The sequence below is a fragment of the Spirosoma taeanense genome (genome assembly GCF_013127955.1).
Lineage (GTDB): Bacteria > Bacteroidota > Bacteroidia > Cytophagales > Spirosomataceae > Spirosoma > Spirosoma taeanense.
Map to the genome: position 1 here is coordinate 1,844,229 of NZ_CP053435.1, position 113,975 is coordinate 1,958,203.

107 protein-coding genes (2 of these 107 cut by a window edge) are annotated in these 113,975 nt (G+C 53.3%); 65 read left to right on the forward strand and 42 right to left on the reverse strand.

What is annotated here, in order from left to right:
* From HNV11_RS07740 to HNV11_RS07755, 4 genes are all read right to left on the reverse strand, one after another.
* Positions 1-478 carry the 5' end (the start) of a c-type cytochrome gene (locus HNV11_RS07740; protein ID WP_171739124.1) on the reverse strand. Its footprint begins 2,219 nt before the window's first position, so the window shows 478 of its 2,697 coding nt (coding positions 1-478); its start codon is at positions 476-478; its stop codon lies off the left edge, out of view.
* A 161-nt stretch (positions 479-639) separates the two neighbouring features.
* Positions 640-2,148, reverse strand: coding sequence for a RagB/SusD family nutrient uptake outer membrane protein (locus tag HNV11_RS07745; protein WP_171739125.1), 1,509 nt, complete (start codon positions 2,146-2,148; stop codon positions 640-642).
* Between the two features lie 104 nt (positions 2,149-2,252).
* Entirely contained in the window at positions 2,253-5,366 is a 3,114-nt protein-coding gene (locus tag HNV11_RS07750; RefSeq protein ID WP_394353875.1) for a SusC/RagA family TonB-linked outer membrane protein, read from the reverse strand.
* 357 nt (positions 5,367-5,723) lie between these two features.
* Positions 5,724-7,859 carry a bifunctional aldolase/short-chain dehydrogenase gene (locus tag HNV11_RS07755; RefSeq protein ID WP_171739127.1) on the reverse strand — a complete coding sequence of 712 codons (2,136 nt, stop codon included), beginning with the start codon at positions 7,857-7,859 and terminating at the stop codon, positions 5,724-5,726.
* Between the two features lie 154 nt (positions 7,860-8,013).
* Between HNV11_RS07755 and HNV11_RS07760 the strand changes: the two genes are divergently transcribed.
* On the forward strand, positions 8,014-9,030 hold the full coding sequence (locus tag HNV11_RS07760) for a GntR family transcriptional regulator (protein ID WP_171739128.1): 1,017 nt from the start codon (positions 8,014-8,016) through the stop codon (positions 9,028-9,030).
* 74 nt (positions 9,031-9,104) lie between these two features.
* On the opposite strand, the gene HNV11_RS07765 is transcribed toward HNV11_RS07760, so the two are convergent.
* The 3 genes from HNV11_RS07765 to HNV11_RS07775 form a co-directional block, all read right to left on the reverse strand.
* Complete coding sequence (locus HNV11_RS07765; RefSeq protein WP_240163834.1) at positions 9,105-10,454, reverse strand: DEAD/DEAH box helicase; 1,350 nt, start codon at positions 10,452-10,454, stop codon at positions 9,105-9,107.
* A 135-nt stretch (positions 10,455-10,589) separates the two neighbouring features.
* Complete coding sequence (locus HNV11_RS07770) at positions 10,590-11,363, reverse strand: SDR family NAD(P)-dependent oxidoreductase (protein ID WP_171739129.1); 774 nt, start codon at positions 11,361-11,363, stop codon at positions 10,590-10,592.
* A 92-nt stretch (positions 11,364-11,455) separates the two neighbouring features.
* Complete coding sequence (locus HNV11_RS07775) at positions 11,456-12,271, reverse strand: phytanoyl-CoA dioxygenase family protein (RefSeq protein WP_171739130.1); 816 nt, start codon at positions 12,269-12,271, stop codon at positions 11,456-11,458.
* Positions 12,272-12,497: 226 nt separating this feature from the next.
* On the opposite strand from HNV11_RS07775, the gene HNV11_RS07780 reads away from it, so the two are divergent.
* Entirely contained in the window at positions 12,498-13,586 is a 1,089-nt protein-coding gene (locus HNV11_RS07780; RefSeq protein WP_240163835.1) for a BamA/TamA family outer membrane protein, read from the forward strand.
* Positions 13,587-13,589: 3 nt separating this feature from the next.
* Here the strand turns inward: HNV11_RS07780 and HNV11_RS07785 are convergent, their stop codons facing one another.
* The 3 genes from HNV11_RS07785 to asnS all read right to left on the reverse strand — a co-directional run bounded on the left by HNV11_RS07785 (position 13,590) and on the right by asnS (position 16,912).
* The gene (locus HNV11_RS07785; RefSeq protein ID WP_171739131.1) at positions 13,590-14,261 is read right to left on the reverse strand and encodes a phosphatase PAP2-related protein; all 672 of its coding nucleotides are present in this window, start codon (positions 14,259-14,261) and stop codon (positions 13,590-13,592) included.
* A gap of 61 nt (positions 14,262-14,322) precedes the next feature.
* Positions 14,323-15,408, reverse strand: coding sequence for an NADH-quinone oxidoreductase subunit NuoH (nuoH, locus tag HNV11_RS07790; RefSeq protein WP_171739132.1), 1,086 nt, complete (start codon positions 15,406-15,408; stop codon positions 14,323-14,325).
* Positions 15,409-15,472: 64 nt separating this feature from the next.
* Positions 15,473-16,912: an asparagine--tRNA ligase gene (asnS, locus tag HNV11_RS07795; protein ID WP_171742103.1), complete on the reverse strand. Its 1,440-nt coding sequence runs from the start codon at positions 16,910-16,912 to the stop codon at positions 15,473-15,475.
* A gap of 322 nt (positions 16,913-17,234) precedes the next feature.
* Here asnS and HNV11_RS07800 point away from each other — a divergent pair, with 322 nt between their 5' ends.
* From HNV11_RS07800 to gloA2, 3 genes are read left to right on the forward strand one after another with little or no spacing between them, the layout of a single operon-like run.
* On the forward strand, positions 17,235-17,741 hold the full coding sequence (locus HNV11_RS07800; RefSeq protein ID WP_171739133.1) for a SixA phosphatase family protein: 507 nt from the start codon (positions 17,235-17,237) through the stop codon (positions 17,739-17,741).
* A gap of 58 nt (positions 17,742-17,799) precedes the next feature.
* The gene (locus tag HNV11_RS07805) at positions 17,800-17,994 is read left to right on the forward strand and encodes a hypothetical protein (RefSeq protein ID WP_171739134.1); all 195 of its coding nucleotides are present in this window, start codon (positions 17,800-17,802) and stop codon (positions 17,992-17,994) included.
* Positions 17,995-17,998: 4 nt separating this feature from the next.
* On the forward strand, positions 17,999-18,388 hold the full coding sequence (gene gloA2 / locus HNV11_RS07810; protein ID WP_171739135.1) for an SMU1112c/YaeR family gloxylase I-like metalloprotein: 390 nt from the start codon (positions 17,999-18,001) through the stop codon (positions 18,386-18,388).
* A 31-nt stretch (positions 18,389-18,419) separates the two neighbouring features.
* Here the strand turns inward: gloA2 and HNV11_RS07815 are convergent, their stop codons facing one another.
* Positions 18,420-19,622 carry an aminotransferase class V-fold PLP-dependent enzyme gene (locus HNV11_RS07815; RefSeq protein WP_171739136.1) on the reverse strand — a complete coding sequence of 401 codons (1,203 nt, stop codon included), beginning with the start codon at positions 19,620-19,622 and terminating at the stop codon, positions 18,420-18,422.
* A gap of 91 nt (positions 19,623-19,713) precedes the next feature.
* Between HNV11_RS07815 and HNV11_RS07820 the strand changes: the two genes are divergently transcribed.
* Positions 19,714-20,244, forward strand: coding sequence for a hypothetical protein (locus HNV11_RS07820; RefSeq protein ID WP_171739137.1), 531 nt, complete (start codon positions 19,714-19,716; stop codon positions 20,242-20,244).
* Between the two features lie 79 nt (positions 20,245-20,323).
* On the opposite strand, the gene xerD is transcribed toward HNV11_RS07820, so the two are convergent.
* A complete protein-coding gene (gene xerD, locus HNV11_RS07825; protein ID WP_171742104.1) occupies positions 20,324-21,235 on the reverse strand; it encodes a site-specific tyrosine recombinase XerD in 912 nt (303 codons plus the stop codon).
* 94 nt (positions 21,236-21,329) lie between these two features.
* On the opposite strand from xerD, the gene aroQ reads away from it, so the two are divergent.
* The 14 genes from aroQ to bioB all read left to right on the forward strand — a co-directional run bounded on the left by aroQ (position 21,330) and on the right by bioB (position 35,515).
* Positions 21,330-21,773 carry a type II 3-dehydroquinate dehydratase gene (gene aroQ / locus HNV11_RS07830; RefSeq protein WP_171739138.1) on the forward strand — a complete coding sequence of 148 codons (444 nt, stop codon included), beginning with the start codon at positions 21,330-21,332 and terminating at the stop codon, positions 21,771-21,773.
* Positions 21,774-21,829: 56 nt separating this feature from the next.
* Positions 21,830-22,846 (forward strand): aminotransferase class V-fold PLP-dependent enzyme, encoded by a 1,017-nt coding sequence (locus tag HNV11_RS07835; protein ID WP_171739139.1) that lies wholly within the window; start codon positions 21,830-21,832, stop codon positions 22,844-22,846.
* Positions 22,847-22,902: 56 nt separating this feature from the next.
* Positions 22,903-23,478 (forward strand): MarC family protein, encoded by a 576-nt coding sequence (locus tag HNV11_RS07840; RefSeq protein WP_171739140.1) that lies wholly within the window; start codon positions 22,903-22,905, stop codon positions 23,476-23,478.
* A gap of 58 nt (positions 23,479-23,536) precedes the next feature.
* A complete protein-coding gene (locus HNV11_RS07845) occupies positions 23,537-24,007 on the forward strand; it encodes a pyrophosphohydrolase domain-containing protein (RefSeq protein ID WP_171739141.1) in 471 nt (156 codons plus the stop codon).
* 79 nt (positions 24,008-24,086) lie between these two features.
* Complete coding sequence (gene pepT, locus HNV11_RS07850) at positions 24,087-25,349, forward strand: peptidase T (RefSeq protein WP_171739142.1); 1,263 nt, start codon at positions 24,087-24,089, stop codon at positions 25,347-25,349.
* Between the two features lie 107 nt (positions 25,350-25,456).
* Complete coding sequence (locus tag HNV11_RS07855) at positions 25,457-26,419, forward strand: MBL fold metallo-hydrolase (RefSeq protein ID WP_171739143.1); 963 nt, start codon at positions 25,457-25,459, stop codon at positions 26,417-26,419.
* Positions 26,420-26,554: 135 nt separating this feature from the next.
* Positions 26,555-27,190, forward strand: coding sequence for a ribonuclease H1 domain-containing protein (locus HNV11_RS07860; RefSeq protein WP_171739144.1), 636 nt, complete (start codon positions 26,555-26,557; stop codon positions 27,188-27,190).
* A 91-nt stretch (positions 27,191-27,281) separates the two neighbouring features.
* Positions 27,282-27,941, forward strand: coding sequence for a tRNA1(Val) (adenine(37)-N6)-methyltransferase (locus HNV11_RS07865; RefSeq protein WP_171742105.1), 660 nt, complete (start codon positions 27,282-27,284; stop codon positions 27,939-27,941).
* Positions 27,942-28,045: 104 nt separating this feature from the next.
* Entirely contained in the window at positions 28,046-29,038 is a 993-nt protein-coding gene (locus HNV11_RS07870; protein ID WP_171739145.1) for a glycosyltransferase family 2 protein, read from the forward strand.
* A gap of 159 nt (positions 29,039-29,197) precedes the next feature.
* Positions 29,198-29,842: an inorganic pyrophosphatase gene (locus HNV11_RS07875; RefSeq protein ID WP_171739146.1), complete on the forward strand. Its 645-nt coding sequence runs from the start codon at positions 29,198-29,200 to the stop codon at positions 29,840-29,842.
* Between the two features lie 202 nt (positions 29,843-30,044).
* Positions 30,045-31,808 carry a signal peptide peptidase SppA gene (gene sppA / locus HNV11_RS07880; RefSeq protein WP_171739147.1) on the forward strand — a complete coding sequence of 588 codons (1,764 nt, stop codon included), beginning with the start codon at positions 30,045-30,047 and terminating at the stop codon, positions 31,806-31,808.
* 117 nt (positions 31,809-31,925) lie between these two features.
* Positions 31,926-33,188, forward strand: a complete 1,263-nt coding sequence (locus tag HNV11_RS07885; protein WP_171739148.1) for a helix-turn-helix transcriptional regulator — start codon at positions 31,926-31,928, stop codon at positions 33,186-33,188.
* A 73-nt stretch (positions 33,189-33,261) separates the two neighbouring features.
* Positions 33,262-34,455 carry an acyltransferase family protein gene (locus tag HNV11_RS07890; protein ID WP_171739149.1) on the forward strand — a complete coding sequence of 398 codons (1,194 nt, stop codon included), beginning with the start codon at positions 33,262-33,264 and terminating at the stop codon, positions 34,453-34,455.
* A gap of 64 nt (positions 34,456-34,519) precedes the next feature.
* Positions 34,520-35,515 (forward strand): biotin synthase BioB, encoded by a 996-nt coding sequence (bioB, locus tag HNV11_RS07895; RefSeq protein ID WP_171739150.1) that lies wholly within the window; start codon positions 34,520-34,522, stop codon positions 35,513-35,515.
* A gap of 127 nt (positions 35,516-35,642) precedes the next feature.
* Here bioB and HNV11_RS07900 read toward each other — a convergent pair whose 3' ends face one another.
* Positions 35,643-36,815, reverse strand: coding sequence for an MFS transporter (locus tag HNV11_RS07900; protein WP_171739151.1), 1,173 nt, complete (start codon positions 36,813-36,815; stop codon positions 35,643-35,645).
* Positions 36,816-37,030: 215 nt separating this feature from the next.
* Here HNV11_RS07900 and HNV11_RS07905 point away from each other — a divergent pair, with 215 nt between their 5' ends.
* A complete protein-coding gene (locus HNV11_RS07905; protein WP_171739152.1) occupies positions 37,031-37,513 on the forward strand; it encodes a hypothetical protein in 483 nt (160 codons plus the stop codon).
* Positions 37,514-37,585: 72 nt separating this feature from the next.
* Here the strand turns inward: HNV11_RS07905 and HNV11_RS07910 are convergent, their stop codons facing one another.
* Positions 37,586-38,395 carry a hypothetical protein gene (locus HNV11_RS07910; RefSeq protein WP_171739153.1) on the reverse strand — a complete coding sequence of 270 codons (810 nt, stop codon included), beginning with the start codon at positions 38,393-38,395 and terminating at the stop codon, positions 37,586-37,588.
* Positions 38,396-38,488: 93 nt separating this feature from the next.
* Here HNV11_RS07910 and HNV11_RS07915 point away from each other — a divergent pair, with 93 nt between their 5' ends.
* A complete protein-coding gene (locus HNV11_RS07915) occupies positions 38,489-39,280 on the forward strand; it encodes a UDP-2,3-diacylglucosamine diphosphatase (RefSeq protein WP_171739154.1) in 792 nt (263 codons plus the stop codon).
* A gap of 58 nt (positions 39,281-39,338) precedes the next feature.
* Here the strand turns inward: HNV11_RS07915 and HNV11_RS07920 are convergent, their stop codons facing one another.
* From HNV11_RS07920 to HNV11_RS07935, 4 genes are all read right to left on the reverse strand, one after another.
* The gene (locus HNV11_RS07920; protein WP_171739155.1) at positions 39,339-40,067 is read right to left on the reverse strand and encodes a carboxypeptidase-like regulatory domain-containing protein; all 729 of its coding nucleotides are present in this window, start codon (positions 40,065-40,067) and stop codon (positions 39,339-39,341) included.
* 137 nt (positions 40,068-40,204) lie between these two features.
* Positions 40,205-41,038 (reverse strand): phosphatidate cytidylyltransferase, encoded by an 834-nt coding sequence (locus tag HNV11_RS07925; protein WP_171739156.1) that lies wholly within the window; start codon positions 41,036-41,038, stop codon positions 40,205-40,207.
* On the reverse strand, positions 41,019-41,237 hold the full coding sequence (locus HNV11_RS07930) for a putative signal transducing protein (protein WP_171739157.1): 219 nt from the start codon (positions 41,235-41,237) through the stop codon (positions 41,019-41,021). Before HNV11_RS07930 ends, HNV11_RS07925 begins: the two co-directional genes overlap by 20 nt.
* Before the next feature lie 41 nt (positions 41,238-41,278).
* Positions 41,279-42,166, reverse strand: a complete 888-nt coding sequence (locus HNV11_RS07935) for a CPBP family intramembrane glutamic endopeptidase (protein WP_171742106.1) — start codon at positions 42,164-42,166, stop codon at positions 41,279-41,281.
* A gap of 267 nt (positions 42,167-42,433) precedes the next feature.
* On the opposite strand from HNV11_RS07935, the gene dusB reads away from it, so the two are divergent.
* From dusB to HNV11_RS07975, 8 genes are all read left to right on the forward strand, one after another.
* On the forward strand, positions 42,434-43,423 hold the full coding sequence (gene dusB, locus HNV11_RS07940; RefSeq protein ID WP_171739158.1) for a tRNA dihydrouridine synthase DusB: 990 nt from the start codon (positions 42,434-42,436) through the stop codon (positions 43,421-43,423).
* A gap of 39 nt (positions 43,424-43,462) precedes the next feature.
* The gene (locus HNV11_RS07945) at positions 43,463-44,401 is read left to right on the forward strand and encodes a DMT family transporter (RefSeq protein ID WP_240163837.1); all 939 of its coding nucleotides are present in this window, start codon (positions 43,463-43,465) and stop codon (positions 44,399-44,401) included.
* Positions 44,402-44,460: 59 nt separating this feature from the next.
* Complete coding sequence (locus tag HNV11_RS07950; protein WP_171739159.1) at positions 44,461-44,958, forward strand: acetyl-CoA carboxylase biotin carboxyl carrier protein subunit; 498 nt, start codon at positions 44,461-44,463, stop codon at positions 44,956-44,958.
* Between the two features lie 31 nt (positions 44,959-44,989).
* Positions 44,990-45,943 (forward strand): sugar phosphate isomerase/epimerase family protein, encoded by a 954-nt coding sequence (locus tag HNV11_RS07955; RefSeq protein ID WP_171739160.1) that lies wholly within the window; start codon positions 44,990-44,992, stop codon positions 45,941-45,943.
* 72 nt (positions 45,944-46,015) lie between these two features.
* Positions 46,016-46,747, forward strand: coding sequence for a UMP kinase (pyrH, locus tag HNV11_RS07960; RefSeq protein ID WP_171739161.1), 732 nt, complete (start codon positions 46,016-46,018; stop codon positions 46,745-46,747).
* Between the two features lie 100 nt (positions 46,748-46,847).
* Positions 46,848-47,408: a ribosome recycling factor gene (gene frr / locus HNV11_RS07965; RefSeq protein ID WP_171739162.1), complete on the forward strand. Its 561-nt coding sequence runs from the start codon at positions 46,848-46,850 to the stop codon at positions 47,406-47,408.
* Between the two features lie 24 nt (positions 47,409-47,432).
* The gene (locus HNV11_RS07970) at positions 47,433-47,660 is read left to right on the forward strand and encodes a hypothetical protein (protein WP_171739163.1); all 228 of its coding nucleotides are present in this window, start codon (positions 47,433-47,435) and stop codon (positions 47,658-47,660) included.
* Positions 47,661-47,864: 204 nt separating this feature from the next.
* The gene (locus tag HNV11_RS07975; RefSeq protein ID WP_240163839.1) at positions 47,865-50,471 is read left to right on the forward strand and encodes a YfhO family protein; all 2,607 of its coding nucleotides are present in this window, start codon (positions 47,865-47,867) and stop codon (positions 50,469-50,471) included.
* 86 nt (positions 50,472-50,557) lie between these two features.
* Here the strand turns inward: HNV11_RS07975 and HNV11_RS24200 are convergent, their stop codons facing one another.
* Positions 50,558-50,674 (reverse strand): 30S ribosomal protein THX, encoded by a 117-nt coding sequence (locus tag HNV11_RS24200; RefSeq protein ID WP_171739164.1) that lies wholly within the window; start codon positions 50,672-50,674, stop codon positions 50,558-50,560.
* Positions 50,675-50,789: 115 nt separating this feature from the next.
* Between HNV11_RS24200 and HNV11_RS07985 the strand changes: the two genes are divergently transcribed.
* Together HNV11_RS07985 and eutC are read left to right on the forward strand one after the other, a co-directional pair.
* Positions 50,790-52,163, forward strand: a complete 1,374-nt coding sequence (locus HNV11_RS07985) for an ethanolamine ammonia-lyase subunit EutB (RefSeq protein WP_171739165.1) — start codon at positions 50,790-50,792, stop codon at positions 52,161-52,163.
* A gap of 39 nt (positions 52,164-52,202) precedes the next feature.
* Complete coding sequence (gene eutC, locus HNV11_RS07990; RefSeq protein ID WP_171739166.1) at positions 52,203-52,997, forward strand: ethanolamine ammonia-lyase subunit EutC; 795 nt, start codon at positions 52,203-52,205, stop codon at positions 52,995-52,997.
* Here the strand turns inward: eutC and dprA are convergent.
* Entirely contained in the window at positions 52,930-54,054 is a 1,125-nt protein-coding gene (dprA, locus tag HNV11_RS07995) for a DNA-processing protein DprA (RefSeq protein ID WP_240163841.1), read from the reverse strand. The genes eutC and dprA overlap by 68 nt on opposite strands.
* 214 nt (positions 54,055-54,268) lie before the next feature.
* Here dprA and HNV11_RS08000 point away from each other — a divergent pair, with 214 nt between their 5' ends.
* Entirely contained in the window at positions 54,269-55,744 is a 1,476-nt protein-coding gene (locus tag HNV11_RS08000; RefSeq protein ID WP_171739168.1) for a PhoX family protein, read from the forward strand.
* An 86-nt stretch (positions 55,745-55,830) separates the two neighbouring features.
* Positions 55,831-57,681: a cytochrome c peroxidase gene (locus HNV11_RS08005; RefSeq protein ID WP_171739169.1), complete on the forward strand. Its 1,851-nt coding sequence runs from the start codon at positions 55,831-55,833 to the stop codon at positions 57,679-57,681.
* 7 nt (positions 57,682-57,688) lie between these two features.
* Here the strand turns inward: HNV11_RS08005 and HNV11_RS08010 are convergent, their stop codons facing one another.
* Entirely contained in the window at positions 57,689-58,015 is a 327-nt protein-coding gene (locus HNV11_RS08010; RefSeq protein WP_171739170.1) for a MerR family transcriptional regulator, read from the reverse strand.
* A 146-nt stretch (positions 58,016-58,161) separates the two neighbouring features.
* On the opposite strand from HNV11_RS08010, the gene alaS reads away from it, so the two are divergent.
* Positions 58,162-61,137, forward strand: coding sequence for an alanine--tRNA ligase (gene alaS / locus HNV11_RS23905; RefSeq protein ID WP_240163843.1), 2,976 nt, complete (start codon positions 58,162-58,164; stop codon positions 61,135-61,137).
* An 80-nt stretch (positions 61,138-61,217) separates the two neighbouring features.
* On the opposite strand, the gene HNV11_RS08025 is transcribed toward alaS, so the two are convergent.
* The gene (locus tag HNV11_RS08025; protein ID WP_171739171.1) at positions 61,218-62,321 is read right to left on the reverse strand and encodes an endonuclease/exonuclease/phosphatase family protein; all 1,104 of its coding nucleotides are present in this window, start codon (positions 62,319-62,321) and stop codon (positions 61,218-61,220) included.
* Positions 62,322-62,559: 238 nt separating this feature from the next.
* On the opposite strand from HNV11_RS08025, the gene murI reads away from it, so the two are divergent.
* From murI to HNV11_RS08040, 3 genes are all read left to right on the forward strand, one after another.
* Positions 62,560-63,393, forward strand: coding sequence for a glutamate racemase (gene murI / locus HNV11_RS08030; RefSeq protein ID WP_171739172.1), 834 nt, complete (start codon positions 62,560-62,562; stop codon positions 63,391-63,393).
* A 211-nt stretch (positions 63,394-63,604) separates the two neighbouring features.
* Positions 63,605-64,414 carry a response regulator gene (locus HNV11_RS08035; protein ID WP_171739173.1) on the forward strand — a complete coding sequence of 270 codons (810 nt, stop codon included), beginning with the start codon at positions 63,605-63,607 and terminating at the stop codon, positions 64,412-64,414.
* 151 nt (positions 64,415-64,565) lie between these two features.
* Complete coding sequence (locus tag HNV11_RS08040; RefSeq protein ID WP_171739174.1) at positions 64,566-66,197, forward strand: ABC-F family ATP-binding cassette domain-containing protein; 1,632 nt, start codon at positions 64,566-64,568, stop codon at positions 66,195-66,197.
* A gap of 56 nt (positions 66,198-66,253) precedes the next feature.
* On the opposite strand, the gene HNV11_RS08045 is transcribed toward HNV11_RS08040, so the two are convergent.
* Positions 66,254-68,371, reverse strand: a complete 2,118-nt coding sequence (locus HNV11_RS08045) for an nSTAND1 domain-containing NTPase (protein WP_171739175.1) — start codon at positions 68,369-68,371, stop codon at positions 66,254-66,256.
* A 291-nt stretch (positions 68,372-68,662) separates the two neighbouring features.
* Here HNV11_RS08045 and HNV11_RS08050 point away from each other — a divergent pair, with 291 nt between their 5' ends.
* Both HNV11_RS08050 and HNV11_RS08055 read left to right on the forward strand, forming a co-directional pair.
* Entirely contained in the window at positions 68,663-69,709 is a 1,047-nt protein-coding gene (locus HNV11_RS08050; RefSeq protein ID WP_205402747.1) for a methyltransferase, read from the forward strand.
* 202 nt (positions 69,710-69,911) lie between these two features.
* Complete coding sequence (locus tag HNV11_RS08055; RefSeq protein ID WP_171739176.1) at positions 69,912-71,261, forward strand: dihydrolipoyl dehydrogenase family protein; 1,350 nt, start codon at positions 69,912-69,914, stop codon at positions 71,259-71,261.
* Here HNV11_RS08055 and HNV11_RS08060 read toward each other — a convergent pair.
* Complete coding sequence (locus tag HNV11_RS08060; protein WP_171739177.1) at positions 71,149-72,669, reverse strand: SGNH/GDSL hydrolase family protein; 1,521 nt, start codon at positions 72,667-72,669, stop codon at positions 71,149-71,151. The two genes, HNV11_RS08055 and HNV11_RS08060, sit on opposite strands and share 113 nt — an antisense overlap.
* Positions 72,670-72,976: 307 nt before the next feature.
* On the opposite strand from HNV11_RS08060, the gene HNV11_RS08065 reads away from it, so the two are divergent.
* Entirely contained in the window at positions 72,977-73,474 is a 498-nt protein-coding gene (locus HNV11_RS08065; protein ID WP_171739178.1) for a TlpA family protein disulfide reductase, read from the forward strand.
* A 13-nt stretch (positions 73,475-73,487) separates the two neighbouring features.
* Entirely contained in the window at positions 73,488-74,105 is a 618-nt protein-coding gene (locus HNV11_RS08070; RefSeq protein WP_171739179.1) for a thioredoxin family protein, read from the forward strand.
* A 79-nt stretch (positions 74,106-74,184) separates the two neighbouring features.
* Here the strand turns inward: HNV11_RS08070 and HNV11_RS08075 are convergent, their stop codons facing one another.
* From HNV11_RS08075 to pyrE, 3 genes are read right to left on the reverse strand one after another with little or no spacing between them, the layout of a single operon-like run.
* Positions 74,185-74,451: a (4Fe-4S)-binding protein gene (locus tag HNV11_RS08075; RefSeq protein ID WP_171739180.1), complete on the reverse strand. Its 267-nt coding sequence runs from the start codon at positions 74,449-74,451 to the stop codon at positions 74,185-74,187.
* Positions 74,452-74,455: 4 nt separating this feature from the next.
* Positions 74,456-74,860, reverse strand: a complete 405-nt coding sequence (locus HNV11_RS08080; RefSeq protein WP_171739181.1) for an OsmC family protein — start codon at positions 74,858-74,860, stop codon at positions 74,456-74,458.
* Between the two features lie 21 nt (positions 74,861-74,881).
* A complete protein-coding gene (gene pyrE, locus HNV11_RS08085) occupies positions 74,882-75,520 on the reverse strand; it encodes an orotate phosphoribosyltransferase (RefSeq protein ID WP_317168087.1) in 639 nt (212 codons plus the stop codon).
* A gap of 181 nt (positions 75,521-75,701) precedes the next feature.
* On the opposite strand from pyrE, the gene HNV11_RS08090 reads away from it, so the two are divergent.
* Positions 75,702-77,609, forward strand: a complete 1,908-nt coding sequence (locus HNV11_RS08090; RefSeq protein WP_171739182.1) for a PAS domain-containing protein — start codon at positions 75,702-75,704, stop codon at positions 77,607-77,609.
* Between the two features lie 36 nt (positions 77,610-77,645).
* Here HNV11_RS08090 and HNV11_RS08095 read toward each other — a convergent pair whose 3' ends face one another.
* From HNV11_RS08095 to HNV11_RS08130, 8 genes are all read right to left on the reverse strand, one after another.
* Positions 77,646-78,932: a hemolysin family protein gene (locus tag HNV11_RS08095; RefSeq protein ID WP_171739183.1), complete on the reverse strand. Its 1,287-nt coding sequence runs from the start codon at positions 78,930-78,932 to the stop codon at positions 77,646-77,648.
* 58 nt (positions 78,933-78,990) lie between these two features.
* Positions 78,991-79,221 carry a hypothetical protein gene (locus tag HNV11_RS08100; RefSeq protein WP_171739184.1) on the reverse strand — a complete coding sequence of 77 codons (231 nt, stop codon included), beginning with the start codon at positions 79,219-79,221 and terminating at the stop codon, positions 78,991-78,993.
* A 31-nt stretch (positions 79,222-79,252) separates the two neighbouring features.
* Positions 79,253-81,919 (reverse strand): cytochrome c biogenesis protein CcsA, encoded by a 2,667-nt coding sequence (ccsA, locus tag HNV11_RS08105; protein WP_171739185.1) that lies wholly within the window; start codon positions 81,917-81,919, stop codon positions 79,253-79,255.
* A gap of 82 nt (positions 81,920-82,001) precedes the next feature.
* Positions 82,002-82,439, reverse strand: a complete 438-nt coding sequence (locus HNV11_RS08110) for a cytochrome c maturation protein CcmE domain-containing protein (RefSeq protein ID WP_171739186.1) — start codon at positions 82,437-82,439, stop codon at positions 82,002-82,004.
* A gap of 7 nt (positions 82,440-82,446) precedes the next feature.
* Positions 82,447-82,707, reverse strand: a complete 261-nt coding sequence (locus HNV11_RS08115; protein WP_171739187.1) for a CcmD family protein — start codon at positions 82,705-82,707, stop codon at positions 82,447-82,449.
* A 44-nt stretch (positions 82,708-82,751) separates the two neighbouring features.
* Entirely contained in the window at positions 82,752-83,411 is a 660-nt protein-coding gene (gene ccsA, locus HNV11_RS08120) for a cytochrome c biogenesis protein CcsA (protein ID WP_171739188.1), read from the reverse strand.
* A gap of 33 nt (positions 83,412-83,444) precedes the next feature.
* Complete coding sequence (locus tag HNV11_RS08125; RefSeq protein WP_171739189.1) at positions 83,445-84,119, reverse strand: heme exporter protein CcmB; 675 nt, start codon at positions 84,117-84,119, stop codon at positions 83,445-83,447.
* A gap of 107 nt (positions 84,120-84,226) precedes the next feature.
* Positions 84,227-85,375 carry a serine/threonine protein kinase gene (locus HNV11_RS08130; protein WP_171739190.1) on the reverse strand — a complete coding sequence of 383 codons (1,149 nt, stop codon included), beginning with the start codon at positions 85,373-85,375 and terminating at the stop codon, positions 84,227-84,229.
* 867 nt (positions 85,376-86,242) lie between these two features.
* Here HNV11_RS08130 and HNV11_RS08135 point away from each other — a divergent pair.
* The 6 genes from HNV11_RS08135 to feoB all read left to right on the forward strand — a co-directional run bounded on the left by HNV11_RS08135 (position 86,243) and on the right by feoB (position 94,536).
* Positions 86,243-88,369, forward strand: coding sequence for a peptidase domain-containing ABC transporter (locus HNV11_RS08135; protein WP_240163846.1), 2,127 nt, complete (start codon positions 86,243-86,245; stop codon positions 88,367-88,369).
* 4 nt (positions 88,370-88,373) lie between these two features.
* Positions 88,374-89,717, forward strand: coding sequence for a TolC family protein (locus tag HNV11_RS08140; protein ID WP_171739192.1), 1,344 nt, complete (start codon positions 88,374-88,376; stop codon positions 89,715-89,717).
* Between the two features lie 6 nt (positions 89,718-89,723).
* Positions 89,724-91,103: an HlyD family secretion protein gene (locus tag HNV11_RS08145; protein ID WP_171739193.1), complete on the forward strand. Its 1,380-nt coding sequence runs from the start codon at positions 89,724-89,726 to the stop codon at positions 91,101-91,103.
* 99 nt (positions 91,104-91,202) lie between these two features.
* The gene (locus tag HNV11_RS08150) at positions 91,203-91,973 is read left to right on the forward strand and encodes a sulfite exporter TauE/SafE family protein (RefSeq protein ID WP_171739194.1); all 771 of its coding nucleotides are present in this window, start codon (positions 91,203-91,205) and stop codon (positions 91,971-91,973) included.
* 117 nt (positions 91,974-92,090) lie between these two features.
* On the forward strand, positions 92,091-92,318 hold the full coding sequence (locus tag HNV11_RS08155) for a FeoA family protein (RefSeq protein ID WP_171739195.1): 228 nt from the start codon (positions 92,091-92,093) through the stop codon (positions 92,316-92,318).
* A gap of 100 nt (positions 92,319-92,418) precedes the next feature.
* Positions 92,419-94,536 carry a ferrous iron transport protein B gene (gene feoB, locus HNV11_RS08160; RefSeq protein ID WP_171739196.1) on the forward strand — a complete coding sequence of 706 codons (2,118 nt, stop codon included), beginning with the start codon at positions 92,419-92,421 and terminating at the stop codon, positions 94,534-94,536.
* A 60-nt stretch (positions 94,537-94,596) separates the two neighbouring features.
* Here the strand turns inward: feoB and HNV11_RS08165 are convergent, their stop codons facing one another.
* Entirely contained in the window at positions 94,597-94,764 is a 168-nt protein-coding gene (locus HNV11_RS08165; RefSeq protein WP_171739197.1) for a hypothetical protein, read from the reverse strand.
* Positions 94,765-94,991: 227 nt separating this feature from the next.
* Entirely contained in the window at positions 94,992-96,494 is a 1,503-nt protein-coding gene (locus HNV11_RS08170) for an NAD(P)H-hydrate dehydratase (protein ID WP_171739198.1), read from the reverse strand.
* A gap of 114 nt (positions 96,495-96,608) precedes the next feature.
* Here HNV11_RS08170 and rplS point away from each other — a divergent pair, with 114 nt between their 5' ends.
* From rplS to HNV11_RS08185, 3 genes are all read left to right on the forward strand, one after another.
* Entirely contained in the window at positions 96,609-96,983 is a 375-nt protein-coding gene (rplS, locus tag HNV11_RS08175) for a 50S ribosomal protein L19 (RefSeq protein ID WP_171739199.1), read from the forward strand.
* Between the two features lie 77 nt (positions 96,984-97,060).
* Positions 97,061-97,834, forward strand: coding sequence for a diaminopimelate epimerase (gene dapF, locus HNV11_RS08180; RefSeq protein ID WP_171739200.1), 774 nt, complete (start codon positions 97,061-97,063; stop codon positions 97,832-97,834).
* A gap of 47 nt (positions 97,835-97,881) precedes the next feature.
* Positions 97,882-98,811: a bestrophin family protein gene (locus HNV11_RS08185; RefSeq protein WP_171739201.1), complete on the forward strand. Its 930-nt coding sequence runs from the start codon at positions 97,882-97,884 to the stop codon at positions 98,809-98,811.
* A gap of 5 nt (positions 98,812-98,816) precedes the next feature.
* Here HNV11_RS08185 and HNV11_RS08190 read toward each other — a convergent pair whose 3' ends face one another.
* Positions 98,817-99,125, reverse strand: coding sequence for a rhodanese-like domain-containing protein (locus tag HNV11_RS08190; RefSeq protein ID WP_171739202.1), 309 nt, complete (start codon positions 99,123-99,125; stop codon positions 98,817-98,819).
* A gap of 241 nt (positions 99,126-99,366) precedes the next feature.
* Between HNV11_RS08190 and htpG the strand changes: the two genes are divergently transcribed.
* The gene (gene htpG / locus HNV11_RS08195) at positions 99,367-101,214 is read left to right on the forward strand and encodes a molecular chaperone HtpG (protein WP_171739203.1); all 1,848 of its coding nucleotides are present in this window, start codon (positions 99,367-99,369) and stop codon (positions 101,212-101,214) included.
* A gap of 119 nt (positions 101,215-101,333) precedes the next feature.
* The gene (locus tag HNV11_RS08200) at positions 101,334-102,239 is read left to right on the forward strand and encodes an HNH endonuclease (protein WP_171739204.1); all 906 of its coding nucleotides are present in this window, start codon (positions 101,334-101,336) and stop codon (positions 102,237-102,239) included.
* Positions 102,240-102,303: 64 nt separating this feature from the next.
* Here the strand turns inward: HNV11_RS08200 and HNV11_RS08205 are convergent, their stop codons facing one another.
* Positions 102,304-102,900, reverse strand: a complete 597-nt coding sequence (locus tag HNV11_RS08205) for a DUF4126 domain-containing protein (RefSeq protein ID WP_171739205.1) — start codon at positions 102,898-102,900, stop codon at positions 102,304-102,306.
* 44 nt (positions 102,901-102,944) lie between these two features.
* Complete coding sequence (locus HNV11_RS08210) at positions 102,945-104,435, reverse strand: ATP-dependent DNA helicase (RefSeq protein WP_171739206.1); 1,491 nt, start codon at positions 104,433-104,435, stop codon at positions 102,945-102,947.
* Positions 104,436-104,569: 134 nt separating this feature from the next.
* On the opposite strand from HNV11_RS08210, the gene HNV11_RS08215 reads away from it, so the two are divergent.
* From HNV11_RS08215 to coaD, 4 genes are all read left to right on the forward strand, one after another.
* The gene (locus HNV11_RS08215; RefSeq protein ID WP_171739207.1) at positions 104,570-105,007 is read left to right on the forward strand and encodes a CBS domain-containing protein; all 438 of its coding nucleotides are present in this window, start codon (positions 104,570-104,572) and stop codon (positions 105,005-105,007) included.
* Between the two features lie 130 nt (positions 105,008-105,137).
* The gene (locus HNV11_RS08220) at positions 105,138-105,641 is read left to right on the forward strand and encodes an NUDIX domain-containing protein (RefSeq protein WP_171739208.1); all 504 of its coding nucleotides are present in this window, start codon (positions 105,138-105,140) and stop codon (positions 105,639-105,641) included.
* Positions 105,642-105,735: 94 nt separating this feature from the next.
* On the forward strand, positions 105,736-106,620 hold the full coding sequence (locus HNV11_RS08225; RefSeq protein ID WP_171739209.1) for a DUF3822 family protein: 885 nt from the start codon (positions 105,736-105,738) through the stop codon (positions 106,618-106,620).
* Between the two features lie 64 nt (positions 106,621-106,684).
* Positions 106,685-107,152, forward strand: a complete 468-nt coding sequence (gene coaD / locus HNV11_RS08230) for a pantetheine-phosphate adenylyltransferase (RefSeq protein WP_171739210.1) — start codon at positions 106,685-106,687, stop codon at positions 107,150-107,152.
* 31 nt (positions 107,153-107,183) lie between these two features.
* On the opposite strand, the gene HNV11_RS08235 is transcribed toward coaD, so the two are convergent.
* Positions 107,184-107,873, reverse strand: coding sequence for an NUDIX hydrolase (locus tag HNV11_RS08235; RefSeq protein WP_171739211.1), 690 nt, complete (start codon positions 107,871-107,873; stop codon positions 107,184-107,186).
* Between the two features lie 118 nt (positions 107,874-107,991).
* Here HNV11_RS08235 and HNV11_RS08240 point away from each other — a divergent pair, with 118 nt between their 5' ends.
* Together HNV11_RS08240 and HNV11_RS08245 are read left to right on the forward strand one after the other, a co-directional pair.
* Positions 107,992-109,281 (forward strand): hemolysin family protein, encoded by a 1,290-nt coding sequence (locus tag HNV11_RS08240; RefSeq protein ID WP_171739212.1) that lies wholly within the window; start codon positions 107,992-107,994, stop codon positions 109,279-109,281.
* A 63-nt stretch (positions 109,282-109,344) separates the two neighbouring features.
* Entirely contained in the window at positions 109,345-109,668 is a 324-nt protein-coding gene (locus tag HNV11_RS08245) for a hypothetical protein (protein WP_171739213.1), read from the forward strand.
* Positions 109,669-109,683: 15 nt separating this feature from the next.
* On the opposite strand, the gene HNV11_RS08250 is transcribed toward HNV11_RS08245, so the two are convergent.
* Complete coding sequence (locus HNV11_RS08250) at positions 109,684-110,880, reverse strand: molybdopterin molybdotransferase MoeA (RefSeq protein ID WP_171739214.1); 1,197 nt, start codon at positions 110,878-110,880, stop codon at positions 109,684-109,686.
* Between the two features lie 96 nt (positions 110,881-110,976).
* On the opposite strand from HNV11_RS08250, the gene moaC reads away from it, so the two are divergent.
* The 5 genes from moaC to HNV11_RS08275 form a co-directional block, all read left to right on the forward strand.
* Positions 110,977-111,450, forward strand: a complete 474-nt coding sequence (moaC, locus tag HNV11_RS08255) for a cyclic pyranopterin monophosphate synthase MoaC (RefSeq protein WP_171739215.1) — start codon at positions 110,977-110,979, stop codon at positions 111,448-111,450.
* Complete coding sequence (locus tag HNV11_RS08260; RefSeq protein WP_240163848.1) at positions 111,422-112,021, forward strand: NTP transferase domain-containing protein; 600 nt, start codon at positions 111,422-111,424, stop codon at positions 112,019-112,021. The genes moaC and HNV11_RS08260 overlap by 29 nt, the downstream gene beginning before the upstream one ends.
* A gap of 52 nt (positions 112,022-112,073) precedes the next feature.
* Positions 112,074-112,679 (forward strand): DUF6992 family protein, encoded by a 606-nt coding sequence (locus HNV11_RS08265; RefSeq protein ID WP_171739216.1) that lies wholly within the window; start codon positions 112,074-112,076, stop codon positions 112,677-112,679.
* A gap of 88 nt (positions 112,680-112,767) precedes the next feature.
* A complete protein-coding gene (locus HNV11_RS08270; protein WP_171739217.1) occupies positions 112,768-113,577 on the forward strand; it encodes a nucleotidyltransferase domain-containing protein in 810 nt (269 codons plus the stop codon).
* Positions 113,578-113,602: 25 nt separating this feature from the next.
* Positions 113,603-113,975, forward strand: partial view of a nucleoside deaminase gene (locus tag HNV11_RS08275; protein WP_171739218.1) — the 5' portion only. Its footprint extends 146 nt past the window's final position; 373 of the gene's 519 nt are visible here — the first part of the coding sequence; its start codon is at positions 113,603-113,605; the stop codon falls past the right edge of the window.

Consider the following 113,975-nt stretch of genomic DNA (forward strand, 5'->3'; position numbering starts at 1 on the left):
ATTGATCGTCGCCATCAGTATCCTGCAGGCGGTACAGACCGCTGGGTTTGGGAAACTGCTGGCTGGGCCGGTTGTTGACCATCACATACAGGCTATTGAATGCATACAACAACCCCTGCGCATAGCCCATGCCGACGCCGGATTCTTTACCGATGGTGAGCTTCTCAACCGTAGGCTTGGTTGAGCCGGAACTAATGGCCGGAATGGTCAGCCGGAACAGCGCCCCGTACTGATCCGAAGCGATCATGCGGCCTTTGTCGTCGAACGTCATTGACACCCAGGATCCCTGCTGGTTCTCCGAGGGGCTGTAAAGATGCTCCGCCTTAAAACCCGGCAGCAGTTTGAGATTGTCTACTTTGGGATTCTCCGCTCCCTGCCTGTCCGTTTCCGGGTAGTGTAAACCGACCCAGGACGCTCCGATCAGCACAAGCGTAGAAACGGCGGCTGCTAATTTGGCCGATCTATAAGTCGAAGACATAATAATTGGGGTTAGAAATAATACTCAGAGGGTAATGAGGACAAACCGGCGGATGAAGAGCTGGGCTGATCACTTTCGGTTTGCATTAATTGGACTGAACACGTTGAAAAGCTAAAAACAAGCCGACTTTACTAGAAGAGCCGGCTTGTTTTTAGGGGTAATCAGAAATTAGGCGTTAACGCAGCCTCTACAGCCGGCAGACCATAATAGTCATCCAGTACGGTAAAGGCGTTTGGCGGAGGAACGGCTCCTTTGGGGAAGTAATAAGCCTGCGGGTTGGCTTTTACGCGGGCGCCGTAGGCCCCAATGATTTCCTTCACGCGGCCGGTACGGGTCAGATCGAACCAGCGTTTGTTTTCGAAGGCCAGTTCAACCCGTCTTTCCTTAAAGATAGCCTCGCGCATATCGGCCTGCGATGACGCTGTCGTAGCGGCCAGTCCTGCCCGCGCCCGAACCTGGTTCAGATACGTAGCAGCCTCACCCGTTTTTCCCTGTTCGTTAAGGGCTTCGGCTAAGAACAGAAGCACTTCCGCGTAACGGTAAACCGGCCAGTTCTGCCCCGTGTTGTTATGCAGCGCGTGCGTCCGGGCATACTTCTTAATGTATGGATAGGTTTTGTTATCCCGCAGGCTCTGGCTGAGCGTAACGTAACCAATGGAAATATCCTTCCGCTTGTCGCCGGGTTCGTAGGCCGCAATAATGTCCGGTGTGGGAATGTTATTACTTTCCTGCGAGGTAGGCTGCGCGTTCGAAGTACCCGTAATCGGCTGAATCTCGGCAGCGGTTATGGGCGAAGGAATAAAGCGGTAAATCTGGTTGCCGTTATAGCCTGCCGACCCTTCCATGTACTGGATTTCAAAAACCGACTCCGGGTTGTTCTTGTTCGTGTTTGTAAACGAAAAGGCGTCGTTGTAATCCGGCATCAGTTTGTAGCCGTCGTTGGTAACCACATCCTTCATCAGCGTTTCGACCTGCGCCCATTTTTTCTGGGTGAGGTACAGATTTGCCAGCAGGGTTTTCGCAGCTCCCGACGTAGCCCGGCCGGCTTCCTGTTTAGCCTTGTTGAGCAACAACGTACTAGCCTCTTTCGCATCTTTTTCAATCTGCGCATAGATCTCCTCAGTCGACGACAGGGGCAGGGCTGCATCTTCACGGCTCGTAACCGGGGTTAGATGCAGGGGAACCTTGCCAAACAAACGAACCAGATCAAAGTAGGCAAAGGCTCTGAGGAACAGGGCCTGCCCTTTCAGGTTGTTTTTCGATGCGGCTGCAAAATCAACCTTATCGATCAAGGCCAGAATCTGATTGGTGCGGGCAATGATCTGGTAGTTAAGCCGGTATTGCACCAGTACGTTATCGTTCGCGGTAACGCCGTTGGCGGTTGGGACGGCAAAGTCAGCGACGTTCTCCGTTGGGTCCACGGCGCCGTACAGCACGTTCCGGGCGTAATAGGTATTGTCGGAGTGCATTTCCTCCAGAACCCACGCCCGTTCGTTGAACATCTGGCGTAGCGGAACATAGGCACCATTGACGGCCTGCTGAAAATCGGCTTCCTTGGTGAAGAATGTGGCCGAACTCAGGGCCGTTTCAGGAATTACATTCAGGAAATCTTTCTGGCAGCTGGTTAAGGACGCCCCTAGTAGCCAGACTAGTATGAATTTACGTTTCATATACTTTTGTATGAGTTTAAGAGTCATTAGAAGGTGTTCAACCGCCGTGCATGATCATCCAATGACTGTCAGAGACAAAGAATGAGCACTAAATGACTATAGATTTAGAAGTTCAGGTTGACACCCAGGGTGTATGTGCGCGGGACCGGGTAGTTCGAGAAATCAACGCCCTGGCTCAGGTTGTCTCCGGGGCCATCACCGGCCTGGTTGGCGCTGGTTTCCGGGTTAGGACCACCCCAGTATTTCGTGAATACGTAAACCTGCTGAACAGACGCATACAGTCGTGCCGATTTGAACAAACGGTTGAGAGCGCCGATGTTATAGCCAAGGGTTATGTTTTTGATGGTGAAATACGACGCATCGGCTATGAAGTGGCTGCTGTGCCAGTCGCGCTCAACACCCGTGAAGTTACCCCCGCCATTGGTCGCGCCAAACATGCCCTTACCCGGAGTAATCACGGTGCCGTCACTGCGAACCCGGAACCGATCTTTCACGCCTTCCACCATGTTGAATACGGCATCGAGGTTAGCTGTGCTATAGAGGTGACGAACCCACAGCTGATTTCCGTATGAGCCCGAACCCGTAATCGAGAAATCAAAGTTGCCGTATTTCAGGTCGTTGGTAATCCCGTAGATGAATTTGGGGAAAGGACTGCCGATAATCGCCCGGTCGTCGGCATCACCACCGTAGGTGATCTTGCCATCACCGTTCACGTCTTTAAATTTGATGGTTCCAACCGCTGAGCGTCCCGGAATACTTGGCGAATTTCGCAGGTCTTCGGCGTTCATGTAAAAACCCTGCTTAACCATACCATAGAACTGGCCGAAAGGCTGTCCAACCTGAGTGATGTGGAAACCAATGCCGCTGTATACCCGGTCGATACCGGGTGCCAGTGCGAGAACCCGGTTCCGGTTAAACGAAATGTTGGCGTTAGTCGTCCACTTTAGTTTACCCATTGTGTTTTTGCTCGTCAGCGAGAACTCATGGCCCCAGAACTTAATCTCACCAATGTTGTCGTTGAAGTTCGTAAAGCCCGACTCCTGCGGAACCTGCACGGCGTAAAGCAGATTCGTGGTGCGCTTGGTATAGAAGTCGTAGATAAACTGAATGCGGTCGTTGAACAGACCCAGGTCAAGACCCATATCAAACTGCTTGGTCGTTTCCCAGCCTAAGTTGTTGTTAGCCAGTGACGTAACGACAGCGCCCGTAGCAACGTTGTTGCCAAATACCGCATTCGTGGTGTTGTTGACCAGCGCGTATTGGGTATAGTTACCAATGTTGTTGTTCCCGATTACGCCGTAGCTGGCCCGCACTTTAGCAAACGAAATCTGCTGGATAGGCTGTAGGAAATCCTCGTCCGAAACAACCCAGCCGACCGAAGCCGAGGGGAACGTACCCCAGCGGTTACCCGATCCGAACCGGGACGAACCATCACTCCGAATAGCGGCCGTAAACAGGTATTTGCCCTTGTAGTTGTAAGTCAACCGGGAAAGGTAGGAGAGCAGGCTCCATTCATTCACGCCGTTGTTTGTACCACCCCGGTTGATATTCAGCGCACCCTGAATAGTCGGCAGCCGGTCATCTGCGTAGGTATCGGCCTGAAGGCGGGTAAAATCCTGCCGGAAACGCTGTTGGGTGAAACCAGCCAGTAACTCAAAATTGTGTTCGTTAAAGCTCTTGGCGTAGGTAGCCAGGTTTTCGTTCAGCCAGGATACGTTTTCCAGACTTTGCCGGATCGAAACGGCCGTGGTTGGAATGGGAACGTTAATAGCGCTGGTAGCCGTCGACGGGTTGAAGAAAAAGAACTTGGAGTTCAGGTATTCAACGTTCATGGTCGATTTGAGCGTTAAACCCGTAATCGGCCGGTACTGAACATAGGCGTTGGCAAGCAGGTTGGTGTTTTTGGTTTCGTTTGTCAGCTCCTGCGCAGCCCGTACCCAGTTCGGGTAGTTGAAGATATTACCGGTGCTTCCCGGGAACGTATTGAACTTGGTCAGCTCGCCATTGGCATCATAGATCGGCATGACCGGCCAGGTGTGCAGGGCGTTAAACAGGATACCGGTACCACGGTCACCATCGGTTCGGGGCGTATTGTCATACACGTAGGAAGGCGCAACGTTGAACCCAACCGATATCTTATCGGATATGTTGTAGTTGGAGTTCATCCGAAGCGAATATCGCTTGTATTTGTTGTTGAGCACAACCCCGTCCTGATTGAAGACCCCCGCCACTAACGACGTGTTGGACTTCGCGGTATTATTCGAAATGCTCAGGTTATAGCTCTGAATAGGCGCAACCCGAAGTACAGCATTGTACCAGTCGTTGTTTTTGCCTTCGTACTGAGACGGGTTCTGAAACTCAACCGGTACGGCCTGACCCTGATCTTCGTAATATTCCTTCTTAAACTGAGCGAACTCAACTGCATTCAGCATTTTTACCCGGCCTCGCTGAGGCACTTGCTGAACCCCGGCGAAGGTGTTGAAGCTGATGTTGGTCTGACCGGGCTTGCCTTTTTTGGTGGTGATCAGCACGACCCCGTTGGCCGCCCTCGAACCATACAACGACGTAGACGCGGCATCTTTCAAAACCGAAATGTCATCAATTTCGTCGGGGTTCAGTTGGGCAATGTTACCCGTGATCGGGAATCCATCAATGACATACAGCGGATCACTGCCGGCCGTAACCGAAACCTGGCCGCGAATCCGGATAGAAATACCCTGACCTGGCTTACCCGTTGTCTGGTTGATCTGAACCCCCGCTAACCGGCCCTGTAGCTTTTGACCGATCTGCGAAACGGGCAAATCTTTGATTTCCTGCGCACTGACCGTCTGAACGGCACCGGTTACTTCTTTTTTCAACTGGCTACCGTAACCAACGACCACTACTTCGTTCAGGGTCTGGTCGTCGGGAGTCAGCGTAATGCTCATGGTGGTTTGATCGCCAACCACGACTTCGCGGCTCGCATAGCCCACAAAGCTAAAGACCAGGGTAGACCGGCTACTGGGCACGGAAAGCCGGAAACTACCCGTGGCATCGGTGGTCGTGCCCTGTGTAGTTCCTTTTACGAGTACACTCACGCCGGGCAGCCCACCCCCCTTTTCGTCGAGCACTTTCCCCGATACGGTTACGTCAGTTGGCTGGGAAAAGGGCAGGGCCGTTTTAGGCGAATGCATCGCAATCAGTTGTCCATCTGCCGGTGCGCTGCTCGCTTGCAGCATTGGTTTTGGCTTCTGGGCAAAGCTTGCAAACCCGCCTGCTACCATGCTTAGGGTTATTAGTTGGCAGAGCTTATTCATAATGAAGACAATTGAATTAGGTAAGGTATAAAGGAATTGACAACCCCGAAAGGGATAATTGATTACTCAAATATTACTAGAAGCCAAGCGCATACTTTCCCATACTTACCCACTTTTGTAATTATTCAAATAATTAACTTAGATTTTCTCATAGAGCATCAGGCTAAGTAGATTTGACTACTTAGCCTGATGCCAACCCGGTTCATCGACGAAAAGAGAACTGTGTCGGAAAGAGATTTAAGTGGGAATTTGACAGAGAAAGTTTGCCAGTAAAAACACCTAGCGAACAAAGGCCATGGCTACGCCCCCATCCACGTTGAGCACGTTGCCCGTCGACTTGCTCAACAGACCGTTCACCAGCGCCAGACACGCGTTGGCAATGTCCTCGGGCAGGATGATCTCGTTCAGCAGCGTCCGCTTAGCGTAATAGGCCGGCAGCTCCTCGACCGCTACGCCGTAGGCTTTGGCCCGCCCCTCAGCCCAGGCTCCGGCCCAGATCTTCGAGTCGGAGATGACCGCATCGGGGTTGACTACGTTGACCCGGATGTGGTCCTTGCCCAGCTCGGCGGCATTCAGCCGGCTCAGGTGCAGCTGAGCGGCTTTGGCCGAGCCGTAGCCGGCGTTGTTGGGGCCTGACACCAGAGCGTTCTTGCTGACAATGTTGATCACGTCGCCCCCCAGAGCCTGTTGGCGCATGATGGCAACGCCCTGCTGGGTAACCAGGAACTGGCCTTTGACCAGCACGTCATAGAGCAGGTCCCAGTCTTTCTCGGTATGGTCTTCCAGGGGTTTGGAGATGGACAGCCCGGCGCAGTTGACGACGATGTCGACTCCGCCAAAGGCCACCGCAGCCACCTGGTAGGCTTTCTGAATCGCATCGGCGCTGGTTACGTCCAGTTGGGCCGTCGTATGTGTGTCTTTACCGTATTGCTTCCGAAACTCGTCGTTCGCTGAAGCCAGCCGGTCGGCGTCGTTGTCATTGATGACGACAACGGCCCCTTCGTTGGCAAATTTTTTGGCGATGGCCTTGCCGATGCCCCCGGCGCTGCCGGTGACCAGAGCAATCTTGCCCGAGAGGGGTTTGGGCTTGGGCATGCGCTGGAGCTTGGCTTCTTCCAGCAGCCAGTATTCAATGTCAAACGCTTCCTGGCGCGGCAGCGACGTATATTCCGAGATAGCCTCGGCGCCTTTCATGACGTTGATGGCGTTGGTGTAGAACTCAGCGGCTACGCGGGCGGTCTGCTTGTCCTTGGCGAAGGTGAACATACCCACCCCCGGATAGAGAATCACCACCGGGTTCGGGTCACGTATGGCGGGCGAGTTGGGATGCTTGCAGGTTTCATAGTAAGCCTGATACATGGCCCGGTATTCGTCGAAAGCAGGCATGAGCTTTTCTCTGATGGCAACCGTATCGCTCAGGTCTTCATCCGGGGGCAGGGTCAGAACCATGGGACTGATTTTGGTGCGCAGAAAGTGGTCGGGGCAGCTCGTTCCCATCGGTGCCAGCCGGTCGAGGTCATTCGAGTTAATGAACTCCAGCACCCGCTCGTCGTCGGTAAAGTGGCCAATCATGCGGTTCTGGCTCGAACAGAGTCCGCGCAGGGTAGGGGCCAGCCGGGCCACCTGCTGGTAACGGGAATCCTGATCAATGCTTTGCAGCCGGGCACCCCCAAAGACGGGCCGCTTTTTGCCGAAGTTATCTTCCAGATACTGCGCGCAAATTTCAATGACGTCCAGCGTGTTTACGTAACTTTCGTAAGCTGTTTCGCCCCAGGTAAACAGGCCGTGTGAGCCGAGCATGATCCCGCGCAGGTTTGGGTTCTCGGTAACGCACTGTTCCAGTTTCAGCCCCAGATCGAAGCCGGGCCGCTGCCAGTCGACCCAGCCAACGGTTCCGTTAAACAGCTCTTCGGTGATGCGCTTGCCGTCTTTCGAAGCCGCAATGGCAATGGCCGCGTCGGGGTGGAGGTGGTCGATATGCTTATACGGCAGAAAACCGTGCAGGGGCGTATCGATGGAAGGCGCTTTCGAAGCAAGATCGAAGATTGAATAGTTGAACAGCTCCACCATCTCGTCTTCAAACTCCAGCCCCCGATAAATCTGCTTCAGGCTACGCAGCCGGTTCATATACAGGGCGGCCAGGCCACTGCGCGTCAGCGTACCGATGTCGCCCCCGGACCCTTTGATCCACATGACCTCGGTATCCTGACCGGTAAGGGGGTCTTTAGCGGTGGTTTTACAGGAGGTGTTACCGCCACCGTAATTTGTTAGCCGCAGATCGGCTCCGAGCAGGTTGGAGCGGTAGATCAGCAGCTCGACTTCCCGTTCGGCGGGATTGCTGCTAGCTAGTGAGGCTGCCTTGGCTTCGTCCCAAAGGTAGCTGACGTGCCGGTATTCTTTAATGGCTGATACCATGGTTAAGGGGTTGATAGGAACGTTAAGAATTAGAACTGAATGACTTCTTTGTCTGATTCAGGCTGAAAGTAAGCGGTCGGTAAGTGGACGCTTTCCTATACTGTCCTATTTTATTGACTATTTTGAGTATCTTTTTGTATCCAACTAATAAGTCATGCTGTATAACATCAAGATCAACGACTACTCCAATACGCCCAAGTACCAGCAGATCTTTAACTCAATCGTAGAGGGTATCGAAAATCGGGATATTCTGCCGGGTGCCAAGTTGCCGTCCATTCACGAGGTGTGTGCAGAATTCGACGTGGCGAAGGGAACCGTAGAGCGGGCTTATGAGCTTCTGAAGGAGAAAGAAATTATCGGCGCCGTAAAGGGAAAAGGCTTTTATATCAACTACACCCGAACCGGTAAGAACCTGAAAATATTTCTGCTGTTCAACAAGTTAAGCGCGCACAAAAAGATTATTTACGATTCCTTCGTCGAGGTGCTGGGACCGGGCGTGGCCATTGATTTTTTTATTTATAACAATGACTTTCGGCTATTCCGCGATTTGATTCAACGGCAGACCCGTAACCACACGCACTACGTTATTATCGGTCATTTCTTCGAAGGGGGTGAGAAAGCCGATGAACTGATCAATAGCTTACCCAAGCATAAACTGGTGATTCTGGATAAATTGCTGGAAGGCGTTTCGGGCAAATACGCGGCCGTGTTTCAGAACTTCGAGAAGGATATGTATCAGGCGCTGACGGAGGCCTTGCCGCTGCTCCGGAAATACACCACGCTCAGTATCCTGTTTCCGTCCTATACCTACCACCCCAAGGGTATTCTGAACGGCTTCTATAAATTCTGTTTCGAGTATAATTTCACGGCCCGGGTGATTCAGGATATTCAGCAGGAGGTGATTCAGCCGTACCAGGTGTATATCAATCTGATGGAAGAAGACCTGGTCGAACTGATAAAAAAAATAAAGCAGACAACCTATATCGTCGGCCAGGAAGTGGGCGTCTTGTCCTATAATGAAACGCCCCTGAAAGAGTTTCTGCTGGAAGGGATTACGGTGATGTCCACCGACTTTGCGCAGATGGGCCGGACGGCGGCTCAACTGGTCCTCAGCGAAAGCGTCGAACACGTCGAAAATCCTTTTCGACTTATTGTCCGCAAATCCCTTTGACGTAACGTCAGATAGCAACGAACCCCGCCTGTTTACAGGCGGGGTTCGTTCTTTAATGAGATGTCGGTAACCGGTTAATTATCGCCTGACTTATTGCGGGCAGGTGCGTTTCCAAAGCGCCGATTCGAATGGCCGCTACCAGCACTGGTGTTCCCTTCGCGCCGGAAGGAGCTACTACCCGACCTATCCGGGCGTCCCTGACCACCGCCACTGGTGCGGTTACCGTTCCGAGCCTGACCCTGCCGTTGAGCGGGGGCTGCGGGCGTAACGGCCGCCGTCGCAATGTCGAGCACGTAAGGGTGCTCGTTCACGACCGGAACGTTCTTGCCAATAAGTTTATGAATATCCTTCAGATACGCCGTTTCTTCGGCATCGCAGAATGAGAGCGCAATGCCGTCGTGACCCGCCCGGCCCGTCCGCCCAATGCGGTGAACGTAGGTTTCGGGAATGTTCGGCAGTTCGTAATTAATTACGTGCGACAGCTCATCGACGTCAATACCGCGTGCGGCAATATCAGTTGCCACCAGTACCCGTGTTTCGCGGCTCTTAAAATTCGACAGGGCGCGCTGGCGGGCATTCTGTGATTTGTTACCGTGAATAGCCTCGGCCTGAATACCGGCTTTCAGTAAATCTTTAGCTACTTTGTCAGCGCCGTGTTTGGTGCGGGCAAAGACCAGAGCCGACTTGATTCGATTGTCATTCAAGACGTGAACCAGCAGCTTGCGCTTGTCTTCCTTGCTCACAAAATACATGGCCTGCTGAATGGTGTCCGCCGTTGATGATACGGGCGTAACTTCAACTTTGGCCGGTTTATACAGGATCGTATCGGCGAGTTTGGCCACGTCGGGCGGCATTGTTGCCGAAAAAAACAGCGACTGCCGACGCTCCGGTAGTTTAGCGATAACTTTCTTTACGTCGTGAATAAAGCCCATGTCGAGCATGCGGTCGGCCTCGTCCAGCACAAAAAACTGAACATCGCGCAGGGAAATAAACCCCTGATTCATCAGATCGAGTAGTCGTCCTGGAGTGGCAATGAGCGTATCGACACCCGCTTTGAGCGTGTTGACCTGGGTATGCTGGGAAACACCCCCGAAAATAACCGTGTGGCGCAGGTTCAGGTGGCGACCGTAAGCCCCAAAGCTTTCGGCAATCTGAATGGCTAATTCACGCGTTGGCGTCAGAACCAGCGTCTTAATCCGACGGGGTGCCGTGGGCTGTTTACTGCGATCTTCGTTCAGCAGCTGCAGAATTGGAATTGCAAAGGCGGCCGTTTTACCGGTACCGGTCTGGGCGCAGCCCAGTAAATCCCGGCGGCTTAACAGAATCGGTATGGCTTGTTGCTGAATGGGGGTTGGGTTGGTGTATCCTTCTTCGGCGAGGGCCTTCAGGATAGGGTCAATTAATGATAAATCGGAAAATTGCATGTGTTAGCTGGACGTCGGCAGGCAGTGGAAGAGGTTGTTTGAAGTCCAGCGTCCAACGTCTAAATGGAAGTTATTATCTCTCTAACCGCACAGACGTAAATAAAGTGCCCCGTTCAGGGAATACAGGTTGCGGCACTACTCGTAGATGCTTCCTGCGGCCGTCTCGACAATGCCTTTCGGCATTAGCCAGGCCATCAGCTTACCCACTTTATTCAGCACGCCCGTTACGACTTCAGCCCTGCCCGTCAGCGTCGCTTCGACGGCCTGCCGGGCTACTTCGGCCGGGGTCATGTTAACGCGTTCGGCGGCTTTCCGGGCTTTCTCACCAATCTGCGCCCGAGCGCCAAAGTCAGTATCCGTCGAACCGGGACAGACGCAGGTGACTGATACAGACGAACGTTTTAAATCCTGCCGTAATCCCCGGCTGAAACTAAGCACAAACGCTTTCGTGGCTGCGTACAGGCTCAGCCCCGGCACGGCCTGATAGGCAGCTGAACTGCCAATATTCAGGATATAGGCTTTGGACTGCTGCCGAAGCTGGGGCAGGAACAGATGACATAACTGCACAAGCGCCGTCATGTTGACACGCATCATGTCGGTATGCTGATCGATTGAGTGATTTTCGAACGGCCCACTCAGCCCGTAGCCAGCGTTATTGACCAGCATCTGAATGGCGTATTCATTCTGGTTACACCAGTCGAAAACGCGCCGGGCCGCGTCGGGCTGGGCGAGATCAACGGCCAGGAAACTGGTTTTAACCCCGTAGGTGGTTGCCAGTCGCTGGGCGGCCTGCTGTAATAACGACTCCGACCGGGCTACCAGCAGCAGGTCGAACTTTCGGCGGGCCAGCTCATCGGCAATGGCGAGGCCAATGCCCTTGCTGGCTCCCGTAATGAGGGCACAAGCCATAGAAAGGTAACGGGTTATAAACGAAGAAAGTCGTAGCGTTGTGGCGACCGGTTGGTCAGCCACCACGCTACGACTTTAGAACGCTACGGCGATTAGATATTGACTTTCGAGATAAACCGGTGGTAGAACGGCGTTTTGCTGTTCTCGTGCTTAGGCATGTATTTACCCGTTACGACCGGCACATACATGACCCGACGGCGGCTTGCTTCGCCCATGTACGGGGATTGCTGCGCCCGGTGCCAGAGCCGTCCGTCATGAACCGACAGGTCGCCCGCATTGATGTCGAAGCCAACCTCGTGTTTGTCGGGATCGTTATCCACAAAATACTTCTTGCGGAACAGCATCTTGAAAAGACCCTGCTTGTGCGTACCGGGAATCACGCGCAGGCCGCCGTTTTCGTAAGGCGTTGGGTTGAGGTGGATACCCACGTTGAGCATGGGCATGATCCGCTGGCCGAGGAAGATGTCGCGGGGGCTGTCGGTATGCCAGCCCATCTGCGAAAATTTACTGTTGGGAGTCCGAACGTAGTGGTTAAGAATAAGCCCGTCTTTTTCAATTTCAGCAATACGGCCTTCGTAGGGTTGGAGAAGGTCAACAGCAGCCTGCAGGCGCGGGTCCTGCAGAAACTCATGGAGCGCGGTGCTATGCTGGGAGAGGAAGCACATCCGCTGAATCATGGGGTTACCGGCTTCATCCTGACCGAATTTAAGCGGCACACCGTTGACTTTGTCACGTCCTTCGGCCAGCCATTCTTTTTCAATGCGCTCGACCTCACTAATGAATAGCTTAACAGTTTCAGGATGGATGAAATTACGGAAAACAATGACGCCATGTTTATTAAAAAACTGACGCTGTTCGGGGGTAATCGTTTCGCCCAACGTAAAGGGCGGCAAGTCTAATTTGCTCATATCGGTGGTTTACTTGTCGGGGTTCGCGTTCAGTGCCAGCCGGCAACCACATGCCGTTGCATGGCCCGCAGCCAGGGTGGTTTTATAAGCCCCAAATCTACTAAATTTACAATTTTCGAATTACTTTGCCGCAATTTAATTAATGCGACTTTAATTAACGGTCATTTCTTTCGCTGTGCGTTCACTATGTGATAAACGGTTAATAGTTCTATTAATCAGCGGTTTAGTGCAGTCGTTTTCCCCTCTATGGGCTCAGTCGGATAGTTTGACTATACCTCATCAACTGCTGTCTTCCACGCCCGTCCGGACGCGAAATACTCTTATTTTACCAATTATAGCCCGTTCCATCGAAACCGACTGGTCGCTGGGGCTGGCGGGTTCCTTTACGTTCCGGTTCGATCGGGCCGATACCGTAACGCGTACGTCCAATAACCAGGCTTTGGTCCTGTACTCCCTGCGCCGACAGTTCATCGCGGCCGTCAACGGAACAACTTATCTGCCCGGCGAACGATATATCCTAAACCATCAACTGTCCTTTAGCTACTTTCCCGACAAGTTCTGGGGGCTGGGTAAGGATAGTCCCGAACAGAATGAGGAAGCCTATACGTTCCGGCAGTATTATTTGTATCTGCACCTGCAGCGCAGGCTTCAGGATCGTTTCTTCGCCGGACTAATCTATGAATTTCAGCGGGTGCTGGATGTTGATTACCAGCCGGGTGGTTTGCTCGATCAGCTGGATGTGCCGGGGCGGGACCCGTATCAGGTATCGGGAACGGGGCTTAGCCTGACTTACGACTCGCGTAACAATGCCTTTGCACCGGACCGGGGCGGCTTTCTGCAGATTTACGTTTCGCACTTTACGCCTTTGGTTGGTTCCGACTTTCGTTACACCAACTACGTTGTTGATTTTCGGCGGTTTATCCGGGTCTATCGGCAACAGATTCTGGCTATACAGGCGTATGGGTTCTTTAACTCGGGAGAGGTCCCACTGCGAAGTCTGGCCAGTCTGGGCGGCTCCAACAGCATGCGCGGATTTTATGACGGACGCTACCGGAGCAAAAATCAGGTCGTCGCGCAGGTAGAATACCGCGTGCCGCTGTTCTGGCGAATTGGGGCCGTCGGGTTTATGGGGGTAGGAAACGTAGGCAATTACGTCCGGGAGCTGAATCTGAGGCAGCTAAAATACTCGTATGGCGGTGGCATTCGGGTAGCGCTTAATCGCCGGGAGCGCATCAATCTGCGGATTGATTACGGCTGGGGGCGTGGTCAGGGCACTTCAAACGGCCTGTATTTTCAGCTGGGTGAAGCGTTCTGAAGACTACGGATCAATATTCCGTTCGGCGTCGTTCCAGCCGCTTAGGGCCAGCCGCTTGCCAAGCCAGTAGAGCGGGTAGGTGAAAACGAATGCGCCCAGTACATCGACCGTATAGTGAACGTGCTGAACAAGCAGCAGGCTCCCCACAATCAGCGATCCAATCAACGCCAGCAGCCGGTCCCACCACTGCCGAAAGCACAGAAACATCAGAAAGATGGTGGACGTATGGCCTGAGTAGAATAAATCCTTCGTGATATACGTCTTGCCGTAAAAGGCATTGCTGATAGGGTCAATGAGCGGAATCAGGCCAACGGGCGGGTCGAGTGGTACCAGATTGATACTCAGCATCCGCGACAGACTGACGATGATATAGCTATAGACAAACATCATGAAGACAGCCGGGCTGCGCCGGGCCCGAATAAGCAGCAGCAGCGCCGTCGCCCAGATAATCAGAAAAATAGCCAGAGAAACATCGGTCGGCGGGAGTTGATTCAGGACCCAATCATTTAGCACGGGGCCAGTATGCCGCTCGATCGTCTGAAAGAAAAAGGGGAAGGTCAGCAGTAATCCAAGGATACCCAGCAGGCCAAGGATGAATTTAGTGCGGAAAGCCGGGTGACGCCAGGCCGCCCGCCAGGCCAGATCGCCGGTTGGATCAGGAGTAAGAATCGACATTGAGTACTGGAAAAGGCCGCAAAGCTACAAACTCAAACGGGTAATAACCAGTCTTGTTTGGTTACACCATCAGGAGCCGCCAAACGCCCGATGCCAGCAGCAGCAGCAAGCCTAGGGGAGTCAGCACTTTCCAGCACAAAAACATCATCTGGTCAACCCGGATACGGGGAAACGTCCAGCGTACCCACATTTGCAGCAGAACGGCCAGGAATACTTTCGACAGCAGCCAGAATCCGCCCGTCAGGTTTCCCCAGACTGTACCCGGTGCGCCACTCGTCCAGTCGGCTAAGCGGACGGGGCCGAGGTTGGGCAGGGGAGTATTCCAGCTTCCCAGAAACAGCACCGCGCCCAGAAACGACACGAGCAGCATCATAGCGTACTCGGACAGATACAGCAGCGCGAACCGCATGCCGGAGTATTCGGTATGGAATCCGCCAACGATCTCCGATTCGCCTTCGGGCAAATCAAACGGAGCGCGGTTGCTTTCGGCCAGGGTACAGATAAAGAAGACGACGTAGGCAATGAGCAGAAATGGATTCCGCAGAATGTTCCAGGCGAAGATGCCGCCCCAGCCGGTTACGTCCACCCCCAGTGCTTTGAGGCCAAACAGGTAATTCGTTTCCTGCGCGTAGATGCCCTGCTGAAAGCTGATCGCCTGCAGATTGAGCGTCTGACAGATCATCACGACGCACAGAATAGTCAGTCCAAGCGGAATCTCGTAGGAGATAATCTGGGCAACCGACCGCATGGCTCCAAACAGCGAGTATTTGTTGTTCGATCCCCAGCCAGCCATCAGTATCCCCACTACGTCGAACGACACAATAGCCATCAGGTAGAAGACACCCACGTCTGCGTTAGACCCCTGCAGGTCGGGCGTGAGGGGCAGCACGGCAAAGCCCGCGAATACTGACGCGAAAATGATAGCCGGAGCCAGCAAGAATAGCCGTCGGTCGGCACCAGTGGGCACAATATCCTCTTTCTGAAGGAGTTTCAGCAGGTCGGCGAAGAGCTGCAGCAAGCCCCACTTCCCCGTTTCCATAGGGCCGAGCCGGTCCTGCATGAAAGCCGATACTTTACGCTCGGTGTACACGCCGACTACGACAAAACCGGAGGCAACCGCGAGGAAAATGGGAATGGCGAGGAACATAGCGAATCAGTAAGGGGGATTGCTTGTCCTTAGGCAGTTGGGATCACCTGAGGACAAGCAACAATTAAAACTCGGCCTGTTTTGGCGCGCGCGGGAATGGAATGACGTCGCGGATGTTCCCCATGCCCGTTACGAACAGTACGAGCCGCTCGAAGCCGAGGCCAAAACCCGCGTGTGGGGCCGAACCGAATCGGCGCGTATCCAGATACCACCAGATGGTTTCGGGATCGATACCCACCTCCTGCATCCGGGCCGTCAGCTTGTCGAGGTCGTCTTCACGCTGCGAACCGCCAATGATTTCGCCAATACCGGGGAACAGGACGTCCATCGCCCGAACGGTTTTCCCGTCCTCATCCTGCTTCATATAGAACGCTTTGATCTCGCGCGGATAGTTGGTCAGGATCACCGGCTTTTTGAAATGCTTCTCCACCAAATACCGCTCGTGTTCCGATTGCAAGTCAACGCCCCAGCTTACTTCGTACTGAAACTGGCCTTTCCTGGCGGGCTTCGAATTGACCAGAATGTCGATGGCTTCCGTATAGGTCAGCCTAACGAACTCATTGCTAATCACAAACTGAAGTTTTTCGAGCAAACTCATCTCGCTTTGCTCTTCTTTCTTCTTTGTTTTTTCTTCCTCTTTCAAACGGTTTTCGAGGAAGGCCAGATCGTCGGCACAGTGCTGGAGGGCATAGCGGATAACGGTTTTTACGAAGTCCTCGGCCAGATTCATGTTATCTTCCAGCTCATAGAAGGCCATTTCCGGCTCAATCATCCAGAACTCGGCGAGGTGCCGGGTCGTGTTGGAGTTTTCGGCGCGGAATGTCGGCCCGAACGTATAGATTTTACCCAGCGCCAGCGCGCCCAACTCACCTTCCAACTGGCCTGATACGGTGAGGTTTGTCTCGCGGCCGAAGAAATCCTGGCTGTAGTCAACCTGTCCGTCTTCGGTGAGAGGTGGCCTGGTAGCGTCGAGCGTCGTCACGCGGAACATTTCGCCCGCACCCTCGGCATCAGAAGCCGTAATGATGGGCGTGTTCAGATAATAGAACCCGTTGTCATTAAAATATTTATGCACCGCAAAGGCCAGCGCATGCCGGATACGGAGGATGGCGCTGAACGTATTGGTACGTGGACGCAGGTGGGCAATCTCGCGCAGGAATTCCAGCGAGTGCCGCTTGGGCTGCAGCGGGTATTTATCCGGATCGGCGGGGCCGTAAATCTGAACGTGGGCAATCTTCAACTCAACCGCCTGTCCCGCTCCCTGCGATTCAACCAGCTGACCCGTTGCCGCCAGGCAGGCGCCCGTCGTAATTAGTTTAAGGGTTTCTTCGGGCAGCTGACCGGCTTCGGCCACAATCTGAATATTATTGATCGTTGAGCCGTCGTTGAGGGCAATGAAAACGGCGTTTTTACTCTCGCGCTTGGTGCGAACCCAGCCCTTTACGGTCACATCGGTGCCGATCGGGGCGGTTTTTAATAGCTGCTGAATGGGTAAATAACTCATGCTGAAAAGCGACCGGATGATATTGGCAGCCGCAAAAGTACGGATTGTCACGCGAATCGCCCACTGCCTACGCCCCTGAAGCAAGCTTAAAGCTAGTGAGGCCAAGTGATAACGGACAATTCTTGCCCTAAAACCGCCTGAGGTTCGTTACAGACTACCCGTGCTGATAGTCAGGCAGGCAGTGAACGTTGAGGCTTGTCGGCCAAATAATACAATTCCAGTGTTTAAGTAGCCTTCTGTAGCCACCTAGGCAGTTTTTGAGTTAATGCGTTTATCAATCTCGATGCTATCAGCAACACGAATTATTTTACCTGCTTCATTCATGTCTCGTATCCTTTACATTGTTCGTCATGCCAAAGCCGAGGATCGGGCTATTTTTATGGCCGATCATGACCGCGAGTTAACTTCAGAGGGAATTATAGCAGCCGCCCGTATGGGTCGTTACCTGCGCGATCAGGACGTACGGCCCGATGTCATTATCAGCAGCACGGCATTCAGGGCTAAAGACACGGCCAAGGTGCTGGCCGAGCAGCTTAGCTACGATCCGGCGCAGATCCGGCTCAGCCCCGACCTGTTTGATGGGGGACCAAAGGCCTATATGGCGGCCGTCAATGCGCTGGCCGACGATACCTCGTCGGCAATGATCGTTGGTCATAATCCCGATGTGTCGTATTTTGCCGAATTTCTGACCCACGAGAACGTTGGTTCCATGAGCAAGGGAGCAGTCATCGCTGTCAGTTTTGAGGATCTGACCTGGGCTGAAATTTCGTCCAGAACGGGGAGTATTACGTTCAGGATTGCGCCTAAACAACTGCCCGGCGAGAAATAATTTCGGCTGGAAATCACGGTTTAGACGCTGGCTACTATAAACTGTTAATTGAGGGGGTATGAATCGCAATCGTCGTATTTTTATTGTTGTGTTTATCGCTTTCACGGCCATTGTGGCCCTACTGGCCATTGATATGGGCCGTCGGACAACGGCGCCTTGGAACAAACGCCGGGAAGTCGAGCGTGCTTTGCCGACTGAGGTCGATGGAACGGCCACCGATACCCTGGCGGCCGATACGTTATTAACTCCTTAAATTTATGCTTCAACTTTCCGGCGTTCATCACGTCGCTATCATTTGCTCGAATTACGAAGTTTCCAAACACTTCTATACTCAGATACTGGGCCTGTCTGTCGTTGGAGAAGTTTACCGGGCCGAACGGAATTCCTATAAACTTGATCTGGCTGTGAATGGACAGTATCAGATTGAGCTTTTCTCGTTTCCCAACCCGCCCGCCCGCCCATCGCGCCCGGAGGCCCTGGGGCTGCGCCATCTGGCGTTTGCCGTTGGCGATCTTGATGCGGCCGTTGCCCACCTGAATCAGCAGGGCGTCGTTACCGAGTCGATTCGGGTGGACCAGCAAACGAACCGACGCTTCACCTTTTTTGCTGATCCGGATGATCTGCCGCTGGAACTGTATGAACAATAAGTGGGCTGCCTACGCATAAGCCCCGACTCATTTACGTTCCGATTACGTCTGTCAGCACCCGGACCAGCGCATTAACATCGTCGGAGGTATTGTACAGATGCGGAGCGATACGAAGGGCGCGTCTCCGAGCCGATATGGATACATTGTTCGCCTGCAGGGCCTGCTGAACCGTCATGGGGTCAGCGTGGTCGGGTAGCCACAAACCAACCAGGTGATGACTACGGCCGCGACTGCCATTTTCCGGTTCGACATGGCAGCCGAGGGCTTCCAGCGCGGGCCAGGCCCCAGCCATCAGCTCATTGGTGTAGTCCTGAATGCGTTGTGGCTGCCAGTCCAGCAACTGCATGAGAGCGGCTTCAAGCATGGGCATCTGCAGAAAATGCGTTGCTTCACCGACGTTGTAACGGGCGGCTTTCGGTCGGTACTGGGGCTGGTAATCCATCAGCCGGTGAAACTGATTGCTGTCCAGCCGGTTCATCCAGCTTTCTTCCAGCGGAATACCATCGTCGAAGGCGGGACCGTAATACGCCAGGCCAAGCGAGTAGGGGCCCATCAGCCATTTATATCCCGCGCAGATAACGGCATCCGACCGGATGGCCTGCCAGTCGAAAGGCAGGGCACCCACGGCCTGTGTACCGTCAATGGCGAACCACGCCCCAATTTCCCGCGCCCGCTGGCCAACGGCTTCCAGATCGAACCGGATGCCATACATCCAGTGAACTGGCGGGACAACTACCAGCGCCGTGTCTGGGCCGATGGCGTCCAATAAACGCTCATTCCACTGAGGACCTTTCGGAAAATCGTCGGGCATGGCCACAACGGAAAGGTGTAAACCCAGTTCGGTGCATACCCGATCCCAGGCATATACATCGCTGGGAAATTCGCTTTGAACCAGAACAATATGCTGTCCCGCCCTGATACCGGGTTTGCGGGGCAGGTTTCGAGCAACAACGGCCATGCCATAGGAAACGGACGGAATAACGGCAATTCGGTCCGGGTCTGGGCTATTGATCAGTTCAGAAAACAGCGCCCGCACCCGAACGGCCCCGGTGAAGAAATCGTCCGGTCGCAACCCAAAGGGATTGGCCTGATGGGCGAGGGCCTCATGCCCCGCTTGCTCAACCTTTCGGCTGAAGGGTGAGCGAGTTGCACAGTTCAGATAATGAACGCCTTCCGGCAAGGTAAACTGATCTTTCTGACAGCTTAATGCCGAAGAAACAGGAGACGCAAGCATACTTGAAAAATTTTTTAAAAAATAATCGATAGGTATATTTCGGTACGATATTTGTTTAACTTTATTGAGAAATATAAACAAAAGAGCCGATATGACACCTATGTTAAGCGTTGGTTCCCGAGTTTACCACCCTGTGTTTGGTGATGGCGTCGTCATAAACGTACAGAGAAACAGTTATACCATTCGCTTTTTGCAACAGGGCGTGAAGATACTCAAATTCAACGCGCCCCTGACCATCCTTGAGCCAATAGACGCCGGTATGCAGGCTACCCGGAAAATTGGTTCCGGACAGGCTTCCGCGCCAATCGCTCAGAACCGGAGCTATGTTGGTGAACAGGTAAAGTCGGGCAAAGCTATGGCAGGGCATAAGCCGTATCGCCGATCCGGACGGATAAAAACCTTACTCAATGAGTTGCCAATGGGCGGTTCTTTCTTTACAAACCTGATTTTGATGGATCGCCTGCGTCAGCCACAAACGGGTGCGAGCCTGAAGAATCCGTCCGAAAAGCGAAAAACAGAACGATATATACAAAAAATGTACGGTAGCCTTACGTCGCTCAGGCTGCTCTACACCTACCAGCATTATCAGCTCATCGGTCGCAAAATCGGCTTTGATGCCTGAGAAAGGTCCATGTATTTTGGGTTAGTTAGGTTTGGGGGCTCCCCGCTACGGCTTCAGTAGCGGGGACTTTTTTTGTCCGTTAACCCTTTCGGCTTCGACTCCGGGGATGATACTCCCGCAGGGTCTGCTGCAGATAGTCGCGGTCGAGATGGGTATAGATTTCGGTGGTCGTAATGGATTCGTGGCCGAGCATCTGTTGCACGGCCCGCAGGTCAGCCCCGCCTTCGATGAGGTGAGTCGCGAACGAATGCCGGAAGGTGTGCGGACTGATCGTTTTTTTGATACCGGCCTGAGCCGCTAATTTTTTGATGGTCGTGAAGACTGATATGCGGGAAAGCTGTTTGCCACGCAGGTTCAGAAAAATAGTGTCCTCATCGCCTTTCTGCACATCCAGCTGGCTTCGAACGTGGTCGACGTAAAGCCTGGTATAATGCATGGCATCCTGCCCAATGGGCACGAGTCGGACTTTGTCGCCCTTGCCCAGCACCCGGATAAAGCCCGCGTCGAAATAACAGTTGGTGAGCCTGAGACCGAGCAGTTCGGACACGCGCAGCCCCGAACTATAGAGCACTTCGAGCATGGCCCGGTCGCGGGTGCCGCCGGGCGTGGACAGGTCAATCGCGGCCAGCATGGCTTCAATTTCCGGAAAACTGAGCGTATCGGGTAATTTGCGGCCGAGTTTAGGCGCTTCGAGCAGTTGCGTAGGATCGTGCTGGATCAGGTTTTCAAACAGTAGATACTTGAAGAATGATTTTAGTCCCGATAGCATCCGGGCCTGGCTGTGAGCCGACAGACCCAGGTCGCCCACGTAGCCCAGAAAATTCATTAGTTCCTTCTCCGTCACCTGCGTCGGCTCCAGAGCGGGGTTGGTCAGCAGAATAAACTCGTAGAGTTTCTCGGCATCGTGCAGATACGCTTCCACCGAGTTTTCGGCCAGCGACCGTTCGAGTTTGAGGTAGTTCTTAAAGGCGTTTATATAACTTTGCCACATAGTTGGTAGTCCGGACGGCCACGTCCGGACGTAAAAATCACTCCCGTAACCTCCGGACGTGGCCACCGGGACGCCGTATTCTCCGGCTACTTCCATGAAACAGATCCTGATCATTAACGGCCCTAACCTGAATCTGCTCGGCAAGCGCGAGCCGACCATTTACGGCAATCGCTCCTTTGTCGATTATCTGAAAACCATCGAAGAGCTGTTTCCTGACGTGCAACTTCGCTATTTTCAGTCGAACCACGAAGGCGAATTGCTGGATAAAATTCACGAACTGGGTTTCGACGTAGACGGGATTGTGATCAATGCCGGTGCCTATACCCATACGTCCGTTGCCCTCGCCGACGCCCTGTCGGCTGTAACGGCCCCGGCGGTGGAGGTACATATCAGCAACGTTCACGCCCGCGAGTCGTTCCGGCATCATAGCTTTCTCTCGGCCAAGTGTAAAGGTGTGGTTGTAGGTCTGGGGCTTATGGGTTATGAACTGGCAGTACGGTATCTGCTGAGTCTGGAGGATACGCCAAAGCTGGTGTAGCCGTAGCTATTGCCTTTTGTTCGTACCATTTGATCGCTTCTTAACCCTACAATTCCATGATTACGTTTTATCCCGGCCCGTCAAAGGTGTATCCACAGGTAGCCGATTACGCGGCCGAAGCCGTGCGCTCGGGGATAGTCAGCCTGAATCACCGCAGTCCGGGGTTTATGGAGGTGGTAAAGGAAGCGATTCACCTGCTGCACGAAAAACTCGCTATTCCGGCCGATTATCATATCGCCTTTGTGTCGTCGGCAACGGAGTGCTGGGAGATTGTGGCACAGTCGTTGACGGGCGAAACCTCGCTGCATCCCTATGGGGGGGCCTTCGGTAAAAAATGGGCGGAGTACGCCTACCGGATCAAGCCGCCGTTTAATCTCAGCCAGGCCGATACGCTCTGCATCGTTCAGAACGAAACCTCCAACGGTACCCAGGTGAATCGGGAAGCCCTCGCGCAGTTTCGGCAGGACTTTTCGGGGCTGGTTGCCGTCGATGCCGTTTCATCAATGGCGGGCGTGGAGTTCGACTGGACACTGGCCGATGTCTGGTTTGCTTCCGTGCAAAAATGCTTTGGTCTGCCGGCAGGCTTAGCCATGCTGGTCTATTCGCCCGATGCTCTGAAACGGGCCGAAGCCATTGGCGAGAACGAGCATTACAACAGCCTGCTATTCATTCACGAAAACTTCAGCAAGTATCAGACGCCCTATACGCCCAACGGCCTGGGAATTTATTGCCTGATGCGCGTGCTGCAACAGATCCCACCCATTGCCCGCGTGGCCGAAGTGACCCGAAAGCGGGCGGCTGCCTGGTACGCTTTTTTTGAGCAGACGATGGCGGGTTCACCCTTTAACCTGCTGATCAGCGACCCCGCCGTCCGGTCCGATACGGTAATTGCGGTTGAGGGTTCTGAAGCCGACGTAAAGGCTATGAAAACGGCTGCGCAGCAGGCGGGCATCCTGCTTGGTAACGGCTATGGCGACTGGAAAAATACCACCTTTCGGATCGCCAACTTCCCGGCCATAACCGACGAAGAAATTGAGCAGCTAACCCATTTTCTGCGAACGTATCCGACCTGAACAGGCGCCGGTGTTTTATTTGCTGCTAACTAACTGATTGGAGTTTGTCTGCCCCTATGTTCGACGTCAAAGAAATCGTTTCCGTTACGCTCATTCTGTTTTCCGTGATCGACATTGTTGGTTCACTGCCGGTGATCATTGACCTGCGTAAAAAAGTCGGCAGGATCGAGTCGGAACGGGCAACCCTGGTGTCGGGAGCGCTGATGCTGTCGTTTCTCTTCGTGGGCGAGCGGATTCTGAAGTTGTTCGGCGTTGATGTGGCCTCTTTTGCGGTGGCCGGAGCGCTGATTATCTTCCTGCTCGGCCTGGAGATGATTCTGGGCCGCACGATTTTCAAGCCCGATGAAAGCACGGGTGGCGCTGCGCATATTGTGCCGATTGCCTTTCCCTTAATTGCGGGAGCCGGTACGCTGACGACCATTATCTCACTCCGGGCCGAATATCAGACGGTTAACATCATCGTCGGAATCATCCTGAACCTGATTCTGATCTATATCGTGCTGAAATCGTCGGAATGGCTCGAAACCCGAATCGGGCCGGGCGGACTGGATGTGCTGCGTAAGATCTTCGGCATTATTCTGCTGGCCATCGCCATCAAACTGATAAAAACAAATTTGATTGCTGATTTTTAATTTCTTACAACCGGCTGTCTGACAAGCCTTTTGGTCAGAAAACCGGTTCCAAACGTCTATGACATCACCCGATTCGCTCAATCAGGTTGCGGAGTTTCACCGCACTTTCCACGCACCTATTCTTGATACGCCCCAGATTCCTTCGCCAGCCCGCTGCCAGTTGCGCGTGTCGCTGCTGGCCGAAGAGCTGGACGAATTTCGCGAAGCCATCGCTGCGGGCGATCTGGTTGCCGTTGCCGATGCACTCTGCGATCTGCAGTACGTACTGTCGGGAGCCGTGCTTGAATTTGGCCTGGGCGAGGCTTTCAAGCCGTTGTTCGATGAGGTGCAGCGCTCGAACATGAGCAAAGCCTGCCTGACCGCTGCCGAAGCCGAGGCCACCGTAGCACAGTACCAGGCCAAAGGCGTCCCCTGTCATTACGTCGAATCGGACGGGAAGTTTCTGGTCTACCGCGACGCCGATCACAAGACGCTCAAAAGTATCAACTATTCACCCGCCGATCTGGAAACGATTCTAAACGGTCAATAAATGTTGTCATTGGCGGTCATGCCATAATTATCAAAAGCAATGAATGACCAAATATGACCTTAAATGACATCTAAAGCGTATGGAAAATTACCAGTACACTGCCGTTGAGCGGTTTCTGCGCTACGTGCAGATCGACACCCAGTCCGATCCGCAGTCGAAGGCCAACCCAAGCACAGAAAAGCAGAAAGATCTGAGTCGTTTGCTGGTGCAGGAACTGCACGAAATGGGCGTAACGGATGCCGAACTCGACGAATGGGGTTACGTATATGCCACCCTGCCCGCCAATACTGACAAGGCGAATGTTCCCACCATCTGCTTCTGCTCACACGTCGATACGTCCCCCGACGTAACCGGTGCGGGCGTGAAGCCGCTTATTCACAAAAACTGGGACGGTACCGACATTGAACTGCCCGAACGCCGGGCTGCCGGAGAACCGGCGCAGGTCATCCGCGTAGCTGACCATCCGGACCTGAAAAATCAGGTGGGTAACGATATCATCACCGCCAGCGGAACAACCCTGCTGGGGGCCGACAACAAAGCGGGCGTGGCTGAAATCATGGACGCAGCCCATTACCTGCTGACGCATCCCGACGTAAAGCACGGCCGCATCCGGTTGTTGTTTACCCCCGATGAGGAAGTGGGGCGCGGGACGGAAAAAGTCGATATTCAAAAACTGGGCGCTGATTTTGGCTATACCATCGACGGAGAAGCCCTCGGTACGCTCGAAGACGAAACGTTCTCGGCCGATGCCGTTACGATTACGATCCAAGGCGTCAGCACGCACCCCGGCTTCGCCAAAGGCAAACTCGAAAATGCGCTCAAAATAGCCGCCGACCTGCTGGCATCTTTGCCCAAAGACGCTCTATCGCCCGAAACGACCGAGGACAAAGAAGGGTTTGTGCATCCGACGCGCCTGGAAGGAAACCAGGATCAGGCGGTGGTGGAGTTCATCATCCGCGATTTTACGGAAGCGGGGCTGCACGAAAAGGAAACCTATCTGCATAACCAGCTCAACGACGTGTTGATGGCCTATCCGGGCTCCTCGGCTAAATTTATGGTGAAGCAGCAGTACCGCAATATGAAAGACGTTCTGGATCAGCACCCGGCCGTTGTGGAGAATGCCCTCGAAGCCATTCGGCGGGTTGGGCTATCGGCCGAACGTCGCAGCATCCGGGGCGGCACCGACGGCTCGCGATTATCGTTCATGGGGTTGCCCTGTCCCAACATCTTTGCTGGCGAACACGCGTTTCACTCGCGGCAGGAATGGGTATCGGTGCAGGATATGCAGGCCGCCGTCGACGTCATCGTCCATGTAGCTCAGGTCTGGGAAGAGCGGGCGTAATGGTAGACCTGCAAGGTTTTAAAAACCTTGCAGGTCTGATTGGTCATTTCACTGAACATTCTTCGAAGTGAGCAGGTTAAGCAGGGCAAACCAAACGGGCAACGTCTATGGAAAGTCAACTTGATCTCGATACACCAACCGATACCGGCACGGCATCGCCCTACGACGTTACGAGCGACGTCGCGGGAATGAAAACGCTCTTTGTAAATCTGTTTTTTGTCGGTACGCCCGGAGTCGGAAACCCGTGGGTACTGGTCGACACCGGATTGCCGGGTTATGCCGGTCAGATCAAAAATAAAGCCGAAAGCCTGTTCGGAATGGGCACGAAACCCCAGGCAATCGTTCTGACGCATGGACACTTCGACCATACGGGCACGCTGAAAACATTGCTGAAGGACTGGGACGTACCGGTTTACGCTCACAAGCTCGAACTGCCGTACCTGACGGGTAAGTCGAGCTATCCACCACCCGACCCGGCCATTGGCGGAGGGATGATGGCCTATACGTCGTTTATATTCCCAACCGGCCCCGATAATTTTGGCGACCGCATCCAGGCAATCGCCGACGATAACGTAATTCCTGAACTCCCGGGCTGGCGGGTTATTCACACGCCGGGCCACGCACCGGGTCATATCTCGCTCTTCCGGGATGCCGACCGGACGCTGATTGCGGGCGATGCGTTCGTAACCACCGACCAGAACTCGGCTATTGCCGTAGCGACGCAGCGGGAGGAAGTGCATGGGCCACCGGCTTACTTTACCTGCAACTGGGAGGATGCCCAGCAGTCGGTGAAAAAGCTGGCCTCGCTGAATCCGCGGGCGGCCGGAACGGGCCACGGCGTTTCCATGCATGGGCTTGATCTCGAACTGGGGCTGAACCGGCTGTCGCATCATTTTGATGAACTGTCGATTCCGTCGAAAGGTCGTTACGTAAAACGGCCAGCCGTTACCGATGAGAGCGGGATTGTGGATATGCCGACGCCGACTTCATTTTACGTAGCTCGCGCGCTAAGCATCGGTCTGCTGGTTGGTCTGGCGGCTTATCTGCTCTGGCCCAGCAATGATGACTAGGAAATTTTAAGTTCTAGCGCATAAAAAGACACGGCTACCGTAAAATCGGCCGTGTCTTTTTTATGTCCACTCCGTGAGATTGATAGCGGTTGGGCGATGAGGATTGTACCTTTGCGCCGAAGAAACCTGTTTAGTATGGCTCAGAAAAAGCCAAAGTTTTACGTTGTCTGGCGTGGGCGCGAAACGGGCGTGTTTGACTCATGGGACGAATGCCAGAAGCAAACCGCCGGCTTCGACGGGGCGCTGTTTAAATCGTTCGATACCAAACCGGCTGCGCTGAAAGCGTTCAAGGAAAAACCGCATCTGCACATTGGCACGACGCCAAAGGCGGCTACGCAGGGAAAAGTGCCCGGCCTGGTTGGTTCGCCCATTGAAGACAGCCTGGTTGTTGATGCGGCCTGGAACACCGCCACCGGCGACATGGAATACCAGGGTATCTACCTGGCTACCCGGCAAAAGGTGTTCCTGAAGGGCCCTTACCCCGATGGAACCAACAACATCGGTGAGTTTCTGGCCATTGTTCACGCGCTGGCGCTGCTGCATCAGAAAGGCAGCAACATTCCTATTTATTCCGATTCCAGAACGGCCATCGGCTGGGTAGTGAAGAAAAAGGCGAACACCAAACTCGAAGAAACGCCCCGAAACGCCGAACTCTTCGACCTGATCGACCGCGCCGAAACCTGGCTGCGAACGCATGTCTACGCCAACCCGATCCTGAAGTGGGAAACTAGTGTCTGGGGTGAAAATCCAGCCGATTTTGGTCGGAAATAACCGGGTGTCGCCAGCGTTGTTAATCTAACCCGTTTTCGTTCCGATCGTGTTCGCCTTCAAACAGTTTATCATTCAACAGGACCGCACGGCCATGAAGGTCTGCACCGATGCCTGTGTGCTGGGGGCGTATGCTGACGTAAGGGGCCAGCGCCTTCTCGACATTGGCACCGGTACGGGGCTGCTCGCGCTCATGGCCGCGCAGCGTAACTCCGCAGCCAATATTGACGCCGTAGAGATCGACGAAGCGGCTTTCGGACAGGCGATGGAGAATGTTGCCGCCAGTCCGTTTGCCGATCGGGTGCGGGTTGTGCACGAGCGGATTCAGGACTGGACCGGTAAGTCGGCGAACCAATTGTATGACCGGATTCTGACGAACCCACCGTTTTATACGAACCACCTCCGTTCGCCCGATGCCGCCGTTAACCGCGCCCTGCACACCGATGAACTGCCGTTCGAAGACCTGATTGTCGCCGTTAACCGGCTCCTGCAACCAGATGGGCAGTGGTGGGTACTTTTGCCACCCTACGAAACCAAAACCCTCACCGAACTGGCCGGGGAAGCCGGGTTAAAACCGTTGCGTCGGCTTTCGCTGCACCACAATGCCCGCAAGCCGGCCTTTCGGATCATAACGGGCTTTTCATACGGCGAGGAGCCACTCATCAACGAAACGCTGGACTGCTACGAGTCGGACGGACGCACTTATACGCCGGAATTTCGGGCGCTGCTGCGTGATTTTTACCTGATTTTTTGATCTTCTTTCCGACCTTTACGAATGATTTGACGATCGGTGAACGGTCTGCCGGTATGGTTGCGTTTAATCCGTAGGCCCCTGATCGTTACGCCTTGATTTAGTACATGACTGAACCGCTTCAACTTACCGTCCTGATTCCGCTGTACAACGAAGAGGAATCACTGCCTGAACTCCACGACTGGATCGTGCGGGTCGTGACGGAATATCATTTTACGTACGAAATCCTGTTTGTGGACGACGGCAGTACCGATGAGTCATGGGCCGTAATCGAACGCCTGGCGAGCGTCAATCCAAACGCGCGCGGCATCCGGTTCAACCGGAACTACGGTAAAACAGCCGCCCTGCAGGCTGGCTTTCAATGCGTTCGGGGGCAGGTCGTTATTACCATGGACGCTGACCTTCAGGATAGTCCGGACGAGATTCCGGAACTGTACCGGATGATTGTTGACGACAAATACGACCTTGTGTCGGGCTGGAAGCAGAAACGCTACGACCCATTAACCAAGACGCTGCCAACCAAGTTATTCAATGCCGTCTCGCGCTGGATTTCGGGCGTGCAACTGCACGATTTCAACTGTGGCCTGAAAGCGTATCGGCAGAAAGTAGTAAAAACTATTGGGCCATCGCTATACGGGGATATGCACCGGAATCTGCCCATTGTGGCGAACTGGAACGGCTTTGGTCGGATTGGCGAAAAAGTTGTGCAACACCGCGCCCGTAAATACGGCACCACCAAATTCGGGCTGGAGCGTTTCGTGAATGGGTTTCTGGACGTACTCGTCATTGCCTTCGTTCACCGCTTCAGCAAGCGGCCCATGCACTTTTTCGGGACATTTGGTACGCTCTCATTCTTTATTGGTACGATATTGGCTGTCTGGTTAATTGCCGAGAAACTGATTAACATTGCGCAGGGGATCCGGTACCGAAACGTAACTGATAACCCGCTGTTTTTCTTTGGGTTAGTGGCCATCATTCTGGGGGTTCAGTTATTTCTGGCGGGTTTTCTGGGCGAAATGCTGGTGCGGCAGTCGCTGACCAAATCCGGCGATTCGCTGATTGCGGAGCGGATTGGCTTTCTTGATAAAATGACCGCTTGAGCGAAATCCGGTAACATCCTGTTTCGCTTTGTATATTTGCCTTGTTCTATACATTCCGCGTTACGTAGTGTTGCGTTCTTTCCGGCACTGCTTAGCGCGGAATGTGTGTTTTTAGTTTCAGATAAACTCCAATTATTACAGTTTTTTCTTTAAAATAGTATGCAAGCATTTTTAGAGCCGACTCCACTCGATCCAATGGCAAAAACTCCTTCCAAAGCCCACCCCTGGCATGGTATTTCGCCGGGCGAAAACGCCCCCCGCATCATTACTGCCTTCATTGAGATTGTTCCAACCGACACTGTCAAGTACGAAATCGATAAAGAATCGGGCTATCTGAAAATCGACCGGCCTCAGCAATATTCCAATATCATTCCGGCGCTTTATGGCTTTGTACCCCGGACGTTTTGCGGTGACCGCATTGCCCGCCTGGCTTCAGAACGGTCGGGGCGGACCGTGGCAGAGGGTGATGGCGACCCGCTCGATATCTGCGTGCTGACCGAGCGTGAAATTACCCACGGCGATATCCTGCTGCAGGCTATTCCCATCGGTGGTTTCCGCCTGATCGACAAGGGCGAAGCCGACGATAAAATCATTGCTGTTCTGAAAGGTGACGCCATGTATGGTCAGTATAACGACCTGAGCGAGCTGCCCGAAGCGGTTGTGAAACGGCTGCGCCACTACTTTCTGACGTATAAAAACCTGCCTGGCGAGCCCGCCGTTATGGAACTGGCCAGCGTGTATGGCCGTGATGAAGCCCTTGAGGTTATTCAGACGTCGATGGACGACTATGCCGACATGATCTAACGTAACCGATACGCCGTAAAAGGAGCAGGAAACAGGAGAATGGCGCCCAGCCAGATTCCCGCTTTCCTGCTCCTTTTTGTTTTGCCCGTTTATGAACCACTTATCCGCCTATAGACGCACTCAACATTTTTCTGGGAAGTCGGCCGATTTAGCCATTAATTTTGTTTATTCCGTGTAGGAACACACAACCTATTACCAATACATGCGACAGTTTTTTAAATATGTTCTGGCCACCATCGTAGGTCTGATCCTGTTCTCCTTCGTCGGCTTTATTCTGCTTGTGGGTATGAGTGCGGCCCTGACGTCGGCTTCGGAGAGTAAATTGGCGGTAAGTGCAAACTCCGTATTGAAACTGGACTTGGACGAGCCGATTCAGGAGCGGAGCGAAGACAACCCGTTTAATGGGTTTGGGCCCTTTAACAGCACCGGCGACGCAATTGGTCTGGTTGAGCTGAAACAGGCTCTGAACGATGCCAGGGACGACGATAATATTCAAGGCGTTTATCTGCAGGCCGAAAACCCACAGGCTGGCTGGGCATCGCTCGAAGAGGTCAGAAATGCCCTGATCGACTTCAAGAAATCGAAAAAATTCGTGTATGCCTATGCCGAGACCATGACCGAGAAAGGCTATTATCTGGCTTCGGTGGCGGATAAAATCTATCTGAATCCGGCTGGCGAACTGGAATGGAACGGTTTGAACGCAGAACTGTCGTTCTTCAAAGGTACGCTCGATAAACTGGGTATAGAGCCCGAAATCTTCCGGGTAGGTGAGTTTAAAAGTGCGATTGAGCCCTTTATTCGGGAAAATATGAGCGAACCTAACAAGCTTCAGGTGACATCCTTTCTGAACTCGGTAAACGATCACATGCTCGTGAAGGTAGCCCAGAGCCGGGGACTGCGCGTGGATTCGCTCAAGCGCTATGCCGACAATCTAGTTATCCAGAAACCAACTGATGCGTTACGTACTAAACTCGTGACAAATGTTGGGTATCAGGATGAAGTGGAAAACCTGATCCGTAAACAGCTGAAGGTTGAGGAAAAGAAAAAAATCAATTACGTTTCGCTGAGCAAGTACAAAGACAATAAAGACAACGCCGAGGGAAGCAGCAGCAACCGGATTGCGGTGATTATTGCTTCGGGCGATATTGGCTCCGGCAAAGGCGATCAGAACAGCATTGGTTCCGAAACGATTGTCGAAGAACTGCGTAAAGCCCGGCTGGACGATAAGGTGAAAGCGATTGTGCTGCGCGTGAACTCGGGTGGTGGCAGCGCGCTGGCCTCCGACGTAATGTACCGGGAAGTGCAGTTGGCGCGTCAGAAAAAGCCGGTCATTGGCTCCATGTCCGACTACGCAGCTTCAGGCGGCTATTACATGCTCATGGGATGCGACAAGATTGTTGCGCAGCCTAACACCATTACGGGATCTATCGGCGTGTTCTCGCTCCTGTTCAATACTGAAACTTTCTTTAAGGATAAGCTCGGTGTAACGTACGACCGGGTAAAAACTAATACCAATGCCGATTTTCCGAGCGTAACGCATGAAATGTCGCCGGTTCAGAAGCAGGCCCTACAACGCTCAACGGAGCGCATTTACGCCGATTTTACGTCCAAGGCTGCGGCCGGACGGCATCTGCCGGTCGACAGTATCCGGGCTATAGCCGGTGGTCGCGTCTGGACGGGAACGCAGGGCAAAGCCATTGGCCTGGTTGACCAGCTCGGCGGACTGGACGACGCGATTAAACTGGCTGCTCAGTCGGCTAAGCTAAAAGAAGGTGATTACCGGACGAGGTACCAGCCGCGTAAAAAACCGTTTTTTGAGCAGCTGATGAGCTCGTTCACCGATGATGAGGATACCCGGATTCAGGCGCAGCTGGGCGAACTTGCCCCCTATGTAAAGTATCTTAGAAAGCTTAAAACGATGGAAGGCATTCAGGCACGACTGCCGTTTGAGATGGACATTCGCTAACGAAGAATTTTGGTTTGCCGTGTTTGGAAGACCTGTAGGGTGGTAAATACCTTACGGGTCTTTTTTTGCCCTGACCACTTTTCTTTACCTTGCCTACTAAGAGCTACGACTGTTCTGATGCAGACCCTCCCCGTTCACCTCGACCTGTTTGCGCTGATTATTCTGCTGGGTATAGCCCAGGGATTATTTCTGGGCGTATTCTTCCTGACGGGTGAGCGTGGCCGGAACGTCGCCAACCGATGTCTGGGATGGTTTATGCTGGCGCTGGCGGCTGTAACGAGCGAAATTTTCCTTTGTTACACCAACTATATGTTCCGGCTGCTGGAACTGGTTGATTTTTCGGAGCCGGTTAACTTTACGGTCGGACCGCTTTTCTTTTTTTACGTGTTCGCGCGGCTGCACGGTCGGTTACCCCGGCGCTGGGGCTGGCATCTGCTGCCATTGGGGATTTGGATGGTTAATGCTCTGACCTGGTTTTATCAGCCAATCGAGTTCAAATACGACTCTTACGTTGACTCCTATCATCCGGAACTTCCGTTCGTACCGACGCAGCACTACCTGACGGAAGATTTTACCGGCCTACGGGATTACGTCAGCGAGTTGACCATGCTGAGTTGTCTGGTGTATATCATTCTGGCGCTCATCGAGATTCGGCGCACGTATAGCCGTCAGGGGCTTTCGTGGCGGCAGTCAGCACCCGCCCGGCTGGCGCAGCTCAGAAATCTGACGCTGCTCAACCTGTCGTTCCCAATCCTGATTGGGTTGGTAAAGCCGCAGTTTTACGAAGACCTGGGGGACTACATTCTGGCCTGTCACGTAACGGCTCTAATTTACGTCCTTAGTTTTCTGGTGATGCGCGGCTCTGATTTTTACAAAGTTGAAGAACCGTTGGAAAGCCGGAGGGAACCCGTGCCGGTCGAACCCGAATCGCCCGCTGAACCCAGGAAGAAATACGAGAAATCAGCTTTATCGGAGGAAGTTGAAGAGGCTGTGCTGGCGAAGCTAAACCGGCTGCTGGAATCAGACAAACCTTTTTTGCAGCCAGACCTGTCGTTGCCCAGACTGGCACAGCAACTGAATACCAGCCCACATCACCTGTCTCAACTGCTCAACGACCGGCTGGGGCAAAGTTTTTTCGACTGGCTGGCAACCCACCGCATTGCTGAAGCTCAGCGGCTGCTGCGTGACCCGGCAACGACTAACCTCAAGATTGACGAGATTGCGGAGCGGGTTGGCTATAATTCTCCTTCTGCGTTTCATACAGCCTTCAAGCGACTCATCGGTCAGACCCCGGCCCAGTACCGGGAAGCAGCCGGAACCGGATCGGCGACGCCAGAACCGGCCGAAGCGGCTTCGTCCCGGTCGGCGCGAACTTCATAATCATCGGGAAATAGCCCTTTCGGTGGTCAGGAAGGTAGTTTTGGGCCATTAACCAATTTAATCCTGCAACTCAATGGCTCCGGTTACTCAGCCCACTTCCAACTCGATCAAAGGGGGACATTCAGATTCTCTACGTCGCTATGACCTCGATTGGCTGCGCGTCATCGCCATCCTGACGTTATTGTTCTACCATACCGGCATGATTTACGTGAGTTGGTGGTGGCATATCAAAAGCGCAGAGCATAGCCAGCCGATGGAGGAAGTCATGCGCTGGCTGCACCGCTGGCGCATGCCGCTTTTGTTCTTCATCTCCGGGGCGGGAACTTTCTTTGCCCTGCGCAAACGCTCTTTTGGGGCATACGCTGGCGAGCGGGTCCGGCGCTTGTTTGTGCCGCTGGTGTTCGGCATGTTCGTCGTGGTCCCGCCCCAGATTTATTATGAGTGGCTGTTTCGGAGTCGCTTTAGCGGCAGCTATGCCGAGTTCTATCCGGTTGTACTGGAATTTAAGCCATATCATGGCGGGCCAGATAGCGGGGCCTTTAGCTGGCACCATCTCTGGTTTGTGGCCTATCTGTTTCTGTATTCCGTGTTGAGTATCCCCCTGTTTCGTTGGTTAAAATCAGCGCGTGGGCAGCGTCTCACCGATCATATTGGTTCGCTCATTGAACGTCCGGGCGGGGTAATGGTGCTGGGCTTTGTGGTAATTTTCAGCAGCCAGATTTTACTGAAACCGTTCTTTCCCAATGAAACCCATGCCTTGATCAATGATTGGGCCTACTTTGTCAAGAATCTGCTGTTGTTCTGGTTAGGTTATGTATTAATCAGCCGTCGGGCCTGCTGGCAGACCCTGACCGATCAACGAAGGCTGTTTCTGTATGCCACATTGGTTAGCACCGTTTTACTGTATGCCATCCGGACGGTTTATGAGCCTGAAAACCAGCGGGTACTGGTAGTCGAAGTCCTTTACGAAATGAATGCGGATTGCCTGACGTGGTTCTCGGTATTAATGACGGTGGCTTACGGCTATAAATACCTGAATGTTAACCGTCCTGTATTGCCCTATCTGAACGAAGCGGTCTATCCATTTTATATTTTGCACCAGACGGTCATCGTCATCATCGGCTATTACGTTCTGACAAAAACCCGCCTGGGCGTTTACGATGGATTTCTGACTGTAAGCCTTTCATCGTTAGTGGTTTGTGTTACTTTGTACCTGCTGCTCATCCGGCCATTCAAACTAACGAGATTATTGTTCGGTATGAAATAAGTTGGCCGTTTACCCCGGAGCATCTAAATTTACCCGATTACCGATCAACCAATTACCGAATCTCATGCTCCGTACTGATTGGACCCGCGCTGAAATAGCCGAGATTTATAATTCACCTGTTCTGGACCTGATTTACCGGGCGGCTACCGTCCACCGCCAGCACCACGACCCACAGGAAGTGCAGGTTTGTACGCTTTTATCGGTTAAAACCGGCGGTTGCCCCGAAGACTGCGCCTACTGCCCGCAGGCGGCTCGCTACCATACGGCGGTCAAGGTGCATAAACTGATGGCGGTAGATGAGGTGCTGACGGCCGCGCAGCGCGCTAAAGACACGGGCAGCACACGTTTCTGCATGGGGGCGGCCTGGCGGGAGGTGCGCGACAACCGCGACTTCGATAAGGTGCTGGAAATGGTACAGGGCGTCAATGAAATGGGGCTCGAAGTGTGCTGTACGCTCGGCATGCTGACCGAAAGCCAGGCGCAGAAGCTCAAGGATGCGGGCCTGTATGCCTACAATCACAATCTCGATACCAGCGAGGAGTTTTACGGCGACATTATCAGCACCCGTACCTACGACGACCGGCTGGATACCTTGGGTCACGCCCGCAAAGCCGGGATCTCGGTCTGTTCGGGTGGAATCATCGGCATGGGCGAGTCGGAGCAGGACCGGATCGGCATGCTGCACACACTGGCTACGCTGCCTCAGCATCCGGAGTCAGTGCCGGTAAACGCGCTCGTGCCGGTCGAAGGGACGCCCCTGGAAGATCAGCCGCGCGTATCGGTCTGGGAAATGCTCCGCATGATTGCCACCGCCCGAATCATTATGCCGAAGGCGATGGTGCGGCTTTCGGCCGGGCGCGTCCGGATGAATACCGAAGAGCAGGCCTTGTGCTTCCTGGCGGGGGCCAACTCGATCTTCGCCGGCGATAAACTCCTGACTACGCCAAACCCCGGCGACGACCTCGATCAGCAACTGTTCCAGACGCTGAACATCCGGCCCCGCAAGGCCTTCAAAAATCAGGATCAGCCGGCCGTTGTGTTCGAGCAGATTCCTCTGTAAACTGTAACACCGGGCGGCTCACGGGTCTGTCCGTTTATAAGCCAACCAAACTTAAAGCCCGGCTCCTGAATAACCATACCAGGAGCCGGGCTATTTTTTTATTCAGATACCCGAAAAGAGTATCTGGTCAGGCCTGTTTGCGCATCGCCCACAGACCTAAGATAGGACCGGGAAGCAGGCTGTAGAACAACCAGCCTGTAACACCAAACTGCCCCAGCAGCCAGGCCATGAGCTGAATAGACAATACCGTTAACAAAAAACCGAAGCACGTAACGAGCGTCAGAATACTCCCCCGGTTTTCAACAGCGGTGTTGCTGGCAACGAGGGTCGAAAACTGCGGAGAGTCGCCAGCGACGCTGACTCCCCAAACCAGGAGAAACAGGCCGAACAGAAAAGGCGGAGCAGCCAGCAGCAGGGGAGTCAGCGCGATACATAACCCTGATGTTAGGAGGAGATACCGGGCTACCCGCGTGCTGCCTGTCTGCATGGCCCAGTACCCGCCCCCCACGCACCCCACGGCTCCTGCCGCAATAGCCCCGAACGCCCATAAGGAATTTGTTATGGCTACGTCAGGATGCTGTTGCTGGTAGAAGCCAATCAGGGTTGGCAGAAAAGCCCAGAGCGTGTAAAGCTCCCACATATGGCCAAAATAGCCGAACATGGCCGGTCGAAACGGGGAAGGTTTCCAGATCGAAACCAGCGCCTGAAACCGAAAAATGTTACCCTGATATTGGACCGGTTTTGCCGGGACCACCAGCATCAGTAAAACCCCACCGCTAATAGCCAGCACACTGACCGATACGATCAGGGCGCGATACGGGATACTGGCGCCTAATCCCCGGATCAGGTACGGAAAGGCGGTGCCCAGTACTAAAGCGCCTACCAGAAAGCCCATCGCCCGACCTAGTCCGGATTTGAACTGGTCGGCGGCAATCTTCATACCGACGGGATAAACGCCAGCCAGAAAGAAGCCAGTCAGGAATCGGCTAACCAACAATGAGCCTGTATGTAGAGGTAACAACAGCCAGATCAGATTGACCAGCGCGGCCAGCAGAGCCGACACCAGAAAAACGTGAGTTGAGCGAAACCGGTCGGGCAAGGCAAAGAGGGCATAGCTTAAGGTTCCGGTGATGAAGCCAGCCTGCACGGATGACGTAATCCAGCCGGTTAAACCCGTGGACTTAAGTAAAGGCTGAAGTTCGGGGAGGATGGCGGTACCGGCAAACCAGAGAGAAGTGCCGGCAAATTGAGCGAATACGATAACCAGCAGTTGAACACGGGTATCCAAGGAAGCATGCATTGTCAAAGATAGGTATTCGAACGAATCCGGTGTCTCCAGCAGGTATAGTCAATAAGCCGAACAACTATACTTGGAAAATAAGTTTACGTTTTTATGAAAATATAAATAACAAAGATATTGATAAATAAAATTTTCGTGTAAATTTCGGCGTAGAACCATACGATCCCGGTAGGGTTTGTCGTTGCTTAAAAAAAACACCTATGATTTTTAGACCAATGAAAGCTCTGCTCGTCGCGGCTCTGTTGACCGGGCAACTCGCTCTGAATGCCTGCCAACCGCAGAACGAAGCCGTGCTTCCCTCAGAAACCGTAACATCCCTGAACAAGGCCACAGTATCTGACTGGACAGCCGTTGACGCTGACATCTGGGCAGCCAGTGCAAAAACGCCAAAGGCACGCGTTGCCGGCTTCATCGACAATGCCATCACCAGTGCGGTTGTTGAAGAAGGTTTGGTGGTTGCGTTTCACCGCGATCCGGCTACCGGAAACGTTCGTACGCTGCCCGCAACGATAGGCGATCAGTCGCTTTCGTTTACGTACTATGCTACCAACAATAAAGGTATTGTCAGTCTGCAGCAGGAAGCTCCTGAACCTGTTGCCGGGGAGTACCGCTGGGTCGTTGTACCGAAGGAAGTTGCTGCCACGGTGAACTGGAACGATTATAGCGCCGTAAAACAGGCGCTTAAGCTGGAGGAATAAAGTATACAGCACCATTACGCAAACGGGCGGCTCACTGAGCCGCCCGTTTGCGTAGGCAGGAAGTCAACTGGCTTAGTTCCAGTCGGCATAATCCTCGTTAAAATGGTCCATAATGATCCCCGCCAGTTGCTTTGCTTTCTGTTGCTGAACAGCGGGGCCGCCTTTGATATTCACCCGGACGTTGATGATATGGTTGTTATACAGTACGTGCATCGTGTTTTTGGCCGGCTCCCATACTGCCTTATCTCCGATATTCGACAGAGCGATAAACTTACCTGTGCTCACGGCTGGCTTAACAAACTGCGTTGCGGCTGGCGTGATACCCGACACTCGATTGGATGAATCATTCATAGCTGACGCATCTTCGTCAATATCGCCATTGGCGCCACCTTCGGGTTCGATTGCCGGACGCTCGGCACCTGTACCTTCGGTTTCAGGGCCGGTATAAGCAGGTTTCCCGCTGGTGCTGCCCATCTGGCCATACACCTGGCTGGTATCTCCCTGAAACATTTTATTGAACGTATAGGCAGCGTGGTAGATAGACGGGTACGGCTTGGGGCCACCGAAACCAATGGCAGCCGAACCACCAGACCAGCGAAATTCGCATCCGTTTTGGTAGTCGAGTGTTTCCATCTCATCGTGGAGCCCCAGATTGAATACGCTCTGTACAAATCCTTCACTCAACTGATTACAGGGTTCATCGTACCCGAAGCGATGGTCGGTACTGAGCAGCCATACACCCGTTACTTCCCTGGCCAGATAGGCGCTGCCGGTGCCGGCCGCATCATTGGCGTCGTCGGTTGGATTGCCGTTATCGCCCTGAAAACAGGACATCAGAAAAGCGGCCGGGAGGGCACATAGAACAAATGTTTTAATTTTCATGATGAATGGAATCGTAGTTTTTATTACTACTAATTAGCGGGGCGGGTTGTTTCGGTGAGACTTCCGTAATTTTGGGCAGAATTACCCACCTGCATGTCTCATATCGAAACAATTTCGCTTGCCCCCGGTCGTAAAGTTTACTTTGCGTCTGATTTTCACCTCGGTACGCCTTCTCCCGACCAGAGCCGCCTGCGCGAGCGGGCCGTTGTGAACTGGCTCGATCGTATTCGGCCAGACGCCGAGGCAATTTTCCTGGTTGGCGACGTGTTCGATTTCTGGTTTGAATATAAGCGGAGTATCCCCAAAGGGTTTATCCGGTTGCAGGGCAAACTGGCCGAACTGACCGACGCCGGAACCAAAATCGTTTTGTTTACCGGCAACCACGATATGTGGATGAATGACTACTTCACGCAGGAAATGGGCATCCCGGTTTACCGGAAACCCCGCCCCTATATCTTCAATGATAAGCGATTTCTGATCGGACACGGCGACGGCCTTGGCCCCGGCGACTTTACGTATAAACAACTCAAGCGGGTGTTCGAAAGCGGGCTGGCGCGTCGGCTGTTTCGGTACCTGCACCCCGATCTGGGTATCGGTCTGGCGCAGGCCTGGTCGCGTCGGAGCCGCATCAGTAATCTGGCGAAAGGAGAAGAGCATTTTCTGGGCGAAGACCGCGAGTGGCTGATGCTCTACTGCCGGGAGGTAGAAGCCCGCGAGCATCATGACTACTATATCTTCGGCCATCGGCACCTGCCGCTTGATCTGGCCGTATCGCCCGGCAGCCGTTACGTTAACCTCGGTGAGTGGGTAACGGCCAAAACTTACGCTGTTTTTGACGGCACAGACCTGCAACTGAAAACGTGGACCGCCGACGTTCTAAGCTGAGCAGTCACCGTTACGTAAAAAACGAGCGATAAGGAAATAGGGGTTTGGTTGCGATGCGTTAGTTCCGATCCTGAAGGATATCTTTACGGGATACGTTTTCGCGGGGGGCCTGGTTGATTTCGCTCCGCCACTCTTTATTTTTCAGATCACCCCGCTTGACCGACCGGATGAAGTTGGCCCAGGCAAAGGGGTTGGTAAACGCGAAGGTAGGCATCTGGCTACGGCCAATGATGGACTCGCGCCCAAAGAACTGCTGGTTCACGAAATTCTGGTGATTGGCTACGGCCCCCATCGGCATTGTGGCCGCCTGCCGCAGAATGGCCTGCGGATCCATGTTTTTAGCCAGGTTGGCGCGCTCCTTTTCGTCGGGCAGTTTCAGATTCACAAACGCTTCCTTGAACAACTCTTCAGTCGCGTAGGGATACACCTTCACTTCGGCCAGCGTTTTAACATCTTCCTGAAGCGCCACCACCGCCGAATACGTCAGGTCGGTCAGGCGACGCGGAATGACGTGATACTGCGTTCTGAAGCCTACGTAACTGAAAATGATACTATCGCCGGGAAAGACCGGCAGGGCGAAATAACCGTTTGGCGCTGCGAGTACCCCTCGTCCGGCTTTCGGGATATAAATATAAGCGCCGGGCAGCGGCTCATTGGTTTTGCCGCCCGTGATAAAGCCCGTGAACGTCACTTGCCGGTCCTGCCCCTGTGCCCGCGCGACCGAGAATACTCCCGCCAGAACAAACAACACCAGAGCTAACCCCAATAACGTCAATGATTTTTTCATAGGCACACAAACCATAATACAAAGTAAACGAGGAAAAGGCAGGTTATGGTTTCTATTACTCCAATTTTAAGAAAGATTAAGAAGCCAAATACGGGGGGAAAGTGCTGATCAGACAGGCCTGGTCCGGGCGCCTAGTCTCAGGCAAATAACTTCAGGAAAGTGATGATGAAAGGCGCTGCCAGTAGCAGGCCGTCGAAGCGATCCAGAAACCCACCGTGGCCCGGAATGCTGCTGCCGGAGTCTTTGATGGCAATACTTCGCTTAAATAGCGACTCAACCAGGTCGCCGTAGGTACCGGTTACCACGATAATCCCGCCAACGCAGTACCACTGCCAGGGGCGAAGCTCGGGCGCGAAATAAGCCAGACCGAGGGCGATCAGCGCGGCCGCGGCCGCCCCGCCAAGCGCGCCTTCCCACGATTTCTTGGGCGAGACCCGCTCGAACAGCTTACGTCGGCCAAAGTGCGTACCGGCGAAGTAAGCACCAATGTCGCTGGCCCAGAGCAGCAGCAGACAGCCTACAATAATCGTTGGGTGGTAGGTGCCGCCCCGCAGGGCCAGAATAATTAGCAGGGCGAAAGGCATGGCTACGTAAATAATCCCTAAAAACGTAAAGCCGATGTTGGTGAATGGCTTCATGTCGCGCTTTTTGTAGAGCTTGATCAGGAAAATCATTGAGGTAGCCGGGCAAAGCAGGAAATAGTTGCCCGTGCCCATCATGCCGGTTTCGACAAAATAGGCCAGCCCGCACACCAGACAGCCGACCAGTGTGCCGTAGGCCGTCAGAGGCTCGAAGCCATCAAGGCCGAGCAGCCGGTAAAACTCCCGCTGGGTCAGGGCGCTGATCAGGGTGAACAGCAGCGCAAACGTCCAGTCGGCGTACAGAATCATAAACAGAATAAACGGAACCCCCGCTACGGCAGCAATAACCCGCTGCTGAAGGTTCGACATCTTAGCTAAACGTTGCTTCATTCTCCAGAATTACTTTGGCCAGAACCGCGTCTTTAGCCAGTACGTGTACTTCACTTTTGCCCCAGCCAATTGTGGGGTAACTGCTGCTCTGCCGGTTGATAACCACCGCCGGAATATCATGTTCGCTGAGCAGCGCCTTGGCCAGCTCTGCCCGGTGGGGCAGGGGCGTAATATAAACCGATTCCCAGTTTTCTGACATAATTTACATGCTATAGAGCAGAACTTTCCTTAACGGGTGGGTCACTGGACGTCGTGCACGTGATTTCGTTTCCTGAAAAAATACAGCAGGCCCGTCGTCGCGACCAGTGAAACCAGCGCGATGGTCAGCGGCACGGACTCGGTGCTTTCAATATCTACCGGAACAACCCTGCGCTGATACAGGTACACCATCAGGACCGTGAAGCCGTTATTGACAAAATGCGCCAGAATCGGCACCCATAGATTCCCTGACCATACGTATAGATACCCGAACAGCGCGCCCAGCAGCATCCGGGGGAAAAAGCCCAGAAACTGCAGGTGAATAGCGCTGAACAGCGCAGCCGCCAGCCAGATGCCAACGTGCTGATTGCGGGTCCAGTAGCTGAGGTTACGTTGCAGAATACCCCGGAACAATACTTCTTCGCCAATGGCTGGAATAACGGCAATAACCAGGATCGCCATCAGAAGCTGACCAACGGTTTTAAAAGTTGTCAGGTATTTGGTTAGGCCGTTGAGCTTGTCTTCCTGATCCCGCATCCACTGTTCTAGTGGGGCCAGTGTTTCGGGCAGGCGGATATTCTGATTCCATTCGATGATGAGTCCGTCGAATGGCATAAACGCAACCACGATCAGTGCAACAGTGCTCAGCCCCGCTACATAGCCAAGAGGCCGGGCGCTAAACTGCCCCCAGGTTCGGCGCTCAATCCAGTACCAGTACGCCAGGGCGGGCAGTAGAAACGTACCGAGGTGATTGATTGCCTGGAGTGTCATTAGTTCATACCAGCCGTTGGGCGAGGCCGACGGATGAGCTGCCAGCTGGGTTATATAAGCCTGAGCTTCAGTAGGCTCCAGGCCCCTGAAAAGAACCAGTAATGCGAACAGAAAAAGCGTGCTGACAACGCCCCCCATCAGCACAAAACCGACGAGCATACTGAGCCCACCGAGTGTTGGTGGCCGCGAACCGGGGCGGTCGGGCGTATAGATTGGTTGCATATTTCCTGTAAATTTACAGACTCGTTCGCATAATCCGCAAAAGGGAACCAATTCAGCCTTTGGATTGTGCTAAAACTTAGCGTTCGCTAACGGATTGGCAGGCCACATCAGGCTAAACAATCCGTGGGCCTGTTCTGGTTTAAAAAGACACAGACAGGAAAGTTGAATAACGACGCGCCCGGATTATTTAAGAAAGAATTGAACATGGTCAATATTGGCAACATACAACTCCCGGATTTTCCATTGCTGCTGGCACCCATGGAAGACGTCAGCGATCCGCCGTTTCGGGCGGTTTGTAAAGCCAACGGAGCCGACCTGATGTATACGGAGTTCATCTCGTCGGAAGGGCTCATCCGCGACGCAGCCAAGAGCGTACAGAAGCTGGACATCTTCGAGTATGAACGCCCCATCGGCATTCAACTCTTTGGCTCCGATGTAGAGACAATGGGCGAATGCGCGAGGATTGCCAGCCGCGCCAACCCCGACCTGATTGATATTAATTACGGTTGTCCGGTCAAGAACGTAGCCTGCCGCGGGGCGGGGGCGGCTTTGCTGCAGGACATTCCGAAAATGGTGCGCATGACCGAAGCCGTTGTTAAAGCGACGCACCTGCCCGTAACGGTTAAGACTCGGCTCGGCTGGGACGATAGCACCAAGAACATAGAGGACGTAGCTGAACGATTGCAGGATATTGGCATCAAAGCCCTGACGGTGCATGGCCGCACGCGCGTGCAGATGTACAAGGGCGAGGCCGACTGGACGCTCATTGGCCGCATTAAAAACAATCCCCGGATTCAGATTCCAATTTTCGGTAACGGCGATATCGACAGCCCGGAAAAGGCGCTTGAATACAAAAATCGGTACGGCGTCGACGGCGTCATGATCGGTCGGGCCAGCATCGGGCACCCCTGGATTTTCGACGAAATCAAGCAGTTTGTCCGCACCGGCGAACACCGCCCCGCGCCAACCGTAGCCGACCGGGTGGCGGTTTGTCGGCAGCATCTGGATTTTTCGATCCGCTGGAAAGGTGAGATAGTAGGTCTGTTTGAAATGCGACGCCATTACGCCAACTATTTCCGGGGGCTACCCGACTTCAAGCCTTACCGAATGCGACTCGTTACACTGGACTCTTACGCCGAAACGAGTGCGGTGCTGGACGAAATAGCCGAGCGGTACGCCGAAGAACTCGTTTGACCCGTATTAATATCTGTTTACGTAACGGTTGATAGCTTAATGCGTAAACAGAGAGAACAAATGCTCCAGAACAGCAGTCCAGAACCCGTCGTTATTCCGCAGAAACGGCCGCTGCTGGCCTGGGCGCTGCTCTGTACACTGGCACTGGTGTGGGGGAGTTCGTTCATCCTGATCAAACGGAGCCTCGGTGCTTTTCCGCCCGAGCAGGTTGCCGGTGGACGACTGCTGTTTGCCTTGCTGTTCTTTCTGCCGTTTATGGGCACGCAAAGCCGTCAGGCCGAGGTCCGGACGTCCGTTCAGCATCGGTGGGTGGCGCTCCTGGCATCGGGTATCATTGGGTTTGTGATTCCCGCTTTTCTGTTTGCCGAAGCGGGCGCTCATCTCAACAGTTCGCTGGCGGGCGCACTCAACTCACTCAGTCCGTTGTTTACGTTGATTCTGGGCGCCGTGTTTTTCGGGCAGGCGCTTAAAATCCGGCAGGTAGCGGGTATTCTGTTGGGGCTGGCGGGGTCATTGCTGCTGGTGTTTTTCAGCGCCACGGGTTCGTTTCAGGTGAACGGCTATGCGCTGCTGGTGGTACTGGCAACGATCTGTTACGGATTAAATACCAATCTGATTGGTCGTTACCTGAGCCACCTGCCCGCGCTGGTATCCACAGCCTGGCTGTTTGCCTTCGCTGGGCCCATTGCGCTCCTGACGCTCACCCCAACTGATTTCTTTGTGCGCGTGTTTAACCCTGCGAACAGCTGGTCGCTGGCGGCTCTGGTTACGCTGGGGGTGTTCGGGTCGGGCCTCATGTCGATTTTCTTTAACCGGGTCATGCAGCTATCGTCGCCCCTGTTTGCGGCTTCGGTTACGTATCTGATTCCGATTGTGGCGCTGGGCTGGGGCATGCTCGACGGCGAAACAATTTATCTGGTGCAGTTTGCCGGTATGGGCGTATGTTTGCTGGGCATTTGGTTGATAAACAAGTCCTGATTTAGTTTGCGGTTCCCAGCTAATAATTGGGATAATTGACAACAAACGGCCCTCACGTCATGTACCAGACAACCCTCAACGACCAGCCCATTCAGATTGACTTTACGGCCAGCGGACCAACCGTTAACGGCGAAATCTTCGCCTGGGACCTGGTCCGGCTTACCGACCGAACGTTTCACATTCTGCACCAGAATCAGTCGTTCACAGCTGAACTGCTGGAACTGAATACGGCCGAAAAGACGGTCAGCCTGCGGATCAACGGCACCATTCACAACGTACCGCTTAAGGACCGCTTCGATCTACTGCTCGAAAAAATGGGCATGAGCAGTGCCGCCAGTGCGAAAGTCAACGATTTGAAAGCTCCCATGCCGGGAATGATCGTTGGCGTTTCGGTTCAGGCGGGCGATGCCGTAAGCAAAGGCGACAGTCTGTTTATCCTCGAAGCCATGAAAATGGAGAATGTTTTGAAAGCACCCGCCGACGCCACGGTTAAGTCCATCCGCACAACGCAGGGCGACCGGGTCGAAAAAGGGCAGGTCCTGATTGAGTTCAGTTGAGTAGTTCAACCGGTTAGCGGCTTTTGAAGGCATGGACGATCTGCATTCCCGGCGAAATTTTCTGAAGCAATCGGCTTTGGCGGCCGCAGCGCTGCCGTTGCTGCCCACAACTTTTGCGGAAGCCGGTATAATGGCGGATGGTGCACTGCCCGACATTCATATCTTCTCGAAGCATCTGCAGTTTCTCAGCTACGCAGATATGGCCGCAGTGGCCGCCGAGATGGGCTTCAAAGGCATCGATCTGACCATACGGCCGCAGGGCCACGTGCTGCCCGAGCGCGTCGAAGCCGATCTGCCTAAAGCCGTTGAGGCCATGAAAAAAGTTGGACTGGCTCCCCAACTCATGACTACGGCTGTGGATGACGCCAGCGACGCAACCAGTGTTCGACTACTAAAGACGGCCGCGGGGCTTGGCTTCCGGACGTACCGCATGGCCTGGTATCAGTACGACGCCAACCGGAGCCTACCCGAATCCATTGATCAATATCGGCAGCAGATGCAGGCGCTGGGGCAACTAAACAAGACCCTGGGTCTGGTAGGTTGTTATCAAAATCACGCCGGGCAGCTGGTAGGCGCGTCGGTCTGGGAACTGTGGGAAATGCTCCGAACCGCCGACCCGCAGCACATGGGCATTCAATACGACATCCGTCACGCGACCGTTGAAGGCGGCTTATCGTGGCCCAATGGGCTGCGGCTGCTCCAGCCGCGCATAAAAACCCTTGTGCTGAAAGATTTTCGGTGGGAAAAGAAAGACGGCAAGTGGGTCGTGCAGAATACGCCCATTGGCGAGGGAATGGTTGATTTCAAGACCTATTTCGGACTGCTGAAAAAATATAATCTGCGGGTTCCCATATCGCTGCATGTGGAGTATCCACTGGGCGGAGCTGAAGAAGGAGCGACGCGCCTGTCGGGCAGTCCCGAGAGAGTCTTTGCGGCTATGAAACAGGATCTGGCCCGAATCAGGGAACTCTGGCAGGTCGCCTAATTCCCTTTCTCTTTACGTTAGCTACAGGTCGCTAACGCCTTTTTGCTATCTTTGCCCGCAAAATTCCCCTTCATGACGTCGCAAACAAAGTATAAACGCATTCTGCTCAAACTGAGTGGAGAGGCATTGGCTGGTCCATCCGGCTATAACATCGACCCCGCCGTACTGGAGCAGTACAGTCTGGAAATCAAACAGGTAGTAGACATGGGCGTTCAGGTTGCCATCGTTATCGGCGGAGGCAACATCTTCCGGGGCGTATCGGGCGAACGCTCGGGTATTGACCGGGTGCAGGGCGACTACATGGGTATGCTGGCGACGGTGATCAACGCAATGGCCATCCAGAGTTCGCTGGAAAAGCACGGTATGTTTACCCGCGTGATGTCGGCGATCAAAATGGAGCAGGTCTGCGAGCCTTACGTACGTCGCCGGGCCGTACGCCATCTCGAAAAAGGCCGCGTAGTCATTTTCGGCGCCGGAACCGGGAGCCCCTATTTCACCACCGACACCACCGCCAGCCTGCGAGCCATTGAGATTGAGTCTGATGTGGTGCTGAAAGGCACCAAAGTGGATGGCGTATACACCGCCGATCCGATGAAAGACAAAACGGCTACGCGGTATACCAGCATTTCGTTTGAGGACGTTTACGAAAAGAAGCTAAGCGTTATGGACCTGACGGCCTTTACCCTCTGTCAGGAAAACAACCTGCCCATCATCGTGTTCAATATGAACGAGCGGGGAAGCCTGCTGCGGGTGATACAGGGCGATACAGCTACCGGAACGTTGATTGCGTCGAACGTAGATTAGCAAATCAGTCTGAAGTTGTATGGTCATGCGGTTGTTTCATGACCAGGCGTGTGCCTCCGGGCAGCTTTAAGACTTTAGGACTGGACAACTTAAACTAAACATGGAAGAAATCGAGCTATACCTCGACGATGCAAAAGACACGATGGAAAAAGCGCTGAAGCACTTATCCATCGAATTAACCAAAATCCGCGCCGGTAAAGCTTCGGCTCAGATGCTCGACGGGATTCAGGTAGAATATTACGGCACCATGACGCCCCTCAATCAGGTGGCCTCCGTCAATACGCCCGATGCCCGTACCATTGTTGTGAAGCCCTTCGAGAAAAAACTCATTGGTGAGGTGGAGAAAGCCATTCGTAACTCGAACGTTGGGCTGGCTCCCAATAACGACGGCGAACAGATCCGGCTCAGCGTTCCGCCCCTGACCGAAGAGCGTCGGCGCGACCTTGTCAAGAAAGTAAAGCAGGAAGTGGAAACTGCGAAAGTAAACGTCCGGAACATCCGCAAAGACACCAACGATGACATCCGCAAACTGGTAAAAGAAGGCGTATCGGAAGATGCCGTCAAACAAGGGGAGGAGCGCGTTCAGAAACTGACCGACGCCTTCATCGCCCGTATCGACGATACGTTTGCTGCCAAGGAAAAGGATATTTTATCGGTGTAGGCTAACGTGGGTAGTTATAACACAATGTATGGAACAAAGCTGATCATGCTGGTTGCTTTTGGGCTGATAGCCTGCGAGGGCGGCAGCTTCAAGAAACGAAATTGTAAGTCCTGCGAAACGGTGACGTATGGCCAGCAGACGCAGCCAAGACGGATTGTAAACCAGGTCTGCGGGGATAATCAGGTTTCGGCCTATATCACTGCCAACACCATCAGCAATAGTAGTCTGACCGTGGTTACGACCTGCAAATAATGAGGTGTAGGGCCTGAACCAGCGACGTATAGCCTATTTGTAATAGCCAGTCCAGCTCACCGGGACTGGCTATTGCTTTTCTCTATTACGTATTACCCGCCTTTGGGCGGGGATAAAGACGACCTTACTACTTCCAACAATCCCTTCGCTCCGCCCGGCGTTTGGTCTAAACCCGTATCTTTGGGCTACGTACCGTTATATTTTATGAACCAACCTACTCTATTCCAAAGGCTTCGTCCGCACCTGATTGCTGTGCTGGGATTGCTCGTGCTGGCCATCATCTATTTTTCGCCGGTGCTGTCGGGCAAAACGCTGTCCATGTCCGATGTGCAGCAGGCGTCTGCATCAGCCCGCGAGATCCGCGAGATAGCGCAGCAAACCGGTGAGAAGCCACTTTGGACCGACGCCGTTTTCAGCGGGATGCCCGCCTACATGATTGACTTCAATTACCCGTATATATTTGTTTACAAGGCCATATCGACGGTAGTCTGGTGGCTTCCTGCCGACGCCAACATTGTGTTTGTCGTGATGCTGAGCACGTATCTGCTGCTGTTTGTGCTGGGCTGCAATCCGTGGTTGTCGGCTCTGGGTGCAGCTGCCTACGGCTTTGGAACGTTCGGCATCGTCAGTCTCGAAGCAGGTCACGTTTCCAAGCTGTTTGCGATGGGCTACGGAGCCGGTGTGCTGGCGGGGGCGATTTTAACCCTGCGCGGCCGCTATTGGGTTGGCGCAGCCATCACGGGACTGTTTATGTGCATGGAATTCGGCGCTAACCACATTCAGATTACCTATTACCTGTTCCTGACGCTGGGTCTTTACGTACTGATTGAAGGTATTTCAATGGTTCGGGCGGGCAAGTCGCGGCAGTTGATGCTCGGTCTGTCCACGCTGGCAGTGGCCAGTGCGCTGGCGGCCGGGAGCTTCGGTAAGCGACTGCTGGTGCTGAATCAATACACGAAAGAAACCATCCGGGGTACTTCTGAGCTGACGGCTAAAACGACTAATCCCGACGGTAAATCGGCCAGCAACGAATCGAAGAGCGGTCTGGATAAGGAGTATGCATTCAGCTATAGTTACGGTAAGGCCGAAACCCTGACCCTGCTTATTCCCAACTTCTCCGGTGGCGCTTCGGGGGGCGGACTTACAACCGATTCGGAGTTCTATAAAGCTCTGGTGAACCGGGGACTTGACCCGGCTTCGGCGAAGCAGTTTGTTGAACTGGGCGCGCCGACCTACTGGGGCGATCAGCCGATGGTGGGTGGTCCGGCCTATGCGGGGGCGGCTCTGCTGTTCCTCTTCGTGCTGGGGCTGTTTGTTATCCGTGGGCCCATCCGGTGGTGGCTATTGAGCGCAGCTGGTCTGATGATCGTGCTGGCGTGGGGCAAAAACCTGCTGTTCGTTAATGAGTTCCTGTTCGATAACCTGCCCTATCTGAATAAATTCCGGGCTATGACCATGGCGCTTTGTCTGGCGCAACTCTTTCTGGCGGTCGGAGCCGCTTTGGGTGTGCAGACCATTATTAGTCAGAAGCTAACCTTCGCTCAACTGCGTCAACCGCTGTTTATTAGTCTGGGCTTAACGGCGGGGGTAGCCCTGGTGCTGGCCCTGCTGGGCGGTGCCTTCTTTTCGTTTCAGACTCCCAATGACATAGACATCCTGGCGCGGTATTTTGGCGAGGCCGCAAAAGACTTTCAGACGGCGCTCATCAACGACCGACAGAGTATGCTGCGGGCCGATGCCTTCCGGTCGCTGGTTATTATTCTGCTGGCTGCCGGGGCCATCTGGCTGTTCGTCACGAATAAAATCAAGCCTGTTGTGTTCTATCCGGTACTGCTGGCGGTGGTGATTTTCGATCTGTACGCCGTTGACAAACGCTTTCTGAACAATGCCGATTTCGTGTCGAAGACGCAGGCTAATACGCTATTTGAACCAACCGCTGCCGATCAGCAGATTCTTCAGGATAAATCGCTGGGGTATCGGGTATTCGATCAGACGGTTGACTTCATGAACAGCAACCGAACATCGTATTTTCATCGCTCCATTGGTGGCTATCACGCGGCTAAACTGCGCCGGTATAACGAGTTGATTACGTATGCGTTTCAGCCTAACACGTTGAATCTGCTGAACATGCTGAACGCGAAATACGTCATTCAGGCCGGCCAGCCTGACCCGGCCAATCCGCAGCAGCAGGGGGGACCTGTCGCGCTGCCGAATCCGCAGGCACTGGGTGCCGCTTGGTTTGTTGGAACGGTGCAGCCGGTGGCCAATGCCGACGAAGAAATTGCGGCCATGAAAACGCTGAATCCGCGCGACTCGGCGGTGGTGGATAAGCGGTTTGCCGATCAGCTCGCTAACCTGCCGACTCAGCTGGATCATACGGGCAGCACCATTCAGCTCACCAGTTACCGCGGTGACCGGCTGACGTACCAGGTGAATGCCGTGCGTGAAGGACTGGTTGTATTTTCCGAGGTTTATTACCGGGGGCACGAGGACTGGCAGGCGTTTCTCGACGGTAAGCCCGTGCCGCACATGCGGGCCAATTACGTGCTTCGGGCCATGCGTGTTCCAACTGGAAAGCACACCATTGAATTCAGGTTTGAGCCTCCGTTGGCTAAAACGGGCGATATGATCGATTTGATTTCCAATGTACTGCTGATTCTGCTGATTGCCTTCGTTATTTTCCACGAAGGCCGCCACCGGCGCTCTCAGGTGATCCTGGCCCCTGAAGCGGACGTTCCACCCGGCCAAAGCGGTCCGGGTCCGGAGCCCGCCAAACCAACGGCTAAGCCAACAAAAGCTAAAACGCGCTAACTATAAAAACCTGCTTATCGGCGGGTAGGTAGTACACATCAGAGCGGACTAACGTAGCGTTGGTCCGCTCTGATGTGTTTTGGCCCTTACTTGGCTTCTGGTTTAGCCTCAGGTTTAGAGGCTTCTGTCTTGCTGGGCCGGGTTTTGCCATACGAACCCATCGAGATTTTCCCCCTTTTTGATTTCTTGTCGCCTTTACCCATGACTGGTGTTTGGTTTAGTTGTGGTTTTCTCCACTATTACCCAAAAAGGAAGCGGTTTGTTTGGGGTTGGGCCTATCAGTTGTTCGGTTATCTTTACCTTTCCAATGTCGAATACATGCCTTATCGCCATACCGTTCGCCAGACGACTTATGTTTTCGACGATCTGAAAACACTGCTGGCCCGCGCTACGCCCCTGCGGTCGGGCGATGAACTGGCGGGTGTTGTGGCCCGGTCGGCGGAGGAACGTATCGCGGCTCAGATGGCCCTGGCCGATCTGCCTCTGACGACATTTCTGAACGAAGCCGTTGTTCCGTATGAGCAGGACGAAATAACGCGGCTGATCCTGGACACCCACGACGCCAACGCTTTTGCCTCCATTCGTCACCTGACTGTTGGTGATTTCCGTAATTTCCTGCTGGGTGAATCCGTCCCCATAATTAGTCAGCTCAGTGCTGGCTTGACGCCTGAAATGGTCGCGGCTGTTTCGAAACTCATGCGGAATCAGGACCTGATTACGGTCGCGGCCCGCTGCGAGATAATCACGAAATTTCGGAACACGATAGGAGGGCGGGGGCGGCTTAGTACCCGGCTACAGCCCAATCACCCCACCGACGATGTCCGGGGTATTGCGGCTAGCCTGCTCGATGGACTGCTGTACGGTTCTGGCGACGCCGTCATCGGCATCAACCCCGCCACCGACCATGTGCAGACAACCGTCCGGCTGCTGACCATGCTCGACGCGGTCCGCGAGCGATTCGCCATTCCAACCCAGACGTGCGTCCTGGCACATCTGACTACCACACTGCAGGCAATTGAGCAAGGCGCTCCGGTAGACCTGGCCTTTCAGAGCATCGGCGGTACCGAAGCCGTCAATACGTCGTTTGGCGTCAATCTGGCGTTGCTGCGGGAAGGGCTCGACGCAACCCGGTCGCTGAAGCGAGGGACGCTGGGGCAGAACGTAATGTATTTTGAGACAGGGCAGGGCAGTGCGCTCTCGGCCAACGCGCACCACGGCCTGGATCAGCAGACGGTCGAGACTCGGGCTTACGCAGTGGCTCGGGCGTTTGAACCGCTGCTGGTCAATTCGGTCGTCGGGTTCATTGGACCAGAATACCTGTACAACGGCAAGCAGATCATTCGGGCGGGGCTGGAAGACCACTTCTGCGGCAAACTGCTGGGCTTACCCATGGGTATAGACATCTGCTATACGAACCATGCGGAAGCCGACCAGGATGATATGGACACGCTGCTGACGTTGCTCGGTGCGGCCGGGATTACGTTTATTATGGGCGTACCCGGCGCCGACGATGTGATGCTGCACTACCAGAGTACCAGTTTTCATGATGCACTGTACCTGCGTGACCGTTTCCAGCTGCGGCCCGCGCCAGAGTTTGAAGCATGGCTGGCAAGTATGGGCATGCTGGATGATAAGGGCCGGCTGGTGCCGGTGAGCGCGGGGCATCAGTTGCTGGAAGGGCTGAACATCTGACGCGTTCCGGCAGGCTGCGCTTATTGACAATTGCTGAACATGACCAATTACGACCCCTGGGTTTTTTTACAAACGCACACCAGTGCCCGTATCGCGCAGGGCCGCGTTGGACATAGTCTGCCAACCCGTGCGTGGCTCGACTTCCAGCTTGATCATGCGCAGGCTCGCGATGCCGTTTACTCGCAGCTGGATACGGCTGGCCTGCTCGGTCAGCTTCATGCCATTCATCCCAACCCTATTCTGCTGCGCAGTCTGGCCACCGACCGTCGGATGTACCTGCAACGCCCTGACCTGGGGCGGAGGCTCGATGCGGTGTCTGAACGTAATCTGAATGCCATGGGGACAGAGCCGCCAACCCTAAGCCTGGTCATTGCCGACGGGCTGTCGGCAACCGCCATCAACCGGCACGGAATTCCGGTGGTGACCAATCTGGTGAACGAAGCCAGAAAGCAGGGCTGGCTGCTGGCGCCGTTCTGTCTGGTTGAACAGGGACGCGTGGCAATCGGCGACGCCATAGCGCACGCGCTGGGAGCCGAGATGGTGGTTGTGCTGATTGGCGAACGGCCGGGGCTTAGCTCCCCCGACAGTATGGGCGCTTATCTAACCTACGCGCCCCGGCCCGGCCTGACCGATGAGTCACGTAACTGCATTTCGAACATCCGGCCGGAGGGTCTGCCCTATGAGTTTGCCGTGCAGAAGCTGATGTATCTGCTGACCGAGATGAAAACCCGGCGGCTATCGGGCGTAGAACTGAAAGACGAGATGCCTATACATACACGACTGAATACTTCTTCCCCGGCAGAGAACGCACAAACCCCCGAAATTCCAGATTGAGCAGCAGCGAGGCTAGCCGACCCATCGGTATCTGCGACTGCCAGCTCAGATCGTCAATGTGCAGGTCCGCTTTCTGACGCAGCAGGGCGACAATCTGGCTTTCTTCCTCTGTAATATCCACGGGCAGCGCCGGAGCAATGTTTTTACGTATGGCCTGTTCCGATAGCTGTCCGGGCGCGCCAAGATCCCAGTTCAGGGCTTCAATAAGGTCTTTGGGGCTGGTGTAAATCTGCGCCTTGTTTTCCCGGATCAATTTGTTGCAGCCCGCTGAAAAAGTCTGGGTCAGCTGCCCCGGCACGGCGAAGACTTCGCGGTGGTAGTTGTTCGCGTATTCGGCCGTGATTAGGGCCCCGCCCTTGGCCGCGGCCTCGACCACCACGATGACATCACTCAGACCGGCAATGATGCGGTTGCGGGCCGGAAACAGGTGCGCATCGGGTTTGGTGCCGGGGGCACTTTCGGTCAGCAAACCGCCCAGACCGAGCATTTCCTGCGCCGTTTTTTGATGAATATTGGGGTAAATAATATCCAGCCCGCTGGCCATCACGCCAATCGTTGGGGCTCCACTAGCCAGGCTGGCGCGGTGGGCCGCGATGTCGATTCCGTAAGCCAGTCCGCTAATCACACTGACACCGAATGGCACCAGCGCTTCGACGATATCCGTGGTGATGCGCCTACCGTAGTCCGTAGCCTGTCGCGTACCAACCAGGCCGATGGTGCGCGGGGTGTTCAGATCGCCAGCGCCCTGGTAATAGAGCAGCGCCGGGGCATCGTAGAGGGTTTTCAGACGGGTCGGGTAAGCCTTGTCGGTATAGAACAGAGTCGTGGCCCCCATCTTTTCCAGCCGCCTGAGTACCTGTTCGGCTTCGGTTAGGGCACTGGATTTCAGAATGGCGCGGGCCGTTACGTCGCCAATGCCGGGTACTTTCAGCAGGCGGGATAGGGGAGAGCGGAACACGTCGGGCGCGGAGCCGCAGTAGCTGACGAGCTGGCGAATAAGGATGCTGCCTACGCCGGGAACGAGCGTCAGGGCAATCTGGTGAAGGTTATCAGTCACGGTGTCGGAATGGACGCTTCCGGCGGAAGCGGGTTTCGCAATCTTACTGATTTTCGGGCGTAAATACCAGTTATCCGCCTGGAATGGGCATCGGGCCGGTAAAATTTCCGTTAAGATATGTCCGCTATTCATAGCACACTCGTAACGGTGTCGTCATATTCAGGTAAAAGGTGAATGGTTGTTTTGCAGATATTTTTTGGACAACCTACATCTCATGCTTACGAGTAAACTACTTCGTTCGACAACGGCCCTTTCTTTACTGGCAATGGCTGCCTGCACAGACCATCGTGATGTCAGCAGCCCGCCTATTACGGTTCAGAATCGATCCGTAACTCCCGTGCTGGCCAAAGTACTTCCCGGCGCCGTGGGCGGGCGGCTGAGTGCCGACGGCATAAAACTGTATTCTCTGCTGAGCAGTGACGACAAACTGGAACAATCTCCGAATTACGTCTTTGGTGGATCGGCCGATGGAGCAGGTATCTTCCAGAACCCCGACGGAAACTACACCATCCTAGTCAACAACGAGGATAATTTCGCCGTATCGCGGGTTACGCTCGATAAATCGTTCAAACCCATCAAAGGCGAGTATATCCTCAACTCCGACGGAGGAACGTGGCGTCTGTGTTCGGCCACGCTCGTGACGCCCCTTGAGCATGGCTTTGGCCCCCTGTTTCTGACCTGTGGTGAAAGCGGAGAAGAATCGCGTACGCATGCCGTTCAGGTTGACGCCGATCCGCAGCAGGCGGGTATTTCGCGGGAGGTGGCCGGTCTGGGCCGCTGGAGTGCCGAAAATGCCGTGCCACTGCCTAAAACGGCTTATCCAAACAAGACCGCCATTCTGATTGGCGACGACGATTCAGGCACCAACGGTGGTCAGCTGGCTCTGTACCTCTCCAATACCGTTGGCGATCTGGAAAATGGTTCGCTCTATATGCTGAAGCGGCCAGACGGCAATCAGAAAGAAATGGATATGAAAGTAGGCACGAGCTATGACGTTGAGTTTACTAAAATTGATAACCACAAAACGCTGACCGGCGCGCAGATTAACGCGAAAGTGAATGAACTGAAGGCGCTTAAGTTTGGTCGGGTCGAAGATGTGGATTATCGGAAAGGCAGCGGAGCCAATGGCCGTGAAGTGATTTTCGCCGTAACGGGTCAGAACAACACGGGCGCCAATGCCGACTACTCCCGCTCGAAATATGGCCGGATCTATCGCCTGACCATGGACGCCAGCGATCCGACCAAAGGAAAGCTGGAGGTACTTCTGGACGGCGACGACCGCAACGGAATTGCCAGGATGTTCCAGGACCCCGATAACGTCTGCGTGACGACGAACTATGTGTATATTATGGAAGATCCGAACGAGTACGGCGACGAAAAACACGATGGGTATGTGTATCAGTATAATCTCAACACCAAACAGCTGACGCCTATCCTCGAACTCGATCACCGCCGGAACGAAGCCGATGCTGCCAAATATAACGTAGGTGGTGTGTCGAAACCGGGCTCGTGGGAAAGCAGCGGCATGATCGACGTGTCGGACGTAACGGGTCGGCCCAATACGTTCATGCTGGGTATCCAGGCCCACACCTGGCGGGGCGATCAGTACAAGGGCGTAGATGGCGGCTCGAAGCGCACCAGCGAGAACCAGGCCAGCCAGTTGATTCTGATTGAAGGGCTGCCCCGGTAATCAGTAACCGCAATATTAAGACCGCCAGACCGGATGGATTCAGCCGGTCTGGCTTTTTCCTTCAACGACTTTTACGCCACAAGCTCATGGTTTCAGAACAAACGCCGGTCAGATCCATGGATGAGCCCAACCACCCAAATCCCTGGTGGGTAGTGGTGGTTGCCGCTGGTGCGCTGTTTGCCATTGGGGTGTATGGGCTCCTCATCGGGCCGAGGCTAACACCTGCCGAAACGGTTAAGGCGCAGTTCATGCGCGACATCAACGAACTGGATAGCACGGTGAGCCAGCTACAGCGGAGCATTGCCGCGCATCAGTCCGCTTCGGGGGTTCAGTCGGCGTTTCGGCAGGCCCGACTGGCCTATAAGCGCGTCGAGTTTCTATCGGCTTACTACAGTCCTGAAACGACCCGCGCACTCAACGGCCCGAATTTACCCGACGTAGATGATGATGGGCGTGTCAACGTACCCGAAGGGTTCCAGGTGCTGGAGGAGCTTCTATTTCCGGGTGGCGATGCCAGCCTTAAGGCAGATGCCATTCAGCAGGCGGCCATCCTGCGCTCCAACGTGCACCGGCTGCGTAAAATCTCCGAAACCAATGAACTGACCGACAGCCACATCCTCGACGCGATGCGGCTGGAAGTATTCCGGATCATTTCGCTCGGCATTACGGGTTTCGATTCGCCCGTTGCCGTTCATTCCCTGCCCGAAGCCATCAGCGTGCTCGAAAGTCTGCGGGATCAGCTCGCGCACTACCATCTGGCCAGCACCAACCCGTCGCTGGCTGCCTGGCTTGATCGGGTCTTTGCGGGCGCGGTCAATGCGTTACGGGCCAGTCCCGACTTTGAGCAGTTCGACCGGCTGACGTTCATTCGCCAGCAGGCCAACGTGCTAAGCGGGCTGTTGCTGGATGCCCAGCACGCGTTGTCGATTCCGGTTTTTACGGAGAGTCGGCTGCTGTCGGCTTCGGCCCGGACTCTCAATGACCCCGGCGCCTTTGATGCGGGCTATTTTGTGAGTAGTCAGGACGACCGTCCCACGCCCGAGCGTATTGCCCTGGGCAAGATGCTATTCTATGATCCCATTTTATCCAGCAACTCGGCCGGTTCGACTTCAACCCGAACCTGCGCAAGCTGTCACCAGCCCGACCGGGCTTTTACGGATGGTGAATCCAGGAGTTTCGCCCTTGGTAAGGATGGGCAGCGTATCAGCCGCAACGCGCCAACGCTGCTGAACGCGGCTTTGCAGGCTACTCAGTTTATGGATTCGCGGGTGGTGTTTCTGGAAGATCAGGCCAGCGACGTAATCGCCAACAGGACAGAAATGCACGGGTCGCTGCCGGTTGCCGTCGAAAAGCTTCGGCAGCGCGTTGACTACCGGCAGCGCTTCGAAAGGGCATATCCGGCAGGGATTACCGAGCAGACGCTCAGGAATGCTCTGGCCAGCTACGTCCGGTCGCTGACGAATCTCGACTCGCGGGTAGATCGGTATTTACGGGGAGAGTCCGTAGCATTAACGGTCGAAGAAAAGCAGGGATTCAACCTGTTCATGGGGAAGGGAAAGTGTGCGACCTGCCACTTTTTCCCTTTGTTTAACGGTACGGTACCTCCGGCCTATCAGGAAACGGAAAGTGAAGTGCTGGGAACACCGGCTACCGCCGATGGCCGCTCGGTTGATCCCGACGTTGGGAAATTCGTGCTGACCGGGCGGGAGCCGCACCGTTACGCGTTCAAAACGCCGACCGTACGTCATGCGGCTCAGACCGCACCTTACATGCACAATGGGGTATTTCCGACGCTCGATGCCGTCGTGGATTTCTACAACAAAGGCGGTGGAAACGGGCTGGGCTTTAACCTGCCGAATCAGACGCTGCCGTTTGATAAGCTAAACCTGACAACCGCTGAAAAGAAGGCCCTGGTTACGTTCATGAAGGCGTTATGAGTCCCTTTTAATCCAGGCTTTGCCGAAGCTGGTCCAGAAACGTTTTTAACTCCTGGAGTTTAGACACGAACCGGGCATTTTCGCGTCGGCGGGCAGCCCGGTTCTTCAGCTCTTCGCGGGCACCGGGTAACGTAAGCCCCTTTTCGTTGATTAATTCGAAAATTTCTTTCAGATGGTTGATGTCGGCCTGGGTATAAACCCGATCCCCGGACCGATTTTTCTTGGGCTGAAGCGTTGGAAATTCTTTCTCGTAATACCGAAGTTTAGAGGCATTGATCTGAAACAGATCCGCTACCTCTTTTATGCCATAATACTGCTTACCTGGGTTTTCCATCTGACAATCCACTATCGCGAGCCGAAAAACCGCAAGTTTTCTCGTAAATTTGTGTCCTATTTTAAATGTTTATTAAACGGTATGTATTTGTCGGTTACTCACGGCAGATACTACCCGATGGCTGACCGTTACGGCCTCCAACCGCTATGACTTCCCACGAGATACGCCGGCATTTTCTGGATTTCTTTCACTCCAAAGAACACCTGATTGTTGCCTCTGCCCCGCTTGTTGCCAAAAATGACCCAACCCTAATGTTTAACAACTCGGGGATGGCGCAGTTCAAAGATTTCTTCCTGGGCAACGGTACGCCCCCGTCGAAGCGCGTCGCCGATACGCAGAAATGTCTGCGCGTGTCGGGTAAGCACAATGACCTCGAAGATGTTGGCTTCGATACGTATCACCACACCATGTTCGAGATGCTCGGCAATTGGTCGTTCGGGGATTATTTCAAAAAAGAAGCCATCGCCTGGGCGTGGGAACTGCTGACGGACGTTTATAAACTGCCGAAAGACCGGCTTTACGTATCGGTGTTCCAGGGCGACGAAAAGGACAACGTTCCCTTCGATCAGGAAGCGTTCGATCTCTGGAAACCCATCGTTGGCGAGGACCGGATCATCTACGGTAACAAGAAAGACAACTTCTGGGAAATGGGCGATACGGGTCCCTGCGGTCCGTGTTCAGAAATCCACGTGGATCTGCGCTCGGCTGAGGAAGTAGCCCAGAAACCCGGTAAGGAGCTTGTCAACGCCGACCATCCGCAGGTTGTCGAGATCTGGAACCTGGTGTTCATGCAGTTCAACCGCAAAGCCGACGGTTCGCTGGAGCCGCTGCCTGCCCGCCACGTCGATACGGGCATGGGTTTCGAGCGGTTGTGCATGGCCATTCAGGGCAAAAAATCGAACTATGATACCGACGTATTTACGGGTACTACTCGCGTCATTGAGGAGCTATCGGGCAAGTCCTACGGCGGCTCCATGGAAAAGTCGGACGTAGCGATGCGCGTCATTGCTGACCACATCCGGGCCGTATCGTTCGCCATAGCCGATGGTCTGGTGCCGTCGAATGCCAAGGCGGGTTACGTCATCCGGCGGATTCTGCGTCGGGCCATTCGCTATGGTTATTCGTACCTGAACCTGACCGAGCCGTTCATGACCAAACTCGTGCCGACGCTGGCTATGCAGTTTGCCGATGTATTCCCCGAACTGAACGCTCAGCGTGATTTCGTAGCGACCGTAATCCGCGAGGAAGAAATCGCCTTCCTGCGAACGTTGGGTACGGGTTTGAAATTAGTTGATAACATCACTCAGGAGTCATTGAATGAGCTTACTGCTGCAAGCGCATCATTAAGTAATATAACAGGTTCATTAGCTGAGCAATTTAAACCTTGGGTTAAGGGTAGCCAAGTTATAAGTTCCTTTATTCCTTCTTTGACTCAAGCGGCATCAAACTTTAAAAGTATTAACACTGAGTTCCTGAACCAAAATAAACTTTCAGTTGAGGCAATACAAAGGTTTGCGGAGCAGAATAAAATGTTAATAGAATCAATCAAAAAGGCAACGGAAAATTTGCCAAAAGTAAGTGAAGCTATTCGTCAACAATTCAACGAAGCATACTCAAAAGCCAAGGAAAGTTTAGACGCAACCAAGCTTAAGGGCGAAACCGTTTTCGAACTGAACGATACGTTTGGTTTCCCGGCTGACTTGACGGCGTTGATCGCCCGCGAAAAAGGGTTGAGCATCGACGAAGAAGGCTTCCAGAAGGCCTTGCAGGAACAGAAAGTGCGTTCCCGCAAGGATGCTCAATCGTCGGCGGGCGACTGGATTGAACTGACTGATCTGGACGAGAAAGTTGAATTTGTTGGTTACGACCAGCCGGATGCTTACGCGCAGGTAGTGAAGTACCGTAAGATTCAGAACAAGCAGGGGACGCAGGTACAGGTGGTACTGGATAAGACGCCGTTTTACGCGGAATCGGGTGGTCAGATCGGCGATACGGGTGTGCTCGAACTCTTCACGGGTTCAGACCGGATCGGTACGCTGACCGTGCTGGATACGAAGAAAGAAAACGATCTAGTCATTCATATTGTCCAGAACGTCGAGGGTATCGACGACCTGCTGACCAGTGCCGATTCGGTATATGCCGTTATCAACACGGCGCGTCGGGGGTTGACTGCCAGCAACCACTCAGCAACGCACCTGCTGCACTCCGCCTTGCGCGAGGTGCTGGGCAGTCACGTCGCGCAGAAAGGCTCTTACGTTGGCCCCGATGCGTTACGGTTCGACTTTTCGCATTTCAGTAAAGTGACCGATGAGCAACTGGCCGAAGTGGAGCGCATTGTGAATGAGAAGATTCGCGAAGATATTCCGCTCGACGAGAAACGTAACGTTCCCATCGAGCAGGCAAAACAGATGGGCGCAATGGCCCTGTTCGGCGAAAAATACGGCGACTTTGTTCGCGTCATCACCTTCGATCCGAACTACTCGGTCGAGCTTTGCGGAGGAACGCACGTTCAGGCAACGGGCCATATCGGTCTGTTCAAGTTCACGGGCGAAGGCTCCGTATCGACGGGCGTCCGGCGGGTTGAGGCTAAAACGTCATTGGGCGCTGAGCAACTTGTCAACGAGCAGATGGCGGTGGTCAGCGAATTGAAGGAGCTTCTGAAAGCCCCGAAAGACGTCGTGAAGGCGGTACAGACGCTGCTTGAAGAGCGCAGCGCCCTGCAAAAGCAGGTGGAATCGCTACAGAACGAAAAAGTACAGCAACTTAAGAACCAGCTTCTGGAGAAAGTTGAAACCGTCAACGGCCACAGCCGGCTCGTTGAGCGGGTTGACGTACCCTCGGCGGATGCGCTCAAGCAACTGGCTTACGATCTCAAGGCGAAGGTAGATAACCTCGCCCTGGTTCTGGGGGCAGATATTAACGGCAAGCCGCAGCTCGCGGTCATGCTGCCCGATTCGCTCATTCAGGACCGGAAATTAAACGCCGGTCAGGTTGTAAAAGACCTCGCGAAAAATATCAAAGGCGGTGGCGGTGGTCAACCATTCTTCGCGACGGCGGGTGGTTCCGATCTGTCGGGTCTGGATGCGGCTCTGGCGCAGGGTAAAGCCTTGCTGAGCGAGTAAGCGACTGGAATAAGCTTAGGTTCGGCGGTGAAGTATCTGTATAATGGATACTTCACCGCCGAACTGTTTTCAGGGGATGTCTAAGTGGTCTGAGTCGAAGTCCGCTCTTCCCTAGCTTCCGTAATTTTCTCATTAGACTCCTCCAGGTCATCCTGTTCAGGCTGCGGAATCTCATTCGGTTGCTGAGCCTGCTCCGGTACATACGTCAGCGCAATGAACATAGGGAAGTGATCGGAGCCGCAATTGGGTAAACGCTGAATCCGCTGCAACTGAAAATGCTCGGAAACAAAAACGTGGTCGAGCGGCCAGCGCAGAAAAAAATATTTGGCGTGAAACGTATTGTATAAGCCCCGACCAATGCGGGGGTCCAGCAAACCGCTTATCCGCTGGAACAGCCGGGTAGTGTGCGACCAGGCTACATCGTTCAAATCGCCCGCCACAATGATAGGGCCTGACTTGGTTCGGGCCTCTTTGCCAACTAGCAGCAGTTCAGCGTCGCGCTCGGTTGATCGGTCGTTCTCGGTAGGGCTCGGCGGGGTGGGATGTACCCCATAGAAATGAATTAACTGCCCCGAGGGCAGCTCCAGCTGCGCGTAGATGGAGGGAATGTCGTCCTGAATCAGAAACCGCAGTTCGTGCTGGCGGATGGGATAGCGGGAGTACATTAGCATACCATACGTGTTTTCCAGCGGATACAGAATCCGATATGGGTAATTCGGCTCAATAGCCGCCAGTTCATCCTTCCACCGCTGGTTGGCTTCCAGCACCAGCACTACATCCGGTTTATATTGATCGGTCATATCCCGGACTTTGGGCGTCTGCGTATTGTCCATAAAGACATTGCTGACCAGCAACCGGATGGTATTACGCTCTGAAGTTTCGTTGTTGCTGTTATGGGGGAGTCGCACAACCTGTTTCCGGTGCAGGGGCGTAAACGGATAAATCAGCCAGCTCTGATAAAGCAGTGTTGCCAGCAGCCCGATCGGAACGATGATCAGGAAGCCCTCGCGGGGGTAGCCGATTGCCAGCCAGCCTAAAACGCCAATGCCCGCCAGAACGGTGAGCTGCAGATGCGGAAAATCCCACATCCGAATCCACCAGTAATCGAGCCGGATCAGGTTGATAAACGACGCTAGAGTAATGACAATGGAGTATATGAGCAGAGCGTAGTCAATAGCATACATGGATCAGAGAGTGATGGCGGTTATTGCACCTAACCCCAAAAGACAATTTGCTGTTTATCGCCTGCCCTAAATTCTAAAGTCGATTCGGCGTATAGGCTAAACAGTTTGCTCGGCTATTCCAACTGTTTTTTAGCTAACTTGCGCGAATAATTATAGTTTAATCGGTGAGGAGACCGGCAAACCGCCTGGAAATGTTCTTCTGGTTTGCATTCAGCGGGGCTGAGTGCCTGCATCTCTTATGAATCAACCCATTGGCGTGTTCGATTCGGGCTATGGCGGGCTGACCGTTCTGCGCGAGATCGTTCGCAAATTACCCCAGTACGATTACGTCTATCTTGGCGACAATGCCCGGACGCCCTACGGTCCCCGCTCATTTGATACCGTATACCAATACACGCTTGAGTGCGTAAGGCACCTGTTCGACCGGGGGTGCCGATTGGTCGTACTGGCCTGCAACACGGCCTCCGCAAAAGCGCTCCGAAATATTCAGCAGCTTGACCTGCCCGTTCTGGCACCCGGCCCCAGTGGACCATCCCGGCGGGTGCTGGGCGTAATCCGGCCGACAACCGAGGTCATCGGCCATTACTCCAGGAGTGGCCACGTCGGAATTCTGGCCACGCGGGGTACGGTTACGTCTGGGTCTTATCCGGTCGAGATTGAAAAGTTTTTTCCAGGGCTGCGTGTCTATCAGGAAGCGTGTCCAATGTGGGTGCCGCTGGTCGAAAATGGCGAATACGCCAGCGCCGGGGCCGATTATTTTATTCGGCAGCACATCGACCGGCTGCTCGGACCGGCAGAAAACATTGATACCTTGCTACTGGCCTGCACGCATTACCCGCTTCTGTTCGATAAGATCCGGCAGTTTACACCCGCTGGTACAACCATTCTGACCCAGGGCGGCATCGTAGCCGACCGACTGGCCGATTACCTCGACCGACATCCTGAAATAGACGTGCAGTGCAGTAGGGGCGGGGAGCGCGTTTTTCTGACCACCGACTCAACCGAGGACTTTGACCGACAGGCAGCCGTTTTTTATGGCGAGCCAGTACGGTCGGCACATTTGAGTCTATAATAAACTCCAATAACAAATGAGTTTGAAAATTGTATCATAAGAACTATATAGCTGTCGATTTGGTGTATATACATCTTTTATAGCCTGTTTTTTATTGATCGTCAGTTCTGCCTTACGTGGCTAATTTTATGGATCTAATTAATCTATAGAATTGGTAGAATCTATATCGTCATCTGCATCGTAGTTAACTAATACAAAGTGGTATTACTGAATGGAGTCCGTTAATATATTAATCGTCGAAGATGAGGTAATCTTAAGTATGGATTTGTCCTACCGGCTTCGGCAAATGGGATACCGGGTTGTCGATACGGTCGATAATGGCCTCCGCGCCCTCGACATCTATCAGAGCCAGCCTATTGATCTGGCCTTACTCGATATTCATATTCTGGGAGAATGGGATGGCATCGAAACGGCCCGGCGGATGCGCCAGATCAAGCAGACGCCCCTTATTTTTCTGACGGCCATGACCGACGCCATGACCATCGAACGCGCCCGGAAAGTGTCTCCTTCGGCGTATATCACCAAACCGTTCAACGACCTGAATCTGCAGATCGCCATCGACCTGGCGATTCATAATTTCGCACATCAGCAATCGGCCATAGTTCCCGGCCGTATAGCACAGGTAGACAACAGATCCGTTTCGCCCATGACCGAACCACCCGAACCGGCCAGGGGCGAAACGATCATGTTTTCGAAGGAATACGTTTTTGTTAAGCAGAACTACCGGTTCGTGAAGTTTCGGCAGGCTGATATCCTGTATCTGCAGTCGGAAGGAAATTACACGGACATCATTACCCCGACGCACAAATACACCCTGCGCATGGTGCTGAACAAGGTTCTGGATAAGTTTCAGGCGGCCAATACGTCGCGTCCCGATATTATCCGTATTCACCGATCCTATGCCGTAAATCTGCGCCAGATTCAGTCGTTCAGCGAGAACGAAGTCTCGCTCGGAGATCGCACACTACCCATTGGCCGCAGCTACCGCGATGCGTTCCTGAAGGGGTTTGCCTTTATGTAGCCTAATCGTGGTCGAATAGCCCTGATCCGTTTTTACCTACAGACACAGGTCCATTAGTCCGTACCCGTATAGGCTGCTGTAAAGGCGCGTACTGCCTTTTCCCGCCAAAATTTCGTATCTTTGCGGTATATTCTGAACGAGAAATCGCATTATGATCAACGTATCTAACGTCTCGCTCCGCTATGGTAAGCGGGTGCTGTTTGACGACGTCACTATAAAATTTACCTCCGGCAACTGTTACGGCGTTATCGGCGCCAACGGAGCCGGTAAGTCTACCTTTCTGAAGATTCTATCTGGCGAAATTGAGCCGCAGACCGGCTCGGTTACGATGACGCCCGGCGAGCGGATGTCGGTGCTGAACCAGAATCAGTCGGCCTACGACGAGTATCCGGTGCTGCAGACGGTTATCATGGGCAACAAGCGCCTGTATGACATCATGCAGGAAAAAGACGCCCTGTATGCCAAAGCCGATTTTACGGATGCCGACGGCGAGAAAGCCGCCGAACTCGAATCGGAATTTGCCGAGATGAATGGCTGGGATGCAGAGTCGGATGCCGCCAGTCTGCTGTCGGGTCTGGGTATCAAAGAAGATATGCACTACTCGCTGATGAGCGATCTGAACGGTTCCGAGAAGGTACGGGTGTTGCTGGCGCAGGCGCTCTTTGGCAACCCCGACGTGCTGCTGCTTGACGAGCCGACCAACAACCTCGACGTAGAGTCGGTGATCTGGCTCGAAAACTTCCTGGCCAACTTCAATAACACGGTTATCGTCGTCTCGCACGACCGTCACTTCCTCGATCAGGTTTGTACGCAGATTGTGGACGTCGACTTCAGCAAGGTTAAGCTCTTCGCCGGCAACTATTCGTTCTGGTATGAGTCGAGCCAGCTTGCTCTGAAACAGCGGCAGGACCAGAACAAAAAGACCGAGGACAAGCGGAAAGAGCTGGAAGAATTCATCCGGCGGTTCTCGGCCAACGCGTCGAAGTCCAAGCAGGCGACAAGCCGGGCCAAACTGCTCGAAAAGCTTACGATTGACGATATTCAGCCATCATCGCGTAAGTATCCCTACGTAAATTTCAAACCGGAGCGCGAGCCGGGCGACCAGATACTCACCGTCGAGAACCTGACCTATACGGCCGAAGACGGCACCAGGCTGTTCGAAAACCTGTCGTTCACGGTGAACAAACAGGATAAGATTTTTCTGTATAGCCGCGATGGTCTGGCCGTTTCGGCACTAATGGATATTCTGGCGGGTGAACGTAAAGCCGATTCGGGTACGTTCCGCTGGGGCATCACGATCACCATGTCGTATTTCCCGACGGATGCTGAGAAAGAAAAGTTTTTCCAGACCGACCTGAATCTGGTAGACTGGCTCCGGCAATACTCCGAGGAGAAGGACGAAAGCTTTATTCGGGGCTTCCTGGGCCGGATGCTGTTCTCGGGCGAGGAATCGCTGAAGAAAGCCAGCGTGCTATCAGGGGGCGAAAAAGTGCGCTGTATGCTGTCGAAGATGATGCTGTCGGGCGCGAACGTCTTGATGCTCGACGAGCCGACTAACCACCTCGACCTCGAATCTATCGAGTCGCTGAACAACGGCCTGATTGATTTTAAAGGGCCGATCCTGTTCACCTCCCACGACCACCAGTTTGTGCAGACGATTGCTAACCGGATCATCGAAATCACTCCGGCGGGTATCCTCGACAAGTTGATGACCTACGACGAGTACCTGACCGACGAGCGCGTAAAAGCCCAGCGCGGTGAACTGTACGAAGCCGTAGCATAACGAGTTATAATTAACATAAAAAAGCAGCTGTTTGTACAAACAGCTGCTTTTTTATGTTAATCCTCTTCTGCAAGTGACAGCAGTTCGTCTTTCAATTTAGTGTTTGTGCTATACTCCCAAATAATGAGCACTCGATGTAGGGATCTGGCTCTATACTGATCAGTCAGCTCATTAATCGTCAATCTGACTTCGTTCCAGGCATTAAGTTTGGCAAAGCCCTGCGCGATCGCGGACAGGACATCGGCTTTAAGCGCGCCATCTAAACCAGCGCTGACTTGCAGGGCTTGCTGGAGTCCGGCTTTGTCGCCCAGCTTGGCAAAGCCCTGCGCGATCGCGGGCAGGACATCGGCTTTAGCCGAGCCATCTAATTGGGATATGACCCGAAATGCTTTTGACGAATTGCCTGTTATTGCTAGCGTACGAATGGCCCAGTTTTGAGTCGCTGCATTTTTGGACTGGCTTAACTGGCTTACTGACCATTTCAAATGTTGTACCTGGCCCCAGGAGGTCTCCCAGACAATATAGCTAATCAGGCAAAGGCTTATGAGGCTAATCCCAATACCAAACCGGGTACGCCAGCGCCGGGTAGTCTGCACTAACAACTCTTCCTTAACGATCTGTTGTGGCCCCCATACAAGATAGGGTTTCTGAGTCCGTATAAGACGCCATTCTCCCCAGGGTAATAAATATCGATTAGAGCGGTCATTCGCCAGCCATTCGTTTACACGCCGGTCAAGGAGTTGATTTGCCTTTGCCTGATCGGTCAATAATTGATTGGCTACTTTATGCAGTGCCGGAATTAACCGTTCGTGAGCCAGTTTACAGCCTTGTGCTTCGCGGATAACCAATCGAACGTCGGGACGACTCAGATAGTCAAGTGATTCCAGAATTTCGGCTTCTGTTAATGCATTGGCTGTCCGATCCCGAATGACCCCGTGCGGAAGTACGCCGGCCCGTACGTTATTTTCCAGATTCGTCAACGCCAGCAATACTTTCAGATCAATCTGGCTGTTGCGGGCTTCCAGTACTTTCCGAATAAATCGCTCGAGCAGACCCTCCACACCACCTAGCCGCTGATAGGTTTTTCGGTCAAAAGCAGCTTCTCCCGTCGTTCGCTGGCCCGCTAGGAGCCATGCCAGAATTTGTACTTCTACGGGCGATACGCGGCCTTCTTCCCGGTCGGCAAGCTGGCGTTCGGCCACTTCTTCAATAAATTCTTCGTCGAACACCAGGCCAACCTCCTCGGCCATTACCTGAAAAATAGCGGTGGCCTGCCTGGGGGTAAACTTGGTTAAAATTAACAGTTCCTGGGGGCCAAGACTATAGCCCATAAGTTTTTGCAAATCAGATGTCTGGTAATAAAAATCCCGCCGAATCGATAACAGGATACGATGGTTGCTTTCATGCCGACTAGCGTACCAGCCAATCAATGCCTGCACAAACGGGTCGGTATCAAGGCTCTGATGGCGCTGAAAGAAAAACTGCTCAAACTGATCGAAGAGCAAAACAAGCGGCTTACCCGTTCCGGATGCTGTCTGTAACAGCCTGGTCAGGTTAGCCTCCATTGGCAATGGTTCAGTAAGTACAAGTTGTTCAGTAAGCGCCTGTCGGACAGAGAAGAGTGGGTCCCGGTCGGTAAACTCTACGTACACACATCGGAACCGTGATTCATCAACATTGAGCCGGGGTCGCAGACCCGCCTGAAGAAATGACGTTTTACCGCAGCCAGACTCACCATGCAGGATACCAAACCTGAACGTTTTGGCCGTAATAATATTGAGGCATTCACGCAGGTCGTCTTCGCGCTGCAGTTTAGCGAACACCGACGCATCTTCAGCTTCAAAAGGCACTAGTCCTTTAATGGCGTTCTGACCAACGGCAACCGGTACAACGACACGTTTTGGCGTTGCCTGCAAGGCTACCACAAATGCGCCTATAAACAACAGGACGCCTACGATAGCCCAAGCCCAGTTGTACCAGGACGGTAAGGCTATTAAGGAAAAGCCCGTTATAACTCCGTTTAAAACAGGAGGGTTAAATAAAATGATCCAGAAGCCAAAACAGGTCGTTAATATCCTGAGCCAGTTTCGTGTGCGCCAGGCTATGGCCAAGCCCGTAGCGACATCCTCAACTTTTTGGCCCAGGTCCTGCGAGGATTTAATTTGACCTTCCATGTTAAGTGAAAAGTAAAGGGTTAGACTGGCAGTTATTCGCTTTTGTGAAAAGCCATTTGCCATTCTACGTATATTTTTTAACAATCTGTAATCCAATCTTATAAGCTTTCTACCATTTTATTTAACGTGCTATCGAAAACTGTCTCCGTATCTGAGTGGCATACAATTGGTAAGGTGATACTGCTGGTTCGGGTATGGTTTTTTCCTGTTGAATATTCTTGCGCGCGGGTTCAGGAGCGTTACGTAACACCTTTGTGCTACTAAACGCTTAACAGTCGCCAAACAACACGAATGAACAACATGGAAACGGAGCCAGAAACGGCCTTATCATCGAGCCGAATTATGGAAGCGGGTATGGGTTTCCGGGCTTCTCAAACCCTGCTGACAGCCATTAAACTCAATCTGTTTACCGAGCTGGGCGATGACTCTGTTGAGGCAAGTGAGCTTAAAAACCGGGTTCAGCTTCATTCTCCGGCTATGCTCGATTTTCTGGATGCGCTGGTTGCCCTCGAGTTTCTACAGCGGGAAGGCACCGGCCGGGAAGCCCGGTATGCCAATACGGCCGAGACCCGGCTATTCCTCCACCGGGGGAGTCCGGCCTATATCGGTGGACTGCTGGAAATGGCCAACGACCGCTTATATCCGTTCTGGGCAAATCTGGAAGAAGCGCTGCATACCGACAAACCCCAGCATGAAGCGAAATTCATCGACCGGCCCCTGTTTGACGTGATTTACGACGACCCGGCCATTCTGGAGCAGTTCCTCAACGCCATGGCGGGCGCTCAACTGGGCGGCTTTATGGCCCTGGCCGAGAAATTTGATTTCAGCCGGTTCCGGTCAATGTGCGACGTGGGTGGAGCTAATGCCATGTTGTCTGTCTGCGTTGCCGGGCAGCATCCGCACCTCCGCTGCCTGTCGCTCGATTTGCCGTCGGTTGTGCCGGTCGCCCAGAAAACCGTCGATCAGTTCGGCCTCAGTAAGCAGATTCGGGTGGGCAGCATTGACTTTATGACGCAGGAATTTCCAGAGACTGACATTATCATGATGGGTAATATTCTGCATGATTGCAGTCTGGAAGACAAACAGATGCTCATCCGGAAAGCGTATGATGCCTTGCCATCGGGTGGAGCGCTGATTGTAATCGAAAACATTATCGACGATGACCGAAAACGTAATGCCTTTGGTCTTCTCATGTCGTTGAATATGTTCATGGAAACCGAAAGCGGCTTTGACTTTACATACGCTGACTTTCAGGCGTGGGCAGCGAAGGCCGGTTTTGAATCGACCGAAAAACTCTCGCTGGTGGGACCTTCCAGTGCCGTAATCGCTTATAAATAAATTTATCAGATAGTAGAAGGAAGGTTATAGGCGTAGCCTGGCGCTACGCCTTTTTTTTGTGAATATGTTGCGCGGAACGATTGTCAATTATCTGACAATCAGAAGGGTATTTGTTATAGATGGCAGGTTGTAAGTCAGGTGGTAGCTACTAGTTTTAGGAAAAAGACGATTTGGTTAGTTATACAGTACGAACCCCATATTTATGCAATCCTTCGATCTTATTGTGATTGGGACCGGTTCTGCCGGTAAAACAGTCGCTCAGACTGTTCGGGAAGCCGGTAAAACCGTAGCCATTATTGATAAATTACCTTTCGGCGGCACCTGCTCGCAACGGGGGTGCGATCCTAAAAAAGTGCTGGTGGGCGCGGCCGAGATTGTCGCCCGTTCGGAGCAGATGCTGGACAAAGGCATTTCAGCCGTACCCGCAATCGACTGGCCGGCGCTGATGGCCTTCAAGAAGACGTTCACCGATCCCATACCGGAAAATACCGAGAAAAAATTTGTCGATCTGGGTATCCAGTCGTTTCACGGTACGGCTACGTTTCTATCGGCCAATACCCTACGCGTTGGGGATGACGAGCTAACGGCAAAGCAAATAGTGATTGCGGCAGGCGCTAAACCCCAGCCGCTGAACATTCCGGGCGAAGCGCTGCTGATTGACAGTACGCAGTTTCTTGAACTGCCGGAGCTGCCACGCGAAATCGTGATGGTTGGCGGAGGCTACATTGCCTTCGAGTTTGCCCATATTGCCGCCCGCGCAGGAGCAAACGTAACTATTGTGCACAGAGGTAAACGCCCGCTGGAAGGCTTTGATGCCGACCTGGTTAACCTGCTGGTTAAGGGCGTGGAGGCCATTGGTATCCGGATCGTGCTGGAAGCGAACGTAACCAGAGTTGAAGGCGAACCCGGCGATCTGACCGTTCATTACGACCGACAGGGGACCTGTGAGTCGGTAGCAGCCGGGCTGGTCGTTCACGCGGCTGGTCGTGTGGCCGATGTGGCTGAGCTGGCGCTGGAGAAAGCGGGCGTTGAGGTAGGCGAGAAGGGTGTAAAGGTCAATGCGCACCTGCAAAGCGTCTCGAACCCGGCGGTGTATGCCTGCGGAGACGTAGCCGATAAGGGACTGCCTCTTACGCCTATGGCCAGTTATGAAGGACGGCTTGTGGCCGAAAATATACTCAACAGCAATCGGCAAACCTTCGATAGTGACCCCGTTCCGACAACGGTATTTACGGTGCCGCCCATGGCCTCCATTGGTTTAACCGAAGAGCAGGCCCGGAAGCAGGGACGTAAAGTGAAAGTGCTGTTCCAGGAAACCAAAGACTGGTATAGCAACCGGCGCATTAATGAACCGGTGGCGGGATTCAAGACGATCGTCGATGAAGAGTCCGGGCAACTGCTGGGGGCACACCTGCTGGGAGCGGGCAGCGACGAAGTAATTAATCTCTTTGCGCTGGCCATGAAACATCAGATTCCGGCAAAAGCCCTGGGCGATATGCTATTTGCTTACCCCACGCACGGGTCTGACCTGAGCTATATGCTACCCGACTAGGTTTACGTCGATCGGGCAGACCGATTAATTTCCGGTAAACCGGATGATGCAGCAACGCATTGGCGGCAAACTGTTCGCCTTGTTTAGACCAGTGTCCATCACAGGCGACGTAAAGTTCAGCCAGATTGTGCTCATAGGCGAGAAATCTGGGGGCAAGTGGAATAAAGCCAATCTGTTGTCGCCTGCAAAAATCAGCGAGTACCGCGTCGATCCGATTTGACTTTCCCTGCTTCAGGGCTTTCAGGTCGGGCAGCGTTGGCAACGACACAATCAGGACTTTCTTTCCGCGGGCCTCCTGTATCAACTGATTCAGGGAATGGCGAACATATTGCCATTCCTGATCGCTGAACTGCTCGTACTTCGTATACTCACCTGCCAGATAATCGCTGGATTGCCTTTCCCCCAGTAAGCGAAACAGGCTGGAGTTCATCAAAACATCCGCCTTGAGTTTATTACTGAGGGAAAGAGCTGTGTATAAGGAGTCAACAATCTTCAGAAGCGACGCACTCGTGTGATTCCCATAAAAAATGGATTGCCCAACGTTCGCCAGGCTGTAACGTAATGTGTAGTTGGGATAGTTTCCCTGCCAATAGGGTACGTATTTAGGCCAGTCAACGAGGGTGTATAACCGCTGTTCGTTTAAAATCTCGAAATCATTGGCGGGAAGGAAGCCAATAATCAGCACATCGGCGCAAAAGGCTTTTGCTACGCCTTTGTACATTAAGTAATAATTGACCGGGTTAGAACCATTTACGGCGAAATTAAGGTGTTCAAGTCCCGTTTCACGCTCCAGAATCGAGCTGCATCGATCCGGCTCGTTAACCATATAGCCTTCCATGAAGGAATCGCCCAGGATGGCAATGCGTTTTTTCTGCGGAGCTGGATTGACCACTTCCCGCTGTCGATCCAGGCCGCCCACCGAATTGGATATCCGCCATAACGAGTCACCTGCGCAATTAACAACGGTCTGGCAATCGTTGGGCAGGTGCATCCGCCCGGCAACAGGATTGAGGTCACCCGCTGGAAAAGGTTTGATCGAAGCCACACCGGGTGAAACGTAAAATCGGCGAAAGACAAACGGTTCACTCTTGACGAAGTCAAACGCCAGCGCCAAATGACCAATGACTTCTACTACAACCAGCACGAACAGAACCGATAGGAATGATAAGGATATGTTCTGGACGGTTTTGAACGTAGACAGTAGGCCTACACTGAACAACAGCCCCAGACAGTTCAGAATCAGTAAAACACCGACTACATTCTGATAGGCTATGTTTCCTGCCAGTCCATCCGCGTTACCCCTCACCTGATCATAGATAGACGTAAGCCCAAATAAACCAAGTAATAGTATGGCTGAAGCGCCCCAGAAGCAGGCTGCTTTTTCCATACGTAGGGTATGGTTATTCATAGACTTACAGTGCTAAAGAAGTTTATTAATCAGACAGGTCATCAATGGAAAAGCGTTGTCAGCTACCGGTCCGAAGCCCTAATTTGAGTAAATATAGACTAGCATTAAATCAGGAGAAGCGCTTAGTATTTGCCTTGCTTAACTAGCTAGGAAAAGAAAACAGCGAAATAGTGCTCTTTTTTAATGAATGTACCTTATAATCAATAGATACCAGATAAGTAAGGGCGCACTTTATTTAAAGGTAAAAACCAGGCGCCCAGATCAAGCGTTTTCTTCCTGTCTGCTTTAATGAGTAACCCTGCTCCTGATGGTGTCCACTATACCGATACGCTGTATTCTCGCTGCCAGCCTGCTGTCTGGAGTTACGCTGGCGCAGGATCAGTCGATAAAAATTATCGAGCTGGCGCAACTGAAGCAGGTGCTGGACCAGCCGGACGATACGCTGCGCGTGGTGAATTTCTGGGCGACCTGGTGCATGCCCTGCGTTAAGGAACTGCCTCATTTTGAGGCTATACGGCGGGCCTACTTGGGCAGGAAGGTGAGTGTATTACTGGTGAGTATGGACGACAGAAAAGACCTGAACACCAAAGTGATACCATTTGTCCGTAAACGTGGGATTCGATCGCGGGTGGTCCTGCTAGATGAACCAGACCCTAACAGCTGGATCGATCAGATAGCGCCGGAGTGGTCGGGTGCCTTACCGATGACCTTGATTGTCAATGCGAAACAAAAGCGCCGTACGTTTATTGGAAAAGCCCTAAAAGCTGGAGAACTTGGCGTAATCATTAACGCCCACAAACTCTAAAACGCTGCTCGTCATGAGAAGGACTCTGTTATTTTCAGGTTTCGCACTAGTGCTACTAATGTCGCTGCTGAGTGCTCGGCTGGTATCGGACGGTTATAAAGTTGGGGATGTAATTCAGGATTTCAAGCTGAAGAATGTAGACGGTAAAACGGTTTCACTGGCCGATAAGCCGGCGAAAGTATACATCATCGCCTTTACCTGCAACACCTGCCCGGTCGCTAAAGCGTATGAAAATCGAATTATCGCCCTGAACGAGCAATTTGCGCCTAAAGGCTATCCGGTTGTGGCTATTCAATCCAACGACGCTGAACAGTCGCCCGGCGATTCGTATGGAGCCATGCAGCAGCGGGCCAGCAACAGGAAGTACGCATTCCCTTATCTGCACGACGAGACGCAGGCCGTTGCGCGGGCATTTGGTGCCACCAATACGCCCCACCTGTTTGTGGTTCAGCGGCAGGGTGACCAATACCGGGTCGCTTATATTGGCGCTATTGACAACAGCCAGCGGGATGCGGCCGGGGCCACCCGAAAGTATGTCGAAGAAGCGGTTAACGAACTGCTGGCGGGTAAACCCGTAACGACGACTTCAGCTAAAGCCATCGGCTGCGGCATTAAATGGAAGGACGCTTAATTGATTTCGGATAGAAAGCATCAGAGGCCGTATGAGCAGAATCTGCTTATGCGGCCTCTGATGCTTTCTAGACCAGAACCTATATAGTCTTCGGTTGCAGGAACTCCGCGTTCTGGTAATACGTCAGGGCCTTCGAGGGACAGCGATCTACCTGCTCGGCAATGCGGTCGCTGCCAGCACCGGCCATGTTGACCCAGGGCCGGGCTTTCGGGTTAAACACCCTGAACAGCTGCGTCCAGCATAGTTTTGAGTGAATGCAGGCCGCGGGTTTCCAGACGACGGTAATCTCACCATTGGTGTATGTCTTTGTAATTCCAGGGCTCGGGTTCGGGCTAGCGGGGTCCATGACATCAGGCAAGTTGCTCGACTAAGATAGTCTCAAAATCAATAGGCTCCTGTAACGCCCGGTGAATCGGGCACCGATCAGCCATTTCCAGCAGGCGTGCCCGCTGCGCATCGTCCAGATCCCCATTCAGGATCAGCCGCATCGTGAACAGCGACCGATGGGTTTTGTCATCCCGCGTGAAGTCAACGTGCGCCACCACCGAATCAAGCGGCCAGCCTTTCCGGTCGGCATACATCCGCACCGTAATGACGGTGCAGGAGGCCAGCGCCCCCGCCAGCAGTTCTCCCGGCCGCATGCCCCGGTCCTGCCCACCTACTTCAACGGGTTCGTCAACGACAACGACCTGCGAATCGGTGGAAAGGTGGGTTTCATACGGGGTTCGCTCAATGCGGGCAGTGATAGTAGCCATATTCTTTAAACGATGTCTCGATTATTTTCCCCACTCAGCCGGATTCTGTCGCCAGGCTGCCAGCGACTCCATCGTATCCGCCGAAATATAGTCGAGTGCCTGAGCCTCGGTCAATAAGGCATCGTAATCGCTCAGACACACAAGCGGAACGTTTTTGGCCTCAAAGTTCTGCGCGGCAACCGGAAAGCCATAGGTGAAAATAGCGGCCATGCCTAACACCTCAGCCCCGGCCGTGCGTAACGCATCGACGACCTTGAGCGAGCTGCCGCCGGTCGAGATAAGGTCTTCAATGACGACCACACGCTGCCCGGTTTCCAGCCGGCCTTCAATCTGTTTGCCCATCCCATGCGCTTTGGGTTCCGGCCGGACGTAACAGTAAGGCAAACCCAGCGCATCGGCAACCAGCGCTCCCTGCGGAATACCCGCTGTGGCCACGCCCGCAATCACGTCAGCGGTCGGAAACTGCTGCCGGATGGCATCGGCCAGCGCCTGTTTGATGAAAGTACGAACCTCCGGAAAAGCGAGCGTAACGCGGTTGTCGCAGTAGATGGGGGATTTCCAGCCCGAACTCCACGTAAAGGGCGAACCCGGCTGAAGCCGGACCGCCTGCACTGTCAGCAGGTGCCGGGCTACGACTTGTTGAATAGTTAATGAATTCACAGATAACAGAAAGGTAATGGAATCAAATGTAGAAAAAGGGGCGCAGACCCTCTTCAATTTATCGGAATAATTACTAAAAAAGCAAATGTGATAAACCTCTTGTATCACAGCCAAGTAATGTATAGCTTGGTCAGAAATCTGCCATAAACTAAGTTTTTTCTGCTTCCTCTTTTGAACGATTATGCTAGTAAATCTACCTGGGCAACCACCTGATTTGTTACTGGAGAGCGTGTTGCAGACGTCGCTCAATGGGATCGTGTTGTGCCGGGCTGTCCGGGATGCTATTGGACAGATTATCGATTTTCAGGTTGTTCGCTGCAATGACCGGGCTGCGGCAATGACGGGGCTGTCAACGGCGCAGATGCTGAATGCTTCCATGCTAACGGTGGACCCGGATGGACTCATGAGTGGTATTTTCGAAAAATACCAGCAGGTGGTTGAAACCGGATTGCCTATGCACATTGAGCACTATTATAAGGGGGGCGATGTATGGATGGCGCAGTCTTTAGCCAGCTTTAACGACGGTGTGCTGGCTGCCTGGGCCGACGTAACGGCACTTAAACGCGCAGAGCAGGCTCAATTACGTGAAACCGACCTGCTTCATACTATTCTGGACAATACCCAGACGGGAATTGCCGTCATGCGGTCGGTGCGTGACCGGTCTGGTAAGGTTGTTGATTTTACGTTTACGCACCTCAACCACGATGCGGGCCGTATGACCCAGCGCGACCGCACGCAACTGATTGGACAACTGTATTCGGTTGCCTGGCCGAATGCCCGCACCAACGGCGTTCTGGACTGGCACATTCAGGTGGCTGAAACCGGTGAACCCCTTAAAATGAATGGCGTTCATCTGCACGTTGATGGTTATGACGGTTGGTATAATATCCGGATTCGCCCGTTTAACGACGGCGTAATTGCCACGTTTGTCGACGTAACGCCCCTCAAACGAGCCGAACTGGCTAATCAGCAGCAGGCCGACCTGCTGCGGTCGGTGCTCGACAATTCATCCAGCATCATCATTGCCTTTCAGGCCATCCGCGACGAAGCGACGAACCAGATTCTGGATTTTCGGTACATAGCCCAGAACGAGGCCAGTCGGCAAAGCGTCAACCGGACCGACGAGCAGGTGATTGGGCATACGATGCTCGAATACTTCCCGCATGTGATTCCCACGGGCCTGTTTGACCGGTATGTACACGTTATTGAAACCGGGGAACCCGCCCGCTTCGAGCAGGAATACAACTACGATCAGTTGAACAGTTGGTATGAAATTTCGGTAATGAAGTGGCATGACGGGTTTGTACTGACGCTCGTTGATATTACGGCCAGCAAAAGCCATCAGCAGCAACTGGAGCAGGCCAATCGTGATCTGCAGAACGCCAACGAAAACCTGCGTCAGTTTGCCTACGTTGCCAGCCATGATTTGCAGGAGCCCCTGCGCAAAATTGTGGCCTTTGGCGATATGCTCCAGGATCAGTTTGCTGCTGAGCTGGGCGGGCTGGGGCAGGATATAATCAATCGGATGCAGTCGGCAACCGGCCGGATGTCGGCCCTGATTCGGGACGTACTGGCCTATTCGCGCATTACAACCCAACGGGAATCGTTTCAGTCTATCCCCCTGGAAAAGCTCCTCGCCGAAATTCGCCATGATCTTAATCCGGAGTTTTGCGAGGTAAACGGCGTGCTGGAAACCGAATCTCTGCCAACTATTCGGGGCGATCGGGCTCAACTGAGCCAGTTGTTCACCAACCTGCTGGTCAATTCCCTGAAATTCAGAATCCATAACCAGCCGGTTGTAATTCGGGTGACGTCCCGTCTGGTCACCGGACTGGAGGGACCTATCGGCCTGAACCCTATGGCGAAATACCACGAAATCAGCGTTCAGGACAACGGTATTGGTTTTGACAGCAAATATGCGGATCGCCTTTTCCGGGTTTTTCAGCGGCTGCACACCCGTCAGGAATACAGTGGTACAGGCGTTGGTCTGGCCATTTGCCGGCGGGTCGCCGAAAATCATCGGGGCGCTATTGCTGCCTCCGGCCAGGCAGGGCGGGGCGCTACGTTCCGGGTTTATCTGCCCGAGTAGCGGTTGACCGGAAGAACTCTGTTCGGGTAAATTCGGCTAACTGTTTGCCTTTCGATTGAGACGAACCTTCACAGTATCGATCCGGGTACCGTCCATGGAAATAATGGTAAAGCTGAACGGGGCGAATTCTATAATCTCGCCAACGGCGGGTAAATCTTCATGCGTAGCCAGAATCAGGCCGCCAAGCGTATCATAATCCCCTTCGGGGATCGTCCACCCATATTTTTCGTTTAGATCGTCGATCTCATGGCGGGCGCTTAGCAGCCAATTGGTATCGTCAATCTGCCGTTCGACCCAGTCTTCATTCGTGTCGTATTCGTCCTGAATTTCGCCGAAGATCTGCTCAACCATGTCTTCAACGCTGACAATACCGGCCGTTCCGCCGAACTCATCGACAACCAGCGCCAGACTTTTACGCTCCGACAGAAACCGCAGCAGCAGATCCTGCGCGGGCATGGTTTCGGGAACAATAATTATTGGCGTAATGATCTCTTCGACAGTTGCTGGTTTCTTAAATAGAGCCAGCGCGTGGCAATAGCCGATCACATCGTCGATGGTGTCGCGGTACACAACGATCTTCGAGTGGCCGCTGTCCTGAAAGGCCTGCCGTAGCTCTTCGACGGAGTCATCCACGGCAACGGCCGCAATTTCGGTGCGCGGCACCAGGCAATCGCGCACCCGCACGTCGCGGAACTCAATGGCATTGTTAAAAATACGGGTATCAATCTCTACATCCTCCTCAGTCGTTGCTTTCTGGTTTAGCTGCTGGAGATAGTGATTGAGATCGGTTAAGCCAAACACGGGCCGGATTTCGGGATTTCGTTTGCCCAGAATAAAGCGAATGAAAAAGCGCGCTGTCCCGACCAGGATTCGTACAATTGGGGCTATAGCCTGGTAAATAATCCAGAGCGGAACGGCCAGCCATTCCAGAAATCGGTCGGGATGAATCAGTGCCAGACTCTTGGGCAGGTAATCGGCCAGGGGCAGAAAAACAACCGTCAGGATAAACGTTTCCAGAATAACCAGTAGCAGCGAATTGTCGTAAGCGTCCGGAATCATCGCCATCAGCAGCGGATTCAGGACCGTAACCCCCAGGACTGTGTACAGCACCAGAAAGAGCGTATTCCCCGTCAGGGTGGTTCCTACGAAAAGAATAGGGTTCTTCAGGAAACCCGACACAAGCTTTTCGCCCAGCGGTCCCTGCTTGCTGTGTAACTCAAAGTAAAGCCGGTTCACTGAGACGTACGCCATCTCGACGGCTGAGAAAAAGCCGGCCAGCACAAGAGCAAGTAAGGCACCAAAGAGGAGGGCGTACGATTCCATTGTTTGTGAATGAATACTAACAAATGAAGGATAAACAAGCTTGTTTATCCTTCATTTGTTAGTATTTCTTTTTCTTCTTACGCTCGTTGATCATCTGCTTGATGGTCGGCGAAACGGTTTTTTCGCGTTCGAGCCGTCGGTTCTTTACGTACTGGAACGTCAGCAACGATCCCAGACACAGCATCAGCAACCAGTAACTTTCACTAAAGGTTGTGCGCTGATACTCGGCAATCCAGATCACCAGAAAGCCGGCTGCCGCTGCCAGAAGAAGAATTTCATAAAGTTTCATAACAGTATTGCTCGGTAAGAGACGGTCTGCTCTAAGCAACCGACTTTTCGCGCATCCTGACAAACTCCCGGTACCGCCGGAAGGTAGCGATCAGGAAGCCAAGCATAACGATCAGCGTACCAATCCACAGCACATTGATCAGGGGCTTTTCATATGCCTTCATCACAATATAGTCGCGCTGCGTACGGTTCACAGCGAACGTAAATTTGCCCGTGCGGGGATCAATCTCGTTGAGCTGAATCCGAACACCCAGTTCATCGCTCACTTCGGCAGGGTGTGCTACCAGACGGTTTTTGATAATGAAGGCCGGGCTCAGAACGTGCTCGCCGTTTTTGTCGAGCACCCGAACGCGGGCGCGAACGGCCGCGTCGTTGGGGCCTATCTCCATGCCTGCGACTTCAGTCGTCCGAACAACATCGTCCAGAATGGCGACGTAATCATTCAGGAAAAAGGTGTCTTTAATCGCCACCGAATAGGTCTCGGTCTTTTCCCACTGGTCTTCAGCGTTCGGGTCCGGCACCGACGATACGAAGGTATACATGTCCCGGTCGGCCTTATGCCGGATGTCCGGTGAGGCTAGCAGACCCATCCGCTCGTTAGCCTGAGCGCGTGGATACAGCGTGAAGATCTTGCCGTTGGGTTCGCGATACTCTACCTCGTAATATACGTTCTCAGGATAGAGCGCCAGGGTATCGCCTTTCTTGTGGTAAACCTTACCGTTCTGCTCAATGTCGCGCTGAGCAATCCCGTGGAAGTCGCCTTCAATGACCGTAATATCTTTACGGGGAACGTAGCCCGGTACGTCGCGGACTTCGATGCGCTGGCCCCGGTAGGTCAGTTGATACGGACCCATACGTTCCGGCTGGTTCAGCCAGAGCAGCGTGTTTTCTTTATTTTCTTTGTTATCGTTCTTGGTGAACTCTTCCTGCTTCGAGATCAGCAGCCCGCTATTGTTCAGGGAAATCACCTTCGAGAAACCCGCTGAATACAGGATGCCGATCAGCATCAGCGCCACGCCGATATGTGCGATTGCTCCCCCTGACAGCCGGTAGTTACCCCGGATGATGCCCAGCAGGATCGAACCGTTGGTAATCAGCGCAAACACCGAAGCCACCAGCAGAGCCATGTAGATCGGGTTCTTAATGGAGCCGAACGCAATCAGGCCCGCGCTGACAAGCAGGGTCAGGATGCCAGGCGTAACAAGCGCATCCCATTTCTTATACTCGACTTTGCGCCACCACATGTACTGACCAACGCCCGTCAGCAGCGCAATTGCGACGAAAAACCAGATCTGGAATTTGTTATAGTGCGCAATCTGGTCGGCGGGCAGGGCCAGGTTCGACACCTTGCCGAACGCTTCCAGAATCTTGTTATAAACCGGAATAGAGGTCGTGGCAATAACCTGGAACGCAGCCAGACACAGCACCGTAGCGCCGATGAACAGCCAGAACTCTTTTGTATAGACCGACGCTTCCTGCTCGTCGCTCGGAATGGTTTTCCATTTCCGGGCCGCCAGCGCGACCGCCAGCACTACAAATGCGAGCAGATACACCAGCAACTGCCCCGACAGCCCTAAATCGGTGAAGGAGTGAACCGACGCGTTTCCCAAAATACCGCTGCGGGTGAGAAACGTCGAATACAGAATCAGCAGGAACGTAGCGATGGTCAGGATAACCGCTGTTTTCAGGCCGGTCGAACTGCGTTTGGCAATGAGCATGGTATGCAGAGCGCCCACCATCACGAGCCAGGGAACGTAAACCGCATTTTCGACGGGGTCCCAGTTCCAGTAGCCCCCGAAGTTAAGGGTTTCATAGGCCCAGTAACCACCCATCATGATGCCGATACCAAGAATCATAGCGCCAAAGAGCGTCCAGGGCAAAGCCGGCCGAATCCATTCGAGGGGCTGATTCCTCCATAAGCCGGCGATGCAGTAAGCAAACGGCACCAGCGTCAGGGCAAAGCCTAAGAACAGCGTTGGTGGGTGAATGACCATCCAGTAGTTCTGGAGCAGCGGGTTCAGGCCGTTCCCATCTTTGGGCACAAAAGTCGGGTCCGCCGTAAAAATAGGGGCGTCGGGCATGGCTTCCTTTAGCAGCAGGAAGGGCGAGGACCCCAGCTTGAACGTTTCGCCGAAGACTACGCCCAGAATCATGGACGCCAGAAACGCCTGCACCAGAGCGAACACCGTCATCAGGGGCGCTTCCCACTGTTTGCCGCTCGTTCGGATTAGCACGGCCCCCAGCGACGCATTCCAGAACAGCCAGAGCAGGAACGAACCCTCCTGACCTTCCCAGAAGCAGGAAATCATGTACTGTACCGGCAGCGCCCGCGACGAGTGACTCCAGGCGTAGTGATACTCAAAATAATGGTTGTAAACGATATAGAACAGGGTCGCAACAACCCCGGCCACAGCCGCGCCATGCAGATAGAAGGCCCAGCGCGCCAGCGTTCGCCAGTCATCCTTAGGCTCTGGTTCAGCCTGTGCCGCGGGCGCTTTACGCTTTGCGGTTTTGCCGCCAAAGCTCGCCTTGCCCGACTCACCCGCGTAGGCCAACTGCGGTTCTTCGACAGAAACGCTATTTACTGCGCTGCGCCGACCGATAGCCGACAGAAAATAAGCCACCGTTGCCACCAGTGCCGTAACAAACGAGAGAATGACAAGGAAGTGGCCGAGTTGTCCGACTGTAGTATGTATCATTGACTAAAGAGTAAAAGAACGAGAGAGCGATAGAGCGAATAAGGCCTTGGCAACCAGTTCACTCGATCGCTCAATCACTCAATTATAGTTTTGCTGTTGCTTCGTGTTCGGTAGTCTCCAGCTTACCATCCTGGTATTTCGACGGACACTTCAGCAGGATCTTGTTGCACTGAAAATGGTCACCCTGCATGGCACCGATCACGACAATCTGCTCCGAACGGTCAAAATCCTGAGGCTTGGGACTGTTATAAACGACTTTCTGTTCGCGGTTTTCGTTGTCGACCAGCGTAAACTCAAAGTGGTTCGGGTCAATGGCGGGGTTATAAAGCATATCCACAATCTGGCCCTGCGCATTTTTTTTAACCTTACCGACAACGTGAATCATTTTGTCGTCGCCGTCCTGCGCCAGCTCAGACGCTTGCTTGAACGTAACGTACGAACTGGCATCGCCCGCCGTTGCGACGATAATGCCGATGGCCAGCGCGATCACGATAATACCGAGGATGTGAGAAAGTTTCATGACGGGTTTAAAGTCGAACGGACGGAGAAACAGGTTTTTCTTTTATTTCTTTTTCCAGTTTACCAATCTGCCGGTCGAGCCGGACGAGGTACAGAATAATGCCGACGAACACAGCCGCAATAACGGCCACAACTACCCAGATTTTACCGTCAGCGCGCAGTTGGTCGGCCATTTCGACGCCATCGGCAACGGGTTGCTGCGCCAGCAAGCAATGGCTAAGCAGGAGCAGGGGCGCTAACAGGACTTTCTTCATTGAAAATGTCTGCATAGTGTAATCAGTTAACGAAAATCTCGGGTTATTCATTCCCGTATTTATTCTTCCAGGGCGGCCTTTAGTCGACGCAGGCGAACGCGCAGTTCCGTAATCCAGACGCCCAGCAACGTAAAGCCGATGATGGCCGGGTAAAAAACCATCCGCATGTGGTTATCCATGTCGTATTTGCCGAATGCCGGGTTGCCGCCATTGCCCGGATGCAGCGAGTCGGTCAGCCTGGGAACAATGAAAATCAAGGGAATAAATACTGCAAAGGCAAAGATATTATAGACGGCCGAAATCCGGGCGCGTCGCTGCTCGTCGTCGAACGAACCGCGCAGGATCAGGTAAGCCAGATACATCAGCATGCCAACAGCTACGCTGTTCAGCTTCGGGTCATTCGGCCAGGGCTCGCCCCAGGTAAAATTCGCCCATAGAGCCCCCGTTGCGCAGCCCAGCACGCCGAACAGGATAGCCGTATTGGCAAACTCCACCGCTACTAAATCATCGTCAAACCGGCCGCTACGCAGGTAACGAATGGAATAGATAGCCGACGTCAGCAGCAAAATAATCATCCCGAACCAGAGCGGTACGTGGAAGTAAACATTCCGGATGCTCTCGTTCAGAATGGGCTGGCGCGGCACCACGCCGAGCAGGCCCTGCAAGATGACGTAGGTGAGAATCAACACCGCGAGGGCTTTCCACCAGGTATTTTTCATAATCAGTCAATTTGCATTAGGACACGTAATCCATTAACTCCGCCATAAAAACGGAAACAGAAGCCACGACAGCGTCAGTACAATCGCGTCAATAGCCAGCACCGTGCCGATTTCGCTCCAGCTCACGCTCCGGTCAAGACCGTCCAGGGCATTCTTCGAAATCTTCAGCAGCATCAGCAGTAACGGTAGGATAATTGGAAAACTCAGCACCGCCATCAGCGTCGCGGGGTTTTCGGCCTTGCTGGCAATGCCCGAAACCAGCGTTAGTGAAGCCGCAAAGCCAACCGCCCCCAGCACCAGCGTCAGCAGGTACAGCAGAACATCCTGCACCGGATTACCCAGCACGAAGGCGTACGTACCAAAGCCCAGCAGCGCCAGCACCAGCATCAGCGCCGTATTGTAAAAGATCTTCGACAGGATAATCTGTTGTGGACTGGCCAGCATATAGTAGTACAGCTGCCGGCCGGCCCGTTCCTGGACGAAGCTTTTGGCAATAGCGTTGATGGCCGTAAACAACAGAATAATCCAAAAGAGCGTATTCCAGACGATAGGCGTTAACTGACCACGCCGGGCGTTAAAACTTAGGTAACAGACAAACACGGCCCCAACGATGTACAGCAGCATTCCGTTGAGGGCGTAGCGTTGCCGCCATTCCAGCAGAAACTCCTTCCGCATCAAAGCGCCCATCTGTCGTACGGATTCCGTCATCGTCTTTAAATTGCGCAAATTTACGGTGCAATGACGAAGGGAGAAAGAAATAGTTTCAGCGCCCGAATGCCGTTGATAATTTCCCTGAACAGAGGGGTTGCTGCGTATCAGGCTGTCTGGCGGGCAGCATCTGCCATCAAGACAGCCGATGCATAACGTTGCTGCGGATCCTTATGCAAAGCCGTTTCGATAAGGAGTCGAACGGAAGGGGGACAGGGGCTTTCCCAGACAGGGGGGAGGTGCCGAATAGCGTGGACCTGATTACGCCAGGTATGTCCAACAAACGGTAGCCTGGCATGATAAATAAAATAGCCCAACACACCAACCTGATACACTTCTGCCCGAAAATCGGGAGCTCCGGCAGACTGGTGAAAAATGTCGTCGGTTAGCCGCTCGGGTGGGATAAAGTCGGTTATGCCCCCAAAGGGAATTTTTTTCGTTGAGCGATCACGCCAGAGATAGGCAAGATCAAAATCAATTAGTTTAAGCTGTTTTTTCCTGTTCACCAGCAGGTTGCTATAGTGCAGATCGCCGTGCAGGACCTTTCGGGAATGAACTCCGGCAACGGCCTCCAGGAGTTGATAGAATAGCGCTAGGCGGTGTGCTGGCGTGAGGGTAGAATGCCGGCGGAGGATGAACCGGCGCAGACTTATACCCGCAAAATAATCAAGCACACCAATAGATTCGTTGGCGTCAAGCTCAACTAGCCGATTTACCCAGGTACAGTCCTTAAGATGAGACAGAACTCTGAACTCATACAGAAACAGCTTTTTCTGCGACCGAATCCGGCTGCGGGAAGCATGAGGGTGAGTGAACAGTTTCTTAAGTACATAAGGCTCATGGGCCAAATTCTCAACTAGATAAATACCAATGGGAGGGGAGGAAGACAAGACTTTAAGCACCGTATAGTCCTTAATACGGGTACCAGGGGACAGCGTAGGAAATGGATGCTCGGCTTTTTGCCGGAGCGAGTCGGCAGTGACCAAGATACCCCGCTGAATAAACGTTTCGACGGATGGCTGGATGGCCGCCCGCACGTTGGGTAAAGGGGCCGCCAGCTGATGAGCAAAAAACTGAGCTACGTCGGTAAGAGAAACTGGAATTCTAAAAACATTTAGCAGGGCTCCTAACTCAGCGTTAAGCAGTAGGATTTCACCAGAATTTTTATTTAGTAGCCCAGCCTTAAACGCCGGATCCTTTATGGCGGCTGGGTCAACAAACGAATAATCGGGTGCCAGAAAATAAGCGGTTTCCAAGAGAAAAATGTAGAGTATAAACCGACATAGGGGCAAATGCATTTGCCCCTATGTCGGTTTATAGGTTTATAAACTGCTTCAATTACTAGCAGTACTTATTTGACTTACTCGACTTGTTTGATTTCTTCGAGCCACACTTTTGGGATTTACTCGACTTGCATTTAGGTGGTTTGGGTGTGCAGCCACCCCCACCAATGATAAATCCGGCCTCAGTTGCGGAGAGAATGTCCAGCTGACTGGGCGAAATGCGGGCTTGAAATGCTTGTAAATTTGTCATGTGATTTTTGGATTAGGTAAATAAAAAACAGAACTTATATGGTACTGAGCTGAAGGTAAGAATTTAGGGATCAGAGCAGCAACAAAATTAGCTGATTACTAAGCAATTTTATTAAGTGGTCTTTTTCAGGATTTTAGTCTATTTATCTAAGTGATTAATATGTGTATAGCGTGTCTCCCGAATTCATTTTTTTAGCGTAAACTGTTGTCTATTATTGATTTATTATAGCTTGGATCTGACTCAGTAAAAAGAAGTGGCGAAACCAAGTTTAGCTGATCGGCAAAACCAAACAGATTTGTTTAATTCATAAATAGCCATGTACTTATTTGGTCGATATGTTGCCCTTCTTCGCAGAATAGTAGTCGGAACAGGTAACGGTATTATAGGCAGATAATGACGCTTGTCTGGACTGATCGCCGGATAGCAGCCTTCCGGTAACTTTATCTCGCTTAACAGCGTATATAAAACTACTTTGCCTGCTTTGATAGCTTTACAGCTATACGGACAGATTCTAATTTAATCGCGTGATCAAAAAATTTCCAGTTTATCGCCAATTGGATTTAGTAGACTGCGGCCCAACCTGTTTGCGCATGATTGGCAAACATTACGGAAAGACGCTGTCACTCGAATACCTGCGCGATGTTTGTTTCATCCGAAAAACAGGGGTGAGCCTGGCTGGAATCAGCGATGGAGCCCAGACGGTTGGTTTTCGTACGATGGCCGTCCGAATCCCGCTTCAGGTCTTACTGAATGAAGCGCCCAAGCCTCTGATTGCTTACTGGCGGCAGCGTCATTTTGTGGTGGTCTATGCCAGTACGGCCAAGCACGTTTTAGTTGCCGATCCGGCACAGGGACTCGTCAAATACACACATGCTGAATTTCTGGAAGGCTGGACCGCGCAGCCAAACGCGCCCGAAGTGCCTGGTGCCGCGCTGCTGCTGGAGCCTGGCCAGACGTTTTACGACGATCCAGACGAGCCGCAGGAAGGCTTGCGGCTGAGCTATTTCTGGGGATATCTGCGCCCATTTCGACGCTACCTTGTCCAGATTGGGATCGGGGTGGTGCTGAGTGCACTGCTGACGTTTATTGTCCCGTTTCTCATGCAGGCCGTTGTCGATCGGGGGATCGAGTATCAGGATATTGGCTTTGTTAATCTGCTTCTGATTGGTCAGCTCACTATATTTCTCTGCCAGCTGATCACAAATTTCGTTGAGCAGTGGATTCTGATGCATATCAGCAGCCGGATTAATATTCGACTGATTTCTGATTTCCTAACCAAGCTGATGCGTCTGCCGATTTCCTTTTTCGAAACCCGCAATACCGGCGACATTCTCCAGCGCATCGACGATCACGTCATCATTGAGCGGTTTTTGACGAGCTCATCGCTTACGGTTGTGTTCTCAATGTTTAATATGCTGGTGTTCGGTGTGGTTCTGGCACTGTATAACTCGGCTATTTTTGCCGTGTTTGCCGTTAGCGCCGTTACTTACGTTGCCTGGACCTGGGCGTTTATGAAATCGCGCAAACGGATCAATCTGCGTCGATTCGACCGTATGTCCGATAACCAAGGCTCGCTGCTCGAAATTGTATCGGGTATTACAGAGATCAAGCTGCAGAATATCGAAAATCAGAAACGCTGGAAGTGGGAGCAGGTACAGGCCCGGCTGTTTAAGATTGGAGTTGAGGACATGAGACTAATGCAGATCCAGCAGCTCGGAACATTCTTTATCGGGCAACTGAAGGACATCTTTATCACGTATTTATCGGCGAAACTGGTTATCGACGGACAGATTACCCTAGGCACAATGCTGTCTATTCAGGCTATTGTGGGGCAGGTAAATTCACCACTAAGCCGGTTACTTGGTTTCATGCGATCAGCGCAGGATGCCAAGATCAGTCTGGATCGACTCAGTGAGGTGCACAAGAAAGATGACGAGGAACCTGCTCAGGCGGGACGAACCCGACATCTGGGCGCCTGGTCGGGCATCGCTTTTCAGCATTTGACTTTTTCCTATGGAGGGGCCAGTACCCCACCGGTTCTGAAAGATATTAATCTGGTGCTTCAGCGAGGGAAAACAACCGCACTGGTAGGCGCCAGCGGCAGTGGCAAAACGACCCTGATGAAACTGCTACTGAAGTTCCACGTCCCAACCAGCGGACAAATCCTGATTGGTAATCAGGATTTGCAGGCAATCCACAGCGGCTGGTGGCGTAGTCAGTGTGGCGTGGTCATGCAGGAAGGATTCATTTTTTCGGATACGCTCCTTCAGAATATTGTAACCAGCGATGAATCGCCCGATGAAGAGCGACTCAATTATGCCATCTATGCTGCCAATTTATACGATTTGATCCGGAATCTGCCCCGGGGGCTGGCTACGAAGATCGGCAGCGAAGGCCTGGGGTTGAGCGTGGGACAGAAACAACGGATTTTAATGGCGAGGGCAATCTATAAAAACCCTATGTTTTTGTTTTTCGATGAGGCAACGAGTTCACTCGACGCGAATAACGAAAAAATAATCATGAACAATCTGGCCGAATTTACCCGGGGGCGAACAGTTCTGGTCATTGCCCACCGGCTCAGTACAGTACGGAATGCGGACCGGATTGTGGTGCTGCATCAGGGCGAGATCGTTGAGACGGGTACCCATGCCGAACTTGTTGATAAACAGGGCTACTACTATACACTAGTGCATAATCAGCTGGAACTTAGCAATTAAGACTATGCTGCATTGTTTACGCCGTTTGTTATTATACCGTGTAAATACACCGGCTGGCTGCTGGCTACTGCTGGGATTACTGCTGGCGGAACTACCCGTTGTGGCGCAGACATCGCTGTCGTTAGCCGAGACGCTACGCCTGGGGGGGATTCATAACACAGACCTGCAACTGGCTATTCAGCGCGAAGCAATTGCGCAAAGCAATCAGCGAATTGGCGTACCTGACCGGCTACCATCGGTTGTTCTGGGCGTTAGTCAAAATAACTACCTAAACCAATATAACTCGCCCACAAATTTTGTGCGCGGTATCTATCAGGATAATTCGTTAAACGGAGGAATCAGTGGAAGTCTGCTGCTCTATAATGGTGGCCGACTTGGGCTTAGCCAGATTCAGCTTAACCAACTGGCTCTGCGGGCGGCTCTGGAAACGCAGGCCGTGCGGCAGCAGGTGAACCGGCTCCTGGTGGAAGCCTACTACCGGGTAGTTGTGGAAGGCGCAAAGCTAGGCGTCAGGTCCGAAAGCGTAGCGCTTTCAAAAGCCCGATGGGTTGATTTCAAAGCGCAGGAACGACTGGGCAAGGCCAGCACCTTTGATGTGCTGCAGGCCGAAAACCTGTTTCTTATCGATTCGACGAGTTATTTTCAGCAGGATATTGAGTACCAGATAGCTCAAAATCGATTACACACCGCCATTGGCTGGAATCGGTTTGAGCCAATAGTCCTGACGGATAGTCTGACGCCAACTTTGCATCCAGCTATTTTCTTTAACCTGAGTGGTAAGCTGATCAGCCTGAATTTCGACCTGCGAAGTCGCCGGATTGGGGTTATGGTTGCAGAAAACACGATTCGTCTGCAAAAGACGGCCTTTAAGCCGACGGTGCGGCTTAATTCGTCGATCTATCAGAGCTTTACCGGAACCAAGTTTCCGGATATTCCGCGTATCAACGGAAATGCAACGAGCCTGCTGTTAGCTGGTTTTTCGTTGAGTGTTCCCTTACTCCCCGGTCGGGAAGCCAGACGCGCTGTCCGGCAAAGTGAGCTGGAGCGGGGGTTGAGCGAAATTACTGTACGGGGCGCCGAGCGCCGTTTGCTTGCTGAAGCTGACCTCCTGGAGCGTTCGTATCAGGAACAGTCGCGAATTGTGGCTTTGTCAGAGCGGTTGATCAATAACGCGGCCCGTAGCCTGACCATTGCCCACAATCGACTGCTGGGCGGTTTCTCTAATCTGATCGAATATCGATCAGTCCAGCTGGCCTATACAGAAGCAAAACTGAATCATTTGCAGGCTCTATACGCGCTTAAGCTTATTGAATCGACTGCACGGCAGTTGATTGGTACTTTAAAATAAACTCCTATGCCGCCACCTGTCCTGCCTGCCCCCCCGGTTGATGAAGCCGACGAATTAATGGCACAAATGCCTAGCTGGCCGTTGCGTTGGGGCATTAGTCTAATGTTCGGTGTGGTACTGCTCATCCTTGGCCTGGCCTGGTTTGTGAAATACCCTGACGTGATAAAAGGAAAAATTACGATCACGACCAATAATCCGCCAGCTACGGTAGTTGCCCGGAGTAGCGGTCCCATTCATCTGCTAACCACCGACAAAACGATGTTGAAAGCGAATCAGCCATTTGCTACCATTGGTGGGGTAGTTCGCTATGAAGATGTGCTGGCGCTACGGAAAACCCTAACCTTGTTCAGAGCGGTACTCGACAACGATAGAGCGCGGGCCGTTTCCCGGTCACCAGCCGGATGGCTTCCGGAAGGACTTGAACTGGGCGAGTTGCAGGTGCCCTATAACGCCTTGTTGCTCCGTTGGAAAGAATGGCAGGCCCTGGCAGTACGGGGGAGCAGTAACTGGCAACGGAAAGGAATCGTCAATGAACAGATAGCCGGTTTTGAGCAAATCAGTGCCCGGCTTGGGCGACAGCTGGAGTTGCTTGAACAGGAGTATGCCCTATTGCGCCGATCCTACGAAACCCGCTATAAACCGCTTCAGCAGTCAGGGAGTATTTCAATTGAACAACTCGAGGCCAAACGTGATGAACTGATGGCGAAAACAAAAGCAATTGAGATTGCCCGTGCCAGCATTGCCGAAAACGAGAACCGGATCATTGCTCTCAGAAGCCAGAAGGCTGAATATGATTTTGACCAGACCGATCGACAGCTTGCCGCCAGTAATGAGCTACGGGATGCTTACACCGGTATGCTCAACGCCATCACAACTTGGGAAACCGCCTATGTGCTGAAAACGCCTATTGCCGGTCGGCTGAACTACCTCAACTTTTTGCACGAAAATTCGGTGCTGGTTGCTGGCCAGGAGGTAGCCGGGATTGTTCCAGCCCCCGGCAAAGATGGCAAGGGTGAGTCTGGACTGGCGGTACCGGGATTGGCGGGAGCGTATGTTGGGGAGCTATTCATTGATCCTTTCGGATCGGGTAAAGTGGCGGTGGGGCAGGTTGTCAACATCGCGCTGCTAAGTTTTGGTAAAAAAGAATTTGGAATGCTGCGGGGGAGGGTAGCGACCGTAGCAGATATCAGCACGACCCTGAGTGCAGGAGGGCAGCCTCAGACGGTTTATAAGCTGTATGTGTCACTCCCCAATGGGCTGACGACAACAGTGAATAAAAAATTGCCATTTCGCTATGGAATGGAAGGAACGGCCGAGATAATTACGAAGGATATCCGCGTACTGGAGCGAATATTTGATAGCGTTCGGGCTGCGCTGAATCAATAGGTATGACTCACTGCCGCCGGGAAAAGTCGCGTTCAATTGCAAACGTAACGTTGCCCTTATTTCAGCGCAAAGAAATAGTTTTGTGTTCTGATTTGCTGCATGGATTACTCAACTATTATTACCCTTTGCGGTTTCTCGTTTCTGGCCGGTTTTATCGACGCCATCATTGGCGGGGGTGGCCTGATTCAAACGCCCGCCATTCTCTTTACGCTGCCTCAGTATCCCGTCCCGACGCTTATTGGTACGACCAAACTGCCTTCGCTGGCGGGGAGCCTCATGGGCGCTTTCCAGTACACCCGGCGCGTAGCCGTTGCCGCGCGGTTCATTGGTCCTACCATGGGCATTGCCTTTATTGCATCGTGGCTGGGGTCGTGGACGCTCACGCGGGTGCCTAACTCGTTCATGAAGCCGCTCGCGCTCGTCATCTTGAGTGGGGTGTTTATGTATACGCTTCTGAAAAAAGACTTTGGCCAGATGCCCCACCGGACAGTATCGCCAGAGCAGCGTCGGATACGTATGTGGATCATGGGCGCTCTGATCGGCTTCTACGACGGCTTCTTCGGCCCGGGTACGGGTAGTTTTCTCGTGCTGGGCTTTATTGCCCTGATTGGCTTTGATTTCTTACAGGCCAGCGCGCACGCCAAGCTGGTTAATGCGGCTACCAACCTCGCCAGTGCCCTGTTTTTCGTCAACAAAGGCGGGCTGCTGTACGTAGTGGCCCTACCTATGGCTGTAGCGAATCTTTCGGGAGCTTTTCTGGGGGCCCGGCTCGCCATTCTGAAAGGAAATCGCTTTATCCGGATGTTTTTCCTGCTGGTTATTGCTGCCACCATTCTGCGGTTCGGCTGGGACATTTACGGGGCCTCCTGAATCGGGCGTTCTTCTTTTTTGGGCTTGTTCTTGCATCAACAAACTTTCCGCCGTAATCTTGCGTTAATTAAACTGAATCTAAATAAAGACAGCCGTCTAGTAGCGGCACCCAGGGCTATGAGTAAGCGCAGCGTAGCAGACTTGAAAATTGGAGAACGGGCCACGATCCAGTCGTTCAACGATCAATTGATGTCGCTCAAACTGCTCGAAATGGGGTGTTTGCCGGGCGCCGAGATATGCCTGCATTGCAAGGCTCCGCTGGGTGATCCAATCTGTCTGAACGTCTCGGGCTATTGCCTGTCGATGCGCCGGTCAGAAGCTGCTACGATTCTGATTGATAATTAACGGTATTCAGTTTATGCGGTTCTCCGATGGAGTCAGCCGTAGCGACCGGTACGCCGGAGCGGGCCCGGCGTAGTCCGAGTGCCGTAAACCGTAAAGTGCCTTGAAATCGTCTCCTGTACTTGCCCTTGTTGGCAATCCGAATGCTGGTAAGTCGTCACTGTTCAATCAACTGACTGGGCTTCGTCAGAAAACGGGGAATTTCCCCGGCGTCACGGTTGATAAAAAATCCGGGACGTGGCCCATGGACGCTCACACGTCGGCAACCGTCGTTGATCTCCCCGGCGTTTATTCCATCTATCCCAAATCCTTAGACGAGCAGCTCGTAACCGACATTCTGGCTAATCCGGCTCACCCCGATTACCCCGATGTAGCGGTGGTTGTCGTCGATGCCTCCAATCTGCACCGGAATCTGCTGCTGTTTACGCAGGTCGCCGATCTGGGCGTGCCGACGGTGTTGGCGCTGAACATGCTCGACGTAGCCCGGCAGGAGGGAAAAGAAGTCAATAGTGTGCGGCTGGCCATGCGGCTGGGCGTACCAGTTGTACGGATTAACGCCCGCACCGGTGAAGGAATCGACCAGATTAAAAAAGCGGTGCTGGGCCAGATAGAGGAGCCGACACTGCCCGGCAAGTTGTTTTTTGATCCCGCCGATGAGGTAGAGGGCCTGATTGTAGACACTAAAGCCCAGTACCAACTCGATAACAATTACCTGGCGCTGCAATACCTTATCCAGCACGACGGATTCTCGTTTCTGAATCAGCAGCAGCGGGTCGGTCTGGATGCCCTGATTGAGAAGCATCAATTCAGCGAACCGACATTTCAGGCTAACGAAACCATTACGCGTTATAAACGCATTGCGGTCGTGGTGGCCGAAGCCGTCACCAACCAGCGGCCGGCCAACCAGCCGACCTGGAGCCAGAAGCTCGACCGCGTGCTGCTGCACCCCATTTGGGGGTATGCCATTTTCGCCTTTATCCTGCTGCTGATCTTCCAGGCTATTTTCGCCTGGGCGCAGCCCTTTATGGATGCCATCGACACGGGGGTCGCCTGGCTGAATGGTCAGTTAAAAGATAACTTGCCACCGGGGCCGCTGACGGATCTGCTGACGGACGGGATTCTGGCCGGGATAGGGGGGATTCTGGTGTTTATTCCGCAGATTGCCTTCCTCTTTTTTCTCATCGCGCTGCTCGAAGAATCGGGCTATATGTCGCGGGTGATGGTCATCATGGACCGGATCATGCGCAAATTTGGCCTGAATGGCCGGAGCGTAGTTCCGCTGATTTCGGGTGTGGCCTGCGCCGTACCGGCCATCATGGCGACGCGCAGCATCGGAACCCGGCGCGACCGGCTGATCACGATTCTGGTAACGCCCCTGATGAGCTGTTCGGCGCGATTACCCATCTACACCATCCTGATTGCGCTGGTGGTGCCCAGTCGGCGCGTGCTGGGCCTGTTTAACCTGCAGGGATTAGCCCTGATGGGACTTTATCTGCTCGGTCTGGTGAGTGCGCTGCTGGCGGCCTATGTCCTGAAGCTCGTTCTGCGAACCAAAGAGCGCGGGTTTTTCATCATGGAGTTGCCTACCTTTAAACTGCCGCGCTGGAACCACGTGGGGCTGACGGTCTGGGAGAGTGTGCGGGCGTTCGTCTGGGAAGCCGGACGGGTTATCCTGGCCATTTCTATTATCCTGTGGGTGTTGGCCAGCTACGGACCCGGCGATGCCCTGGAACGGGTCGAAACGCAGGTTCGGCAGCAAAACCCGGCGCTGGCCGATGATGAGCTGCAAAACCGGATTGCATCGGAGCGGCTGGAAGCCTCATACGCCGGTCATTTCGGCCATTTTATCGAACCGGTTATTCGCCCGCTGGGCTACGACTGGAAAATAGGCATTGCGCTGCTCAGTTCGTTTGCTGCCCGGGAAGTGTTCGTTGGAACGATGGCAACCATCTACAGCATCGGCGACGGAGGAGACGATGCTGACACGACCGTTCGTGAGCGGCTTCGGCAGGAACGTAATCCCGCAACGGGTGGGCCGATGTACACGCCCGCGCTGGCCTGGTCGCTGCTGGTGTTTTACGTATTCGCCATGATGTGCATGAGCACACTGGCCGCAACCCGTCGCGAAACGAAAAGCTGGGTATGGCCGATGGTGCAGCTGGCGTATATGATGGTACTGGCTTACGTATCGGCCTTTGCTACGTACCAATTGCTCACGTAAGCGCATTAAAAAGCCCTACCAGCCGGAAGCGAGTAGGGCTTGTTTACAAGACAAAATCTATTACCACAGTAGCCCCTTTGCAATGAGCGGGTAAATGAAGTGGTAAACAATATAGGTGAATAAGGCGATTGTCAATCCACCCAGAGCAGTTGTTTGATCGAAATTGAACCGGGTCTTGTTGCGGGATGGCCTGGAGACACGCCAGTCCCGCTGGGCTGTATGTTTCATGTGTGTCGGTATAAGGATAGTTATCTCAACACAAATTTGGGACCGCATTTTCGCTGATTTTAGCGCAGAAACCCCCTTTTTTTATTAAACGTGTAACTACTTGATTTTTCGTAGAACACTTTTTCCGGACGTTTCGTAAACGGTTTGTAACCATTATTAGACTAAACTACTTGCTAAATGGAGAGTGTGGAATAATTGCCACATATATGTTCCCCAATCTCCACATATTACTCCCAACGAAGTGCGTCGACTACATCGGAAGCAACCATGCCGATCGGGCCACGCTGTTCCGCGACCCGGTCGCCAGCCAGACCATGGGCATAAACGCCAAGCACAGCGGCCTCAACCGGATCATAGCCCTGCGCTAACAGAGCCGTCAGCACCCCCGTCAGTACATCACCCGTACCGCCCGTACTCAGACCCGGATTGCCTGTGCCGTTGAAATGAATTTCCCCGGCTGGCGTAGCAACGGCTGAGTAAGCGCCCTTCAGCACCACAACAACCTGATGCGTTTTAGCGAAGTCGCGCAGAATCCCCAGTTTCTCGTAATCATCTTTCCATGTCTGGGTAAGCCGCTCAAATTCTTTTGGGTGGGGCGTCAGAATGCTGTTGGGCGGGACCTGCTCCAGCAACTCCCGATTTTCAGACAGCAGATTCAGGGCGTCGGCATCGACAACAATAGGCTTCTTAAGCGTTGGCAGCAGTTCGCGGAACATCGCCAGCGTTTCGGGCGCTTTACCAATACCGGGGCCAATGCCCACGGTCGTGTAATCACCAGGGGGCGGACCTTCGACCTCGCTGGGGCCGGTCAGCACGTACTGATGGCCGTCCGGGCGGCACATCGCTTCAGGAACAGCAGTTTGCAGAACCGGGTAGCCACAGCGCGGAATCTGGACCGTCAACAACCCCACGCCCGACCGCAGGCAGGCCCGCGCCGACAGTACTGCCGCGCCCATTTTACCGTAGCTGCCCACCAGCAGCAGAGCGTGCCCAAAAGTGCCCTTGTGGGAATAGCGGTCGCGTTTGTGCAGGAGCAGCCGGGCCTCCCGGGGATGGGTAAAATAGTAAGGCGTGGGCGCAAGGTCAATATACCGTTTATGGAGACGAATATCGACGGTATGCCACTCACCCACGTAACGGCCGTTTTTAGGCAGCACGAACGCCAGCTTGGGTAACTGAAACGTAATGGTATAGTCCGGCTCGATAATAACGTCATCCTCGGCGTTGGGCTGATCGGCGTAAAGACCGCTGGCAATATCCACCGCGACAACCGTTGCCGGAGCGCGGTTGATGGCTTCGATGGTACTCTTGACAATCCCTTCGGTTGGGCGCGACAGGCCAGAGCCCAGGATGGCGTCAATGACGACTTCATTGTGCCGCAGAGCCGGAATATCGCGTGAAAATTCGATGTAGTTAACCTTTTCGGTGACCAGCTTCAGCCGACGGTGGTTGTGCATGAAGTCGTCCGACTCGCGCGGGGCGTAACGAACAACATGAACCTCCACCGGATACTGTCGTTCGAGCAGCAGCCGGGCAATCGCCAGACCGTCGCCCCCGTTATTACCCAGGCCACAAAAGATTTTCGTCAGGGTTGTATCGGGAAAGTGATCAACGAACCAGTCGACGAACGCCAGCGCAGCGCGTTCCATAAGATTGAGCGGGGCAATGGGTTCGTTCTGGATGGTGGCTTGGTCGAGGGCACGGATTTGGTCAACGTTCAATATTTTCATGGGAATGGCGTCGATTGCGCTGGGTAATTTCACAAAAGTATTTTCTGACACCGAGAAGTTTACTATCTTTGCGGCTCATTTCGCAAATACTTATCTGGCGATTTATATACGGTCATGAGCGAGTTAATCAAATTAGTGGAGGCAGACAACGCGCAGCGTCGCGCCGAGTTGCCCACGTTCCGGGCAGGCGATACGGTGAACGTACACGTCAAAATCCGCGAAGGAAATAAGGAGCGTATTCAGGTATTTACGGGCACGGTGATTCAGCGCCGGAACCCAAGCAGCGGTGGCGAAACCTTCACCGTTCGCAAAGTATCAAACGGCGTAGGTGTAGAGCGGATTTTCCCGGTTCTGTCGCCGAACATCGACAAAATTGAAGTGGTTCGTCTGGGTAAAGTTCGCCGGGCTCGGTTGTTCTACCTACGCGGCCGTCAGGGTAAAGCGGCTCGTCTGAAAGAGCGTAAGCCAAAAGCAGTTGCAGCGGCTTAATTGCCTGCCCCTGATTCCTAACTTATGAAAAGCTGTCTGCAAAGGCGGCTTTTTTACTTTTGTCTGCCTACAATCCAATGAACTTCTTTAAATACCAGGGTACCGGCAATGACTTTGTGCTGATTGACGATCGCAACGGAACCTTCCCGATTACAGATCAGGCATTAGTCGAGCGCTTGTGTCACCGGCGGTTCGGCATTGGAGCCGACGGCCTGATTCTGCTGCAGAGCGATCCGGAGTATGACTTCAGAATGGTGTATTTCAATGCCGATGGGGCGGAGGGCAGTATGTGCGGCAACGGTGGTCGGTGTATCGTCCGGTTTGCGCACGACCTGGGCCTGTTTGAAAGCGAAACCCGCTTTAGGGCCATTGACGGCGAGCACGTGGCGGTAGTGTGCGAGGACGAGATTTTTCTAAAAATGAGTGATGTGTCGGGTATTGAAGAGCGCGCCGGAATGACCTTTCTCAATACCGGCTCGCCCCACGTCGTTCGCTTCGTAGATGAACTGGAGTCGCTCGATGTTGTTGCTGAAGGGCGCGCTATGCGTTATGATCCGGTCTTTCACCCCGGCGGCACCAATGTTAATTTTGCACAGGTTATTGACGACCACACGCTCTTTGTCAGAACCTATGAGCGGGGCGTGGAAGACGAAACCTATTCCTGCGGCACAGGCGTAACGGCGGTAGCGCTGGTAGCCCACCGGCAGCTGAACATGCCCGATCCGGTTTTCATACAAACGTTAGGAGGGAATCTGCGCGTATCGTTCAATCCGCAGCCGGATGCGCACTTCAACAGCATCTACCTGATTGGCCCGGCCAGACAGGTTTTTGCGGGAACGATAACTGTTTAGTTGATTGGGGAGTTCATCAGAAGGGTAATCCAACTTCCGGTTATATAATGATCATTTACAAAGCAAAGCACTGGTTACCGGCCATCTGGCATTTTCATACGGGTCCTACGGCAAAAGGATTGGTTCAGCGACTAATAGCTGTTGCTGTTTACGTAATCATTCTGACGGTTGTTGAACTGAATTACGTTGACCTGCGGCTAAAAGACACCCCAAGTTCATTTTTGCAGGCAATGGGAATTCTGCTTAGCCTGCTGCTCATTTTTCGCACCAATACCGCCTATGACCGGTTTTATGAAGGACGTCAGGCCTGGGGTGTGCTGGTCAATAACTGCCGGAATCTGGCTATCTTTTTCAACGCAGTGCTTCCGCCTGAGGACTCTGGAAACCGGGAGTTCTTTGCCAAAACAATCTCGAATTTTCCCTTTGCGCTCAAGAATCACCTGCGGGATATGTCTACGCTGGATGAGCTGGACATTACCGAAGAAGGCGAAAAGCGGGATCTGAGTAACTTTGATCACCTGCCCGCTGGTGTCTCCAACCAACTTTGGGTGAAAACCGAACACCTGTATCGGCTGGGCCACTTCTCCGAGTCCCAGCATATCAACCTGAATCAGTACCTAACCTCTCTCATGGATGTCTGCGGTATTTGCGAGCGGATCAAGAGTACGCCCATTCCGTTTTCCTACAGTCTGTTTATCAAGCTGTTCATAACGCTTTATGTTGGCGTATTGCCATTTACGGTAATTGATGTGTATGGCTACCTGACAATTCCGGCCGTGCTGCTGACATCGTATATACTCATCGGACTAGAAATGATCGGGGAGGAGATTGAAGACCCATTCGGGCTGGAACGGAATGATCTGCCGCTTAACCAGTTAAGTCAGTTGATCCGGGTGAACGTGCATGACATTCTGCAGATGTACCTGCCGCATGTAGAGAAGCAGGCCGCCAAGCCCGGCTTTACGATCATGACGTAACACCGTCAATCTTCGGCTTCAATGATGCCGCTGTGCAGGTGGTAGATTCTCTTATTCTGAAATTCCCGCTGACGCAGCAGGTCTTTGGCGGCTATCCGGCTGCGGACACCATTGGTGCAGATAACAATCAGATTGTCGTACGGAGCCAGTTCAGCTTTGCGGGTGCGAATGTCCGGCAGGGGAACGTTCAGACCCCCCAGATTAAACTCCTCAAATTCCCACTCGTCGCGCACGTCTACCACGGCGGTGCCCGGCTGCTGACGCAGCGTTTCGAACTCGGTCATGGTAATGTCGGTATAAGCAGAGGCAGTCATACTTTCTCTAACAACAGAATTTCTTTTGCTGTTCGATCCGCGGTAGTGACCGGTACTTTTTGCTACCCGGCTTCAACGAAGGTTAGGAGAATGCCGATCAGGATGAGAGCGTTTAATGAAATAGAAAATCCATTCAGGAACTAAGGTCTGTCAATCTGTCAGCTGGGACACTACTGGAACAGGATTTGATACCCGCCGGTTAGCTGTTTTAGGCATTTACTCCTTTACTCAAAACACATTTATGGAAGCCGTACAGAACGAAAAAGGCGATGCTACGCGGGGACAGATTTCGATCCATACCGAGAATATCTTCCCAATTATCAAGAAGTTTCTTTATTCTGATCACGAAATTTTCCTGCGCGAACTGGTCTCCAACGCCGTCGACGCCACGCAGAAATTACGTCAGTTGGCCTCTTTTGGTGAATTCGGGGGTGAGCTGGGTGAACTGAAAGTAACAGTTGCGCTCAATGAAGAAGCAAAAACCATTACGATCAGCGATAATGGTATTGGTATGACCGCCGAGGAGATCAAGAAGTATATCAACCAGATTGCTTTCTCCGGCGCATCGGATTTCCTGGAAAAATACAAAGATAAAACCGACGATAAAGGCCAGATCATTGGTCATTTCGGACTGGGTTTCTATTCGGCGTTTATGGTGGCCGAGAAGGTAGAAATCGTTACCAGATCGTATCGCGATGAAGCCGAGGCTGCCCGCTGGGTGTGCGATGGCTCGACGGAGTTTGAACTGACGCCGGCCGACCGTACCGAACGGGGCACCGACGTCATTCTGCACATCGCGCCCGATTCAGAAGAGTTTCTGGATAAATCACGTCTGCGGGGTATTCTGGACAAATATGCCCGCTTCCTGCCGGTGCCGATTGAGTTCGACGGACAGACAATCAACAACACAACCCCGATCTGGACCAAAGCGCCGTCTGATCTGACGGACGAAGACTACAAGACGTTCTATCGGGAACTGTATCCGATGAGCGAGGAACCGCTGTTCTGGATTCACCTCAACGTTGATTATCCATTCAACCTGACCGGGATTCTATATTTCCCGCGCATCAAGAACGAGCTGCGATTCCAGCGCGAAAAGATTCAGCTGTATAGCCGTCAGGTGTTCATAACTGACGAAGTGAAGGACGTTGTACCCGACTTCCTGATGATGCTGCACGGCGTGATCGACTCGCCTGATATTCCGCTGAACGTATCGCGTAGCTTCCTGCAGGCTGACGCGAACGTTAAGAAAATTAATGGCTACATCACCCGCAAAGTCGCCGATAAGCTGAACGATCTGTTCAATGCCGACCGGAAAGCGTTTGAGGAGAAATTCGACGATATTGGTCTGTTTATCAAATATGGTATCCTGAGCGACGACAAGTTCTACGAAAAGGCTAAAAACTTTGTGCTGCTCAAAAACACAGAGGGGGCTTATTCGACGCTGGACGAGTACCGGGAGAAAGTGCAGGCCAACCAGACCGACAAGAACGAAACGCTGGTGCTGCTCTATACCACCGACCGCAAGCAGCAGGATGCTTACATTGCGTCGGCCGTCCGTCGCGGTTACGATGTCCTGCTGATGGACAACGTCATTGACCCGCACTTCATCAACGCCCTCGAATATAAACTGGAGAAAGTGCATTTCGTGCGGGTAGACGCCGATACGCTCGATAAACTGATCGACAAAGGTCTCAACAACGAGAGCGTGTTGTCGGAGGCCGATCGCACGAAGCTGAAAGAGGTATTTGAGCAGGTTCTGGATAACAAAACGCTGACCGTTAGTGTGGAAGCCCAGCCGACCGACGAACTGCCCGTAACGATCACCCTGCCGGAGTTCCTTCGCCGGATGAAAGACATGTCTGCTCTGTCGGGTGAACAGTCATTCTACGGCAATATGCCGGTTGGGTATAACGTAGTGGTCAATGCTAACCACCCGCTGATTGGCAGGATTCTGACCGAAACCGACGCCGATGCGCAGAAATCGCTCGTGATGCAGGTCTATGATCTGGCGCTGCTGGCCCAGAACATGCTGACCGGTGCCGATCTGACTGCCTTCGTTCGCCGGACGGTGGAAAGATTGTCATAGTTTTCATTATTTTGTTTTAATCCTCTCAAAATTAGGCTCGCTTGGTTTTGAGAGGATTTTTAACGCATATATGTGTTAACTTGTAATCTAGTAAAAGGACACTTCTAATAGGTATTTGAATGCAGCTTTTCTTCCATGATGTTGGTATCAGCGGTGCTGATCGTGATTTTCCAAAAACCGTCTTCAGTAGTATATCGCTTCAAACTATAGAGAAGAATATACCCCAACATGTCAAATCAGAAGTATTAGAGGCTCTTGATCGCGAATTTATAAGTGGTGAATTTAACTGTTGGGGGGTACCTGCAGGCGCCGGAAGTGTAATAAGACAATTGGAAGTAGGCGATGTAATGCTATTAATACGTACAACAGGTGGAGATGGGGATATACCCGCACTTTGCAGAGTGCGTGCATATTGGAGGGAACAGTTGGCTGAACTCTCTCATGCGTTATGGGGAAGCGCCCGATTCCCTTATATTTTCTTCTTTAAAACCGAGTCTATTTCGCTTACATGGGCAGATTTGAAAGAGCACGTTGGTTATGCGCCGAACTTTCGGCCTAGTGGAAATGTGTATCGTGTGCGTCATGATAGACTTAGAGAATTTGGTGGAATAGAAGGCTACATGAATTTTATCACTGGCAGAAACCGGCCAACTTCGTACTCATCTTCGTTGCCCATAGGATACGTCTCAGAACCAATAGAGGACGATTATCAAGAAGGTGAGCGTTTGATTAGGGAAAGTAGTTACTTTCAACGTAATCCACAATTAGTTAGACAGGCAAAAAAACTCTACGGGAATTCGTGTCAGGTCTGTGGCTTTAATTTTGAAAACAAGTACGGAGAAATTGGGGCTAACTATATCGAATGTCATCATTTGAACCCACTTTCGGAGCGTGAGAATACTTCGGCCAACTTAGTGACGAATGTCGCAGACGTAAGAGTCGTTTGCTCTAATTGCCATAGAATGTTGCATAGGCAACGTCCAGCTTTAACCATCGAAGAGTTAAAGCTGCGTTTGCGCTATTGATATCACAAATAGTTAAAATATTAAGCAAAGGTATTTCTATTGCTAACCCTGCTTCACAAAGTGATTATTGCAACCTATGGTTATTTGCCGAACGTGTAAACCATATTTTACGTCGGGTGAGTAGCCGACCAATGACGAACAGCAGGACGGCAGCGACAATCACGACGGCAACCAGCGGTAGCAGAATCGTAAATACAGACAGCCCCACCGAGGCCACGTTCTCGCCTGTGGCCACAACCGGGTTGGCAATCCCACCCGTGGTAGCCGTTGAGCCCAGTCGCAGCAGGCTTGTCCCGGCCTGAACGATCCCGGCCGAACTACCGCCCAACATCAGCCCGAGTCCCCAGTGCAGCACCGGATTGTCGATGTGCAGAAAAGACGTACTCAGGAGCGTACCGGCAATGATAGACGCGGGCGTGGCCAGCGTATCCAGAACGTTATCGAGCCAGGGGATATAATACGCCCCAATCTCGAAAACCGTAGCGATGGACAGGCCCAGCAGGGCAGGCCATCCGCTGAGCCATTCGAAGCCGGTCATCGTGCCGATAATACCGAGTTTGGTGGCTATACTGGCAATCAGCAGCGGTACAAACACCCGAAAGCCGCAGCACGCGGCCAGCCCCACGCCAATACAGGCACTCATAATCCATTCGATGGACATAACGTAGCGTTTAGGAAGCCTAACGGGTTTTAGACCGATCTGGTTTAGCCAAAAAACTGCGGGTTGAAGTTCATCAGGAACGCTTCGTCAGTGGCGCGGGTCAGAGCGGTGTAAAGCCAGCGCACAAACTCCTGGTTCACCTGACCGTCGGGCAGGAATCCCTGATCCACAAAGACCGCGCTCCACTGGCCCCCCTGAGCTTTATGGCAGGTGAGCGCGTAGGCAAACTTCACCTGAAGCGCGTTCAGATACGGGTCGCGCCGGACGGCCTCGGCCCGTTCTTTTTTGCTCTTAATATAAAAGTAATCCTTCATGACGCTCTCATACAGCGCCTTGTACTGATCCGACGTCAGCGACGGCACGGGCGTGTGGAGGGTATCGAGCATGATTTTCGCTTCGAAGTCGGGCTGCTCTTCGTAATCCACCAGCCGTAGCGTAACGGTGGCAAATCGGAAACCGTGAAGCTCTTCTTTGTTCCGGATTTTCAGCACCTCCGCAAACTCGCCGTTGGCCAGAAACCCGGCGGGGGAGTCTTCTTCCAGTACGGTATAGTTGTTACGGGCAATCATCAGCATGTCGCCCGCGTCGAGTTCTTCTTCGCACTGATCAATCATGCGCCGGACAAACTGGTTGTACTGCACAGCCGTTTTGTTCGAGCGGCAGATGATAGCCGTGTTTTCACGACCGTATTTATCGTAAGCGTACCGGATGCCGTCTTCCAGCTTGTTGAGCGGCATTTTATAAATGTCGCTGAACGAACGTACATTCAGGCGAATTTCAGGTACGTCGGCAGAGGATGCCGCGGGTTTATCGCTCAGCAGCGCATCAAAACCAACGGCTTTGGGCGTAGGGTCTTCGTCGGACAATAGCAGCCGCAGGCCGGTTGCGTTGTAGAGAATTCCTGATTCTTCGTCCTGCCGCATAACTTCGGTCAGTTCCTGCTCATACACCGTCATGTCGAAAGCGCTGGACAGAAACCCCCGGTCGAGCGCTGGGCTGAGGTCACGGCCAACGGGCGGCAACTGGGCCGTATCGCCGACCAGCATCAGCTTGTTGCCGGGGTTTTCGAACACAAAGTCAATCAGATCGGTCAGCAGCCCTTTACCGCCAAAGTCGGCCTCGTCGGAAATCATTGAGGCTTCGTCCACGATAAAGAGCGTATCCTCGTGGTAATTTTTCTGCCGCTGAAACGCCAGCGTCCCCGAACCGGGTTCGGCAACCTGTCGGTAAATCTTGCGGTGGATCGTCTGGGCTGGCTTTTTGGCATAGTTGGCCATGACTTTGGCGGCCCGGCCGGTGGGTGCCAGCAGCACCGACTTATACCCAAAACGGGGGAGAATTTTTATGAGTGTACCGACGAGTGTGGTTTTACCTGTTCCGGCATAGCCGCGCAGCAGAAAACAGTCGCGGTAGTGTTCAAACTCTTCGTGGGCGATGAACGCGCCAATCTTTTCAAAAAATTCTTCCTGACCGGCAGTAGGTTTATAAGGGAAACGTTTGGCCAGTAAATGGGCGGCCGTTTGGGTTTCGTTCATGCATCTAAGATACGAAAAAACGAGCAGGCATAAAAGTGGGTGGGATTGATAATAAATTTTGCCTTTTCTGCATCTTCGCTTTATAGCCTAAGCCTTTTTTGTTACTTTCACCCTCAACTAAACCCTTCACAATCATGAAAATACGCCAGGTCCTGCAAGGCAAATCGATCAATGCTCTTTACACGGTTTCATCGGGCCAGACCGTTCGGGAAGCGCTCAACGTCATGGCCGATAAGAATATTGGTGCTGTGCTGGTTGTAGACGACGATCAGCTGACCGGTATTTTCTCGGAACGCGACTATGCCCGCAAAGGAATTCTGATGGGTCGCCAGTCGGCCGATACACTTATCAGCGAGGTTATGACGGCGCCGGTTATTACGATCGAGCCGGAGCAGAGCCTGGACGAGTGTATGGTGACCATGTCGGAGCGGCACATACGCCACCTGCCGGTAATGGAGAATGGTAAACTGATCGGCATTATTTCCATTAACGACGTTGTGACGGCGATCATCGGCGATCAGAAAACCCGGATCAACTCGCTCGAAAGCTATATTTCCGGAAGCCCCTACTAAACACTTTGCGAGCGAATCCGTTGGTAAGTCGGTAGGTAACGAAGGTATACTTTACAGACTTACTGCCTTACCAACTAAGTAACTAAGTAACAGTTTTGTACCTTTGCGTCCCAAAAACAAGTTAGCCACTGTGACGCAAGTTCTGGATTCGCCCCGCGAAGAAGTGTTAAAATTATACGGTAATCGGCTGCGGCTGCGCGTCTGCGGGCTGTACTGCGAAGACGACCGGCTGCTGATGGTGCGCCATCGGGGAATTGGTCCGACCGATACGTTCTGGTGCCCGCCGGGCGGGGGCGCTCAGTTTGGGGAAACCGCGCCGGAGGCTCTGGTTCGGGAGTTTGCTGAAGAAACCGGGCTGGATATTGAAGCGGGCGAACTGCTGTTTGTCAATGAGTTCATGCAGCCGCCCCTGCACGCGATGGAATTGTTTTTCAGCGTACAGGTAACTGGCGGAACGCTTCGTCAGGGAATTGATCCGGAAATGAGTCTCGAAGGACAGATTATTCAGGACGTTCGGCTGATGGCGTTTGACGAAATCAAGAGCTACCCACCCGAAGAAGTCCACGCGTTGTTCCGGCAATGCCAGACCCTGGACGATGTGTTCCGGCTGCGGGGGTATCTGCCACAGCCGTAAGTCAGGTTGTGTCACCGTATTGCTTTTTTTTGTAAGTTAGTTTCCTTGTTCAGAACAAACCGTTAGTCGATTCGAACCCGTGCAAACCATCGTAATGCCCACACTTACTGCGAGCATCCAGTCTGATTCGTTTAATCCTGGCCAAACCGCTAAGTCGGTATTGTGTCTGGAGGTGGGGCGTGACCGGTTTCGGTTTCTGGTTCAGGATGAGCGTCGGCGGGGCTGTTACCTCGAAGATTATACGTTTTCATCGCTGCTGACCGACCGGCCGCTGATGGATATTCTGCCCGATCTGTTCCGCGACCATCCGGTGCTTGCGGCCGGGCCATGGCAGGAGATTCGGATTGGCGTCAACTCGCCCTCGTTTACGCTGGTGCCGCAATCGCTGTTCCGAAAAGAGTATGCGGGAAGCTACCTGAAGCTGATGCGCGGCAGTGCACTGCCCGCCCATGAGTTTGCGCAGGCTTATGCCCACGAACCAGAGGGTTTTCTTTCCGTATTCAATCTGGAACATCCGCTGGCAGATTATTTTTCGGGCGCTTATCCGCTTCAGCCGCTGACGTTTATTCATCAAACAGGCGCTCTCATCCGGGCTACGGCCGATCTGGACCGTCGAGGTTTGAACCCGCACAATATTTACCTGTACTTCGAGGACGAATTTATTACGATCATCTACCGGCAGGATCATAAATTACGCTACTGCAACCGGTTTGGCTATAAAAATGCGCAGGATCTGGCGTATTACGTTCTTTACGTGCTGGATGAACAAAAGTTAGGCCCTGAAGCGGTACATGTTGCCCTGTACGGCGAGATTACCCCCTTTGCCGACACGTACACGGAACTATGCCGGTTTCTGCCGAACCTTACCTTTGGCCCCATTCCGCCAGGACTTTCCTTAACCAGCGAATTCGAAGAGCTACCCGAACACCGGTACCTGAGTTTGTACGGACTCGGCCTGCTGGTCGACAATGCGCAATAAATGGCCGACAATACGTTAGCTTTGTCCGTCATTTGTTTACTCAGCCTGTCAACTGACTACTGCTATGAAGCGCGTTGCTCTGTTTCCCGGTTCCTTCGATCCGTTCACCAAAGGTCACGAAGATATTGTGCTGCGGGGGCTGAAACTGTTTGATGAGATTATCATCGGCATTGGGCGCAACGCCCGTAAGGAGCGGTATTTTTCGCTGGAGCGGATGACCCGGCTGATTGAGGAAGCTTTTCGGAGCGAGCCGGCCGTACGCGTAATCAGCTATGATGATCTGACGGCCAACGTAGCCCGCAATGAAGGCGCTACGTTCCTGCTGCGTGGTCTGCGCAACACCACCGACTTTGAATATGAAAACGGTATCTCGCAGGTTAACCGGTCCGTGTACGAAGAAGTAGAGACCGTGTTTCTGATAACCTCTCCGCATCTTGCACCCATCAGCTCCAGCATCATCCGCGAACTGCACCGGTATGGTCGGTCGGTGGATGCGTTTCTGCCGTACCAGCTTGAAGAAAGTAAGGTATGAAAACCGCGTAACGGCAAGAGTCGGGCAGCGCTTAGACCCGTAACTTACTCACCTGGTCGATTACGTAACGAATGGAGCTGAACGAATTGGTGAGGGCCAGCTGCATTTGCCGCCGGTCGAACCAGGCCAGTTTTTCGATGTCCTCATCTTCCTGCGGGGCCATCTGGCTGTCGTCCAGTACACTCATGTGATACCACTTCGTGCGCTTGAGAATCCGGCTGCCATTCAGCGTATAGGTATGCCAGGTCGTGCAGATGCGTTCGCCGACGGATACCTCGATGCCGGTTTCTTCTTCGACTTCGCGGGCAGCGCCCTCCCGTGACGATTCGCCGTCGTCGAGCTTGCCTTTGGGTAAATCCCAGACGCCCCGGCGAAACATCAGCAGAATTTTATTGTCTTTACTGACCACACCCCCGGCCGCTTTGATAATTTTGAACGGTTTCTTGATGGCGGCTTCGCAGTCGCTTTTGCTGAGGCAGCCCAGCGTAACGGAGAGCAAACGACCCGCATCGGCTTTCTGAAGCAGCAGAAGCAGTTTTTCGACCGTAGCGGTCGTGGCATTCAAAACCAGCAGATGGCCATGCAGAGCATCCTCTTTCAGCGCTTCCAGCCGGGCGTCGATAATCTGATCGTAGTCCGGAACAGACTGACCGTTGGTAAGTTGAGCAGCGGCCTTCGGGCCAACGAGCCGGATCGGGCGGTCGTTAATAAAAACAATCATCAGGGCAATAGCGGTTCGAGTTGTAAAAGTAGCAAAACCGGCGTTCTGCTGCACGATTGAACCGGTTGCAAACCTATTCAGTTTCTTTATTTTTGCAACGAGCCAACTTCCTCCCTTTGTGGAACTTCTAATTATTTTATTGCTGACTATTCTGAATGGAGTATTCTCCATGTCGGAAATTGCCCTGGTATCTTCCCGGAAATCTAAATTAGAGACAGCCGCCAAGAATGGCGACCGTCGGGCGCAGGTGGCTCTGGATCTGTCTAATTCACCCAACCGGTTTCTGTCTACTGTTCAGATTGGCATTACCCTGATTGGCATTTTGCTTGGTATTTTTTCGGGCGACAAGCTGACGACCGATGTTCAGAACTTCGTGGCTCAGGTCGAGTTTCTGCGGCCCTATGCCCACTCGGTAGCGGTGATGCTGGTGCTGTTGCTGCTGACATACATGTCGCTGGTGTTTGGCGAGCTGGTGCCCAAGCGCATTGGTTTGTCGAATCCGGAAGGAATCGCCAAGACAATGGCCGCTCCCATGATCTTTCTGTCGCGGCTGACGGCCCCGTTCATTACCCTGCTGACAATCTCGAGCGATTTACTACTCAAGATTCTGCGGATACGGCCCAACGAAAGCGCCGTAACGGAAGAAGAAATCAAGAGCCTGATTCAGGAAGGCACGTCGGGCGGAGCCATTGAGGAGATCGAGCAGGAGATTGTGCAGAACGTCTTTCAGCTTGGCGACCGCAAAATTACCTCGCTGATGACTAACCGGCAGGAAATCGTGTACCTGGACCTGGAAGACGAACCTGCCGAGAACAAAGCCAAAATCATTGAGCATAGGCATTCGGTTTACCCGCTCTGCAATGGGAGTGTCGATGAGGTGGTAGGGCTGATTTATACGAAAGACTTTCTGGGCAAAGACCTTGATGAAGAACTGCTACGGCTGAACGACATGAAACGGGAAGCCTTATTTGTGCCGGAAAACAACCGGGCCTACCAGGTCCTGGAGCGATTTCGGGAGCGGAAGCAGTACGTAGGCGTAATCGTGGATGAGTACGGGGGTGTTTTGGGCGTCGTTACGCTCAACGACATTCTGGATGTGCTGGTGGGCGATATTAACGACGAACCGGGTTCTGACTACGAGATCCGCGAGCGCGAGGATGGTACCTTCCTGATTGATGCGCAGCTGCCCTTCGAAGATTTTCTGTCGCACTTCAACATCACCATTACGGCTCAGAACCGGCGCGATCTGACGGGTTTCGATACGCTTGGGGGCTTTGCGCTGCACATCTTGAAGGATATTCCGCAGACCGGCGAATCATTCCAGTGGCAGGCCTACCGGTTTGAGATCATGGATATGGACAAGAGCCGGATCGATAAGATTCTGGTGCAGAAATTGGTCGAAGAATAGCGGTAGGTCCAAACAGACAGAGCGTTACGGCTGTTATTAGGGTGAACCAACTCAATCATAACCATGCGCTCCTTCATGCCCGATACCAACGACCTGACTGGTAACAACGTCAGCCGAATCCCGTCTGTGATGGACAACGACCCCCACGCCGACGAGGAAGTAATCAACCAGCAGTCGGGGGAACAGTACCCGCACGCTACTGACCATACGTCTCCGCCATCGCCCCGAATTGTCCCTGACGATCTGGCCGATTCGATTGCCTACGCTCTCGACGGCAGTGGCCCCGGTCCGACCAACAGCCAGCCTCATGTTTCCGGCCATAAACCCTACACGGAAGGTATAACCGGCGCGGGACTGGACGACGAGGAGGAGGATCTGCAGACATGATCGGCAGCCGGTTACCTACCAGGTCGGCCAGACGGGAAATACTTCGCCCGCATTAAACACCGATGCCTTGGCAGGTAGCTCCATAAAGGCGTTTACGTCGAGCAGATTGGCAAAGTCAGCCGAGCCCGAGCCGGGGAGCGGGTGTGCTACACTATGTCCGTCGGGTTCAGAGCTTACGCGAACCGGCAGGAAATACGTCAGCTCCGGCCGGAACGTGAAGGACGTAGTCAACCGGGCGTAACGAACAGGAGCGGGTGGCAGTCCCAGTGAGGTGCGCAGATAGGGCATAACGTATCGATAGGCGCACAGAACCGTCGAAACCGGATTGCCGGGTAGGCCAAAAACGGTTTTGCCGTCGGCTGATGTACCAAACCAGAGCGGTTTTCCTGGTCGCTGTTCGATTTTATGAAAATGCTTTTTGACCCCCAGCCGGGCCAGTACGTCCGGCACGAAATCAGCCTTTCCGGCCGATACGCCCCCGCTGAGAATCAGCAGGTCGTTTTCACGTAAAATCGCTGACAGCCGGTCCGCGAGTATGGTTTCGTCATCAACAATGTGGTGGAGTGTGGCCGTTACGCCCAGCGAAGCCAGGGCCGCCTGAAGCAGGTAGGTATTCGAGCGCCGAATCTGGTGGGGCAGGGGCGTTTCGCTCACATCGACCAGTTCATCGCCCGTCGAGATGAGGGCCACGCGGGGAAGACTCGTAACGGATAGTTCAGTCTGGCCAACCGATGCGGCTACCGCCAGCTCGGCCGGGCCTATAAGCCGCCCCGCCGACAGTAATTCATCGCCCGAACGTCGGTCGGTGGCCTGCCGATGGACGTGCTGGCCGGGTTGTACGTCTTCAATTTCAATGGTGGCCTGTCCGTCGGTTATTGTCACATCTTCGTACCGAATCACCGTATCGGCCCCGATGGAAAGCATCGCGCCGGTCATGATTTCCAGACAGCTATTCGCCTGGCTGAGTGTTTGCTGCGGCTGCCCGGCGCGCTGCATACCGACTACCGGAAAGGTTCGCTGGCCGTTGGCGAAGTCAGTAAACCGGATGGCGATCCCGTCCATCGCAACGCGGTTAAAGGGCGGAAAATCGCGGTCGGCCCGAATCGTCTGGCGTAATACACGGCCCAGCGCGCTGGTAAGCGAAACGGTTTCAGCGGGCAGATGGAGCCGGTGTTGCTGGGTAATGGCGAAAGCGTCGGCGACAGAAAGCATAGACAAAACAAGCGGAAGAATACAAAAACTAAACGGCGAATAACGAAATTTGGCACCGGGCTTTTGTTATTCGCTCCTTAAATTTTACCTAAAGTTATGATGGGTTTTTCGCACCTGAACGCCGAAGGGAACCCCGCCATGGTGGATGTGGGCGCCAAGACGGTAAGCCGACGCACGGCCAGAGCCCGCAGCATCGTTACGCTCAACGACGAAATCATGCAGCATCTGAGCGGTCAGGATATCACGACTAAAAAAGGGCCAGTCTTTCAGACGGCGATCATTGCCGGTACGATGGCTGCCAAACGAACCGACGATCTGATTCCGCTCTGTCATTCGCTGGGGCTGGATAACTGTCAGATTACGATTCGGACCGAAGGCAACGAAGCTATTGTGGATTGTCTGGTGTCGACCGAGGGTAAGACTGGCGTTGAAATGGAAGCGCTGGTGGGGGCTTCGGTGGCGGCTCTGACCATCTACGATATGTGCAAAGCCTTTTCGCACGACATCGTGATCCGCGAAACCAAACTAATGGAAAAGACGGGTGGTAAACGCGACTTCAAACGGGACTAAGGCGGTGCTGAACGGGCTGATCCTGACGGGTGGCCGCAGCAGCCGGATGGGCGCGGACAAATCGCGGCTGACCTACCACGACAAACCCCAGCGCGAGTTCCTGGCGGATCTGCTGCGGCCGTACTGCGAAAAGGTTTTCTGGTCGGTCAATGCAGAGCAGGCGGCTGAGCTGACCGGAATCGGGCAACCATTCATCGTGGATGCGTTTGAAGTCGAAGGACCGTTGAATGGGCTCCTGTCGGCGTTTCAGCATGACCCTACGGTGGCCTGGCTCGTGGTGGCCTGCGATATGCCGCTGCTTACGTCCCGCTCGCTCGATGGGCTGGTAGCGGCACGGATGCCCACCCGGCCCGCTACCGCTTTTTATGATTCGGACGGCCGCTACCCCGAACCATTGCTGAGCATCTGGGAGCCACAGAGTCGGGCGTTGCTGCAGCAGGCCCTGGATGAAGGAAATCCGTCGCCCCGTAAAATCCTTCTGATGAACGATGCCGCTTTACTGACAGCGCCTGACGTTCAGGAACTGACGAACGTAAACGATCCAGCTTCCCGGTCGGCACTGGGTTTCTAAAACATCGGACTGATCCGGCAGGTTGTGAAGGGAGATTCTTTCTGATTGCCGTATGCCCCTTTTCCACCAACTATTACTGGCCGCTGGTTCGATGCTCCTTGGCCATTCGGCAACCGCCCAGCGAGTCGAGCCACCCACAAACCTGCGCGATTTTAGCGAGCAGCGCATTCGCCATCAGAAAACGCTGGGTTTCGCACTGGGGGGCTATGCGCTGGCCAACATTGCCATCGGCAGCATTGCGGCACCGCAAACGACGGGCGAAACCAGATCTATCCATCGCATGAACGTGTACTGGAATCTGGTAAACCTGGGCATTGCCGGAATTGGTCTGCTCGGTGCACGAAATCGTGGGGGAGACGAAACCTTGGCGCAGGCCGTTCGGGAACACGAGAAAATGAAGCAGATACTGTTGCTGAACGCGGGTCTGGACATGGCCTACGTGATGGGCGGTCTTTACCTGCGCGAACGGGCTAACATCCGGCCTGATAAGGCCGACCAACTGCGGGGCTACGGCAAGTCGATTATGGGACAGGGCGGATTTCTGCTAGCCTTTGATCTGGTGAATTATTTCATTTTCAAACGGCAGGGCGACAAGCAGGAAATGCAGCTGATAAGCGTAGCAACCGTGGGGATGGGCGTCGTCTTACCGATTAAATAAACTATTTAAGGTCAGTAAACGGATGACCGCCTGTCTGAACCAATCCGGACGGGGTGCGGTTCTGCGGTAATTTATCGTTCACAACACGATGTCAGCCATACTACAACCTTACCAACAATTCATTAATCAGGCCGTTGAGGTCATCCAACGCGATCCCGAAGCCCTGGGGCTGGCTGCGGGCGGCTCCTGGGCTTCGGGCGAAGTTGATTCGTATTCTGATCTGGATCTGGTGCTCGTTACGACGCAGCCGATTGCCCCTGACCTGGAGCCGATGCGGGCGTATGCGGCCCGGCTGGGCACAATGGTGGCTTCGTTCCGGGGCGATCATGTCGGCGAACCGCGTCTGCTGATCGCTCTCTATGAGCCGCCATTGCTGCACGTAGACATCAAGTTTCTGACCCTGCCTGAGTTTCACCAGCGCATTGAAGAGCCGGTGATTCTCTGGGAGCGTGGTCAGGCGTTGACAACGATTCAGCAGCAGACGCAGGCTGTTTACCCCGAATTTGATTACCAATGGGCAGAAGATCGCTTCTGGATCTGGATGCACTACGCCTTACTCAAGATTGGTCGGGGTGAGTTTTTTGAAGCGCTGGATTTCCTGGCTTTCGTACGTAATGTAATCCTGGGTCCGATGCTGCACCTCAGAAATGGCGGCTTGCCCAGAGGAGTAAGACGGGTTGAAACGGCGTTGCTTCCCGATGATCTGGCCCGCCTGCGCCGGACTGTAGCGACGCCCCAACGAAAACCTCTGATCGACAGTATCCTGGAGGTAATGCACCTATACGAAGACCTGCGGGATCAACTGGCTCCGGCTACGTTACACCGTAATGATTCTGCAAAACGGCTGGTTGAATCCTATTTTAAGGCGATTATTGCTGCGGAAACGGTTCAATCGTAAGACTGCGTGATGCCGTTGATGGAGCATGAGGGCCAACGGTGATTTAGAGACAAAACCACAGAGAACAATAGTGAAACGTGACGATGAGTTTATGCGCGAAGCCATTCGGCTGGCGCGTGAAGGAATGATGAGCGGGCAGGGCGGCCCATTTGGCGCGGTCGTCGTGCGCGATGGCGAGATTATCGGGCGTGGCTGCAATCAGGTCACCTCGACTAACGACCCGACGGCCCATGCCGAAGTCGTGGCAATTCGCGATGCGTGCCGGAATCTGCAGACGTTTCAGCTGGAAGGCTGCACGCTGTATGCTTCCTGCGAGCCCTGCCCCATGTGCCTGGGCGCTATCTACTGGGCTCGCCCCAGCCGGATTGTTTACGGCTCTTTTCATTCCGATGCCGCCG

What these genes read in the sequence shown, in the direction of transcription:
- HNV11_RS07745 (WP_171739125.1), bottom strand. Translation starts at nt 2,148, where the DNA reads ATGAAACGTAAATTCATACTAGTCTGGCTACTAGGGGCGTCCTTAACC.
- HNV11_RS07750 (WP_394353875.1), bottom strand. Translation starts at nt 5,366, where the DNA reads ATGCTGCAAGCGAGCAGCGCACCGGCAGATGGACAACTGATTGCGATG.
- HNV11_RS07755 (WP_171739127.1), bottom strand. Translation starts at nt 7,859, where the DNA reads ATGGTATCAGCCATTAAAGAATACCGGCACGTCAGCTACCTTTGGGAC.
- HNV11_RS07760 (WP_171739128.1), top strand. Translation starts at nt 8,014, where the DNA reads ATGCTGTATAACATCAAGATCAACGACTACTCCAATACGCCCAAGTAC.
- HNV11_RS07765 (WP_240163834.1), bottom strand. Translation starts at nt 10,454, where the DNA reads ATGCAATTTTCCGATTTATCATTAATTGACCCTATCCTGAAGGCCCTC.
- HNV11_RS07770 (WP_171739129.1), bottom strand. Translation starts at nt 11,363, where the DNA reads ATGGCTTGTGCCCTCATTACGGGAGCCAGCAAGGGCATTGGCCTCGCC.
- HNV11_RS07775 (WP_171739130.1), bottom strand. Translation starts at nt 12,271, where the DNA reads ATGAGCAAATTAGACTTGCCGCCCTTTACGTTGGGCGAAACGATTACC.
- HNV11_RS07785 (WP_171739131.1), bottom strand. Translation starts at nt 14,261, where the DNA reads ATGTCGATTCTTACTCCTGATCCAACCGGCGATCTGGCCTGGCGGGCG.
- nuoH (WP_171739132.1), bottom strand. Translation starts at nt 15,408, where the DNA reads ATGTTCCTCGCCATTCCCATTTTCCTCGCGGTTGCCTCCGGTTTTGTC.
- asnS (WP_171742103.1), bottom strand. Translation starts at nt 16,912, where the DNA reads ATGAGTTATTTACCCATTCAGCAGCTATTAAAAACCGCCCCGATCGGC.
- HNV11_RS07800 (WP_171739133.1), top strand. Translation starts at nt 17,235, where the DNA reads ATGTCTCGTATCCTTTACATTGTTCGTCATGCCAAAGCCGAGGATCGG.
- HNV11_RS07805 (WP_171739134.1), top strand. Translation starts at nt 17,800, where the DNA reads ATGAATCGCAATCGTCGTATTTTTATTGTTGTGTTTATCGCTTTCACG.
- gloA2 (WP_171739135.1), top strand. Translation starts at nt 17,999, where the DNA reads ATGCTTCAACTTTCCGGCGTTCATCACGTCGCTATCATTTGCTCGAAT.
- HNV11_RS07815 (WP_171739136.1), bottom strand. Translation starts at nt 19,622, where the DNA reads ATGCTTGCGTCTCCTGTTTCTTCGGCATTAAGCTGTCAGAAAGATCAG.
- HNV11_RS07820 (WP_171739137.1), top strand. Translation starts at nt 19,714, where the DNA reads ATGACACCTATGTTAAGCGTTGGTTCCCGAGTTTACCACCCTGTGTTT.
- xerD (WP_171742104.1), bottom strand. Translation starts at nt 21,235, where the DNA reads ATGTGGCAAAGTTATATAAACGCCTTTAAGAACTACCTCAAACTCGAA.
- aroQ (WP_171739138.1), top strand. Translation starts at nt 21,330, where the DNA reads ATGAAACAGATCCTGATCATTAACGGCCCTAACCTGAATCTGCTCGGC.
- HNV11_RS07835 (WP_171739139.1), top strand. Translation starts at nt 21,830, where the DNA reads ATGATTACGTTTTATCCCGGCCCGTCAAAGGTGTATCCACAGGTAGCC.
- HNV11_RS07840 (WP_171739140.1), top strand. Translation starts at nt 22,903, where the DNA reads ATGTTCGACGTCAAAGAAATCGTTTCCGTTACGCTCATTCTGTTTTCC.
- HNV11_RS07845 (WP_171739141.1), top strand. Translation starts at nt 23,537, where the DNA reads ATGACATCACCCGATTCGCTCAATCAGGTTGCGGAGTTTCACCGCACT.
- pepT (WP_171739142.1), top strand. Translation starts at nt 24,087, where the DNA reads ATGGAAAATTACCAGTACACTGCCGTTGAGCGGTTTCTGCGCTACGTG.
- HNV11_RS07855 (WP_171739143.1), top strand. Translation starts at nt 25,457, where the DNA reads ATGGAAAGTCAACTTGATCTCGATACACCAACCGATACCGGCACGGCA.
- HNV11_RS07860 (WP_171739144.1), top strand. Translation starts at nt 26,555, where the DNA reads ATGGCTCAGAAAAAGCCAAAGTTTTACGTTGTCTGGCGTGGGCGCGAA.
- HNV11_RS07865 (WP_171742105.1), top strand. Translation starts at nt 27,282, where the DNA reads ATGAAGGTCTGCACCGATGCCTGTGTGCTGGGGGCGTATGCTGACGTA.
- HNV11_RS07870 (WP_171739145.1), top strand. Translation starts at nt 28,046, where the DNA reads ATGACTGAACCGCTTCAACTTACCGTCCTGATTCCGCTGTACAACGAA.
- HNV11_RS07875 (WP_171739146.1), top strand. Translation starts at nt 29,198, where the DNA reads ATGCAAGCATTTTTAGAGCCGACTCCACTCGATCCAATGGCAAAAACT.
- sppA (WP_171739147.1), top strand. Translation starts at nt 30,045, where the DNA reads ATGCGACAGTTTTTTAAATATGTTCTGGCCACCATCGTAGGTCTGATC.
- HNV11_RS07885 (WP_171739148.1), top strand. Translation starts at nt 31,926, where the DNA reads ATGCAGACCCTCCCCGTTCACCTCGACCTGTTTGCGCTGATTATTCTG.
- HNV11_RS07890 (WP_171739149.1), top strand. Translation starts at nt 33,262, where the DNA reads ATGGCTCCGGTTACTCAGCCCACTTCCAACTCGATCAAAGGGGGACAT.
- bioB (WP_171739150.1), top strand. Translation starts at nt 34,520, where the DNA reads ATGCTCCGTACTGATTGGACCCGCGCTGAAATAGCCGAGATTTATAAT.
- HNV11_RS07900 (WP_171739151.1), bottom strand. Translation starts at nt 36,815, where the DNA reads ATGCATGCTTCCTTGGATACCCGTGTTCAACTGCTGGTTATCGTATTC.
- HNV11_RS07905 (WP_171739152.1), top strand. Translation starts at nt 37,031, where the DNA reads ATGAAAGCTCTGCTCGTCGCGGCTCTGTTGACCGGGCAACTCGCTCTG.
- HNV11_RS07910 (WP_171739153.1), bottom strand. Translation starts at nt 38,395, where the DNA reads ATGAAAATTAAAACATTTGTTCTATGTGCCCTCCCGGCCGCTTTTCTG.
- HNV11_RS07915 (WP_171739154.1), top strand. Translation starts at nt 38,489, where the DNA reads ATGTCTCATATCGAAACAATTTCGCTTGCCCCCGGTCGTAAAGTTTAC.
- HNV11_RS07920 (WP_171739155.1), bottom strand. Translation starts at nt 40,067, where the DNA reads ATGAAAAAATCATTGACGTTATTGGGGTTAGCTCTGGTGTTGTTTGTT.
- HNV11_RS07925 (WP_171739156.1), bottom strand. Translation starts at nt 41,038, where the DNA reads ATGAAGCAACGTTTAGCTAAGATGTCGAACCTTCAGCAGCGGGTTATT.
- HNV11_RS07930 (WP_171739157.1), bottom strand. Translation starts at nt 41,237, where the DNA reads ATGTCAGAAAACTGGGAATCGGTTTATATTACGCCCCTGCCCCACCGG.
- HNV11_RS07935 (WP_171742106.1), bottom strand. Translation starts at nt 42,166, where the DNA reads ATGCTCGTCGGTTTTGTGCTGATGGGGGGCGTTGTCAGCACGCTTTTT.
- dusB (WP_171739158.1), top strand. Translation starts at nt 42,434, where the DNA reads ATGGTCAATATTGGCAACATACAACTCCCGGATTTTCCATTGCTGCTG.
- HNV11_RS07945 (WP_240163837.1), top strand. Translation starts at nt 43,463, where the DNA reads ATGCGTAAACAGAGAGAACAAATGCTCCAGAACAGCAGTCCAGAACCC.
- HNV11_RS07950 (WP_171739159.1), top strand. Translation starts at nt 44,461, where the DNA reads ATGTACCAGACAACCCTCAACGACCAGCCCATTCAGATTGACTTTACG.
- HNV11_RS07955 (WP_171739160.1), top strand. Translation starts at nt 44,990, where the DNA reads ATGGACGATCTGCATTCCCGGCGAAATTTTCTGAAGCAATCGGCTTTG.
- pyrH (WP_171739161.1), top strand. Translation starts at nt 46,016, where the DNA reads ATGACGTCGCAAACAAAGTATAAACGCATTCTGCTCAAACTGAGTGGA.
- frr (WP_171739162.1), top strand. Translation starts at nt 46,848, where the DNA reads ATGGAAGAAATCGAGCTATACCTCGACGATGCAAAAGACACGATGGAA.
- HNV11_RS07970 (WP_171739163.1), top strand. Translation starts at nt 47,433, where the DNA reads ATGTATGGAACAAAGCTGATCATGCTGGTTGCTTTTGGGCTGATAGCC.
- HNV11_RS07975 (WP_240163839.1), top strand. Translation starts at nt 47,865, where the DNA reads ATGAACCAACCTACTCTATTCCAAAGGCTTCGTCCGCACCTGATTGCT.
- HNV11_RS24200 (WP_171739164.1), bottom strand. Translation starts at nt 50,674, where the DNA reads ATGGGTAAAGGCGACAAGAAATCAAAAAGGGGGAAAATCTCGATGGGT.
- HNV11_RS07985 (WP_171739165.1), top strand. Translation starts at nt 50,790, where the DNA reads ATGCCTTATCGCCATACCGTTCGCCAGACGACTTATGTTTTCGACGAT.
- eutC (WP_171739166.1), top strand. Translation starts at nt 52,203, where the DNA reads ATGACCAATTACGACCCCTGGGTTTTTTTACAAACGCACACCAGTGCC.
- HNV11_RS08000 (WP_171739168.1), top strand. Translation starts at nt 54,269, where the DNA reads ATGCTTACGAGTAAACTACTTCGTTCGACAACGGCCCTTTCTTTACTG.
- HNV11_RS08005 (WP_171739169.1), top strand. Translation starts at nt 55,831, where the DNA reads ATGGTTTCAGAACAAACGCCGGTCAGATCCATGGATGAGCCCAACCAC.
- HNV11_RS08010 (WP_171739170.1), bottom strand. Translation starts at nt 58,015, where the DNA reads ATGGAAAACCCAGGTAAGCAGTATTATGGCATAAAAGAGGTAGCGGAT.
- alaS (WP_240163843.1), top strand. Translation starts at nt 58,162, where the DNA reads ATGACTTCCCACGAGATACGCCGGCATTTTCTGGATTTCTTTCACTCC.
- HNV11_RS08025 (WP_171739171.1), bottom strand. Translation starts at nt 62,321, where the DNA reads ATGTATGCTATTGACTACGCTCTGCTCATATACTCCATTGTCATTACT.
- murI (WP_171739172.1), top strand. Translation starts at nt 62,560, where the DNA reads ATGAATCAACCCATTGGCGTGTTCGATTCGGGCTATGGCGGGCTGACC.
- HNV11_RS08035 (WP_171739173.1), top strand. Translation starts at nt 63,605, where the DNA reads ATGGAGTCCGTTAATATATTAATCGTCGAAGATGAGGTAATCTTAAGT.
- HNV11_RS08040 (WP_171739174.1), top strand. Translation starts at nt 64,566, where the DNA reads ATGATCAACGTATCTAACGTCTCGCTCCGCTATGGTAAGCGGGTGCTG.
- HNV11_RS08045 (WP_171739175.1), bottom strand. Translation starts at nt 68,371, where the DNA reads ATGGAAGGTCAAATTAAATCCTCGCAGGACCTGGGCCAAAAAGTTGAG.
- HNV11_RS08050 (WP_205402747.1), top strand. Translation starts at nt 68,663, where the DNA reads ATGAACAACATGGAAACGGAGCCAGAAACGGCCTTATCATCGAGCCGA.
- HNV11_RS08055 (WP_171739176.1), top strand. Translation starts at nt 69,912, where the DNA reads ATGCAATCCTTCGATCTTATTGTGATTGGGACCGGTTCTGCCGGTAAA.
- HNV11_RS08060 (WP_171739177.1), bottom strand. Translation starts at nt 72,669, where the DNA reads ATGAATAACCATACCCTACGTATGGAAAAAGCAGCCTGCTTCTGGGGC.
- HNV11_RS08065 (WP_171739178.1), top strand. Translation starts at nt 72,977, where the DNA reads ATGGTGTCCACTATACCGATACGCTGTATTCTCGCTGCCAGCCTGCTG.
- HNV11_RS08070 (WP_171739179.1), top strand. Translation starts at nt 73,488, where the DNA reads ATGAGAAGGACTCTGTTATTTTCAGGTTTCGCACTAGTGCTACTAATG.
- HNV11_RS08075 (WP_171739180.1), bottom strand. Translation starts at nt 74,451, where the DNA reads ATGGACCCCGCTAGCCCGAACCCGAGCCCTGGAATTACAAAGACATAC.
- HNV11_RS08080 (WP_171739181.1), bottom strand. Translation starts at nt 74,860, where the DNA reads ATGGCTACTATCACTGCCCGCATTGAGCGAACCCCGTATGAAACCCAC.
- HNV11_RS08090 (WP_171739182.1), top strand. Translation starts at nt 75,702, where the DNA reads ATGCTAGTAAATCTACCTGGGCAACCACCTGATTTGTTACTGGAGAGC.
- HNV11_RS08095 (WP_171739183.1), bottom strand. Translation starts at nt 78,932, where the DNA reads ATGGAATCGTACGCCCTCCTCTTTGGTGCCTTACTTGCTCTTGTGCTG.
- HNV11_RS08100 (WP_171739184.1), bottom strand. Translation starts at nt 79,221, where the DNA reads ATGAAACTTTATGAAATTCTTCTTCTGGCAGCGGCAGCCGGCTTTCTG.
- ccsA (WP_171739185.1), bottom strand. Translation starts at nt 81,919, where the DNA reads ATGATACATACTACAGTCGGACAACTCGGCCACTTCCTTGTCATTCTC.
- HNV11_RS08110 (WP_171739186.1), bottom strand. Translation starts at nt 82,439, where the DNA reads ATGAAACTTTCTCACATCCTCGGTATTATCGTGATCGCGCTGGCCATC.
- HNV11_RS08115 (WP_171739187.1), bottom strand. Translation starts at nt 82,707, where the DNA reads ATGCAGACATTTTCAATGAAGAAAGTCCTGTTAGCGCCCCTGCTCCTG.
- ccsA (WP_171739188.1), bottom strand. Translation starts at nt 83,411, where the DNA reads ATGAAAAATACCTGGTGGAAAGCCCTCGCGGTGTTGATTCTCACCTAC.
- HNV11_RS08125 (WP_171739189.1), bottom strand. Translation starts at nt 84,119, where the DNA reads ATGACGGAATCCGTACGACAGATGGGCGCTTTGATGCGGAAGGAGTTT.
- HNV11_RS08135 (WP_240163846.1), top strand. Translation starts at nt 86,243, where the DNA reads ATGATTGGCAAACATTACGGAAAGACGCTGTCACTCGAATACCTGCGC.
- HNV11_RS08140 (WP_171739192.1), top strand. Translation starts at nt 88,374, where the DNA reads ATGCTGCATTGTTTACGCCGTTTGTTATTATACCGTGTAAATACACCG.
- HNV11_RS08145 (WP_171739193.1), top strand. Translation starts at nt 89,724, where the DNA reads ATGCCGCCACCTGTCCTGCCTGCCCCCCCGGTTGATGAAGCCGACGAA.
- HNV11_RS08150 (WP_171739194.1), top strand. Translation starts at nt 91,203, where the DNA reads ATGGATTACTCAACTATTATTACCCTTTGCGGTTTCTCGTTTCTGGCC.
- HNV11_RS08155 (WP_171739195.1), top strand. Translation starts at nt 92,091, where the DNA reads ATGAGTAAGCGCAGCGTAGCAGACTTGAAAATTGGAGAACGGGCCACG.
- HNV11_RS08165 (WP_171739197.1), bottom strand. Translation starts at nt 94,764, where the DNA reads ATGAAACATACAGCCCAGCGGGACTGGCGTGTCTCCAGGCCATCCCGC.
- HNV11_RS08170 (WP_171739198.1), bottom strand. Translation starts at nt 96,494, where the DNA reads ATGAAAATATTGAACGTTGACCAAATCCGTGCCCTCGACCAAGCCACC.
- rplS (WP_171739199.1), top strand. Translation starts at nt 96,609, where the DNA reads ATGAGCGAGTTAATCAAATTAGTGGAGGCAGACAACGCGCAGCGTCGC.
- dapF (WP_171739200.1), top strand. Translation starts at nt 97,061, where the DNA reads ATGAACTTCTTTAAATACCAGGGTACCGGCAATGACTTTGTGCTGATT.
- HNV11_RS08185 (WP_171739201.1), top strand. Translation starts at nt 97,882, where the DNA reads ATGATCATTTACAAAGCAAAGCACTGGTTACCGGCCATCTGGCATTTT.
- HNV11_RS08190 (WP_171739202.1), bottom strand. Translation starts at nt 99,125, where the DNA reads ATGACTGCCTCTGCTTATACCGACATTACCATGACCGAGTTCGAAACG.
- htpG (WP_171739203.1), top strand. Translation starts at nt 99,367, where the DNA reads ATGGAAGCCGTACAGAACGAAAAAGGCGATGCTACGCGGGGACAGATT.
- HNV11_RS08200 (WP_171739204.1), top strand. Translation starts at nt 101,334, where the DNA reads ATGCAGCTTTTCTTCCATGATGTTGGTATCAGCGGTGCTGATCGTGAT.
- HNV11_RS08205 (WP_171739205.1), bottom strand. Translation starts at nt 102,900, where the DNA reads ATGTCCATCGAATGGATTATGAGTGCCTGTATTGGCGTGGGGCTGGCC.
- HNV11_RS08210 (WP_171739206.1), bottom strand. Translation starts at nt 104,435, where the DNA reads ATGAACGAAACCCAAACGGCCGCCCATTTACTGGCCAAACGTTTCCCT.
- HNV11_RS08215 (WP_171739207.1), top strand. Translation starts at nt 104,570, where the DNA reads ATGAAAATACGCCAGGTCCTGCAAGGCAAATCGATCAATGCTCTTTAC.
- HNV11_RS08225 (WP_171739209.1), top strand. Translation starts at nt 105,736, where the DNA reads ATGCCCACACTTACTGCGAGCATCCAGTCTGATTCGTTTAATCCTGGC.
- coaD (WP_171739210.1), top strand. Translation starts at nt 106,685, where the DNA reads ATGAAGCGCGTTGCTCTGTTTCCCGGTTCCTTCGATCCGTTCACCAAA.
- HNV11_RS08235 (WP_171739211.1), bottom strand. Translation starts at nt 107,873, where the DNA reads ATGATTGTTTTTATTAACGACCGCCCGATCCGGCTCGTTGGCCCGAAG.
- HNV11_RS08245 (WP_171739213.1), top strand. Translation starts at nt 109,345, where the DNA reads ATGCGCTCCTTCATGCCCGATACCAACGACCTGACTGGTAACAACGTC.
- HNV11_RS08250 (WP_171739214.1), bottom strand. Translation starts at nt 110,880, where the DNA reads ATGCTTTCTGTCGCCGACGCTTTCGCCATTACCCAGCAACACCGGCTC.
- moaC (WP_171739215.1), top strand. Translation starts at nt 110,977, where the DNA reads ATGATGGGTTTTTCGCACCTGAACGCCGAAGGGAACCCCGCCATGGTG.
- HNV11_RS08265 (WP_171739216.1), top strand. Translation starts at nt 112,074, where the DNA reads ATGCCCCTTTTCCACCAACTATTACTGGCCGCTGGTTCGATGCTCCTT.
- HNV11_RS08270 (WP_171739217.1), top strand. Translation starts at nt 112,768, where the DNA reads ATGTCAGCCATACTACAACCTTACCAACAATTCATTAATCAGGCCGTT.